The sequence below is a fragment of the Pantoea sp. LS15 genome (genome assembly GCF_012241585.1).
Classification (GTDB): domain Bacteria; phylum Pseudomonadota; class Gammaproteobacteria; order Enterobacterales; family Enterobacteriaceae; genus Enterobacter.
In genome coordinates, this window is record NZ_JAAVXA010000003.1 from 263,765 (window position 1) to 358,203 (window position 94,439).

Annotated in this window: 90 protein-coding genes and 2 pseudogenes; 50 read left to right on the forward strand and 42 right to left on the reverse strand. The window is 54.6% G+C overall.

Features of this window, described 5'->3' with window-relative positions:
- Positions 1–88 precede the first annotated feature (88 nt).
- The gene (gene yahO, locus HED65_RS07150) at positions 89–364 is read left to right on the forward strand and encodes a DUF1471 family periplasmic protein YahO (protein ID WP_114978005.1); all 276 of its coding nucleotides are present in this window, start codon (positions 89–91) and stop codon (positions 362–364) included.
- Between the two features lie 116 nt (positions 365–480).
- A complete protein-coding gene (pheP, locus tag HED65_RS07155; RefSeq protein WP_114978006.1) occupies positions 481–1,869 on the forward strand; it encodes a phenylalanine transporter in 1,389 nt (462 codons plus the stop codon).
- 43 nt (positions 1,870–1,912) lie between these two features.
- Here pheP and HED65_RS07160 read toward each other — a convergent pair whose 3' ends face one another.
- Together HED65_RS07160 and HED65_RS07165 are read right to left on the reverse strand one after the other, a co-directional pair.
- The gene (locus HED65_RS07160) at positions 1,913–3,157 is read right to left on the reverse strand and encodes a mechanosensitive ion channel family protein (protein WP_114978007.1); all 1,245 of its coding nucleotides are present in this window, start codon (positions 3,155–3,157) and stop codon (positions 1,913–1,915) included.
- Positions 3,158–3,223: 66 nt separating this feature from the next.
- On the reverse strand, positions 3,224–4,660 hold the full coding sequence (locus HED65_RS07165) for an MFS transporter (protein ID WP_114978008.1): 1,437 nt from the start codon (positions 4,658–4,660) through the stop codon (positions 3,224–3,226).
- Between the two features lie 107 nt (positions 4,661–4,767).
- On the opposite strand from HED65_RS07165, the gene HED65_RS07170 reads away from it, so the two are divergent.
- From HED65_RS07170 to HED65_RS07180, 3 genes are all read left to right on the forward strand, one after another.
- Positions 4,768–5,637: a helix-turn-helix transcriptional regulator gene (locus HED65_RS07170; protein WP_114978009.1), complete on the forward strand. Its 870-nt coding sequence runs from the start codon at positions 4,768–4,770 to the stop codon at positions 5,635–5,637.
- The gene (locus HED65_RS07175) at positions 5,634–6,668 is read left to right on the forward strand and encodes a DUF2157 domain-containing protein (RefSeq protein ID WP_114978010.1); all 1,035 of its coding nucleotides are present in this window, start codon (positions 5,634–5,636) and stop codon (positions 6,666–6,668) included. Before HED65_RS07170 ends, HED65_RS07175 begins: the two co-directional genes overlap by 4 nt.
- A 150-nt stretch (positions 6,669–6,818) precedes the next feature.
- Positions 6,819–7,421, forward strand: a complete 603-nt coding sequence (locus HED65_RS07180; RefSeq protein WP_114978011.1) for a hypothetical protein — start codon at positions 6,819–6,821, stop codon at positions 7,419–7,421.
- 27 nt (positions 7,422–7,448) lie between these two features.
- Here HED65_RS07180 and nfsB read toward each other — a convergent pair whose 3' ends face one another.
- The 3 genes from nfsB to HED65_RS07195 all read right to left on the reverse strand — a co-directional run bounded on the left by nfsB (position 7,449) and on the right by HED65_RS07195 (position 9,171).
- The gene (nfsB, locus tag HED65_RS07185; RefSeq protein ID WP_114978012.1) at positions 7,449–8,102 is read right to left on the reverse strand and encodes an oxygen-insensitive NAD(P)H nitroreductase; all 654 of its coding nucleotides are present in this window, start codon (positions 8,100–8,102) and stop codon (positions 7,449–7,451) included.
- 120 nt (positions 8,103–8,222) lie between these two features.
- On the reverse strand, positions 8,223–8,591 hold the full coding sequence (locus tag HED65_RS07190) for an MmcQ/YjbR family DNA-binding protein (RefSeq protein WP_114978013.1): 369 nt from the start codon (positions 8,589–8,591) through the stop codon (positions 8,223–8,225).
- On the reverse strand, positions 8,581–9,171 hold the full coding sequence (locus HED65_RS07195) for a TetR/AcrR family transcriptional regulator (RefSeq protein ID WP_114978014.1): 591 nt from the start codon (positions 9,169–9,171) through the stop codon (positions 8,581–8,583). The genes HED65_RS07190 and HED65_RS07195 overlap by 11 nt, the downstream gene beginning before the upstream one ends.
- 191 nt (positions 9,172–9,362) lie before the next feature.
- Here HED65_RS07195 and HED65_RS07200 point away from each other — a divergent pair, with 191 nt between their 5' ends.
- The gene (locus HED65_RS07200) at positions 9,363–10,466 is read left to right on the forward strand and encodes an MBL fold metallo-hydrolase (protein WP_114978015.1); all 1,104 of its coding nucleotides are present in this window, start codon (positions 9,363–9,365) and stop codon (positions 10,464–10,466) included.
- Between the two features lie 32 nt (positions 10,467–10,498).
- Positions 10,499–10,840: a RamA family antibiotic efflux transcriptional regulator gene (locus tag HED65_RS07205; protein WP_028018442.1), complete on the forward strand. Its 342-nt coding sequence runs from the start codon at positions 10,499–10,501 to the stop codon at positions 10,838–10,840.
- A 55-nt stretch (positions 10,841–10,895) separates the two neighbouring features.
- Here HED65_RS07205 and HED65_RS07210 read toward each other — a convergent pair whose 3' ends face one another.
- A complete protein-coding gene (locus HED65_RS07210; protein WP_028018441.1) occupies positions 10,896–11,144 on the reverse strand; it encodes a DUF1158 domain-containing protein in 249 nt (82 codons plus the stop codon).
- An 89-nt stretch (positions 11,145–11,233) separates the two neighbouring features.
- On the reverse strand, positions 11,234–12,355 hold the full coding sequence (locus tag HED65_RS07215; RefSeq protein ID WP_114978016.1) for a YbdK family carboxylate-amine ligase: 1,122 nt from the start codon (positions 12,353–12,355) through the stop codon (positions 11,234–11,236).
- Between the two features lie 105 nt (positions 12,356–12,460).
- On the opposite strand from HED65_RS07215, the gene HED65_RS07220 reads away from it, so the two are divergent.
- Positions 12,461–13,351 (forward strand): oxidoreductase, encoded by an 891-nt coding sequence (locus tag HED65_RS07220; RefSeq protein ID WP_114978017.1) that lies wholly within the window; start codon positions 12,461–12,463, stop codon positions 13,349–13,351.
- Positions 13,352–13,449: 98 nt separating this feature from the next.
- Here HED65_RS07220 and catA read toward each other — a convergent pair whose 3' ends face one another.
- The 3 genes from catA to HED65_RS07235 form a co-directional block, all read right to left on the reverse strand.
- The gene (catA, locus tag HED65_RS07225) at positions 13,450–14,109 is read right to left on the reverse strand and encodes a type A chloramphenicol O-acetyltransferase (protein WP_114978018.1); all 660 of its coding nucleotides are present in this window, start codon (positions 14,107–14,109) and stop codon (positions 13,450–13,452) included.
- A 205-nt stretch (positions 14,110–14,314) separates the two neighbouring features.
- The gene (locus HED65_RS07230; protein WP_114978019.1) at positions 14,315–14,905 is read right to left on the reverse strand and encodes a hypothetical protein; all 591 of its coding nucleotides are present in this window, start codon (positions 14,903–14,905) and stop codon (positions 14,315–14,317) included.
- A 218-nt stretch (positions 14,906–15,123) separates the two neighbouring features.
- A complete protein-coding gene (locus HED65_RS07235) occupies positions 15,124–15,519 on the reverse strand; it encodes a Spy/CpxP family protein refolding chaperone (protein WP_164881355.1) in 396 nt (131 codons plus the stop codon).
- 302 nt (positions 15,520–15,821) lie between these two features.
- Here HED65_RS07235 and HED65_RS07240 point away from each other — a divergent pair, with 302 nt between their 5' ends.
- Entirely contained in the window at positions 15,822–16,997 is a 1,176-nt protein-coding gene (locus HED65_RS07240) for an efflux RND transporter periplasmic adaptor subunit (RefSeq protein WP_114978021.1), read from the forward strand.
- Positions 16,997–20,104, forward strand: coding sequence for an efflux RND transporter permease subunit (locus HED65_RS07245; protein WP_114978022.1), 3,108 nt, complete (start codon positions 16,997–16,999; stop codon positions 20,102–20,104). The genes HED65_RS07240 and HED65_RS07245 overlap by 1 nt, the downstream gene beginning before the upstream one ends.
- 3 nt (positions 20,105–20,107) lie before the next feature.
- Here the strand turns inward: HED65_RS07245 and HED65_RS07250 are convergent, their stop codons facing one another.
- Complete coding sequence (locus HED65_RS07250) at positions 20,108–20,767, reverse strand: helix-turn-helix domain-containing protein (protein ID WP_114978023.1); 660 nt, start codon at positions 20,765–20,767, stop codon at positions 20,108–20,110.
- 220 nt (positions 20,768–20,987) lie between these two features.
- On the opposite strand from HED65_RS07250, the gene HED65_RS07255 reads away from it, so the two are divergent.
- The 6 genes and pseudogenes from HED65_RS07255 (at position 20,988) to HED65_RS07280 (ending at position 27,691) form a co-directional block, all read left to right on the forward strand.
- Positions 20,988–21,425 (forward strand): DcrB-related protein, encoded by a 438-nt coding sequence (locus tag HED65_RS07255; protein ID WP_114978025.1) that lies wholly within the window; start codon positions 20,988–20,990, stop codon positions 21,423–21,425.
- A gap of 17 nt (positions 21,426–21,442) precedes the next feature.
- Complete coding sequence (locus HED65_RS07260) at positions 21,443–25,579, forward strand: RHS repeat-associated core domain-containing protein (protein WP_168112374.1); 4,137 nt, start codon at positions 21,443–21,445, stop codon at positions 25,577–25,579.
- A complete protein-coding gene (locus HED65_RS07265) occupies positions 25,579–26,025 on the forward strand; it encodes a type IV secretion protein Rhs (protein ID WP_114978026.1) in 447 nt (148 codons plus the stop codon). Before HED65_RS07260 ends, HED65_RS07265 begins: the two co-directional genes overlap by 1 nt.
- Positions 26,026–26,213: 188 nt before the next feature.
- The gene (locus HED65_RS07270) at positions 26,214–26,597 is read left to right on the forward strand and encodes an Imm50 family immunity protein (RefSeq protein ID WP_114978027.1); all 384 of its coding nucleotides are present in this window, start codon (positions 26,214–26,216) and stop codon (positions 26,595–26,597) included.
- 211 nt (positions 26,598–26,808) lie between these two features.
- Positions 26,809–27,222 (forward strand): hypothetical protein, encoded by a 414-nt coding sequence (locus tag HED65_RS07275; RefSeq protein WP_223256809.1) that lies wholly within the window; start codon positions 26,809–26,811, stop codon positions 27,220–27,222.
- 65 nt (positions 27,223–27,287) lie between these two features.
- Positions 27,288–27,691, forward strand: a pseudogene (locus tag HED65_RS07280) (SMI1/KNR4 family protein).
- Positions 27,692–28,028: 337 nt separating this feature from the next.
- Here HED65_RS07280 and HED65_RS07285 read toward each other — a convergent pair.
- From HED65_RS07285 to HED65_RS07305, 5 genes are all read right to left on the reverse strand, one after another.
- Positions 28,029–28,448, reverse strand: coding sequence for a helix-turn-helix domain-containing protein (locus HED65_RS07285; RefSeq protein WP_114978029.1), 420 nt, complete (start codon positions 28,446–28,448; stop codon positions 28,029–28,031).
- Positions 28,445–28,756, reverse strand: a complete 312-nt coding sequence (locus tag HED65_RS07290; RefSeq protein ID WP_045631527.1) for a type II toxin-antitoxin system HigB family toxin — start codon at positions 28,754–28,756, stop codon at positions 28,445–28,447. The genes HED65_RS07285 and HED65_RS07290 overlap by 4 nt, the downstream gene beginning before the upstream one ends.
- Before the next feature lie 348 nt (positions 28,757–29,104).
- Positions 29,105–29,959: a DUF2971 domain-containing protein gene (locus HED65_RS07295; protein WP_223256811.1), complete on the reverse strand. Its 855-nt coding sequence runs from the start codon at positions 29,957–29,959 to the stop codon at positions 29,105–29,107.
- Positions 29,960–30,128: 169 nt separating this feature from the next.
- The gene (locus HED65_RS07300) at positions 30,129–30,584 is read right to left on the reverse strand and encodes a hypothetical protein (protein WP_114978031.1); all 456 of its coding nucleotides are present in this window, start codon (positions 30,582–30,584) and stop codon (positions 30,129–30,131) included.
- Positions 30,585–30,996: 412 nt separating this feature from the next.
- Positions 30,997–31,881, reverse strand: coding sequence for a LysR family transcriptional regulator (locus tag HED65_RS07305; RefSeq protein WP_114978032.1), 885 nt, complete (start codon positions 31,879–31,881; stop codon positions 30,997–30,999).
- A gap of 120 nt (positions 31,882–32,001) precedes the next feature.
- Here HED65_RS07305 and gstA point away from each other — a divergent pair, with 120 nt between their 5' ends.
- The gene (gene gstA / locus HED65_RS07310) at positions 32,002–32,607 is read left to right on the forward strand and encodes a glutathione transferase GstA (protein WP_114978033.1); all 606 of its coding nucleotides are present in this window, start codon (positions 32,002–32,004) and stop codon (positions 32,605–32,607) included.
- A gap of 56 nt (positions 32,608–32,663) precedes the next feature.
- Here the strand turns inward: gstA and HED65_RS07315 are convergent, their stop codons facing one another.
- Both HED65_RS07315 and HED65_RS07320 read right to left on the reverse strand, forming a co-directional pair.
- Complete coding sequence (locus HED65_RS07315; RefSeq protein ID WP_114978034.1) at positions 32,664–32,918, reverse strand: hypothetical protein; 255 nt, start codon at positions 32,916–32,918, stop codon at positions 32,664–32,666.
- Between the two features lie 136 nt (positions 32,919–33,054).
- Positions 33,055–33,948: a LysR family transcriptional regulator gene (locus tag HED65_RS07320; RefSeq protein ID WP_114978035.1), complete on the reverse strand. Its 894-nt coding sequence runs from the start codon at positions 33,946–33,948 to the stop codon at positions 33,055–33,057.
- Between the two features lie 106 nt (positions 33,949–34,054).
- Here HED65_RS07320 and HED65_RS07325 point away from each other — a divergent pair, with 106 nt between their 5' ends.
- Together HED65_RS07325 and HED65_RS07330 are read left to right on the forward strand one after the other, a co-directional pair.
- Positions 34,055–35,608 carry an MFS transporter gene (locus HED65_RS07325; RefSeq protein WP_114978097.1) on the forward strand — a complete coding sequence of 518 codons (1,554 nt, stop codon included), beginning with the start codon at positions 34,055–34,057 and terminating at the stop codon, positions 35,606–35,608.
- A gap of 19 nt (positions 35,609–35,627) precedes the next feature.
- Positions 35,628–35,816, forward strand: a pseudogene (locus HED65_RS07330) (cupin domain-containing protein); the annotation flags it as partial.
- Positions 35,817–35,898: 82 nt separating this feature from the next.
- Here the strand turns inward: HED65_RS07330 and HED65_RS07335 are convergent.
- Positions 35,899–36,780: a LysR substrate-binding domain-containing protein gene (locus HED65_RS07335; protein ID WP_114978036.1), complete on the reverse strand. Its 882-nt coding sequence runs from the start codon at positions 36,778–36,780 to the stop codon at positions 35,899–35,901.
- Between the two features lie 105 nt (positions 36,781–36,885).
- Between HED65_RS07335 and budA the strand changes: the two genes are divergently transcribed.
- The 5 genes from budA (at position 36,886) to HED65_RS07360 (ending at position 41,560) form a co-directional block, all read left to right on the forward strand.
- Positions 36,886–37,665: an acetolactate decarboxylase gene (budA, locus tag HED65_RS07340; RefSeq protein WP_028019534.1), complete on the forward strand. Its 780-nt coding sequence runs from the start codon at positions 36,886–36,888 to the stop codon at positions 37,663–37,665.
- Complete coding sequence (gene alsS, locus HED65_RS07345; protein ID WP_209313334.1) at positions 37,637–39,358, forward strand: acetolactate synthase AlsS; 1,722 nt, start codon at positions 37,637–37,639, stop codon at positions 39,356–39,358. Before budA ends, alsS begins: the two co-directional genes overlap by 29 nt.
- 20 nt (positions 39,359–39,378) lie before the next feature.
- Positions 39,379–40,149, forward strand: a complete 771-nt coding sequence (locus HED65_RS07350) for a (S)-acetoin forming diacetyl reductase (RefSeq protein WP_114978038.1) — start codon at positions 39,379–39,381, stop codon at positions 40,147–40,149.
- A 131-nt stretch (positions 40,150–40,280) separates the two neighbouring features.
- Complete coding sequence (locus tag HED65_RS07355) at positions 40,281–40,754, forward strand: cold-shock protein (RefSeq protein ID WP_028019531.1); 474 nt, start codon at positions 40,281–40,283, stop codon at positions 40,752–40,754.
- 107 nt (positions 40,755–40,861) lie between these two features.
- Entirely contained in the window at positions 40,862–41,560 is a 699-nt protein-coding gene (locus HED65_RS07360) for a GNAT family N-acetyltransferase (RefSeq protein WP_114978039.1), read from the forward strand.
- A gap of 47 nt (positions 41,561–41,607) precedes the next feature.
- Here the strand turns inward: HED65_RS07360 and betA are convergent, their stop codons facing one another.
- The 3 genes from betA to betI are packed head-to-tail and all read right to left on the reverse strand — an operon-like array spanning position 41,608 to position 45,359.
- A complete protein-coding gene (betA, locus tag HED65_RS07365; protein ID WP_114978040.1) occupies positions 41,608–43,272 on the reverse strand; it encodes a choline dehydrogenase in 1,665 nt (554 codons plus the stop codon).
- Between the two features lie 13 nt (positions 43,273–43,285).
- Positions 43,286–44,758, reverse strand: a complete 1,473-nt coding sequence (gene betB, locus HED65_RS07370; RefSeq protein ID WP_114978041.1) for a betaine-aldehyde dehydrogenase — start codon at positions 44,756–44,758, stop codon at positions 43,286–43,288.
- A 13-nt stretch (positions 44,759–44,771) separates the two neighbouring features.
- Complete coding sequence (gene betI, locus HED65_RS07375) at positions 44,772–45,359, reverse strand: transcriptional regulator BetI (protein ID WP_114978042.1); 588 nt, start codon at positions 45,357–45,359, stop codon at positions 44,772–44,774.
- Between the two features lie 128 nt (positions 45,360–45,487).
- Between betI and betT the strand changes: the two genes are divergently transcribed.
- The 5 genes from betT to HED65_RS07400 all read left to right on the forward strand — a co-directional run bounded on the left by betT (position 45,488) and on the right by HED65_RS07400 (position 51,083).
- Positions 45,488–47,521, forward strand: a complete 2,034-nt coding sequence (gene betT / locus HED65_RS07380) for a choline BCCT transporter BetT (RefSeq protein WP_114978043.1) — start codon at positions 45,488–45,490, stop codon at positions 47,519–47,521.
- A 151-nt stretch (positions 47,522–47,672) separates the two neighbouring features.
- The gene (locus HED65_RS07385) at positions 47,673–48,584 is read left to right on the forward strand and encodes a metal ABC transporter substrate-binding protein (RefSeq protein WP_114978044.1); all 912 of its coding nucleotides are present in this window, start codon (positions 47,673–47,675) and stop codon (positions 48,582–48,584) included.
- A 2-nt stretch (positions 48,585–48,586) separates the two neighbouring features.
- A complete protein-coding gene (gene sitB / locus HED65_RS07390; RefSeq protein WP_114978045.1) occupies positions 48,587–49,393 on the forward strand; it encodes an iron/manganese ABC transporter ATP-binding protein SitB in 807 nt (268 codons plus the stop codon).
- The gene (gene sitC / locus HED65_RS07395) at positions 49,390–50,247 is read left to right on the forward strand and encodes an iron/manganese ABC transporter permease subunit SitC (RefSeq protein WP_114978046.1); all 858 of its coding nucleotides are present in this window, start codon (positions 49,390–49,392) and stop codon (positions 50,245–50,247) included. Before sitB ends, sitC begins: the two co-directional genes overlap by 4 nt.
- Entirely contained in the window at positions 50,244–51,083 is an 840-nt protein-coding gene (locus HED65_RS07400; RefSeq protein WP_114978047.1) for a metal ABC transporter permease, read from the forward strand. Before sitC ends, HED65_RS07400 begins: the two co-directional genes overlap by 4 nt.
- On the opposite strand, the gene entD is transcribed toward HED65_RS07400, so the two are convergent.
- Both entD and HED65_RS07410 read right to left on the reverse strand, forming a co-directional pair.
- The gene (entD, locus tag HED65_RS07405) at positions 51,037–51,711 is read right to left on the reverse strand and encodes an enterobactin synthase subunit EntD (RefSeq protein ID WP_114978048.1); all 675 of its coding nucleotides are present in this window, start codon (positions 51,709–51,711) and stop codon (positions 51,037–51,039) included. The two genes, HED65_RS07400 and entD, sit on opposite strands and share 47 nt — an antisense overlap.
- Before the next feature lie 59 nt (positions 51,712–51,770).
- Positions 51,771–54,011 carry a TonB-dependent siderophore receptor gene (locus tag HED65_RS07410; protein WP_114978049.1) on the reverse strand — a complete coding sequence of 747 codons (2,241 nt, stop codon included), beginning with the start codon at positions 54,009–54,011 and terminating at the stop codon, positions 51,771–51,773.
- A gap of 67 nt (positions 54,012–54,078) precedes the next feature.
- Between HED65_RS07410 and fes the strand changes: the two genes are divergently transcribed.
- From fes to entF, 3 genes are read left to right on the forward strand one after another with little or no spacing between them, the layout of a single operon-like run.
- Positions 54,079–55,383 carry an enterochelin esterase gene (gene fes / locus HED65_RS07415; RefSeq protein WP_209313348.1) on the forward strand — a complete coding sequence of 435 codons (1,305 nt, stop codon included), beginning with the start codon at positions 54,079–54,081 and terminating at the stop codon, positions 55,381–55,383.
- Complete coding sequence (locus HED65_RS07420) at positions 55,370–55,582, forward strand: MbtH family protein (RefSeq protein WP_114978051.1); 213 nt, start codon at positions 55,370–55,372, stop codon at positions 55,580–55,582. The genes fes and HED65_RS07420 overlap by 14 nt, the downstream gene beginning before the upstream one ends.
- Positions 55,579–59,436 (forward strand): enterobactin non-ribosomal peptide synthetase EntF, encoded by a 3,858-nt coding sequence (entF, locus tag HED65_RS07425; protein WP_114978052.1) that lies wholly within the window; start codon positions 55,579–55,581, stop codon positions 59,434–59,436. Before HED65_RS07420 ends, entF begins: the two co-directional genes overlap by 4 nt.
- A gap of 60 nt (positions 59,437–59,496) precedes the next feature.
- Here the strand turns inward: entF and fepC are convergent, their stop codons facing one another.
- From fepC to fepD, 3 genes are read right to left on the reverse strand one after another with little or no spacing between them, the layout of a single operon-like run.
- Positions 59,497–60,297: an iron-enterobactin ABC transporter ATP-binding protein gene (fepC, locus tag HED65_RS07430; RefSeq protein ID WP_114978053.1), complete on the reverse strand. Its 801-nt coding sequence runs from the start codon at positions 60,295–60,297 to the stop codon at positions 59,497–59,499.
- Complete coding sequence (gene fepG / locus HED65_RS07435; RefSeq protein WP_114978054.1) at positions 60,294–61,286, reverse strand: iron-enterobactin ABC transporter permease; 993 nt, start codon at positions 61,284–61,286, stop codon at positions 60,294–60,296. Before fepG ends, fepC begins: the two co-directional genes overlap by 4 nt.
- Positions 61,283–62,287, reverse strand: a complete 1,005-nt coding sequence (gene fepD, locus HED65_RS07440; protein ID WP_114978055.1) for a Fe(3+)-siderophore ABC transporter permease — start codon at positions 62,285–62,287, stop codon at positions 61,283–61,285. Before fepD ends, fepG begins: the two co-directional genes overlap by 4 nt.
- 108 nt (positions 62,288–62,395) lie before the next feature.
- Between fepD and entS the strand changes: the two genes are divergently transcribed.
- Positions 62,396–63,643 (forward strand): enterobactin transporter EntS, encoded by a 1,248-nt coding sequence (gene entS / locus HED65_RS07445; protein ID WP_114978056.1) that lies wholly within the window; start codon positions 62,396–62,398, stop codon positions 63,641–63,643.
- Positions 63,644–63,689: 46 nt separating this feature from the next.
- Here entS and fepB read toward each other — a convergent pair whose 3' ends face one another.
- A complete protein-coding gene (gene fepB, locus HED65_RS07450) occupies positions 63,690–64,649 on the reverse strand; it encodes a Fe2+-enterobactin ABC transporter substrate-binding protein (RefSeq protein ID WP_114978057.1) in 960 nt (319 codons plus the stop codon).
- A 186-nt stretch (positions 64,650–64,835) separates the two neighbouring features.
- Between fepB and entC the strand changes: the two genes are divergently transcribed.
- From entC to HED65_RS07485, 7 genes are all read left to right on the forward strand, one after another.
- Entirely contained in the window at positions 64,836–66,011 is a 1,176-nt protein-coding gene (gene entC, locus HED65_RS07455) for an isochorismate synthase EntC (RefSeq protein WP_114978058.1), read from the forward strand.
- Positions 66,012–66,023: 12 nt separating this feature from the next.
- Complete coding sequence (gene entE, locus HED65_RS07460) at positions 66,024–67,631, forward strand: (2,3-dihydroxybenzoyl)adenylate synthase EntE (protein WP_168112380.1); 1,608 nt, start codon at positions 66,024–66,026, stop codon at positions 67,629–67,631.
- A gap of 10 nt (positions 67,632–67,641) precedes the next feature.
- Positions 67,642–68,496, forward strand: coding sequence for an isochorismatase (locus HED65_RS07465; protein ID WP_114978060.1), 855 nt, complete (start codon positions 67,642–67,644; stop codon positions 68,494–68,496).
- The gene (entA, locus tag HED65_RS07470) at positions 68,496–69,251 is read left to right on the forward strand and encodes a 2,3-dihydro-2,3-dihydroxybenzoate dehydrogenase EntA (protein ID WP_114978061.1); all 756 of its coding nucleotides are present in this window, start codon (positions 68,496–68,498) and stop codon (positions 69,249–69,251) included. Before HED65_RS07465 ends, entA begins: the two co-directional genes overlap by 1 nt.
- A gap of 1 nt (position 69,252) precedes the next feature.
- Complete coding sequence (gene entH / locus HED65_RS07475) at positions 69,253–69,666, forward strand: proofreading thioesterase EntH (protein ID WP_114978062.1); 414 nt, start codon at positions 69,253–69,255, stop codon at positions 69,664–69,666.
- 149 nt (positions 69,667–69,815) lie between these two features.
- Complete coding sequence (gene cstA, locus HED65_RS07480) at positions 69,816–71,921, forward strand: pyruvate/proton symporter CstA (protein WP_114978063.1); 2,106 nt, start codon at positions 69,816–69,818, stop codon at positions 71,919–71,921.
- A gap of 60 nt (positions 71,922–71,981) precedes the next feature.
- Positions 71,982–72,179 carry a YbdD/YjiX family protein gene (locus HED65_RS07485; protein WP_006809671.1) on the forward strand — a complete coding sequence of 66 codons (198 nt, stop codon included), beginning with the start codon at positions 71,982–71,984 and terminating at the stop codon, positions 72,177–72,179.
- On the opposite strand, the gene HED65_RS07490 is transcribed toward HED65_RS07485, so the two are convergent.
- The 4 genes from HED65_RS07490 to HED65_RS07505 all read right to left on the reverse strand — a co-directional run bounded on the left by HED65_RS07490 (position 72,176) and on the right by HED65_RS07505 (position 74,930).
- Positions 72,176–72,580, reverse strand: coding sequence for a helix-turn-helix domain-containing protein (locus tag HED65_RS07490; protein WP_114978064.1), 405 nt, complete (start codon positions 72,578–72,580; stop codon positions 72,176–72,178). The genes HED65_RS07485 and HED65_RS07490 overlap by 4 nt on opposite strands.
- Positions 72,555–72,857: a type II toxin-antitoxin system RelE family toxin gene (locus HED65_RS07495; RefSeq protein WP_114978065.1), complete on the reverse strand. Its 303-nt coding sequence runs from the start codon at positions 72,855–72,857 to the stop codon at positions 72,555–72,557. The genes HED65_RS07490 and HED65_RS07495 overlap by 26 nt, the downstream gene beginning before the upstream one ends.
- A 183-nt stretch (positions 72,858–73,040) precedes the next feature.
- A complete protein-coding gene (locus HED65_RS07500; protein ID WP_114978066.1) occupies positions 73,041–73,784 on the reverse strand; it encodes an SDR family NAD(P)-dependent oxidoreductase in 744 nt (247 codons plus the stop codon).
- A 57-nt stretch (positions 73,785–73,841) separates the two neighbouring features.
- Positions 73,842–74,930 carry an oxidoreductase gene (locus tag HED65_RS07505; RefSeq protein WP_114978067.1) on the reverse strand — a complete coding sequence of 363 codons (1,089 nt, stop codon included), beginning with the start codon at positions 74,928–74,930 and terminating at the stop codon, positions 73,842–73,844.
- A gap of 160 nt (positions 74,931–75,090) precedes the next feature.
- Here HED65_RS07505 and HED65_RS07510 point away from each other — a divergent pair, with 160 nt between their 5' ends.
- Genes HED65_RS07510 through HED65_RS07525 form a run of 4 tightly spaced genes read left to right on the forward strand, consistent with a single transcriptional unit; the run spans position 75,091 to position 79,918 of the window.
- Positions 75,091–76,593, forward strand: coding sequence for a sugar ABC transporter ATP-binding protein (locus tag HED65_RS07510; protein ID WP_114978068.1), 1,503 nt, complete (start codon positions 75,091–75,093; stop codon positions 76,591–76,593).
- Entirely contained in the window at positions 76,590–77,585 is a 996-nt protein-coding gene (locus HED65_RS07515) for an ABC transporter permease (RefSeq protein ID WP_114978069.1), read from the forward strand. The genes HED65_RS07510 and HED65_RS07515 overlap by 4 nt, the downstream gene beginning before the upstream one ends.
- 30 nt (positions 77,586–77,615) lie before the next feature.
- Positions 77,616–78,680 carry a sugar ABC transporter substrate-binding protein gene (locus HED65_RS07520; protein WP_114978070.1) on the forward strand — a complete coding sequence of 355 codons (1,065 nt, stop codon included), beginning with the start codon at positions 77,616–77,618 and terminating at the stop codon, positions 78,678–78,680.
- Positions 78,677–79,918, forward strand: a complete 1,242-nt coding sequence (locus HED65_RS07525) for an LVIVD repeat-containing protein (RefSeq protein ID WP_114978071.1) — start codon at positions 78,677–78,679, stop codon at positions 79,916–79,918. The genes HED65_RS07520 and HED65_RS07525 overlap by 4 nt, the downstream gene beginning before the upstream one ends.
- A gap of 36 nt (positions 79,919–79,954) precedes the next feature.
- Here HED65_RS07525 and mtnK read toward each other — a convergent pair whose 3' ends face one another.
- On the reverse strand, positions 79,955–81,154 hold the full coding sequence (gene mtnK, locus HED65_RS07530; RefSeq protein WP_114978072.1) for an S-methyl-5-thioribose kinase: 1,200 nt from the start codon (positions 81,152–81,154) through the stop codon (positions 79,955–79,957).
- Positions 81,155–81,257: 103 nt separating this feature from the next.
- On the opposite strand from mtnK, the gene mtnA reads away from it, so the two are divergent.
- The gene (gene mtnA / locus HED65_RS07535; RefSeq protein ID WP_114978073.1) at positions 81,258–82,274 is read left to right on the forward strand and encodes an S-methyl-5-thioribose-1-phosphate isomerase; all 1,017 of its coding nucleotides are present in this window, start codon (positions 81,258–81,260) and stop codon (positions 82,272–82,274) included.
- A gap of 42 nt (positions 82,275–82,316) precedes the next feature.
- Positions 82,317–82,787, forward strand: coding sequence for an SRPBCC family protein (locus tag HED65_RS07540; RefSeq protein ID WP_114978074.1), 471 nt, complete (start codon positions 82,317–82,319; stop codon positions 82,785–82,787).
- A 59-nt stretch (positions 82,788–82,846) separates the two neighbouring features.
- Here the strand turns inward: HED65_RS07540 and HED65_RS07545 are convergent, their stop codons facing one another.
- On the reverse strand, positions 82,847–83,119 hold the full coding sequence (locus tag HED65_RS07545) for a helix-turn-helix domain-containing protein (RefSeq protein WP_114978075.1): 273 nt from the start codon (positions 83,117–83,119) through the stop codon (positions 82,847–82,849).
- 106 nt (positions 83,120–83,225) lie between these two features.
- Between HED65_RS07545 and HED65_RS07550 the strand changes: the two genes are divergently transcribed.
- Positions 83,226–83,459 carry a helix-turn-helix domain-containing protein gene (locus HED65_RS07550; protein WP_114978076.1) on the forward strand — a complete coding sequence of 78 codons (234 nt, stop codon included), beginning with the start codon at positions 83,226–83,228 and terminating at the stop codon, positions 83,457–83,459.
- 54 nt (positions 83,460–83,513) lie between these two features.
- Here the strand turns inward: HED65_RS07550 and HED65_RS07555 are convergent, their stop codons facing one another.
- From HED65_RS07555 to HED65_RS07570, 4 genes are all read right to left on the reverse strand, one after another.
- Positions 83,514–85,184 carry a P-loop ATPase, Sll1717 family gene (locus HED65_RS07555; RefSeq protein ID WP_168112376.1) on the reverse strand — a complete coding sequence of 557 codons (1,671 nt, stop codon included), beginning with the start codon at positions 85,182–85,184 and terminating at the stop codon, positions 83,514–83,516.
- 173 nt (positions 85,185–85,357) lie between these two features.
- Positions 85,358–85,900: a 1,2-dihydroxy-3-keto-5-methylthiopentene dioxygenase gene (locus HED65_RS07560; protein WP_114978077.1), complete on the reverse strand. Its 543-nt coding sequence runs from the start codon at positions 85,898–85,900 to the stop codon at positions 85,358–85,360.
- The gene (gene mtnC, locus HED65_RS07565; protein WP_114978078.1) at positions 85,897–86,586 is read right to left on the reverse strand and encodes an acireductone synthase; all 690 of its coding nucleotides are present in this window, start codon (positions 86,584–86,586) and stop codon (positions 85,897–85,899) included. The genes HED65_RS07560 and mtnC overlap by 4 nt, the downstream gene beginning before the upstream one ends.
- A complete protein-coding gene (locus tag HED65_RS07570; RefSeq protein ID WP_114978079.1) occupies positions 86,583–87,197 on the reverse strand; it encodes a methylthioribulose 1-phosphate dehydratase in 615 nt (204 codons plus the stop codon). The genes mtnC and HED65_RS07570 overlap by 4 nt, the downstream gene beginning before the upstream one ends.
- 123 nt (positions 87,198–87,320) lie before the next feature.
- Between HED65_RS07570 and HED65_RS07575 the strand changes: the two genes are divergently transcribed.
- Entirely contained in the window at positions 87,321–88,481 is a 1,161-nt protein-coding gene (locus tag HED65_RS07575) for a pyridoxal phosphate-dependent aminotransferase (protein ID WP_114978080.1), read from the forward strand.
- Here the strand turns inward: HED65_RS07575 and HED65_RS07580 are convergent, their stop codons facing one another.
- The 3 genes from HED65_RS07580 to citR all read right to left on the reverse strand — a co-directional run bounded on the left by HED65_RS07580 (position 88,482) and on the right by citR (position 91,393).
- Positions 88,482–89,108 (reverse strand): IbrB-like domain-containing protein, encoded by a 627-nt coding sequence (locus HED65_RS07580; protein ID WP_114978081.1) that lies wholly within the window; start codon positions 89,106–89,108, stop codon positions 88,482–88,484.
- On the reverse strand, positions 89,093–90,316 hold the full coding sequence (locus HED65_RS07585; protein WP_114978082.1) for a phosphoadenosine phosphosulfate reductase: 1,224 nt from the start codon (positions 90,314–90,316) through the stop codon (positions 89,093–89,095). The genes HED65_RS07580 and HED65_RS07585 overlap by 16 nt, the downstream gene beginning before the upstream one ends.
- A 177-nt stretch (positions 90,317–90,493) precedes the next feature.
- Positions 90,494–91,393 (reverse strand): DNA-binding transcriptional repressor CitR, encoded by a 900-nt coding sequence (gene citR, locus HED65_RS07590; RefSeq protein WP_114978083.1) that lies wholly within the window; start codon positions 91,391–91,393, stop codon positions 90,494–90,496.
- 623 nt (positions 91,394–92,016) lie between these two features.
- On the opposite strand from citR, the gene ahpC reads away from it, so the two are divergent.
- A complete protein-coding gene (ahpC, locus tag HED65_RS07595; RefSeq protein ID WP_008501015.1) occupies positions 92,017–92,580 on the forward strand; it encodes an alkyl hydroperoxide reductase subunit C in 564 nt (187 codons plus the stop codon).
- Positions 92,581–92,700: 120 nt separating this feature from the next.
- On the forward strand, positions 92,701–94,266 hold the full coding sequence (gene ahpF, locus HED65_RS07600) for an alkyl hydroperoxide reductase subunit F (RefSeq protein WP_114978084.1): 1,566 nt from the start codon (positions 92,701–92,703) through the stop codon (positions 94,264–94,266).
- A gap of 76 nt (positions 94,267–94,342) precedes the next feature.
- Here ahpF and HED65_RS07605 read toward each other — a convergent pair.
- Positions 94,343–94,439 (reverse strand): IS3 family transposase (locus HED65_RS07605; protein WP_147279780.1); only part of this gene is annotated, 97 nt, incomplete at its 5' end.

Consider the following 94,439-nt stretch of genomic DNA (forward strand, 5'->3'; position numbering starts at 1 on the left):
TCCTGAGATTCTCTACCATGCTCATAATGCCTCACGCATAATGTGTGTGGTTTTTCTTAGTTGCTTATTAATCTCAAGGAAAAAGGTTATGAAAAAAACAACAGCTATTTTGTTGGGAACAGCGTTACTGTTTACGACCAATGCGTTTGCTGCTCAGCTAATGACCAAAAATGAGTTTGAGAAAGTGGCGTCTCAGTATGAAAAGATCGGTACGGTAAGCACCTCGAATGAAGTATCGGTTGATGACGCGAAAAAAGAACTGATTGATAAAGCTGATAAGAAAGGCGCGGATGTGCTGGTGCTTACTTCAGGTAACACCAACAATAAAATTCACGGTACGGCTAATATTTACAAGAAAAAATAATGACTCCACAGCCACTCCGGTATCGGGGTGGCTGCCCAGGTTCCTCCCAATCCCTTGCTACCTCCAGCATGAAGTGTTAAAACGTGCCCCTTCTAAAAAAGAGACAGGGGTAGGACGTGAAAGACGCGTCATCCGCTTCAGGCAACGGTAGCGCTGAAGTTTCGTCGGAACACAATCCGACGCTGCAACGTGGTTTGCAAAATCGACATATTCAGTTAATTGCCCTCGGCGGCGCAATTGGTACCGGGTTGTTTCTCGGTATCGGCCCCGCGATTCAGATGGCTGGCCCGGCGGTTCTGCTGGGTTACGGTATCGCCGGGGTTATCGCCTTCCTGATCATGCGCCAGCTCGGTGAGATGGTCGTTGAAGAGCCGGTTTCAGGCTCCTTCGCACACTTTGCTTATAAATACTGGGGCCCGTTTGCAGGCTTCCTGTCCGGCTGGAACTACTGGGTGATGTTCGTGCTGGTGGGGATGGCTGAGTTGACGGCGGCTGGCATCTATATGCAGTACTGGCTGCCGGATGTTCCGACGTGGATTTGGGCGGCGGCCTTCTTCATTATTATTAACGCCGTTAACCTCGTGAATGTCCGCCTGTATGGAGAAACCGAATTCTGGTTCGCGCTGATCAAAGTGCTGGCGATTATCGGTATGATCGGCTTTGGCCTCTGGCTGTTGTTCTCCGGTCACGGTGGCGAGCGCGCCACTATCGACAACCTGTGGCAACACGGCGGTTTCCTGGCAACGGGCTGGAAGGGGCTTATCCTCTCTCTGGCCGTGATTATGTTCTCCTTTGGCGGGCTGGAGTTGATTGGTATCACCGCCGCTGAAGCGCGTGATCCGCATAAAAGCATCCCTAAAGCGGTCAACCAGGTGGTGTACCGTATTCTGCTGTTCTATATCGGTTCGCTGGTGGTGCTGCTTGCGCTTTACCCGTGGGTTGAGGTGAAGTCTGACAGCAGTCCATTTGTAATGATTTTCCATGATCTGAACAGCAACGTGGTGGCCTCTGCGCTGAACTTCGTCATTCTGGTGGCGTCACTCTCGGTCTATAACAGCGGTGTCTACTCCAACAGCCGCATGCTGTTTGGTCTCTCTGTTCAGGGCAACGCGCCGAGGTTTCTTACCCGCGTCAGCCGTCGCGGCGTGCCGGTGAATTCGCTGTTGCTTTCTGGTGCTATCACGTCGCTGGTGGTGTTGATTAACTATCTGTTGCCGAAAGAAGCCTTTGGCCTGCTGATGGCGCTGGTTGTTGCCACGCTGCTCCTGAACTGGATCATGATTTGCCTCGCGCACCTGCGTTTTCGCGCAGCGATGCGCCGTAAGGGGCGTGAAACACAGTTTAAGGCGCTGCTCTATCCGGCAGGCAACTATCTCTGTATCGCTTTCCTGGGGCTGATTCTGGTGCTGATGTGCACGATGGATGAGATGCGCCTGTCGGCGATGTTGCTGCCAGTGTGGGTGATTTTCCTGTTTGTGGCGTTTAAGCTTTCCCGTAAGAAATAGTGCGGTTTTCGCCCGGTGGCGTTGCGCTACCGGGCTTAAATGCTTATTTCGCGATAACACCTGCCAGAGATCGAATGTCGTTTCCGGTAGGGGACTGGTGAATACGCAGACCAAATTCGTCTACTACAGCAAAGATATGGTCGAAAATATCAGCCTGAATGGCCTCATATTCCGCCCAGATAACCGTGTTAGTGAAGGCGTAAATTTCAATCGGCAAACCATTCGCGTCGGGCGCTAACTGGCGCACCATCAGCGTCATATCTTTGCGAATACGCGGGTGATTGCGCAGATATTCATTCAGGTAGGCGCGGAAGGTGCCAATATTGGTCATCTTACGCAGGTTTAATACCGATTCACCTTCACCGTTCTCCTGATTCCACAGGTTAATTTCCTCGTGTCGCGCGGCCATATAGGGCTTAAGCAACTTCGCCTGAATCAGGTGCTGCTGTTCCTGCTCGTTGAGAAAATGAATACTGGTGGTATCAATATTCAGGCTGCGCTTAATACGTCGCCCGCCAGAAGCCGACATTCCGCTCCAGTTGATAAAGGCATCGGACACCAGCGCCCACGTCGGGATCGTTGTGATGGTGTTATCGAAGTTTCTCACTTTCACGGTGGTCAGGCCGATATCTGTCACCGTGCCGTTCGCGCCGAATTTAGGCATTTCCAGCCAGTCGCCCAGCTTGAGCATATCGTTGGCGGAAAGCTGTATTCCTGCGACCAGCCCCAGAATCGGATCTTTAAATACCAGCATGAGGACTGCGGCCATCGCACCCAGCCCGCTAATCAGAATGGCGGGGGATTGTCCAATCAGCAGGGAGATAATTAAGATCCCTACCAGAATAGCGCTCACCAGCTTGATCCCCTGGAATATCCCCTTCAGCGGCAGTTGTGACGCGGTGGCCATTTTCTGCGACAGATTAAAAATCACATCTAGCAGGGAGAAGAATGAGAGAAGCGCATAGACCATCACCCACAGCTTCGCGCAGGTGGTGAGTATTTCAGCCGCTTCGCTACCTTTTTGCAGCCACAAAACCGCCTGAACGTTAACGATTATCCCCTGAAGGGTAAAGGCCAGACGGTGAAATAACTTATTCTGGGTAATGATCTGTAACCACAAATGGCTACTGGCCTGCGCGCGTTTCTCAAAAATGCGCAGTACCCCTTTGTGCAGAATAAAATGAACGATAAGGGCAGTAAGGAAAATAATACCAAAGATAATCACTAAAGAAGTGGTGTGATTAATTTCAATGCCTAACTCTTCAACCTGAGCAATTAATTCCTGCATAACGTCTCCTGTATTGATGCAGCCCCATAATGGCGGCTGCAAACCAGTTATGCAAATTCACCAGGCTTATTTAGCGACATGGCAGGTTTTTACCACGGGCAGACACAGACGATGACGCATACGTAATGTCGCCAGCGCAAGGATAAGCATCAAACCTGTTTCGACGGCCAGGAAGAGGTTTATCGCCTGAGTATAATCCCCGTGATGATTCCTCAGCCCGTGCAGCAAAATTGCGCCGAAAATGGCCGGACCAAGACCGAGTGCCGCCTGCTGAAGCGTACTCAGGATCGCACTCGCGGCACCGGCATCATCAGGCTGGATGTCGCGCATCCCGATGCGATAGAAGCTGTTGACGATCAACGCCTGTCCATAGCCAACCAGGCCGGTCGCCGGAACCAGGGTCAGAGTTGTGTTGTTCATGCCCCAGAGGCGGAATGTGACGATCAACGCCAGCAGGCCGATAATCTGGATCGCCAGCCCGGTCAGCAGGATCGTGCTGGTACTGTAGCGGGCGATCAGACGCGGGGCAAACCAGGCTGAAATAAAGTAGGTCACACCCAGGGCGATAAAACTGTTCCCCGATTGCCACGGCGCCATCCCGAGACCGGTTTGCATGGTCAGTGCCATGCAGAACATAAACCCGGACCAGACGCTGAAAAAAAGCATCGCAATCAGCACGCCAAAGCGAATGCTGCGAAGCTGTATCAGACGCGGTGGGATCAGCGGATGGGCATCTTCACGCTCTTTTTTACGGGCATTCAATACCATCAGATATCCCAGCGGGATAATCGCAATCAGCGCGGCCTTCAGCGGCCAGGACCAGCGCCACTGCGGGCCAAGGGCCATCGGGAACAGCAGGCAGCAGAGGATCACGGCCAACAGGACGGTGCCCACCCAGTCAATGCGCGACGGCGTTTCGCGACGGGTTTCCGGCACATAGCGACGGCTCAACGCCAGAACAACCAGACAGATGGGCACGTTGATAAAGAACGCGTTACGCCAACCCAGCCCGGCGATATCTGCTGACACCAGCCAGCCGCCACCCATCTGCCCGACGATAAACGCGATCCCGCCGATCCCGCCAAACAGGCTTATCGCTTTGGCGTGGGCCGTACCTTTTAAGGTGACATGCAGCGTGGCGAGAATTTGCGGCATGATCAACGCCGCGCCAGCACCCTGCACAATACGTGCAGCAAGCAGTTGTTCAATGCTCCCCGAAATCCCGCATAGCAGCGAAGCCAGGCCAAAAATTGCCACGCCCCCCATAAACAGACGACGACGCCCAAGGTTATCCCCCAGCTTGCTGCCGAGTGCGAGGCACACGGCGAAGGCCACACCGTACAGGGCGACAATCAGCTCCAGCTCGGTGGCGGTGGCATGCAGGGAATGGGTGATGGCATCCAGCGCTACGTTGGTGATTGAGGTATCAATCATGGGCAGCATCTGGCCGGTTAACAGCAATATCAGGCCTGCGCGACCCGGTGAAACAACTGACGTATTCATGGTAACTCCATTGCGTCATTCAACAGATGGTCGTAGCATCAACTATCTGATAAACGGGTACCAGTTCTTGCCTATACTGGTACTGGCACTACCATGCAGGGGGATTTATGGCGCTGATGTCTGAACCTGTCATCTCGCTGAAAGATGACACCCGAAAACAGCTGGGGGCATTTCTGCGTGCCCGTCGCGAAAGCCTCGATCCGCAGCGTCTCGGCCTTCCGCGCAGTGGTCGTCGACGCACGCCGGGGTTGCGCCGGGAAGAGGTCGCTCTGTTAGCTGATGTGGGCGTCACCTGGTACACCTGGCTTGAGCAGGGCAGGGATGTTAATCCTTCCAGCGCGGTCATGGCCGCCGTCGCAAAAGCACTGCAATGTACCCCGACTGAAACACGGCATCTGTTTGTACTGGCCGGGTTACCACCGGGTGAAGCGCCGCAGGCGACCTGCTGCGAGGGGATCAGCGAAGGTACGCGCCGCCTGCTGGATACGCTGATGCCAAAACCGGCCAGCATTCAGAAACCGAATTTCGATATCGTGGCGTGGAACGACAGCTTTGGTCATCTGATGGGCGTCGATTTCAATGCGATCCCGCCGGAAGATCGCAACTGTATTTATCTGTTCCTCACGCATCCTGCGTGGCGTGCTCGGCTTGGCAGACGTGACGATGTACTGCCGATATTTGTCTCCTATTTCCGGGCGGCGATGGCCGAGCATCGGGGTGACCCGCTGTGGGAAGCTAAACTGGCACGCTTCTTCGCGGTATCTGACGAGTTTAAAACCCTGTGGCACCAGCGTAACGAGGTGCGCGGCGTGGAAAACCAGCTCAAGCTATTCACCCACCCTGAACTTGGGGAGTTTACCCTGCAACAAATGTACTGGTACTCTGCCCCACGCAACGGTTCGCGACTGCTGGTTTATCTGCCAGTGGATGACGCGGGGGAAAAAGCAATGGAATGGCTGGCGGAGCAGGCAAAATGAACGTTACCCGAAAACAGGAGCGGCTTTTACGTCGCGCACTCGATGAGTGGCAACAGGACGGTGTGTTAACCCACGACGAACATCAACGGCTGACCGGTACCCTGAAACGCGTCACCATGGACTGGCAGCGCCTTAGCCGCTACGCCTTCTGGACGGCACTCGCCTGCGTGATCATCGCCATTGGCAGCCTGTTCTCCGACAGTGAGTTAATGGCGCGTATTATCGAATTCTTCGCTTTCTCTTCTTTCGCCCGCATCGGGTTACCGGCGCTGATAGCGGTGCTGTTTTACCTGTGGGGATTCAGTCGACAGCGGCGGGAAACCCAGTGGCACTACAGCACTGAGGCGATCCTGTTCCTTGGGGTCTTCTTTACCGCCATCGCGCTCTGGCAGCTTGGTGAACGGCTCGATAACGGCAGCGGCCACGTTGCGCCACTGTTCCTGGCAGGTTGCGTTATTTACGGGCTGGTGGGCTTTTTTGGTCGCTCGGGGCTGGTGTGGCTGTTTTTCCTGCTTTCACTCGGCAACTGGTTTGGTGCTGAGACGGGCTATGTATCCGGCTGGGGCGCGTACTGGCTGGGGATGAACTACCCGGTACGGTTTATCTTCTTCGGTGGTGGACTGCTGGCGTTGTGCTGGGTTCTGCGGGCGTTATTGCAGGCGCGACAACTCTACACGACCAGCAAAGCAATGGGGTTAACGTACCTGTTTGTCGCCCTGTGGATCATGTCGATTTTTGGCAATTACGATATTGATAACTGGTACAGCGTGACGCAGGCTTCGCTTCTGCCGTGGGCGCTGCTGTTCGCGGTGTCCGCGGTAATCTGCATTTATATCAGCCTGAAAACCGACGACGGTATGCTACGTGGCTTTGGCCTGACGTTTCTCGCCATCAACCTTTATACACGCTATTTCGAGTACTTCTGGGACGGCATGAATAAGGTGGTGTTCTTCCTGATTCTGGCGGTGTCGCTGGCGGTGATAGGGCGGTATGCGGAGCGGATTTGGCACGCAGGGAACCCAGTGAAGTAAGTTTTTTGCGAGCAGCTTGCAGGGAATCACAGCGAGTTGTGTTATATCGGTTTTAAACGCGTAAGGTGAATTTTCATTCTAACCCACCCCTGAACTACACCATTCAGATGGGTAGTAAAGTGGATTATACTTACGCGATGAGAAACCACGATGTCGCCACTGATGATTGATTCCGCAGATTTCAGCCAAAAACTAGGGCTTATCTCCCGAAACGTTGAACACACCGAAGCTTTTCTGGCGCGTGGTACGGCTGATTTTCAGTTGCCGGGGTTTATGTTGCCAGTCGGATATCGTCTCCTGAAATCACGGTTCAGCAATGAGTACCGTCTCGTGACCACCGAAGGTGGCAAACCCTATACCGCGTATGCCGTTAAGTTGACATTTCATAATGAAATTACTTTTCCACACGGTGCCGCTACGCAAGTTATGGTCTGGCGTACCCCCCGCGCTGTCCATCAACCCGTAATAAACGGATTGCCGCAATTGTTCTTTCAGTGGGTACTAAACGAATACGATATTGTTGTGTCAGACAGCGAACAAACCGGAGATGGGCAGCGGTTTTGGCTACGCATGATCGACTGGGCATTTACCATGAATTATCGTATTAGCGTGGCGGACGGTACGGAAGGGGAAGCCTGGCAATTAACGCCAGTTCATTCATACGCGGAGCTGGAAGAACGATGGATCACGTTTGCGTGGGGTTACGATCGTGACGTTCATCCGCATCGCAGACTGGTGATCAGCAAAACGTAACGGGCCGCACTGAGCGGCCCGTTTTGTTTAGCACTCGGTCACAACCGTGCTAAGCGGCAGGCGAGATTTCGGCAGCGTGGCATTGAAATCTTCCACGCTGTGGTGGCCAACAGGCACCACCACCAGGCTGGTAAAGCCTTTCGCTTTCAGACCAAATTCTTCGTCGAGGATCGCAGCGTCGAAACCTTCAATCGGTACCGCGTCCAGACCCATCGCACCCACACCCAGCAGGAAGTTACCGACGTTCAGATAAACCTGTTTCGCCATCCACTGGTCGTCATCTTTCAGATCCACGCGGTGCATGTCAGCAAAATAGGTGCGGCCTTTGTGGTTCGCGGCTTTCGCTTCTGGTGTCGCAAAGCGGCCATCAGCTTCTTCCTGATCCACAACGCGCTCCAGCCAGGCGTCATCCATCGCCGTTTTCGCACAGAACACTACCACGTGAGAAGCATCCAGCATTTTGCGTTCGTTGAAGACATAGGTGCCCGCAGCAGACTTCGCCACGCGCGCTTTACCTTCCTCGGTGCTGGCAACAATAAAATGCCACGGCTGGGAGTTGGTGCTGGACGGGCTGTACTGCAGCAGGGTTTTGATTTTTTCCGCTTCTTCAGCGGTCAGTTTTTTGCTTGCGTCGAACGCCTTGGTGGAGTGGCGTTTCAGAGCGACAGAAATGATATCCATAACAACTCCTGGTGATAAAATTCGCCCGTGCGTGGGCGCGAAAGGTGAGCAGATTACAGCGCGACGCGGAAAAAGATAAGTGCAATTCGAGCGCTTACTCTGTTCGTCTCAGACGAACAATCAGGCCGGACGGATCCACTTCTGGTCTTTTTTCGGCAGCTTATCCACCACCAGATGCCAGGAATCATTGATGAGGTCGGTAACCAGTTCCGGTGTCACATCGTCAGTGCCGTAAAGGGAAATCCAGTGCTTTTTACTCAGATGATAGCCCGGCTCTATCCCGCGATAGATCTGCTGATTTAGCAGGGATTTCTCCGGGTCTGATTTCAGGCTGACGTGTGGCCGTCCGTGCGCGACGGCCACAATCATGAAAATTTTTCCGCCCACTTTAAACACGTCAAACTCCGGCCCGAAAGGCCAACAGTGTTCGGTGAACGGCAACTCCAGCGCCACGCGTTTTGCGTGCTCCTGCAATGCCTTACTCTCCATCGTTCTCCTCCTGGGCAAGCCCGCGCCACATCACCTCAAAGCCGAGTGCTTTAAAATCAACGGCGCGGGAAGGATCGCGGGTGGCAAACTCCATCGTCGCTTCGGCCAGCGATAAAAACAGCGCATCGCCGAACGTTTTAAATTCATCAGACATAAATACATGACGCACCGAGCGGCGGCAGAGTTCATGCAATTCGGGGAACATCTCTCTCACGGCCTGCTCAGTTTCAGCGTTGATCTTTTCACTCACGCCAAGCTGACGGATCGCGGCGTGGGCGAGAGGGTTTTTGATCCCCCAGTCAACGTAGCTATTCCAGATGTTTCGCGTGTGCTCTTTTGGCGTGGTAAGGCTGCGATCCAGGTTGGATAGCATTGCCTGACAGAGATCCTGCTTCAGATGCAGATAGAGGGCATTCAGCAGATCGTCTTTGGTAGCAAAGTAGCGAAACAGAGTCCCTTCGGCGACGCCCGCGTTTCGGGCGATGAGTGCCGTTGAGGCGGCAATACCTGACTGTGCAAACGCCACTGTTGCGGCTTCCAGTAAGGCCTGTTTTTTATCTTCACTCTTCGGACGTGCCACTAAATTTTTCCCCCTGTCAATTATTAAAAACCCTGATTGAAACACGTGCTTTGACACGCTGCAACGCGGAATGTCAAAGATCGAAAACGTCTTGACGACTTTATCATCACATCTATAATGAGTGCTTACTCACTCATAATCAAGTTTACCCTGCGTAACCCATCGGATGGCGCGCGTTTTCGGGTCAGGATATGAAAAAACCTCAATTCATCTGCGTGGTGTTTGTCATGATTATTGCTTCAGCTGCAAGTTTTCCGTTTGTTCTGAATGCCGGATTTGGCCAGTCCCCGCAGGGGGCTCAGCTCACGGAAGTCGAGGCTTCCCCACAACATCGTGACGGGAAATTCCACAATACGTTGCCGACACCGGGTTATAACGGTGACAAAAATATGCTGGTGGCGATGTGGGAGTTTCTGACCAAAAAAACTGAAAACGCACGCCCGGCACAGCCGCTGCCGTTGGTGAAAACCGATCTCGCGAGCCTGCCGCTGGAGCAGGAGACTCTGGTGTGGCTAGGTCACTCCTCCTGGTATCTCCAGCTGGCGGGCAAACGCATTCTGATCGACCCGGTGCTGGGCAACTATGCCGCGCCGTTCTCGTTCCTGAATAAAGCGTTTGCCGGTGAGTATCCGTGGCGCGCTGAGAGCATGCCGGAAATCGACCTGCTGATTATCTCGCACGATCACTACGATCATCTGGATTACGCCACCATCAGAGCATTACTACCGAAGGTGAAGCGTGTGGTGACGCCGCTGGGTGTCGGATCTCATCTGCGTTACTGGGGGATGAAACCAGAGATTATCGACGAGCGAGACTGGAACCAGTCTGTGCGCATCAGTGATGAATTGACGGTGCATGTACTGCCAGCGCGTCACTTCTCCGGACGCGGTATCAAACGTGATCAAACCTTGTGGGGCAGTTTTATGTTCGTCACGCCAGAGCAGAAGGTTTACTACAGCGGTGATTCCGGGTACGGCCCGCACTTCAGGGCTATCGGCGAACAATTTGGTGAGGTGGATTTAGCCATTATGGAAAACGGCCAGTATGACCAGGACTGGAAGTACATCCACATGCTGCCGGATGAAACGGCGCAGGCTTCAGCCGATCTCAATGCAAAAGCCGTCGTGCCAGGGCATAACGGGCGCTTTGTACTGGCGAAACACACATGGAACGACCCGCTGATCCAGCTGGCAAAAGCCAGTAAGGACAAAAACTATCGGCTGCTGACACCAGAGTTGGGCGAGCCTGTTCGGGTGAGCGATACCACGCAAACATTTCGTGAATGGTGGGAATAATGTTTAAGCGAGAAGCAGAGGGGGAGAGCAGTATGACCATTTCCGCTCAAGTCATTGATACCATCGTCGAGTGGATCGACGACAATCTGCATCAGCCATTACGTATTGACGAGATTGCTCGCCATGCGGGTTACTCAAAATGGCACCTGCAGAGGCTCTTTATGCAGTACAAAGGGGAGAGTCTGGGACGTTATATCCGTGAACGCAAGCTGTTGCTGGCGGCGCGCGATTTGCGCGAATCTGACGAGCGCGTCTATGAAATCTGTCTGCGCTACGGGTATGACTCGCAGCAGACGTTTACGCGCATCTTTACCCGCACCTTTAATCAGCCGCCTGGAGCATACCGCAAAGAGAATCATAGCCGGGCGCATTGAACGTATCGAAATTCAGGCCGGGTAAGGCGTAGCCATCACCCGGCTTTTTTATGGCTTACGACGCCAGTGAAAACCAGCGACGCCAGACGAAACGCAACACGAAGAATTCGATAACTCCAAGCAGTAAAAACCACAGGCAGAACAAAATGGTGTAAAGCTGGTTAAGATCGACCATATGGAAGGTGGTAACCAGTTTCTCCGCCAACACCAGTCCTGGCGAGGGCGCAGGAAGCAGCAGGCACGAAAGCAGGGCCAGCAATAAAATGCCTCCCGCTGTGAGCAGCGATTCTAACGGGTGTTTCATCTTAATGTTAATCGTCAGTTAAAAATGTCATTGTCCGGCATCGCGGGATGTAAAGCAATGCGGAGAAATTCCTGAAGAGGATAGGGGGATTACGGGGGCGTCGCCCACAGCTCGCAGTGTTTCTGAACCAGAGAAATAAGCGAACCACCGTCGGCGATAAAATCCTGCATGCGTTGCGCTTCGCTCTTGCCCTGTTTTAACAGCAGGGCTATTTCCGTCATCGCGCTTGTAGCACCGAGCTTCCCGGCGGACGGTGCAACCTGCTCAAGCAGCCAGGCAATATCTTCTGCCACCGTTTTTTGCTCACCGGTATGCACGTCCGTCAGAATACCTTCTAACCCGTAACGACAGGCCTGAAAACGGTTAAAGTTATACAACAGAAAGTCTTTTTCCTGGTGTATAAACGGCCGGGTAGCCAGCAGCCAGTGCGAGGTCGCCTGGATCAGCCCGGCGATATTGATCGCGTGGCCGAGCGTCAGCGGGGTGTCCATCACTCGTACTTCTACGGTGCCGAAATGTGGGCTGGGACGAATATCCCAGTGCAAATCTTTGATGCTGTCGATCATGCTGGTGGCACTCAGACGGCGGAACAGCCCTTCAAACTCCTGCCAGTTATTCACCCATGGCATCAGGCCGTGATCCGGGAACCCCGAAAAGATGTTGAGCCGTGACGAGGCAAACTTGGTGTCCGTGCTTTGCATGTACGGTGATGCCGCCGCCAGAGCGATAAAGTGCGGCACAAAACGTGACAGACCGTGCAGCAGATAAATGGCGTCATCCCCGGTCCGGCAACCGATGTGCACATGCTGGCCGAACACGGTCGCCTGCAAAATCAGATAGCCAAAGCGCTCAAGTCTGATGTTATAGCGCTCGTCGTCGCATACCTCCTGGCGTTGCCACTTCTGGAACGGATGTGTTCCTCCACCGCAGATCTGAAGATGCTGATCCGCTGCCGCGCGCAGAATGCTTTGCTGAATCACAGAGAACTGTGCTGCTGCCTGGTCGATGTTCTGGCACACGCCAGTAGCGATTTCGAGCATGCTTTCGGTGATATCGTGCTTCACTTCACCGCCTTTGATGCCGTCTTTGACGGCGGCGATAAGGGCAGAGGAGTCCTGGCTGAGATCGTATCCTGGTGGGTTCACCACCTGCAGTTCGAGTTCGATGCCGAGGGTGAAAGGTTCAGAAGACTTGAAATCGGGTAAAGGCATGGCGCACTCCGTTGTCTGTTATGTGTTGAGTATAGACAACGAGGGTGGCGCGCTCGTCTCAGGGTGGTATAACTGTTAGCAGGCTTAGCAAAAGGGGAGTGACTCATGTCTGACTATCCAACCATTGCGCTGATTGGACCCGGTGCGATTGGGACCACCATTGCCGCAGTGCTGCATGACGCTGGCCGCACGCCGCTGTTGTGCGGACGCACCGCGCTCCCGGAATTACGTTTGCGTCACGATGAGGGGGAAACGGTGGTGCCAGGGCCGGTATTAACGGATCCGACCGTCATCACGCGCCCCGTTGATCTGGTTTTTGTGGCGGTAAAAACGACGCAAAATGCCGACAGCGCCGGATGGCTGCGCATGCTGTGTGACGAAAACACCGTGGTCTGCGCCCTGCAAAACGGCGTTGAGCAAAAAGCCCAGCTTGCGCCGTGGGCCAACGGCGCAACGGTGCTGCCGTCGGTGGTCTGGTTCCCGGCGCAGCGTGAGCCGGATGCCTCAGTATGGCTGCGCGCTAAACCGCGTCTGACATTGCCGGATGTCCCGCAGGCACAACGAGTGGTCGATGCCCTGCGTGGCACACGCTGTGCGGTTGAACTGTCGGCAGATTTCTCCAGTGTGGCATGGCGCAAACTGCTGCAAAATGCGGTGGCTGGCCTGATGGTGCTGGCCAATCGTCGCGCCGGGATGTTCTCTCGCGAGGATATTAGCGAGCTGGCGCTTGCGTATTTGCGTGAAGGGCTGGCCGTCGCTCGTGCCGAGGGGGCAAACCTGGACGATGAGGTGGCACAAGAGATCCTGGCAAACTTCCAGCGCGCACCTGCCGATTTAGGCACATCGATCCTCGCAGACCGTCAGGCCAACCGGCCGCTGGAGTGGGATATTCGTAACGGTGTTATTCAACGCTATGGTCGTGCGCACGGTATCCCGGTTCCCATTAGCGATGTGGTGGTGCCACTGCTGGCGGCAGGGAGTGAAGGCCCGGGATAAATGAGAAAGCGGTCTTCGAGAGAGGGGAGCACTGGCATCCATTGCGGAATATTCAGAATCTATCGTTGATGTCTGATTAATAAGCTCCCGATTTCCTTTTATTGATGTGGCAAGTCATTACAGAGCTCTTGTAATTCATTGAACAGTCTTGCCACATGAAAACCGTCGCACACGGAGTGGTGTACCTGAACGGCGAGAGGCAACAATACTTTTCCATCTTGTTCGTAATATTTTGCAAGTGTGAACATCGGAGCAAAAAAGTTCTGCATATTAGCAACGTTGACATTAAAACTGGTAAAGCTCACCCAGGGAATAGCCGATACGAAAAATATATTTTCCCGAGATTCTTCCTTCGGCCAATAAGCAAGGATATTACCATAGCGTGCAACGTCTTCTGAATAAGTATTCTGGAAGTGTTGAATATTGCCATCGTAATGGCTCCACATTGACGAAAAGGTCTCTGTTTCATTATGGAAAATAGTATAGTTGGGATGAATTTCATTCCAAATGACAAGCTCATTGTTTTTTATGGCCATACGGAACTCCGTATGCCGGTTGACAATTTTAGCAAGGAGGAAAATCATCGTAGGGTAGAATTTCCAGCCAACCTCTTTTATATGTTTCAGCAGCGCGGTAATGTCTATCAGAACCGTTTGGTTAAATGTACTTTGAGCAAACCCCTGAAATACCTCAAAATGCTCTTTTCTTGCCCAACGCGATAAATCAACGGGTGTATATTCTGGAATTATTTTTTTCATTTTTTATCCTTTTGCTGGCAAGCCGACAGGTTCCGAACCGTGCTGGTCGAGAACGCACTGGTGAGAGTAGCGCATCCTTATACGGGATGAAAGAAGATGCCATAGCATATCCGCTCTGCAGCCTGGTTCAACTCTGGCTCGCCGCAAAAGCGGATAACAACAGCGGAGTAGGTTTAATTTGCCTTATGGAATCACCGTCAGAGGTTTACTCCATGTCCTGAAGAGTGGACTTAACCGCCTTTAATGTCCTTTTACGGATCCAGCCACTGCCCGCCCGTATTGCCAGCCAGTAAGCTGCCATTTTTAACAGAGTACTTCTGTCCGGACAAAAGACGAACGTCTCCGTAGAGAGTTCATATTGGCCTGACGCCAGTTCTGTGACCTGGTAGCGTAGCAACAGTTTCGCGCGGCCCGGCGCGACTGGCGTCTGAAAAGCACTGGCATCCGGTATGTTTTCCAGGTTGAAATCGGTACGCCAGAATTGTCCTCGTAAGCCATAGCAGAGCTCAGATGCAGAGCTTTTTAAAAGGGTAAAACTGTGCAACCCAAAATTACTGATCGAATTATCCTGTGTATTGCGCATTAATTTTCGCGGTAATTGACGCAAAGACATCAACTGGCGAATCACCGGATCTTGCCGGACGTCAAAGTTTGCGATCAACGGCAGAATAGTTTCAGGGTGGGTAGTGTGAATGACCGTTCGGTGTTTTTCATGAAACTGGAACTGAGGTAAAAAAACGGGAGCATCCTGCCAGTTAGCAAGCGCATTGCGGGTAACGAATCCTGGATTCAGCATCTCTTTTCCTTGTCATCCCTTAAGCACAGCCAGAGTAACAGATGGCTTACCACAGGCAATTACCAGGAAAATAGAGTTGTATTTGGCCGAAATTCTGCTCTTTCACAAACTCCAGCCGCCGCCAGACCATGTCATGCAGTATTGCGAGGCGGCTTCCGGAAAGAGCATGCCGGGGTGTTTTCCCGGCCTGCAACACGATGAATAACAGGTTTGCGAAATTACCCTGCGGCCTGCTGCTTATACATCTCCACGAGTTTCTTTTTTTGCTCCTGCGTGAGCATTTTACTGACGTTGGTGTAATACGTAATTCGACAATGTGCCGCCTGTTCATGCAGACCATTCTGGATCGCTATTTGTTGCTTAAATACTTTCTCATCCACGTTACCCGTTTTAACCATTTTTAAAAACGCCTGCGGATTAAATTGGCTTGCATCGATATTGTTCATGCACTCCTGTGCATCAGCATGCAGGTTAATGAGCTGCGTTTTTTGCGATTTATCTAGCTGTAACACGCTGCCAAACGTTTCTGGCTGAGGTGCCAGTGGCTCAGCAGCCAGCGTCATGCCTGAGAAGATGAAAGTCGATAAGCCTAATATGATAGTAGGAAATTTCATGGGGTATTTCTCCATTTGAATAAGTGGTATTCACTGTAGCTGATATGGCTGCCTTAAAAAGTCTCATTTGGAACTTTCACCGAAATTATGGGGCGAAAAAACTCTGCCACCAATATGCCGTGGCAGAGAAACCGGACTTTCAAGGATGGAACGTATCTGACGATACGCAATAAACAGTAAGGTGAAATGATTATTCAGGTCAATTTTTACAAAGTACCAAATGACACTCCCGTTATTTATTCAGGCCGATATAGTTCGTGGCGATATTAAAAAAACAAACTTCGGACTTAAAGGCTTAAGAGATGAAAAACAATTATTCCCGTTTACTCGGAGGGCTGGCCATATCCTGCTCTCTGCTACTCACCGCGTGTGACCGCAACGCCCCGGTGCCCGGCGCACAGGCTCCCCATCCGGTGGGTGTGGTTACACTGCGCAGCCAGTCACTGCCTGTACAAACCGAACTTCCAGGCAGGGTATCGGCATTTCGGGTGGCTGATGTGCGTCCGCAGGTCAGCGGCATCATCCTGAAGCGAAATTTCGTGGAGGGAAGCCATGTGCATGAGGGCGAGTCCCTGTATCAGATAGATCCTGCGTCCTATCAGGCTGCGCTGAACAGTGCCAGAGGCGATCTCGCAAAAGCCACCGCCGCGGCCACTCAGGCGCATCTCACGGCGAACCGCTACCGTGCGCTGATAAAAACCCATTATGTCAGCCAGCAGGACTATGACACGGCGGTGGCTAACGCTCAGCAGGCTGATGCCCAGGTTGTAGCCCAGAAAGCGGTGGTCGAACAGGCGCAAATTAACCTCAACTACACCAAAGTGACCTCCCCAATTTCAGGCGTGATTGGTAAATCTTCCGTAACCGAAGGGGCGCTGGTCACCGACAGTCAGTCTTCAGCGCTTGCGACGGTGCAACAGCTGGATCCGGTTTATATCGATGTGACGCAGTCCAGCGATGATTTTCTGGCGCTGAAAAGCGAGATGGCAAAAGGCCAGATCACGCAGCAGAACGGGCAGGCAGACGTCATGCTGCAGCTGGATAATGGTCGTCTGTATCCCAGTAAGTGCCAGCTTGAGTTTTCTGATGTCACTGTTGACCAAACAACAGGGTCGATTACGGTGCGCGCGGTGTGTCCAAACCCTGACAGCACGCTGCTGCCGGGAATGTTTGTCCGTGCGCATCTCACTGAAGGGATGCGCACCGATGCCTTGCTGGTGCCGCAGCAGGCCATTACCCGTACACCGCGCGGTGATGCAACGGCGATGGTGGTGGACAGCCACAACCGGGCGCAGGTGCGTCGCGTTCAGGCTGCGCAGGCCACCGGTAATCAATGGCGTGTCACGGCGGGGTTATCGGCAGGTGATCGGGTGATCGTTACAGGTCAGCTGATGCTGCGACCGGGGATGACCGTTTTGCCAACCGAAGATGACAGCATGGCAGCATGGGCGCCTGGCAATCGTGCGGGGGGCAAATAATGTCGAACTTCTTTATTAGCCGTCCGATTTTTGCCTGGGTGATCGCCATTGTGCTGATGCTTGCCGGTGGCCTGTCGATCCTGAAGCTGCCGGTGTCGCAATATCCGACTATCGCACCACCCGCTGTGCAGATCACCGCCAGCTATCCGGGAGCTGATGCCAAAACCGTGGAAGACACGGTGACGCAGGTTATCGAACAGAAGATGAACGGCCTCGACGGCCTGATGTATATGTCTTCCAACAGCGACGCGATGGGCAATGCCACTGTGACGCTGACATTCAAAAACGGAACCGATCCTGATATCGCCCAGGTTCAGGTGCAAAATAAGCTGCAGCTGGCGATGCCGCTTCTGCCTGCCACGGTGCAGAGTATGGGCATTAATGTTCAGAAAGCCAGCAGCAGCTTTTTGATGGTTGTTGGGTTCACCGGTGAGAAGGGCAGTGCCTTAACACAGGCCGATTTGGCCGATTATGTGGCCTCGACCGTGCAGGATCCGATCAGCCGGACGCAGGGCGTTGGGCAGGTGCAGCTGTTTGGTGCGCAGTATGCCATGCGTGTGTGGCTTGATCCGAACAAGCTGAACAACTACCAGCTCACCACGGAAGAGGTTGTAAAAGCGATCAAATCGCAGAATAACCAGATTGCGGGTGGACAGCTTGGGGCGTTACCGGCTCCGGCATCCCAGCGTCTGAATGCTTCTATCATCGCTCAGACCCGCTTAAGCACGCCGGAGCAGTTCGGTAACATTATTCTGCGCGTCAATGAAGATGGCTCAGAGGTTCGCCTGCGTGATGTGGCGCGCGTTGAGCTGGGCAGTGAAAACTACAGCTCCAGCGCGGAATACAACGGCGAGGCAGCGGCTGGGCTGGGGATCAAACTGGCCACTGGCGCGAACGCACTCGATACGGCGAAAGCCATAAAAGCCGAAATTAATACACTGAAACCGTTTTTCCCGGCGGGAATGAAGGTGGTGTATCCGTACGACACCACACCGTTTGTGAAAATTTCTATCCACGATGTGGTGAAAACGCTGCTTGAAGCGATAGTGCTGGTGTTCCTGGTCATGTACCTGTTTATGCAGAACATCCGTGCCACCCTGATCCCGACCATTGCTGTACCTGTGGTGTTGCTGGGCACGTTCGGGGTGCTGGCCGCTTGTGGGTTCTCCATCAACACACTGACCATGTTCGGGATGGTTCTGGCGATAGGCCTGCTGGTCGACGATGCCATTGTGGTGGTCGAAAACGTCGAGCGCGTGATGACCGAGGAGGGGCTTTCCCCCGTCGAAGCGACCCGCAAATCGATGGGGCAGATCCAGGGGGCGCTGGTCGGTATTACGATGGTTCTCTCCGCGGTATTTGTACCGATGGCCTTCTTTGGCGGCTCGACAGGGGCGATTTATCGCCAGTTCTCCGTCACTATCGTGTCGGCGATGGTACTGTCCGTGACGGTGGCCATGATCCTGACGCCTGCGCTGTGTGCCACTCTTCTGAAGCCGGGCAACCATGCGCCGCAGCGGGGCTTTTTTGCCTGGTTTAACCGGATGTTCGACACCAATGCCGATCGCTATCAGAACGGTGTGGCGCGCATCGTCAACAAAACCGGGCGCATGATGGCAATTTACCTGCTGATTGTCGCCGGCATGGCCGCGATGTTTGTTTTCCTGCCAACCTCTTTCCTGCCAGATGAGGACCAGGGGGTATTTATGAACATGGTGCAGTTGCCTGCCGGGGCGACGCAGTCACGGACCCAGGCGAGTCTGGATAAGGTGACGCGCTACTATCTGCATAATGAAGCAGCGAATGTGAATTCGGTGTTCACCGTGGCGGGCTTTGGTTTTAACGGCAACGGTCAGAACAATGGTATTGCTTTTGTCAGCCTCAAAGACTGGTCTCAGCGCCACGGTGCCGCAAACCGCGTGGAGGCGATTATTCAACGTGCCAATCATACGTTTGCCCGCACGATTCATGACGGCGTCGCTTTCGCCTTTAATCTGCCTGCCATTACGGATTTGGGTACCGCCACCGGCTTCGACTTTGAGCTGATCGACAAAGCCAACCGTGGCCATGCCGCGTTGACGCAGGCGCGAAATCAGCTGTTGATGATGACGCGTAAGTTCCCCAATGTGGTGACCAAAGTCCGACCAAACGGGCTGGAAGATGCCCCACAGTTGAAACTGGATATCGATCAGCAAAAAGCGGAAGCACTGGGCGTGAGCAATGACGCAATCAATAACACTATCTCTACTGCGCTGGGTGGCACCTACGTGAACGATTTCCTCGACAGGGGGAGAGTGAAAAAAGTCTACGTGCAGTCCGATCAGGCGTATCGCATGCTTCCGGATGACATCAACAGCTGGTACGTCAAGGGGAACCACAACCAGATGGTGCCGTTCTCGGCATTTGCCCGCGCCCGCTGGGAATATGGTTCACCACGCCTGGAGCGCTACAACGGCCAGTCATCCATGGAGATCCTGGGTGAGCCTGCACCCGGGCGCAGTTCAGGGCAGGCAATGATGCTGATGGAAAAACTGGCCGCCAAACTGCCAACCGGGTTTGGCTATCAGTGGACCGGCATGTCCTGGCAACAGCAGCAGTCGGGCAATCAGGCTCCCGCGCTGTACGCCATCTCTCTGGTGGTTGTGTTCCTCTGTCTTGCTGCCCTGTATGAGAGCTGGTCCGTTCCGTTCGCCGTGATGCTGGTGGTCCCGCTGGGTATCATTGGCGCACTGGCAGGGGCTATGCTGCGCGGCCTGAACAATGATGTTTACTTCCAGGTCGGGCTGTTGACCACCATCGGTTTGTCGGCGAAGAACGCTATCCTGATCGTCGAGTTTGCCCGGGATCTGATGCTAAAAGAGGGGATACCTCTGCTGGAGGCCACGTTGCAGGCGGTACGCATGCGACTGAGACCGATCCTGATGACCTCGCTGGCCTTCATTCTGGGTGTTCTGCCGCTGGTGATCAGCGATGGTGCAGGAAGCGGTGCCCAGAATGCCGTCGGCACCGGGGTGATGGGCGGGATGATCAGCGCCACGTTGCTCGCCATCTTCTTCGTCCCGGTGTTTTACGTGGTGGTGATGCGGCTGGTGGCCCGTAAAAAATAGCACTTAGTAGCGCAGCGGAAGGTGAACAATACGTATCAGTTTCCCTCGCTGCGCTTCCACGTAGCCGCCTTCGGTCAGGTCTTTGAGGATCCGCAGGACCGTGCTGCGGGACAGCTTAGTGGTGGACTGAATATAACTGAGGATGGAGTGCGCCTGACGAAAGTCATCGTCTTTTAACTCCAGTTCCAGCAGCTTTCCACGGACAGTATCGTAAGCATTGTCGTTAAGCAGATGCAGGTCCCGCCAGGTGGAGAAGTGCAGATGAAACGCCAGTACGGTCGCGGCATCCTGCCATAGCAAGGGCTGCTCATTGAATACCTGCTGCGCTTTTTGGCCTGACAGCACATAAACCTCGCTCTCAGGTGCAAAGCGAACGTAGGTCGTGTCGCCCAGAGGCATCAGTATCTCAGCAAGCCCGAAGATATGTGGTGCGGTGGCCATACTGAGTTCCAGGTCATCCTGCTTGCGGTGAAGCCAGAAATGACCTTCGGTCAGCAGATAGATCTCCGGACCATTTTTATAAAAACTCCGTGGACGGCGGACCAGCATCTTTTCAGCCTGCGGAAGCAGGGCATCCAGCAGACGCTGAATGCTCTCCTGCGGTTTGAGCGCCAGTATTTTTTTCAGTGTGAGCTGGAATGTATCGGCGGTCGGTGTGGTCATAGCGATGTTTTTTTATGCTTGCGGGTGAGTAAATCAGTATCGCAGAACGCAAAATTATCGTCCATATTCCTTATTTCAGCCTCACCAGAAACCTTGCGATATCGGTACAGAGAACTGGAGCACTTCCGCATGGTCGGTGGGGCAATAATCTGGGGATAGTCAGCCTTAAACACATATGCGAAACTTACCGCTTCTGAAAAAATGTGGTGGGACCCGCTCAATGTCAGAACCATCTTCGCAGTGCCTTTTCAGTGAAGGACTGATCAACTTTCCTGATGGCTATCAGGATCGTACCGTAAACGTATTCGCGCCGCCCGCTGCGGATGCACCAGCGTTCAATATCTCCCGCGATGCCCTCAACTCCGGCGAAACGCTTGCCGCGTATATCGATCGCCAGCTCGCCCTGATGGAAAAACACATCAAAGGCTGGAAGCAGGGTGAACGCAGCGACGCGACGCTTGGCGACAGCCTTTTGCAGGGTGAAATTGTCCATGCCAGCTACCTGCGCGACGGGAAACGCGTCTGGCAGCAGCAGGCGGTGTTTAATGTCGACAGCCATAAAATTCTGGTGTTCACCATGACCTGCACGCGCGCGCTGGATGATGCCGACAACGCGCTGTTTGGCGAACTTCTCAGGAGCTTCCGCTTCCACCAGTAACTTCAGGGACCGTTGTTATGTTTGAAGCAGCACGCGTTGGTGATGATATCGGCCACTCCGGTGCGCTGGCCGGGATGATTGCCGGAACGATTGTCGGTGGTCTGATTGCCGCCGCCGGGGGGATTCTGGCGGGGGCCATGTTTATTGCCGGCCTTGGCGCATCCTGTCTTGGTGTGGGCGTCCTGCTCGTCGGCGCCAGCCTGGCCGTGGGGTATTACACCGGGGAGCTGGCGACCGCCGCCCGGGACAGCATCGCAGACGCCGGGGCATCCAGTATGACGAAGAAAGGCGTCATCACCTCCGGCTCGCCCAATGTGTTTATCAACGGTAAACCTGCCGCCATGGCCACGGACAGCGCGGTGAAGTGCTCTGACGACGGCTCGCAGCAGATGGCCGAAGGCTCCTCGCGGGTCTCTATTAACAGCCTGCCTGCGGCCCGTATCGGGGATAGAACTACCTGCGACGCGAAGGTGATGACCGGTTCGGACAACGTCATCATCGGCGGCGATCCGCAGCAAACCCTGCCCATTCAGTCTGAAGTCCCGGAGTGGCTCTACAAAGTCTCCGATCTTACCCTGCTGTTCGCCGGGCTTATCGGCGGCTGGGGCGGTGCGGCCGGCAAAGTCGGGGCGCTGTCTAAGCTGCTGGGGAAAATCCCTGGGATCAATAAGCTGGCTCGTATTGCCTGCCGGGCTGGTACGCTGATGACAGGCGTGGCGGCGGCGGGGATCATTGCCCGCCCGGTGGATATCGTCAGCGGACAGAAGTTTCTCAGCGGGGATGACGAGCTGGATTTCGTCCTGCCTTCCCGTCTGCCAGTGCGCTGGCAGCGCTACTGGCGCAGCGGCAACCCCGGCGACAGCGTACTGGGCCGCGGCTGGAGTCTGTTCTGGGAAAGCCGCCTTGAACCTTATCAGGACGGCCTGGTGTGGCGTGCGCCGTCCGGCGATTACGTCGCTTTTCCGAGGGTGCCGAAAGGGCTGCGGACCTACTGCGAAAGCGAAAAAAACTGGCTTGAACATCACTCTGACGACAGCTGGTCGGTGTATGACGTCAGCGGCGAGCGCTGGCACTATGCGCCGCTGCAGGATGATGCCCCGTCACTGCTCCAGCGCCTCTCTGAACCCTGCGGCAACGATATCCTCTTCGAGTGGAATGCGGATCATACCCTGCATGCCCTGACCGACAGCGCTGGTCAGCGCGTAGTCTGCCGCTACGACCGTGACAGACTCGCCAGCGCCTGGCTGGATGACGAGATCTGCCTGGTCAGTTACGCTTATGATGAACAACGCCGGCTGGTCTGTGTGACCGGCCGGGGCGGTAGCGTGCGCCGACGCTTCAGCTGGCAGGACGGGCTGATGAGCGCCCACGAGGACGCCAACGGCCTGCTGAGTGAATACCGCTGGCGCGAGATTGACGGTCTGCCTCGCGTGGTCGGCTTCCGCCATAGCGGCGGCGAACAGCTGACGTTTGAATATGATTTTGATAACGGCATCCGTCGCGCCATCCGCGATGACGGCGCGCAGGCGCACTGGCTGGTGGATGACGACGACAACGTCGCGTGCTTCACGGATTACGACGGTCGTCAGACAACATTTGTCTACCGCGACGGCGAGCTCTGCGACGTCATTCTGCCCGGCGGAGCGATGCGCCGCAGCACGTGGGACAAATATGGCCGTATGACCAGCGAGACGGACCCGGCGGGGCGCCACACGGAGTATCACTGGCATCGTCTGACTGACCGCATCACCCGGACGGTGTACCCGGACGGCACGTCATCGCAGGCCATGTACGATCTTCGCGGTCGCCTGCTGTCGGAAACGGATCCCGCCGGTAACGCCACCGCGTATCACTATCCCGATGAGGAAGAAAGCCTGCCGGATAGCATCACCGATGCCATTGGCGGTGTGGTGCGTCTGGTCTGGAATCACCAGGGGCTGCTGACGCAGCGTACCGACTGCTCCGGTAGCGTGACCCGCTTTACTTACGACCGCTTCGGACAACTGATTGCCAGCGAGGATGCAGAAGGGAATACCACGCGGCGGGAGTGGAGCCGTGCCGGGTTGCTGAGCACCGTGATCCATCCGGACGGCAGCCGCGAGTCGCTGGTGTGGAACGAACGCGGCCAGCTTACGGGCTGGCGCGACCCGCTGGAAAGCGAGGTGAACTGGGTCTATAACGCGCTCGGCCTCCCGGTCAGCCTCACCGACCGTATTGGCCGCGTGCGCCAGTGGCGCTACGACCCACGCGGCAACCTGCTGCGACTCGATAACGGCAACGGGGCGGAATACCGCTTCACCTACGACGCCGTGGGCCGCCCGCTCAGCGAAACGCGCCCGGACGAGACCGTGCGCCATATGGAATGGGACGCGCGAGGGTTCCTCTGCGCGCTCGAAGAAAATGGACGGCCTGCCGCCGATGGCGGTATCGCCCGTCGCGTCCAGCAGTTCAGCTATGACGACAGCGGGCTGCTGATTGGACGCACTCAGCGCCATGCGGAGTACAGCTACTACCGTGACCTGAGCGGTCAAATCACCCGCATCCGCCGTACGCCGACAGCTGAGGGCGTTGCTCTGGGTATCGAAAGCGATGAGATCGTTTACCGCCACGATACCGCCGGACGCGTGTTGAGCGAATCTGGCATTAACGGCGCGGTCGGTTACGAATGGGATGCCCTGAGCAACCTGACCGGCCTGACGCTGCCCGGCGAGCAGAAGCTGGCCTGGCTACACTACGGCTCCGGCCACGTCAGTGCTATCCGCTTCGGGCAGCAACTGGTGACCGAGTTCACCCGCGATAGCCTGCACCGTGAAGTTCGCCGCACCCAGGGTGCGCGCGAGCAGTTCCGCCAGTATGACAGCCTTGGCAGGCGCACCCGACAGCGCAGCGAACTGAGCACGAACGTGACCCTGCCGGAGCAGACGATTCTGGAACGCCTGTATCGCTATACTGCGCGCGGTGAGCTTTCCGGCGTCAGTGACACGCTGCGCGGAGAGGTGGACTACGGCTACGACGCCGAAGGGCGTCTGCTGAAGCACTACGAGGCCCGACAGGGGCACAGCCGCGCGCAGTTCAGCTACGACGCCGCGGATAACCTCGCCGCCAATGACGATGCGGTACCGGTCACGGATAACCGCCTGCAGCACTGGCAGGCGCTGTTTATGAAATACGACCACTGGGGCAACCTGGTCAGCCGCCGCAACGGGCTGTATGAGCAGCATTATGTCTATGACGCCGAGAACCGTCTGGTATCCGCCCGCGGAACCGGACCAGAAGGGCGGTTTGAGGCGCGCTATCACTATGACGCGCTGGGTCGCCGTACTCGCAAAATCGTCACCACCGCGCATGGCACCACCGACACCCGCTTCCTGTGGCAGGGCTACCGCCTGCTGCAGGAGCAGCAGGAGAGCGGGCTGTGCAGCACCTATATTTACGACCCGAATGAGGCCTGGAGCCCGCTGGCGCGGGTGGATCACCTTCGTGACCAGAGCAGCGGTGAGATTTACTGGTTCAACACCGACCTGAACGGCGCGCCGCTGGAGGTGACAGACGAGCATGGCGCGGTGCGCTGGAGCGGCCAGTACGGCAGCTTTGGCGAGGTACGCCATCAGAGTGAAGGGTTCTCGAGGCTTGCGAATCGCACGGCAATGGCACACCAGCCGCTTCGCTATGCCGGACAGTACGCTGACGGTGAAACGGGGCTGCACTATAACCTGTTCCGCTACTACGACCCGCAGGTCGGGCGGTTTATTGTGCAGGATCCGATTGGGCTGAATGGTGGGTGGAACCTTTATCAGTATGCGCCGAATCCGTTGGGGTGGATTGATCCGCTGGGATTGTCAACCTGTTCATCCAAAGACTCATATGAACAGGCCAGAAATAAAGCTCTGAAATGGTTAGAAGAGCGAGGGTTTAAAGCCGAAAAAGTTAACACAGGCAAATTTGGTTCGACTAAAGGTCAACCTGTCGGGATGACAACAATAGATGGAAAAACAGGTTTTAGAGTTGAGTATGATGAACGAAGTGGAGCTCATATCAATGTGTTTAGCGGTAAAGATAAAGGGGAGCACTTCATGTTTGATGCGCCTGAATCCGTTGTGACAAAAATTCAAGATTTATTTAATTTACCATCAAAACCATGGAGAGGCTCTTAATGACGCTCGATGATGAAATCAGGAAGGAAATATCTTTGCTTCCTGAACAACCAGAAATTGTGGATGACTGGGAACACATTGCGGATAAGTTATCCGATAGTTATAGTTGGGCTGGTTCAAAAATTGACTGGTCAAAGACCAATGCTCATAGGTCTTTAGAACTACATGGAGACTATAAGGATTGGTTGGTAGATATAAAGAGATTCATTCATGATACTGATGTTCATGATGTGATTTCAAATAGTGATGAAATTTACTATATAAATGATTCGTCTCTTGATTTTTCTGTCAGGTTGAATCCCAATCAGTTTTTTTTATTTCTTGATATGGCAATAGAAAATATCCCTCAGCATCATTACTTTTTTGATGGAGAAAATAAGTGGTGTCTAGTGATAAGTGCAGAAGGATATATTGATTTCGGTTTCTCATGGTCAGATAAAAAATGATTGAAATGGGAGGTTTATCCTCCCAGGACGTTTTAGATAATGCTTTTGATTTGATAAAAAAACCGGGGCAAGAGTCTTACGGTGATGGTGATGTCCCTCTGAAACTATTTTAAAAAGAACATTCGAAATTGCCTGGGCAGGTTCAGTTTCTGGCACATTAGACAATCATGAAATTTGAGAAGAGTCATATGTATTGGAATGAAATCGAAGGTAGTATTTTGTTTAACAAGGTTTTCAGTAGAGATGTTGAAGTGAATGAAATCGACATCTTTGATATTAAAATAGACCGCGAAGGTGCTACGGTAATAATATGTTTTGACCTTGTTAATGAATTGCCTGACAATCCTCCCCCAAAATGGGTTAAAGGCTATAATAGATGTAGATGTGGTATAAATTGCAGTGGAGTAAAATTCTTAAAAATAGAAGGTATGTCTACGGATATGCCAGCAAAAATAGAAATACAAAAAAACACTCCCCATAGTGAAGTTATAATAAAGGGGGCAGATATTTTTTTAAATTTGAAGTGTTCGCATATACAATTAATGGGACCTTCCGTATATATTAGTCAGTAAACTAAAGGTCGGGATGGATTTAAAATCTTCCTGGCTTTTATGATTTAAGGTTGGTTCAGTCTGCTAAATTAAGTATATCCTAATCCTTTAATGTGAGATTTATTTACTCTGTACCGTGAGGCATATTAAAGGTGGGGGTAAAAGAATAATTAAATAGCCGAAAAAAAATAAATGTTGGTGAGGGTTTATGTTATCTAAGAAAATAAAGCTAATGAGTCAATCTCGAGGTTGGTGGTATGATGATATCACTCAAGAGTATAGTGATGCTTTGCTTTCTTTAGGTATTGACCTTTCTTCTGATTTTGCTCAATTTTATTTGCACGTTGAGGATGGGGTTACTTTTCATAGCAGGAATTATGAAATTTATCAGATCTGCTGGTTTGTTATAAATTCCTCGTACCAACTTGATCTTAAGAGAACACATGAAATATTAAAAATACCAAGCGAGTATATTCCCTTGGATGGTTTTCAAAGCGAGGGTGGGTATTTTTATAACAAAAAAACTGGAGAGGTTTTATTTATCAATGTAGGGGATACTTTAACTAAGTTCCTACAGGGGGAATTAAAGCCTCAATGGGGAGACTTTAATTCTCTCATTGAATGGTTTTTTGATTTAGATAAATGAATGCAAAATACCTTTACTTATTTAGCTAGAAACCGTGCCCGCAGATCTGTTTGAGGAAAATGCTAATGTATCTTACTGATTCAGAAAATAAACTTACTGTAAACGAAATAAACGTGTTCAATGCGTACTTTGATCATCATCTTCCCGCATCATTTCTGGATTTTTATCTTAAAAATAATGGTGGGCATCCTCATAATAATGAATATGGTAATCCTTTTATGCTTGGTGGTTTTAACCCTATAAAATATGGAGACTTGCCGATTGAGCAACTCTATCGTGACCTTGTCGAGTCATTTGGCGAGTTGAGGAATATGGTTCCCTTTGCCTATGATGATGGGGGGACTCTTTTCTACTATCTCTCAAATCTGATGATTCATTAGGAAAGGTGTTTGTTTTTCTGATGGATGATAAAGAGATTGAATTGGTTGCCGATTCGTTCTCAGATTTTATAGAAGAATTATTTGATTGAAAGTAAATAGGCTGTTTCGAAAGTTCTCGACAGTGAAATTGCTCTTATCGAAGACTCAAAGTTAGAGTCTGTCTAAAATATTTAAGCTCAGTCATTAATTTAAGAGCTTATAGATTTATAACCCGGCTTATGCCGGGTTTATTAATATTGAATGGTAACTATTAATTTTTTCAGATCCGATACGCGCTTTGCTTCAAGGAACTGATACACAACCTTATATTATTTATTGTGATGCTGAGCCATTTCGTGCAGATGGCACAATTGTTGAGCCAACTTCAACGGCGTACAGAATAGCTGCGTCACTTTTTTCTTAACACCTAGTTGAATTCCCTCCTAATCAATTCCCCACAAATGCACTTACCGGCACGCCAAAACGCTTCGCCAGCGCGCGCATATGATCCAGCGTTAACGTGCGCTGTCCGTTGAGGATTCGACTCACCAAAGATTTCTTGCCTATCTCATTCTCAAAATCGCTCTGTGTGAGATGGTACTGATCCATCAGCGTTCGCAATAACGCAACGCCTGACGGAATACTGGCTACACGCGCGTTAAATTCTGCAAACTCCGGAGACTCGTTTTCGTATTTATCGATCTTCGTAGTGAGCATCTCTACCAGCGGGCTATCGGGGTCATACTCAATCAGATATTCCACCAATCCCAGAGCATCCTCGTAATCTTGACGCGACGGTCTTGAACCCAGGAAAGGAAGCTCGCTTGTCAGATCGTTTGCCGCTTTGATGGCTGCCGCATAGTTCATTCTTTCGTTCTCCGGTAGAGGTCCGTGAGCTTGTCATACTCTGCGTGAGTGCTGATGTGTTTGATGAAGATCTTTCCCCGCTCAAAATCAGCAAAAAACATCACTCTTAAATGCCCGCCACCTACATCAATGACCCACCATTTTTCCCGGTATTTCATCCGATCCAGGCTGGGAAAGCGCTTTCGCATGTCGTCTGGTGATGGATAGTGTTCCTTTTTTAGTACCCGGTAAAGATCGTCCAGAGCGAGTGCTTGATTAGGAAATTGTCTGGTGGCTGCGTCGAAAGGTGCTCTTGAGACTACGTGCATCCTTGCCCCTTGTTTTCAGACTGGAAACATTATAGGTGATTTTTGGTGGGTTGACAATGTGGAAACTTTGATGAAATTGCAGTTTCCACATGTTCGTGATAATTGTGCTCGTGTATTGAGTGCGAGCACTATAAGTAGTGGTGGCTTGAGATTAAAGTGTTAGGGATAACAAGGATTGGAGTATTTTTTTGATTTGCGTGGCGTATTCAGGAATTGTTTGCTGAGAAGGAATGCAGTGGATGATAGTTTTGCTAACTAGATTATATGGAAGCGTGTGAAAGATGCATCCACGGTTGAACTCACAGCCAGAAGCGGACATTTCTTACATAATAATCGCTACTAATAATTTCAATCATCAATGTGATTTCGTTCCATCGCTCTTAAAATCTTCTCCGCGGAATCAAATATATCCATTCTCTGCATGTCATGCTGGTATTTGGAATATTCATAACCTTCTGTTGCGAGATCCCAAGTACTTTTCTTGAATTCACACTGATATAATTGCACTGATTTATCTAAGATTAACGCCTCTAATGTCTTGTTATTTTTAATGATTTCATCAATTTCTTTGCTATTAATTCCGATGTAAATACCTACCACCGATTTTAAATCAACTATTCCATCAATTAAAAGAGTACCACGCTTTTGTAATGATTCTGTTTTTTTTATTATTCTCACTTCTTCTTCATATTTCCAATGCTGTGATTTGGAAAGTAATAATTTACTAATCATGTCAGTATCATAGATGTTTTTTGGACTGATTTTCAGTTTGCTTTTTATGCGGCTTTCTAAATAATCAATATCACCTTTCGGAGCTGTAATCAGGCATTTTTCTTCATCATCGTATCCTGCTTTCTCAGTGTCGATTGCTACAACAAAACCCTGATGCTTGTCAGCATAATGTGACCACATCAACACGTTGAGTGGATTTCTAGAAAGGCATAAGCAGGCAAGGTTTTGATTGATCACATACCTCATAGTTAATGATTCAATTGATTCATCATCAAGTGCATATCCATAACTTTCGAAAGGATCATTAAACTCGCTATGGGGGGTGAATTTTATAGAGATGTAGCGATCTTTAAAGAAGTGATCTAATGATGCGTGGTCTATGTATTTGTACAAAATCATAAAATTCTCAGAATCATTTATAGGATGTGTACAGTGTACAGCCTTTCGGCAAGATAGGAGTAACTCTCCCATTTAAACGACCCATTATCTTTTAGCAATCCATTGGCATGCTGATTCGGTTCCCCGAAAGCTAACTTCATCTGTTCACTCTTAACAGGCATTCAACAAACTACATTGAATTTTGCGTAAGGCCGAAATCCTGCTTCTTACCCAGCAGAACTCCGGCCTCCCATCACCCGCCTCAGTGCGCCGTTATATACGGCTCCTTCACAAACTCCGCCAGCAGCCAGACCATATCATGCAGCAGTCCGGTGAGTTCTTTCGCCACGCTCGCAGGCAGTGTCCCGCCCATCACCGCCAGCGTTAACGCCACGGCATAGTCCACTTGCAGCGTCGTCTCCTGCCAGCAGTCCGGCACGCAGGAGGTAATCTTTTCCCCTGCGATCAATTGTTCAACCAGATACGAAGGCAGTTCGGCATCGCAGCACTCACGCAGCCGCTTCAGCACAGCCAGCAATCGCTTGCAGAGCGTGGCAAACGTCACCGCGTCGTCAGTTTCCACCAGCACGCTCACATAAGCGGTGCAGGCGTCGGCCAACTCGAAGAGATCCGCAGAATCGGAAAGTTGCAGGTGGATAAGGTGATAAACAGCGCTTTCCTCAGAAAGTGCGTAAGTCAGGGTAGGGATAGTTGTCATGTAGTATTCCTTTTCAAAAAAAATCCAGACCACCACATAAGTTCCTACGCTCATGGGTGGTAGCGCTGACGGAGGTAGGAATGCCGCACATGACAAAACGGCCAACCTTTCGGTTGCTCCGCCAGCGCGACCGTATTTTAACGGGATGAGCGCTGTCACGACAAAAATAATTGCCGAGTCATGTTAAACGGGTTCCTACGCCCGGTTACGGATGTGCCGCAACGCAGGCACTTTACGGCGGCGAAAAAAGGAAGGAAAGGGATGCTCATGAATTACATAAGGTTGTTTGCAGGTTTGCGAGGCGGCTTCCAGAAGGGCATTGCCGGGCGGCGGCTACGCCTTACCCAGCCTACGAAAACACCAAACCTCCTCACGCCATGGGGTATTAATGTGGGATCATCAATAACTCCCTTCACGCAGACCTTTTCATTTTGCTCAACCCTTCTAATAACGTCTGCGTCGCGCGGGAAGATTTTCCCCCCTGCGAACAAACCACCCCAAACTCACGGTACAGCGAAGGCGTCACGGGCACGACGCACAAACCGCGTAATTCAACCGGCAGAGCGGATTCTGGTATAAGTGCGACGCCCATGCCTTCGCGTACCAGCAGGCAGGCACTGATCCAGTCCCAGACGGTCACACGAACGTCAGACAGCCGCAAGCCTGCCTGTTCCATCAGGCTTTTTCCATTAACGGCACAACCGCCTGTAGCGAGTACAAAAGGCTGGTCTGCCAGTTCCTCAAGCGTAATGCCGCGCGCGCGTGCATAACGAGCCTGGTGGTGACTGGTCGGTAGCACCCCGACCCACGCATCTTGTCCGAGGATTGCATCCGCGCGTCCGGGAGCAGGGTTCATTACCACCCCCAGATCAACCGTATCTGCCGCAATCCACTCCTCGACTTCCCGGTCCGTCCCTTCCAGTACAACCACCTCGATTTCAGGATGCAGGCGCTTAAAGTCCCGCAGCAGTCCTGGCAAAAATGTGGATGTCACCGATGGAAAACTGGCAAGACGAATGCGTCCGCCAGTCAGCCCCCGGCTCTCATCCGCCAGTAGGCGGATGGCGTCTAGCCGCGCCAGCATACTTCTTGCCTCTTTAACAACCCGTTCGCCCAGGGCCGTCACACCGATGTGGCGTCGCTCACGCGTGAATACTGCAAATCCTAATGAGGCCTCTAACTGAGCGATCGCCTGGCTGGCTCCAGATTGCGTCATGCCAACCTTTTCAGCGGCACGTGAAATATTACTGGCATCGGCCACCGCAACCAGTAAGCGCCAGTGTAAAAGATTCATCATAGGTATCAGTAGCTCAGCTAATGGCTAATTTATGAATCATTAATTTTACAGCGAGATCGGTTTTAAGCACAGTGAATGCAAACCGAATCGTCACCACTCAACAGCTTTAACGGAGAGATTATGAAACTCTATTACGCCCCGGACACCTGTTCACTCTCACCCCATATCGTGCTTCGCGAACTGGCGATTGAGTTTGAACTGATTAAAGTGGACAACAGGAGCAAGCTTACCGCTGACGGGCGCGACTTCCTGACCATTAACCCTAAAGGGTACGTCGCTGCGCTTGAACTGGATGACGGGAAAATCCTGACCGAGGGGCCAGCCATTTTGCAGTACCTCGCAGACCTCAAGCCAGAAAGTGGGCTGGCACCGCGAGCAGACAGCTGGGAGCGAGTGCGGCTTCAGGAATGGCTAAACTTTATCACCAGCGAAATACACGCTGGTTTGGCACCTCTCTTCAACAATATGTTGCCGGAAGAGGCCAAATCGATTTTTCGTGAGAAGCTGTTCAGGCGGTTCAGTTTTCTTCAGGAAACGCTCTCCACAAACGCTTATCTGAGAGGCTCGTCGTTCAGCGTGGCGGATGCCTATCTTTTCACCGTTCTGGGCTGGTGCAAATTCTTCGCCATTGAACTGAATAACTGGCCCGCGCTACTGGCGTACCGGGAAAAAATCAGTGCCCGTCCTGCTGTGCGGGCCGCATTACGTGCGGAGGAGAACGTTTAGTTCTGCCTGAATGAGGAGAAGAGTGAGGATGCGTTAGCATACCGTCACGCCTTATCTCATTGCCTGGCGCTTTTCACTGCATCCTGCTTCCCCGGATTGCATTGCTGTTTTGTTCCGGGAAGATAAAATTTTCCCGACGAGTCCGGGTCTGTTCCGCCCGGACAACCTGCACGGCCCGGCGCTGAGGCGGTACCATCAGAACCGTTTCCGCCATCAGAGCCATTTCCTCCATCACCACCGTTACCACCATCGGCAGCGTTTACAGCAAATGCGCTGAGTAAGAGCAAACAGGCAATAGTGCGCTTATTCACCAAAACCTCCAGTGTTTAAACCTAATACGTTCAGGAAAATATCCCCGCGTGGATCCCTTTCAAGACACGCCCCTGGAATACCTCACTCCTGGCTTTCAATATTCACTTTAACAGCATCAAGGGGACATTTACGCCTTTAACATTCCGTTATCCCGTTCTCAGACATGAAATCAATAAAACAGCGAATTCTTGGCGAAAGGTGGCGTCTGGTTGCCCACAGCGCAGAAAACTGTCCTTGCCGGACACACGAACCCGGTAAAACTTCACTTAAATCTCCCTTCTCCAGTGCTTCACTGACGACAAAATCCGGGACGTAACTGATCCCCATGCCCGCAGTGCTCATACGGATCACGGCTTCAATATTGTTGGTGGTTAAAACAGAAACCGGCGTGAAGCCACTCATCACATCCTCACCCTGGAGCTCCCAGGGCTGGAGTAATCCTGTTGAGGGAAAGCGGTAGAGAATGCACTTGTGGTTGTTTAAATCCTGCGGGGACACCGGCGAACCATGCTCCAGCAGATAAGCGGGGCTGGCGCAAAGAACAAAACGGAAGCTGCCGAGCTTCTTCGAGGTGAGCCTGGAGTCCGCAATTTCACCGCTGCGTATCGCCACATCGAACCCTTCATCAATGATGTTAACCAGCCGGTCACTGAAGTCCAGATCCAGCACTATATCCGGGTAGCGGCGGGTGAAGGAAGGAAGAAGAGGAAGCAGTAATCGATAGCCCATTACCGGAAGAGAAACCCTGAGTTTACCAGAGGGCTGGGCAATTTGGCTGGTCAGCTCTGCCTCGGCGTCCTGCAGCTGTTCAAGGATCTGCTGGCAGCGAACCAGTAATACCGCACCCTCTGCCGTCAGGCTTACGCTCCGGGTGTTGCGATTGAAAAGCCTTACGCCCAGTTTTTGTTCAAGCCTGGCGACATTTTTGCCAACGGCTGACGCTGAAATACCAAGCAATCTTGCTGCCTGAACAAAGCTCAGCGTTTCCGCAGTCCTGACAAACGAGGTGAGGGATGTCAAACTATCCATTGATTATGAACTTTATATCTATTCAGTTGGTATTTTCAGTCTATTTATCTTGGTAATTGTCCGCAATAACATGGATCACGAATTTCACGCGAACCAGGGTAATCAGATGCGCTCTTTCATAACTTCATTTCTCCGGCTTGCAGGAAACCCAGCCGCTGCATCCATTTTTCTGGCGGCCATACTGCTGCCGGTCAGTTTTACCGGTGGCGTGGTGACCACTCCGGCAATCAGCCATGCATTGGGCGGTTCCGCTGCCGCATTCGCATGGCTGACGAATGGATTCATGCTGACGTTCGGTAGCTTTCTGCTGTCAGCAGGCGTAATGGCAGATGCAGCAGGTAGAAAACGTGTATTCATCCTCGGGTTATTTATCTTTGCTCTTAGCAGTTCGCTCATTTCCGTAGCCGATAATATCTCCTTAATCGGCGCGCTCAGATCATTACAGGGTATCTCTGCAGCGATGACTTTAGCGGGCGGCAGTGCTGCACTGGCTCAGCTCTATGAGGGCGTTGCTCGAACCCGGGCATTCAGCATTCTGGGGACGATGTTTGGCGCAGGATTAGCCTTCGGCCCCCTGGCGCTCGGGTTTATTACAGATGCTCTGGGCTGGCGGTGGGTGTATGCCTTGATGGCGTTGATCTCAGGAACGGTCATGCTAACGGGCACATTGTTCATTCCCGTGTCGGAAAAAAGCGCACATCGAGTGGTGGATTACGCAGGCTTAACGCTGTTTACAGCCGCACTGGTTCTGTTTACTGCCGGGATAATGCTGGTGCCTGTCTGGGGATGCTTATCCCTTCCCGGCCTGGCTCTGTTTGCTACTGCTTTACTGCTTTTCGTCGCGTTTATGGTGCGCTGCCTGAACGTCGAAAATCCTGTATTTGATTTATCTCTTGTACGCGACCCGCGTTTTGCTGGCGTCCTGTTACTGCCGGTAGCTACCTGCTATTGCTATGTTGTGCTGTTGATTATCCTCCCGTTGCATTTTATGGGCGGTGACGGCCTGAGCGAGACCCAGAGCGCGTTTTATCTCATGGCGCTGACGACACCTATGCTGATCGTTCCCTCGATCTCTGCCTTACTGACCCGATGGTTTAATCCGGGTTCTGTTTCAGCCGCAGGACTGATGTTATCCGCAGCCGGATTACTTATTCTCGGGCAGGCTTTACAGAGCACCAGCAGCATTCTGCTTATGTTTTCGCTGGTACTCACTGGAACAGGGGCTGCACTTCCCTGGGGGCTAATGGATGGCCTGGCCATTTCCTCCGTGCCTGTCGAAAAAGCCGGTATGGCAGCAGGTCTGTTTAATACCGTCCGTGTCGCGGGGGAGGGCATTGCACTTGCAATGGTGTCAGCATTTTTAGTGGAAATGAACGTGCTCAATCTCAGAAAAAACCTCTCCGGTTATACGTCTGAGCGTATTGATAGTGCCGCTTCATGGCTGGGAAGTGGAAATACTGAACGGGCCGCCGCGCTCTTGCCGGGTCTTTCTCATCAGTTACTCAGAGAAAGTTATGATTCGGCCTATGTATGGCTATTTCGTCTTCTCGCCGTCATCACCGTGCTTTGCGCATTCATGGTCTGGCGAATGCCAGGATGGAGCCGTCCTGTTTATACCTCCTTACCTTCAGCGGTATCCCAGGCCCGACGCCCGCGTTAGCGTGCACGGTCTTGCCGCGTTGCGTATCGATTTTCGTGACGGACATGTGCTCGTCAATTCGGGGGAAATGTACGTAGTGCCAAAAGGTGTTGAGCACAAAACCTCCGCTGAGAAGACCGTAAAAGTGATGATGATAGAACCTTGCGGGGTCTTGAATACCGGGCATGAAGGCGGGGAGCGCACCGCAGAGAACGATGTCTGGATTTGACGCCTGTGGCTATGTTGCCGGGTAGCGGCTACGCCTTACCCGGCCAACAAAAGCCACCAACCAAACCCACCGGGCTCGGCCGCTACCCCTCACTCATCATCGCCAGAAACCGCTTCACCGTCCGCGAGCGTTCAAAACGCCGCCAGCAGAGTGCGATATCGGTGTAAAGCGCCGGTGAGCTCAGTGCGTGGTAGGTAACATTCGGCGGAGAAATGGCTGCCATGGATTTCGGTACCAGCGCGAAGCCGCCGCCGGCGGAAACCATGCTCAGAGATGACGAAAGCTGTGATGACTGCAGCGCGTGCTGCACGTCGATCCCTGCTCGTTCGCAGCAGCCGTAAACCCGGTCGTACAGTCCCGGCGCGACCTCCTGTGGGAACAGCACCACCGGCGTATCCCGGAGCTGATCCAGCGCCAGATCGCCGCACGCCGCCAGCGAATGGTCGCGATGCAGCGCCACCACCATCGGCTCCCGGTCGAGGATTTTTAACTCGAACGCTTTGCTGCTCTCGCACGGCAGACGCACGAAGGCGATATCCAGCTCACCCTCCGCCAGCATTGTCGTCAGCGAAGACATATTGGCTTCCACCTGGTGAACCTGCACCGCCATGTTCTGCACCTGATACTGGCGAATCAGCGCGAAAATTTTGGGATGAAAAGCGTCGGAGCTTGTGATGCCAATCGACAGGTTGCCGTTCAGCCCGCGCGCGATGCCACGGGCTTTCTCCAGCGCGGCGTCGCTCAGCGCCAGGATCTTGCAGGCATCCTCATAGAACGCTTCTCCCGCCTCGGTCAGCTCTACGCCCCGTGTCAGGCGTCTGAACAGCGGCGTGCCTACTTCCTCTTCGAGCCGTTTGATCTGCTGACTCAGAGGAGGCTGAGAAATACCCAGCGCTTTGGCTGCTTTGGTGAAGTGTCGCTCGCGAGCAACCGCGACGAAATACCGCAGATAACGAAGTTCCATATCTAAAACGTCTCAAACCAGCATGGATTCTATATTGGAACTCTCTGCTGAATCGGGTCAACATTTATTTAACCTTTCTAAATAAAGTTGAAGAGGACGAGCATGATGATGCATTCATCTGCCTGCGACTGTGAGGCCAGTTTGTGCGAGACCCTGCGAGGGTTCTCCGCTCAACATCCTGACAGTGTGATCTATCAGACATCGCTAATGAGCGCCCTGCTAAGCGGCGTGTACGAGGGGAACACCACCATCGCCGATCTGCTGGCACACGGTGATTTTGGTCTGGGCACTTTCAACGAGCTGGATGGCGAAATGATTGCCTTCAGTAGCCAGGTGTACCAGCTGCGCGCCGACGGCAGCGCCCGCGCCGCGAAGCCAGAGCAGAAAACGCCGTTTGCGGTAATGACCTGGTTCCAGCCGCAGTATCGTAAAACCTTTGATGGGCCGGTCAGTCGCCAACAGATCCATGATGTGATCGACCAGCAGATCCCCTCCGATAACCTGTTCTGCGCGCTGCGTATCGACGGCAACTTCCGCCATGCCCATACCCGCACGGTACCACGTCAGAAGCCGCCGTACCGGGCGATGACCGACGTGCTGGACGACCAGCCAGTGTTCCGCTTCAACCAGCGGAAAGGTGTACTGGTCGGGTTCCGCACGCCACAGCATATGCAGGGTATTAACGTGGCGGGCTACCACGAACATTTCATCACCGACGACCGTCAGGGCGGGGGCCATCTGCTCGACTACCAGCTGGAGAGCGGCGTGCTGACCTTCGGTGAAATTCACAAGCTGATGATTGACCTGCCTGCCGACAGTGCGTTTTTGCAGGCCAACCTGCACCCCAGCGATCTTGATGCAGCGATCCGTTCCGTCGAAAACTAACAGGAGAACTACCGTGAACAGTGAGAAACAGTCACGTCAGTGGGCGCATGGCGCCGATATGGTTGTCGGCCAGTTGGAAGCGCAGGGCGTGAAGCAAGTGTTCGGTATTCCGGGGGCGAAAATCGACAAAGTCTTTGATTCCCTGCTGGACTCCTCCATTGAGATCATTCCCGTGCGCCACGAAGCGAATGCGGCGTTTATGGCGGCGGCGGTAGGGCGTCTGACCGGTAAAGCCGGGGTAGCGCTGGTCACTTCCGGTCCGGGTTGTTCCAACCTGATCACCGGCATTGCCACCGCCAACAGCGAAGGCGACCCGGTGGTGGCGCTGGGCGGGGCGGTCAAGCGGGCGGATAAAGCCAAACTGGTGCACCAGAGCATGGACACGGTCGCCATGTTCAGCCCTGTCACTAAATACGCGGTGGAAGTCAGCTCTCCGGATGCGATTGCCGAAGTGGTATCGAATGCATTCCGTGCCGCCGAGCACGGCAGACCGGGGGGCGCGTTCGTCAGCCTGCCACAGGATATTGTCGACCAACCCGCGACAGGCGCGATTTTGCCTGCCAGTGGCGCGGCACGAATGGGCCCGGCACCGGAGTCATCGGTTAACGACGTGGCAAAGCTAATTGAAAAAGCCAAAAACCCGGTCATCCTGCTGGGCCTGATGGCCAGCCAGCCCGCTAACAGTGACGCACTGCGTAAGCTGCTGGAGAAAAGCCGCATTCCGGTCACCAGCACCTATCAGGCTGCCGGGGCGGTGAACCAGGAGCACTTCACCCGCTTTGCCGGACGCGTCGGTCTGTTCAATAACCAGGCGGGTGACAGGCTGCTCCATCTGGCGGATCTGATTATCTGCATCGGCTACAGCCCGGTGGAGTACGAGCCGTCTATGTGGAACAGCGGCGACGCCACGCTGGTGCACATTGATGTGCTGCCTGCCTATGAAGAACGTAACTATGTGCCGGATCTGGAGCTGGTGGGGGACATCGCCGAAACGCTGAACCTGCTCGCTAACCGCATCGATCATAAGCTGGAGCTGAGCCAGCGGGCGTCAGAGATTCTGGTCGATCGCCAGCATCAGCGCGATCTGCTCGATCGTCGTGGCGCATCGCTTAACCAGTTTGCCCTGCACCCGCTGCGCATTGTGCGTGCCATGCAGGACATCGTAAACAACGACGTCACGCTCACCGTGGATATGGGGAGCTTCCACATCTGGATCGCCCGTTATCTCTACAGTTTCCGGGCACGTCAGGTGATGATTTCCAACGGTCAGCAGACCATGGGCGTCGCGCTGCCTTGGGCCATTGGCGCATGGCTGGTGAACCCGGGGCGCAAGGTGGTTTCGGTCTCCGGTGACGGCGGTTTCCTGCAGTCGAGCATGGAACTGGAAACCGCTGTACGTCTTAACGCCAACGTGCTGCACATCATCTGGGTGGATAACGGCTACAACATGGTCGCCATTCAGGAAGAGAAAAAATATCAGCGTCTTTCCGGCGTGGAGTTTGGCCCGGTCGATTTCAAAGTGTATGCCGATGCCTTTGGTGCGAAAGGTTTTGCCGTGGAGAGCGCCGATGCGCTTGAACCGACGCTGCGTGCAGCAATGGATGTCGATGGCCCGGCCGTGGTGGCCATTCCCGTCGACTATAGCGATAACCCGCTGCTGATGGGCCAGCTCCATCTCAGCCAGATTTTGTGACTCAATATAAGGACAGAGAAATGCAAAAAGTTGCTCTCGTAACAGGCTCAGGCCAGGGGATTGGTAAAGCGATTGCGCTGCGCCTGGTAAAAGATGGCTTCGCCGTCGCCATTGCAGATTACAACGAGGAAACGGCGAAAGCGGTCGCCGATGAAATTACTCGTAACGGCGGTCGTGCTGTCGCCGTGAAGGTGGATGTTTCGAACCGCGATCAGGTATTTGCAGCGGTGGAGAAAGCGCGTACCGCACTGGGCGGTTTCAATGTGATTGTGAATAACGCTGGGATCGCGCCTTCCACGCCAATCGAGTCGATTACACCGGAGATTGTCGACAAGGTTTACAACATTAATGTGAAAGGGGTGATTTGGGGCATCCAGGCTGCGATCGATGCTTTCCGTAAAGAGGGGCACGGCGGCAAGATCATCAACGCCTGTTCCCAGGCGGGCCACACCGGCAACCCGGAACTGGCGGTGTACAGTTCCAGCAAGTTCGCGGTACGCGGCTTAACCCAGACGGCCGCACGGGATCTCGCGCCGCTGGGGATCACCGTTAATGCCTATTGCCCGGGGATCGTTAAAACGCCGATGTGGGCGGAGATTGACCGTCAGGTGTCCGAGGCGGCGGGTAAACCGCTCGGCTTCGGGACTGAAACCTTTGCCAAACGCATTACGCTTGGCCGTTTGTCTGAACCAGAAGATGTCGCCGCCTGTGTTTCATACCTCGCCGGGCCAGATTCTGACTATATGACCGGCCAGTCGCTCTTAATTGATGGTGGGATGGTGTTTAACTAAATTCTAATAAGCTCTGACATGAGTTTTCCCCTGCACCTGTGCAGGGGCTTTTTTTTGTCTCCTCAGCCATTGTGCATTACACTGCGCGCTGCAAAACTTTAGTCATTACGATCTGACAGGCGGTAACAGCGATGAACGGTACAATCACAACGTGGTTTAAAGATAAAGGCTTTGGATTTATCAAAGATGAAAACGGCGACAACCGCTATTTTCATGTGATTAAGGTCGCGAACCCTGATCTGATTAAGAAAGATGCGGCGGTGACCTTCGAGCCAACCACCAACAACAAAGGCCTTTCCGCCTATGCGGTGAAGGTGATCCCGGAAAGTAAACACCTCTATATTGCCGGCGAGCGCGTGAAGCTCACCTCGATCAAATCCTTCGTGGTGTTTAACGAAGAAGAGCCGGTTGATACTAAAATCGACAAAGAGAACGCGGTGTTGTCGGTGGGGCTGCTGATGAACAGCATTAAGCCGAAGTCCGAGAAAAAACCGGGCGAAATGCGCACAGTGAAGAAGCTGGCGATCACCACTTTCCAGAACACGACGCTGATCTTCACCGAAGATGAGATCGACATCGACGCTACGGTTAAGCTGCTGAAGTAATTTTGTGCCGGGTGGCGGTTCCGCTCTACCCGGCCTGCTAATCCTCTCTTTTCGCCTGCTTTTTAACCTGCTATAACGAACTCCTTACCTTTCAGGGAGTCACCGTCGTGCCCGAAATCAATCAACATGGTCAAACCGTTAACGATATCGTTCCTGGCTGGGCAGGCGCGCGGGCCTTAACCCGCACACCGCTGTTTGGCCAGTATTGCCGTCTTGAGCCGCTGGATGTCGATCGCCATGCAGCCGATCTCTATGACGCCTACGCGCTGGGAGATGACAGCGACTGGACATGGCTTGCCAGCACGCAGCCTGAAAGCGTGGAAGCCACCGCACACTGGGTGCTGGGAAAGGTGCAGGATGACGAGCTGGTGCCGTTTTCCGTCATTGATTTACGCACTGAACGTGCGGTGGGGCTGGTGAGCTATATGGCTAACGAGCGGCTGCTGGGGTCGGTCGAAATCGGTCACGTGACCTGGTCGCGCAAAATGAAAGGCTCCCGCATCGGTACTGAAGCGGTGTGGCTGCTGCTGAAAAATGCGTTTGAACACGGCTACCGGCGGCTGGAGTGGAAGTGCGATTCGATGAACGTTGCCTCACGCAGGGCGGCGGAGCGGCTGGGGTTTGTCTGGGAAGGACGCCTGCGCCAGAAGCTGGTGCGCAAAGGGCGCAACCGCGACAGCGATATGCTTTCTATTATTGACGGCGAATGGCCGCAGAGAGACGCCGAACTGCGCGCCTGGCTGGCGGCGGAGAATTTTGACGGGGAAGGGCGGCAGATTAAGCGGCTTGAGGCGTTTCGGAAGTAATTTTCCCTCTCCCGTATGGGAGAGGGGTAGGGTGAGGGGAAATATTCTCAGCGGCGAACCGGCGCCCCATTCGCCACATAATACGCCGCCGTGCTTTTCGCCAGCGGCTCGCGTCCGCGAATGGCATCGGCCATCTTCTCACCGATCATAATGGTCGTGGCGTTCAGGTTGCCGGTGATGATCTGCGGCATGATAGACGCATCCACCACGCGTAACCCTTCCAGCCCGTGAACCCGGCCTTCGCCGTCGACCACCGCCATCTCGTCATAGCCCATCTTGCAGGTGCCGCACGGGTGGAAGGCGGTTTCGGCGTGGTTGCGCACGAACTCATCCAGTTGCTCGTCGGTCTGGCATTCGATACCCGGGCTGATTTCGCGCCCACGGTATTTGTCCAGTGCAGGCTGGTGCATGATCTCGCGGGTGATGCGGATCGCGTCGCGGAACTCCTGCCAGTCCTGTTCGTGGGACATATAGTTGAACAGGATTGCCGGATGCTGATGCGGATCGCGCGATTTGATGCGCACGTGCCCACGACTCGGTGAGCGCATGGAGCCCACGTGGCACTGGAAACCGTGCTCCTTTACCGCGTTGGAGCCATTGTAGTTAATCGCGACCGGCAGGAAGTGGTACTGAATGTTCGGCCATTCGAACTCTTCGCGGCTGCGAATAAACCCGCCTGCTTCAAAGTGGTTGCTCGCGCCCACGCCGGTGCCGTTAAACAGCCACTCGGCGCCAATCTTTGGCTGGTTCCACCACTGCAGGGCAGGGTAGAGGGAAACGGGTTCTTTGCATTCATATTGCAGGTACATTTCCAGGTGATCCTGCAGGTTTTCGCCCACGCCGGGTAAATCATGCACCAGCGGGATATCGAACTGTTTCAGCAGCTCGGCGTTGCCCACGCCGGAACGTTGCAAGATTTGCGGAGAAGCAATTGCCCCGGCGCACAGCAGCACTTCTTTTTTCGCCGTCGCTTTGGACGGGATGGTGCTTTCGCCCTCCAGCCATTCGACACCCACCGCGCGCTTGCCCTCAAAGAGGATGTGATCGGTCATGGCGTGGGTGCGGATTGTCAGGTTTGGACGCTGCTTCGCCTGGTCCAGATAGCCGCGCGCGGTGCTGGCGCGTCGGCCCTGCGGCGTCACCGTGCGGTCCATCGGGCCGAAGCCTTCCTGCTGATAGCCGTTGAGATCGTCGGTGCGCGGATAGCCCGCCTGTACGCCGGCTTCCACCATCGCCTCAAACAGCGGGTTCACGCCCGGTTTCGAGGTGGTGACGCTCACCGGACCGTCACCGCCGTGGTAGTCGTTCGGACCGACGTCGCGCGTCTCAGCCTTGCGGTAGTAGGGCAGGCAGTTGAGATAGCTCCAGTGTTCCAGACCCGGCTCTCTGGCCCAGTGGTCCAGATCCATCGCGTTGCCACGGATGTAGCACATGCCGTTGATCAGCGACGAGCCGCCCAGCCCTTTGCCGCGTCCACACTCCATACGGCGGTTATTCATGTACGGCTCTGGCTCGGTTTCATACGCCCAGTTGTAGTGCTTGCCCTGTAGCGGAAACGCCAGCGCGGCGGGCATCTGGGTGCGAAAATCAAAGCGGTAATCCGGCCCGCCCGCTTCAAGCAGCAGCACAGTGGTGTTGGGATCTTCGGTCAGTCGTGTTGCCAGGACGTTGCCGGCAGAGCCGGCACCAATAATGATGTAATCAAATTGCAAATAAACCTCCCGGTTAAAATATGGACTGGAATTTACCCATCTCAACCTGGATGGACTTCACCTGGGTGTAGCTCTGCAGCGTCATCACGCCGTTCTCACGGCCAATACCGGAGTGTTTGTAGCCGCCGACCGGCATCTCTGCAGCGGATTCACCCCAGGTGTTGATCCAGCAGATGCCCGCTTCGAGCTGATGAATGGCGCCGTGCGCGCGGTTCAGGTCGGCAGTGACAATGCCCGCCGCCAGACCGTAGTCGGTGTCGTTGGCGCGGCGGATCGCTTCTTCTTCACTTTCATAGGTGAGGATGGACATCACCGGGCCGAAGATCTCTTCGCGCACGATGGTCATCTCGTCGGTGCAGTCGGTAAACACGGTCGGGGCAACCCACGCGCCGTTATCGAAGGCTTCACCCTTCAGCACATCACCGCCACACAGCACGCATGCACCTTCTTCTTTGCCTTTGGCGATGTAGCGCAGCACGCTGTCGCGGTGCGGGAAGCTGACCATCGGGCCAAAGTTGGTGCGTTCATCGAACAGGTCGCCCGCGCGGATGCGGCCCACACGCTCAACGATTTTCTGCTCAAACGCGGTTTTAAACTTCGCAGGCACAAACACGCGGGTACCGTTGGTACACACCTGGCCGGAACTGAAGAAGTTAGCCATCATGGCGATGTCTGCCGCGAGATCGAGATCCGCGTCGTCGAAAATAATCAGCGGTGATTTACCACCCAACTCCATCGTCACCTCTTTCAGGGACGAGGCCGCCGAGTTCGCCATCACCTTTTTGCCGCTGGCGACGCCACCGGTAAAGGAGACTTTAGCGATATCCGGATGTTCGGTCAGGAACTGGCCGGTCTCTGCACCCACGCCCGGCAGGACGTTAAACACGCCGTCCGGCAGGCCCGCTTCGGTGTAAATTTCGGCAAGCTTGAGCGCGGTAAGCGGGGTCACTTCGCTCGGTTTGAAGATCATCGCGTTACCTGCCGCCAGTGCCGGAGCAGATTTCCACAGGGCGATCTGGATCGGGTAGTTCCACGCGCCGATGCCCGCCACCACGCCCAGCGGTTCGCGACGGGTGTAGACGAACGAAGTGTCGCGCAGGGGGATCTGGCTGCCTTCCAGTGCCGGGATCAGCCCAGCGTAGTACTCCAGCACGTCCGCGCCGGTGACGATATCGACGGTTGAGGTTTCGGAATACGCTTTACCGGTGTCGAGTGTTTCCAGCTTCGCCAGTTCGTCATTACGTTCGCGGAGGATGTCGACAGCACGACGTAGAATGCGCGAGCGCGCCATCGCGGTCATCGCCGCCCAGATTTTTTGCCCGCGTTTTGCGCTTTCCACGGCGCGGTCGACATCTTCACGCCCGGCCGCCTGAACGCTTGCCAGGACTTCACCGTTGGCCGGGTTGATGGTCTCGAAGGTGCGACCGCTGGTGGCGGATGTATAACCACCATTGATATAAAGCTGCTGTTCTGCCATTCGGGACATAAATTCTCCTCGGTTATTCGGTCGGTAAATGCTGGCTGATAAAGTGGCTGGTGAGCGATTGCGCCAGGGCCTTATCCAGTGGTTTGCCACTCAGCGCGGCGCGCAGCCATAGCCCGTCGATCAGCGCCGCCAGCCCGTAGCCCGCCTCCTGGGCCTGCTCGCGCGGCAGCTCACGGCGGAACTCGTACACCAGGTTTGAGAGCAGACGGCGGCTACTCACCTGCTGCAGGCGATAGAGCATCGGCTGATGCATGCTGCTCGCCCAGAAGGCCAGCCAGGCCTTCATTGCTGCGCCGCTGGTCTGGGTTTCATCAAAGTTGCCGCCGACAATGGCCTGCAATCGCTGCTCCGCGCTGGCGTCCGGCAGGGCGTGCAGACGACTCAATACCGCGTCGCGAAGCTGGCCGGTGATGTCGCGCATGGTCGCTTCCAGCAGACCATTTTTATCTTTGAAATAGTGACTGATGATCCCCGTGGATACGCCCGCCCGACGGGCGATCTGCGCGATGGTTGCATCGTGCATTCCCACTTCATTTATTGCTTCCAGCGTGGCGTCAATCAGTTGCCTGCGCCGGATCGGCTGCATCCCCACTTTGGGCATTTTTGCCACTCCATTCATCAGCATTGGTTATACATTAAAGCGGTTTTTGATTGGACGTTCAATATAAAATGTGTCTTAATTGTTGCGGATTTGGATTTTAATAGTTACAAAAACAGTGAGGATACTGGATGACAGACCTTTCACAAGACAGAGAAAAAGACAAAATCAACCCGGTCGTTTTTTATACTTCCGCCGGGCTGATTTTGTTGTTTTCCCTGATGACGATCTTCTTTAGCGGTTTTTCTGCCGAGTGGATTGGGCGCACCCTTAACTGGGTGTCGAAGACCTTCGGCTGGTACTACTTACTGGCGGCGACGCTCTATATTGTCTTTGTCGTCTGCATTGCCTGCTCGCGCTTCGGTTCGGTGAAGCTTGGGCCAGAGCAGTCAAAGCCCGAGTTCAGCCTGCTGAGCTGGGCCGCGATGCTGTTTGCCGCAGGCATTGGCATCGACCTGATGTTCTTCTCCGTGGCGGAACCGGTCACGCAATATATGCAGCCGCCGGAAGGGGCAGGGCAGACGATGGAGGCCGCGCGTCAGGCGATGGTCTGGACGCTGTTCCACTACGGCTTAACCGGCTGGTCGATGTATGCCCTGATGGGGATGGCGCTCGGATACTTTAGCTATCGTTATAATTTACCCCTCACCATCCGCTCTGCGCTGTACCCAATTTTCGGGAAAAAGATAAACGGGCCGATTGGTCACACCGTGGATATCGCGGCGGTGATTGGCACCATCTTTGGTATCGCGACGACGCTCGGGATCGGTGTCGTGCAACTCAACTACGGCCTGAGCGTGCTGTTTGATATTCCGGATTCGATGGCAGCCAAGGCGGCGTTGATTGCGCTGTCGGTGATTATCGCCACCATTTCGGTGACGTCGGGCGTAGATAAAGGCATTCGCGTGTTGTCTGAACTGAACGTCGCGCTGGCGCTTGGCCTAATTCTGTTCGTGCTGTTTATGGGGGATACGTCGTTCCTGCTCAATGCGTTAGTGCTTAACGTCGGCGACTACGTGAACCGTTTTATGGGGATGACCCTGAACAGTTTCGCCTTTGATCGCCCGGTAGAGTGGATGAACAACTGGACGCTGTTCTTCTGGGCGTGGTGGGTGGCGTGGTCGCCGTTTGTCGGCCTGTTTCTGGCGCGTATTTCGCGTGGCCGCACCATCCGCCAGTTTGTGATGGGCACGCTGATTATCCCGTTCACCTTTACGCTGCTGTGGTTGTCGATTTTCGGCAACAGTGCGCTGCACGAGATCATCCACGGCAATGCAACTTTTGCACAGGAAGCAATGGCGCACCCGGAACGCGGCTTCTATAGCCTGCTGGCGCAATACCCGGCGTTTACCTTTAGTGCCTCCGTGGCGACCATTACCGGCTTGCTGTTCTACGTCACCTCGGCGGATTCCGGCGCGCTGGTGCTGGGCAACTTCACCTCGAAGCTGAAAGACATCAACAGCGATGCACCAAACTGGCTGCGCATCTTCTGGTCGGTCGCCATTGGTTTGCTGACACTGGGCATGCTGATGACCAACGGGATTTCCGCTCTGCAGAACACTACGGTGATCATGGGCCTGCCGTTCAGCTTCGTGATCTTCTTTGTGATGGCCGGGTTGTATAAATCGCTCAAAGTGGAAGATTACCGCCGCGAAAGTGCCAGCCGCGACACTGCACCGCGCCCGATGGGCGCACAGGACAGACTGAGCTGGAAGAAACGCCTGTCGCGGCTGATGAACTACCCGGGCACGCGCTACACCAAACATATGATGGAGACGGTCTGCTTCCCGGCAATGGAAGAGGTGGCCCAGGAGCTGAAGCTGCGTGGTGCCTACGTGGAGCTGAGAAACCTACCACCGGAAGAGGGCGAGACGCTGGGGCATCTGAATTTGCTGGTGCATATGGGCGACGAGCAGAACTTTGTCTATCAGATCTGGCCGCAGCAGTACTCGGTGCCCGGGTTTACCTACCGGGCGCGCAGCGGGAAATCGACCTACTACCGGCTGGAAACTTTCCTGCTGGAAGGCAGCCAGGGGAATGATTTGATGGATTACAGCAAGGAGCAGGTGATTACGGACATTCTGGATCAGTATGAACGGCACCTGAACTTTATCCATCTGCACAGGGAAGCGCCGGGGAATAGCGTGATGTTCCCGGATGTTTAATTGATGGCAAACCCCTGTCGTTAGCCATCAGGCACTCCCTTCATCGATACAACTTTAATGATAATCGTTTTCATTTAAAAATAGCCTGTGCTATATCTTATAGCACGGGCTAATTTTGTTTTGAATTTAATCACCTCAGGAGACTTCTGCGATGCACCCATGGCAAGGATTAAAGCGTTTGTTGCTTGGCGCGCTGCTGATGACCGCGGCCACTACCGGCGCGCTGGCGGCTGAAAAGTTCCAGGTCATTACTACCTTTACCGTTATTGCTGATATGGCGAAAAACGTGGCGGGAGACGTCGCAGAAGTGACATCGATTACCAAACCGGGCGCTGAAATCCATGAGTATCAGCCCACCCCGGGTGATATCAAGCGCGCGCAGAAGGCGCAGCTGATTCTGGCGAACGGCATGAATCTGGAACTCTGGTTTCAGCGCTTTTATCAGCACCTGAACGGTGTGCCGGAAGTGATTGTCACCAAAGGCATTACGCCGATGGGGATCGGCGAAGGGCCGTATAACGGCAAGCCCAACCCGCACGCGTGGATGTCGCCGGACAACGCGCTGATTTACGTCGATAACATCCGCGACGCGCTGGTGAAGTACGACCCGGCGAATGCGCAGACCTACCAGCGCAACGCCGAAGCTTACAAGCAGAAGATCACCGCTACCCTCGAACCGTTGCGTAAGCAGGTTGCGGAGATCCCGCAAGAGAAGCGCTGGATGGTGACCAGCGAAGGGGCCTTCTCCTATCTGGCACGGGATCTGGGTATGAAGGAGCTTTACCTGTGGCCGATCAACGCTGATCAACAGGGTACGCCGCAGCAGGTACGCAAGGTTATCGATCTGGTGAAAAAGCATCACATTCCGGCGGTGTTTAGCGAAAGCACAGTCTCCGATAAGCCCGCGCGTCAGGTGGCGCGGGAAACCGACACCCACTACGGCGGCGTGCTGTACGTTGACTCCCTGAGCGCGGAAAACGGCCCGGTGCCTACTTATATTGATTTGCTGAACGTCACGACCCACACGCTGGTGCAGGGCATCCGTGACGGCATGAAGGAGTAACCATGCACGAGGGGATTGTTGTCTCAGATGTGACCGTGACCTACCGCAACGGCCACACGGCGCTGCGCGACGCGTCGTTCAGCGTGCCGGGCGGATCGATTGCCGCCCTGGTTGGCGTGAACGGTTCCGGCAAGTCCACGCTGTTTAAGGCGGTGATGGGCTTTGTGCGGGCGGCGAGCGGCACTATTACTATTCTGGGGCTGCCGCCTCACCGGGCGCTGCGTCAGAACCTGGTCGCCTACGTACCGCAGTCGGAAGAGGTTGACTGGTCATTTCCGGTGCTGGTTGAAGACGTGGTGATGATGGGCCGCTACGGGCATATGGGGTTTCTGCGTCGACCCAAAGCGCGCGATCGGCAGATCGTGACCGATGCGCTGAAGCGCGTGGATATGCTTGAGCTGCGCCATCGACAGATTGGCGAGCTCTCTGGTGGTCAAAAGAAACGCGTGTTTCTGGCGCGGGCGATTGCGCAGCAGGGCGAGGTGATCCTGCTCGATGAGCCGTTTACCGGTGTGGACGTCAAAACCGAAGCCAGAATCATCAGCCTGCTACGTGAGTTGCGCGACGAAGGCAAAACGATGCTGGTGTCGACCCATAACCTGGGATCGGTCACGGAGTTTTGTGATTATACGGTGATGGTGAAAGGTACCGTGCTGGCGAGCGGCCCGACGGAAACCACCTTTACTGCCGAGAACCTTGAGCGTGCCTTCAGCGGCGTGCTGCGTCACGTGGTGCTCAGCGGCACGGAAGAGCGCATTATTACCGATGACGAGCGGCCCTTCGTCACGCACCGCCAGGAGGCAAAATGAACGCGCTTTTCGAACCCTTCGGCTATGAGTACATGCTCAACGCGATGTGGGTCTCGGCGATGGTGGGTGGGCTGTGCGCGTTTCTCTCCTGCTATCTGATGCTCAAAGGCTGGTCGCTGATCGGCGATGCGCTGTCGCACTCCATCGTGCCTGGCGTGGCGGGGGCGTATATGCTCGGGCTGCCGTTCTCGCTGGGGGCGTTCCTGTCGGGAGGGTTGGCGGCGGGCAGCATGCTGTTTCTCAACCAGCGTAGCCGCCTGAAAGAGGACGCCATCATCGGGCTGATCTTCTCCTCCTTTTTCGGGCTTGGGCTATTTATGGTCTCGCTCAACCCGACCTCGGTGAATATTCAAACCATCGTGCTCGGCAATATTCTGGCTATCGCCCCGGAGGATATCGTCCAGCTGGCGATTATTGGCGTAGTGTCGATGATTATCCTGCTGTTCAAATGGAAAGATCTGATGGTGACCTTTTTTGATGAGAACCACGCCCGTGCCATCGGTCTGCGCCCTGAACGTCTGAAAATCCTCTTCTTCACCCTGCTGGCGGTCTCCACCGTGGCGGCTCTGCAAACCGTTGGCGCGTTTCTGGTGATCTGTCTGGTGGTTACGCCCGGCGCGACCGCGTGGCTGCTGACCGACCGCTTTCCGCGCCTGCTGATGATTGCGGTCGCCATTGGCAGCATCACCAGCTTCCTTGGCGCATGGGCCAGCTATTACCTGGACGGTGCGACCGGCGGCATTATCGTGGTCGCCCAGACGCTGCTGTTCCTGCTGGCGTTCGTCTTTGCGCCGAAGCACGGGCTGCTCGCCAACCGCCGTCGCGCGCGTCACGCGCAGGAGGCACACCCATGATGGTACTGCTCCTCGAACCGTTCCAGTTTGCGTTTATGAATAATGCACTGTTGATTTCACTTCTGGTGGCTGTGCCCTGCGCACTGCTGTCAGTTTTTCTGGTGCTGAAAGGCTGGGCACTGATGGGCGACGCCATGAGCCACGCGGTGTTTCCCGGCGTCGTGCTGGCATGGATGATGGGTCTGCCGCTGGCGCTGGGCGCGTTCGTTGCCGGGCTGTTCTGCGCGGTCGCCACCGGATACCTGAAGGACAACAGCCGCATCAAGCAGGATACGGTTATGGGGATCGTCTTTTCCGGCATGTTCGGCGCCGGATTGATCCTCTATATCGCCGTCAAACCCGAGGTGCATCTCGACCACATTCTGTTCGGCGATATGCTGGGCATCAACAACATGGATATCCTGCAAAGCGGTATCGTTGCCGGGGTGATTGCACTGGTGATTGGCCTGAAGTGGCGCGACTTTTTGCTGTACTGCTTTGATTATCAGCAAGCGCAGGCGAGCGGTCTGCGCACCCGCTGGCTGCACTACGGGTTATTGTGCATGGTCTCGCTGACCATCGTGGCGACGCTGAAGGCGGTAGGGATTATTCTGTCGATTTCGCTGCTGATTGCGCCCGGCGCGGTTGCGGTACTGATCACCCGGCGCTTCCACATGGCGCTGCTGGTGGCGGTCGCCATTTCAGCACTGGTGTCCGTAAGCGGCATTTATGCGTCGTTTTATCTCGACAGCGCGCCTGCGCCGACCATTGTGGTGCTGTTCGCTGTGGTATTTATCGTGACGTTTGGGGTTACCAGCGTGAAGGCCCGTCGACGGGAGAACGTGACAGCAGGGTGATCACCTGATCACCCTGCCGCTGCCAGTGAAGGATGAAAGCGGTGCCTTCGCCATACCCCGCAATCGGCCGGGTCAGCGCCAGCGTGAGCGTCTTCGCGTCGAGCACCGTTACGCGCGCGCTGTCAAACCCCATATAACTCTGCACCTGCGGGAAGAGAGCTTTGAACAGGCTCTCTTTGGCGCTAAAGGCCAGCGTCAGGGCGAGGGTAAACGGGGATCCCGCACTCAAAAGCACAGGTTCTTCCTGCACATCAATGATGCCGTCTTTAATCTCCCTGGCTTCGTTTTCGGGCAGGATGGTTTCGCAATCAATGCCGATAAGGGCACGTTGTTCGCGTGTGATAACCGCCATCGCTTGCGTGCCGCTGTGGGTGATGCTCCCTGAAACCCCGTCCGGCCAAAGTGGTTCGCCGCTGGGGCCGATGCCGGGAACGATGTTGTCAGGCAAGGCATGCGCGGCGGCGATGCGTCCGGCCAGATGCTCGGCTTTGCGTTTGCGCCCGGCGTTTGAAAGCTCGGCGTGGTGGGGGAGCCAGAGGAGATCGGCGTCGGTGAGGGTGGCTGGGTCGAAGGTGACGTGGTGGACGGTATGGCCAGCGAGAATGAACGTGGTGTGGGTTGCGTGCATGTTTTCCCCTCACCCTGACCCTCTCCCCGTGGGGGAGAGGGAAGGAGTGACTTCAGTGCTTAAAAACGCGTATTCACGCTTATGTACCAGGTGCGACCCGGTTCATTATACGTATATGCCCCTGCACCGTACATATATGCCCCGGTGGTGGCATTCCCGGTGGTCTGGGCATTACCCGCGCGCCACTGACGTTTATCGAAGACGTTATCCACGCCGCCGGTCAGGCTGACGTTTTTGGTCATGTCCCAGGTCGCGCTCAGGCCAACGATGCTGTAAGGGCTGACTTCGTCTTTCTCCGAGCCGGTTACCGGCTGGCCTTTGTAATTGTACTTCTTCGGCTGCTGCTTGCCGTACCAGGTGAAGGTCGACTGGAGTGATACATCCTGATGCACCTGCCAGCTCAGGGTTGAGTTCAGCGTGTACTCCGGGATGATCGACAGACGGTCGCCGGTCTCTTTGTTCTTGCTTTGTAGCATGTAAGTGATGTTATTGGTCCAGTTGATCGTGTCGCTGACCGGCACGTTCAGGGAGCCTTCCAGACCTTCAACTACCGCTTTTGGTACGTTTTCCCACTGGTAGATATCCGTCTGCACTTTACCGGAAGAGGTGTGGCCAATTGGCGTATAACCCGCTTCAATCTTGTCGCGATAATCGTTACGGAACCAGGTCACGCCCGCCAGCCAGCCGTCGCGTTTCCACTCCAGACCAATTTCTTTGTTGATGCTGGTTTCCGCTTTCAGGTCGTCGTTACCCATCATGTAGCACCCGACGCCATCAGAGCTGGCGTAACACCCCTGGCCTTTGCTGTACAGCAGGTAGTTTGGGTTGGTCTGGTACAGGCTTGGTGCTTTATAGGCGCGGGCAATCCCCATCTTCAGTGTGAAGTCATTGCCCAGACCTTGCGACAGGTTCAGGGATGGGCTCCAGTTGTTGCCGACGATGGTGTGATGATCGAAGCGCAGGGCCGGGGTCAGCATGGTGCTGTCGGTCAGTTCCATGTTGTTCTCGGCGAACAGCGAGAAGATCTCTGCGGAGGTATATGGGCTGCGATTGTTACTCATCCCCGGGACGGTCCCGCCCTGCAGGGTTTGCGTGAAGGAGGTAGAGTCCTTCATGCGCTGCTGGTTCCACTCGGTACCTAAGGTCAGGTTCTGGTTGACGAGGAAATCAATCGGCAGGTTGATCTCGCTGTGCAGCATCACATCGGCCAGGTCGGTGTCGGTGAATTTATCGCTGTTGAACAGACCTTCAGTGCCCCCGGCCAGCCCTTCACCCAGACGCGAGTTACGGGTGTGCTCGTACTGCGCCCAGTTGCTGGTGGTGATGCCGTTATCCCAGCCGCCGTTCCAGGTTACGGCAAAGTTCTGGCGATAGATACGGTTGGTCTCTTTACCGTAGTTCTTCTTCACCAGCGCATTGTCGTTGTTGGTGTTCTGCGTGTCGCCCGCGTAGAGGTTGTTCTGGCGGCTATAGCCCGCCTCAAACTCCAGAGACTGCATTGGCGCGAAATCCCAGCGGACCACCCCGTTGATGTCTTTGTTTTCAACCCCTTCGCGGCCTGCTGGCAAGGTATTGGCATAGATGCCGGTACGGTCAGACTGGTGACCCTGGTTAATGTCCCACGCATCGGCCTGGGTTTTGTCGAGGTTACCGTACATGCGGAAGCTGAAATCACCGCCCAGCGGGCCGCTCAGGCTGAAGTTGGTGCGTTTGGTGGACCCTTCATCCTTGTGTTCAGGCGCATTCAGATAGGTGTTCCAGGAGCCATGCCACTGGTCGTCGAACTTTTTGGTGATGATGTTTACCACACCGCCCGCCGCACCGTTGCCGTAGCGCGCGGCGGCTGGTCCACGGATCACTTCGATGCGTTCGATCATCTCCGGTGGCACCCAGCCGGTATCACCGCGCGTGTCACGCTCACCGCGCCAGCCCAGACGGATGGAGTTACGGCTGGTCACCGGTTTGCCGTCAATCAGGATCAGGGTATTTTCCGGGCCCATGCCACGGATGTCGATCTGACGATTATTCCCGCGCTGGCCGCTGGTGGAGTTCCCGGTCAGGTTAACGCCCGGCATGGTACGGATGATTTCAGCCACGTCGCGTGCGGGCGGGTTTTTACGGATTTCATCGGCGGTAATGGTCGATACACCCGGTGCCTGCAAATTCTGCTCGGCGGCGGTGATCACCATCGTGTCTTCGTGCTGTGCAGAGGCGGTATTGTCGTCTGCCATGGCTGGCAGCGCGACGCCATAAATCCCTAAATTGACCAGCAAGGCCAGAGAGTGAATCTTCTTATTCATTGGATGTCCCGCTTTTATGGTTACTTATGAACGCGCTTCCCACAGCGCGGGCATTACGCTATTGCAAATGCAAATAGTTATCAATAATATTATCAATAAAATTTGTCCTGAAACAAAAAAGACTGTTAAACATGAGGTTAGAAGGGTGACGGTGTTAACAACGGGAAGTGATGCGTGGTGGCAGTCGAAAAAGGGACCTGAATGGGTACGTGAAAAGGGAAACTATCGCGTCACGTTCTGGTGGCGTGATCCGAAAGGCACGCAAAATACATCGACGATAAAACGCGTCTGGCTCTACATCACCGGCATAACCGACCACCATCAAAATGCTCGCCCGCAATCCCTCGAACGCATTCCCGATACTGATGTCTGGCAGTGGCAGGGGGAGTTCAGCCCTGAGTGGCGGGGGAGCTACTGTTTTATCCCTTCTGATAACGAACACGATTTTGCCGATGCGGTGTTTGAAGATGCACATCCTGATCGTCTGGCGTTACGTGAAGGCTGGCGAAAGCTGTTGCCACTCGCGGTTTCCGACCCGTTGAATGTTCAGAGCTGGCAGGGGGGGCGTGGTCATGCCGTCTCGGCGCTGGAGATGCCGGACGCGCCCGTTCAGCCCGGCTGGGATCATCCCGATACGCCGTATCAGCCGCCAGTCTGCATTGAGTGGAACAGCACACGTCTGGACAACCGCCGCCGCGTGTGGATTTTTACCACCGGGGATGACAGCCCAGAGCGCCCACTGGCGATATTGCTCGACGGTCAGTTCTGGGCCGAAAGCATGCCGGTGTGGTCTGCGCTGACGTCGCTCACCACCGGGCACAAACTGCCACCTGCGGTCTACGTATTGATCGACGTGATTGATATTGAGCACCGTAGCCGCGAACTGCCCTGTAACCCCGATTTCTGGCTGGCGGTGCAGGAAGAACTTCTCCCTCTTGTAAAAAAACACGCGCCATTTAGTGACCGCGCCGACCGTACTGTGCTGGCGGGACAGAGCTTTGGCGGACTCTCTTCACTTTATGCCGGACTCAACTGGCCGCAGCGCTTTGGCTGCATTCTCAGCCAGTCTGGATCTTACTGGTGGCCGCACCGCGGTGCGCAGCAGGATGGACTGCTCATCGAACAACTCAGAACCGGCGAAAAAACCGCATATGGGCTGCGTATTGTCCTTGAGGCCGGGCGCAATGAACCGCTTATTTTCCGCGCGAATCAGGCGATCTATGCCGAACTACAGCACACACAGCAACCGGTTATCTGGCGTCAGGTTGACGGTGGCCACGATGCACTTTGCTGGCGCGGTGGACTGACGCAGGGGCTGATGACCCTCTGGCAGCCGCTTATTCACTCACGGAGTCTGTATGGAATTCAGTAATCCTTTCGATAATCCGCAAGGACAGTTTGCCGTTTTGCTTAACGAACAGGGGCAATACAGCCTGTGGCCGCAGCAGTGCGCACTGCCCGCTGGCTGGCGTGTGGTATGTGAGGCGCAGTCGCAGGAAGCGTGCCAGCAGTGGCTGGACGAACACTGGCAAACGTTAGAACCGTCTCATTATGCGGGGGAGAGCGTATGAACCGTCTTCCTCTTGTCGCCGCCCAGCCGGGGATCTGGATGGCGGAACAGCTGTCCACGTTGCCCAACGCCTGGAGCGTGGCGCACTACACCGAATTGAAAGGCGATATCGACGCACCATTGCTGGCAAAAGCCATCGCTGAAGGCATGATGCAGGCCGATACCCTGCGCACGCGCTTTGCCGAAGATAATGGCGAGGTGTGGCAGTGGGTGGATGAGTCCATGATGTTGCCGGAACCCACCGTCATTCGCGTCGGCTCACATGATGACGCTGTGGCGCTGATGACAGCCGATCTCAACCAGAACCTGCGTGTAGACAGCGGCCAGCCGCTGGCGTTTCACCAGCTGATTCAGGTAGCTGAAGGCCACTGGTACTGGTATCAGCGTTATCACCACCTGGTGGTGGATGGCTTCAGTTTCCCGGCTATTACCCGGCAGATCACCGCAATTTATCGCGCATGGAAAAAGAGTGAGCCCACACCAGATTCTCCTTTCACGCCGTTCGCGGAGGTGGTGGAAGAGTATCAGCGCTATCGCGACAGCGAGGCGTATCAGCGAGATGGCGCTTTCTGGGCTGAACAGCGCAAAGCGCTTCCTTCCCCCGTTTCGCTCTCTTCCACACCGCTCCCCGGGCGTGCAGCAACCACCGACATTCTGCGTCTGAACATGACCGCTGACAGCCGCGCCTTTAGCCAACTGGCACAGGCGGCAGGGCAGGTGCAGCGTACCGATCTGGCGCTGGCACTGGTGGCACTGTGGCTTGGGCGTCTGACGGGACGGCTGGATTATGCCGCCGGGTTTATCTTTATGCGTCGCATGGGTTCCGCCGCGCTGACCGCCACCGGACCGGTACTCAATGTCCTGCCGCTGGCGGTCAATATCCATCCGCAGGAGAGTCTGCCAGAGTTGGCATTGCGGCTGGCGAATCAGTTGAAAAAAATGCGCCGCCATCAGCGTTACGACGCCGAGCAAATTGTGCGCGACAGCGGTCGTGCCGCAGGCGACGAAGCGCTGTTTGGCCCGGTACTGAACGTCAAAGTTTTCGATTATCAGCTGGATATTGACGGTGTGGAAGCTATCACTCATACGTTGGCCACCGGGCCGGTGAACGATCTGGAGCTGGCACTCTTCCCGGACGAGCAGGGTGGATTGAGCATTGAGATCCTCGCTAATAAACAGCGCTACGATGAAGCGACACTTACCCGTCACGCGGCGCGCCTGAACGCGATGCTGACGCAGTTTGCCGCCAACCCAGACCTGCGCTGTAGCGAAGTGGAAACCGTTTCGGAGCAGGAGTACGCCCAACTGGCGCGCATCAACGATACCGGGCTGGCGCTACCGTCCACCACGCTGGCGGATCTGGTGGCGGAGCAGGCAAGCAAAACGCCGGACGCCCCTGCACTGGCGGACGCGCATATTGAACTGAGCTATCGCCAGATGCGTGAGCAGGTTGTCGCGCTGGCAACGTTACTGCGCGAACGCGGCGTGAAGCCGGGCGACAGCGTGGCGGTGGCCTTACCACGCTCCGTGTTTTTGACGCTGGCGCTGCACGGCATTGTGGAAGCGGGTGCTGCCTGGCTGCCACTGGATACCGGTTACCCGGACGATCGTTTGCGGATGATGCTGGAGGATGCGAAGCCATCGCTGCTTATCACCACCAACGAGCAGCTTCCGCGCTTTAGCGATCTGCCGATAACTGCGTTTAGTTACAACACACTATTACCGGCTGCGGAGGTTGAACCGCTGCGCCTGGCGAAGCCGGAGCAGACGGCGTACATCATCTTTACCTCTGGCTCCACTGGCCGCCCGAAAGGGGTGATGGTTGGACATACTGCCATCGTAAACCGCCTGAAGTGGATGCAGGATCACTACCCGCTGGACGCCAGCGACGTGGTGGCACAGAAAACGCCTTGCAGTTTTGATGTCTCGGTGTGGGAATTCTGGTGGCCGTTTATTGCCGGGGCGAAACTGGTAATGGCCGAGCCGGAAGCACATCGTGATCCGCAGGCGATGCAGACCTTCTTCGCACAACACGGTGTGACCACCACCCACTTTGTACCGTCGATGCTGGCGGCATTTGTCGCCTCGCTGACGCCGGAGAACGTCGACTGTTGTCAGTCGCTTAAGCAGGTATTCTGCAGCGGTGAAGCCCTGCCTACGGCGCTGTGCCGGGAATGGGAGCAACTAACCCATGCGCCGCTACATAACCTCTACGGCCCGACTGAAGCGGCTGTGGATGTCAGTTGGTATCCGGCGTATGGCCCTGAACTGGCGGCGGTGGACGGCAACAGCGTGCCAATTGGCTTCCCGGTGTGGAACACGGGGCTGCGCATTCTGGATGCGATGATGCGCCCGGTGCCGTTTGGGGTGGCAGGCGATCTCTATCTCACCGGTATTCAGCTGGCGCAGGGGTATCTGGGTCGTCCTGATCTGACTGCCAGCCGCTTTATCGCTGACCCGTTCGCGCCAGGTGAACGTATGTACCGCACCGGTGACGTCGCCCGCTGGCTGGATAACGGCGCGGTGGAGTATTTAGGCCGCAGCGATGATCAACTGAAAATTCGCGGGCAGCGTATTGAGCTGGGTGAAATTGACCGGGCGATGCTCTCGCTGCCGGACGTGGCTCAGGCTGTGGCGCACGCCTGTGTGTTCAACCAGGCGGCGGCAACGGGTGGGGATGCCCGTCAGCTGGTGGGGTATGTTGTCTCCGAATCCGGTTTGCCGCTGGATCGCGATGCCTTGCTGGAATCACTTAAAACGCAGCTTCCGCCGCATATGGTGCCGGTGGTGCTTCTGCAAATCAGTGCGCTGCCGTTAAGTGCGAACGGCAAGCTTGACCGCAAGGCGCTGCCGCTGCCAGATCTCACCAGTAAAACTTCCGGCCGCGCGCCGGAGACGGGCACCGAAGTTGCCGTCGCGCAGGCGTTTTCTGCGCTACTGGGTTGCGAGGTGAATGATATCGAAGCCGATTTCTTCGCCCTCGGAGGACACTCGCTGCTGGCGATGCGCCTGGCGGCACAGCTAAGCCGCGCATTCGACCGCAAGGTGACGCCGGGGCAGATTATGGTTGCGTCGACGGTGAGCAAGCTTAGCGTGCTGCTGGATTCACAGATGAGTGACGAGCAGGCGCAGCGTCTGGGGTATGAAACCCTTCTGCCGCTGCGTGAAAGCGATGGCCCGACGCTGTTCTGTTTCCACCCCGCGTCCGGTTTTGCCTGGCAGTTCAGCGTGCTGGCGCGCTACCTTCGCCCGCGCTGGTCTATCGTAGGTATTCAGTCGCCGCGCCCGGACGGGCCGATGCAGCAGTGCGCCGATCTGGATGGTGTGATCGAGCATCACCTGACGACGCTGCGGGCCCAGCAGCCGCAGGGGCCGTATTACCTGTTCGGCTATTCACTCGGCGGTACGCTGGCTCAGGGCATTGCCGCCCGTCTCCGCGATCAGGGTGAAGAGGTGGCGTTCCTCGGCCTGCTGGATACCTGGCCGCCGGAAACGCAAAACTGGGCGGAGAAAGAGGCCAACGGCCTCGACCCGGAAGTGTTGGCGGAAATTGAGCGCGAGCGTCAGGCGTTTATCGCCGCGCAGCAGGGGCAGGGTTCAAGTGAGCTGTTTAATGCCATTGAAGGCAACTACGCCGATGCCGTGCGGCTGTTAACAACGGCGTACAGTTCACGCTTTGACGGCAAAGCGACGCTGTTTGTTGCCGAGCGCACCAGAACGCTGGATCCGCAGGTGGCCTGGGCGCCGTGGGTCGGTGAACTGGAGGTGCATTACCAGGATTGCGCCCACGTGGATATCATTTCACCGCAGGCGTTTGAGAAGATAGGACCGGTGTTGAAGGAAATCCTGGGGTAACGACCTGAAGGGGGGAGGGGTTGCTCCCTCTCCCTGTGGGAGAGGGCCGGGGTGAGGGCATCAGACCGCACGCTTGCCTAACGGCACCACCAGCGGCGTTCCCGCCACCGGATCGTCAATAATCATGCAGCGCATACCGTAGATCTGCTCGATCAGCTCCGGCGTCACAATCTCTCCTGGTGCGCCCTGCGCCACAATTTCGCCATCCCGCAGCGCAATCAGATGCGTGGCGTAGCGGCAGGCTTGGTTTAAATCGTGCAGCACCGCCGCCAGGGTGTACCCTCGCGTGCGGTTGAGATCGCTCAGCAATTCCAGCAAATCAATCTGATGGCTGATGTCCAGCCAGGTTGTCGGCTCGTCCAGCAGCATGATGGAAGTCTCCTGCGCCAGCACCATCGCGATCCACGCGCGCTGGCGCTGCCCACCGGAGAGGGTATCCACACTTTGCCGGGCGAGATCGGTAATGCCCGTCGCCTGCATCGCGCGGGTCACCGCCTCGTCATCCTCTTTACGCCAGCGGGTAAACAGCGGTTGATGCGGGTAGCGTCCGCGAGAGACCAGCTCCTGCACCGTGATATCGCCCGGCGTAGTGGCGTTTTGCGCCAGCAGCCCGATGCGCCTGGCCACTTCTTTGCTGGCGAAGTGCTGGATGTGTTCGCCGTCGAGGTACACGCTGCCTTCAACTGGCGTCATCAAACGGCTGAGGGTACGCAACAGGGTCGATTTTCCGCAGCCGTTCGGGCCGATAATCGCCGTAAAGTGGCCGTCCGGAATGGTAACGGTTAAGTCACGGGCAATGATTTTTTTGCCGTAACCCAGGGTTAAGTTGTCGCCGCGCAAGCGGGAAGCTATGTCAGTCATTTCTTGCGTGACTCCTGAACTAACAAGACGATGAGGTAAATCCCGCCGAGGCTGACGGTCACGACACCCACCGGAAGTTGATAAGGCATAAACAGCTGTTGGGCGCAGAGATCGGCGGCCAGCAATAACAATGCTCCACACAGCGCCGCCTGGGTTAAGCCCCAGCGCGCAGTGCCACTAAGACGCCGGGCAATATGCGGGGCCACCAGGGCGATAAAGGAGATTGGCCCGGCAATCGCCGCCGCCGCAGCGGTCAGCAAGACGGCGATCAGCATCAGCATCAGGCGCGAACGTTCAACACTCACACCCAGCGCACAGGCACTGTCATCGCCCATCTCCAGCAGGCGCATGCGGCGCACCAGCAGCAGAGCACCGATAAACATCAATATAATCAGCGGCGCTGCAGGCCACGTTTTGCCCCATGTCAGGCCATTCAGGGAGCCGGCGTACCACAGTCCCGCAGACAGCGCGGTTTCCAGTGACGCCTGCAACAACAGCCAGGTATTAAACGCCATCAGCATTGCACGTACGCCGATGCCGATGATGATCAGACGAAAGGTATCGATACCGTTACGCCAGGCAAGCGCCCAGATAATCAGCGAGGTCAGAATGCCGCCGGCCATGGCGGTAAAGGTAATGGCCGTCAGATGCTGACCAAACAGCACCATTGCCACCAGCACGCCGCTCCAGGCACCGGTATTGAGGCCCATCACGTCCGGGCTGCCGAGCGGGTTGCGCATCAGTGACTGGAAAATCGCGCCGCTAATACCTAGTGCAGCACCCACCAGAATGGCCATCGCCACGCGCGGCAGGCGCCATTCCGTTACTACCAGCGTGACATTGCGCGGTGCGCTGCCAGTTAGCGCATCAAAGACCTGGCTGAAATCAAGCAATATCGCACCGCTGCGCAGGCTCCAGACTGACAGTATCAAAATGGTGATAACCAGCAGGGAGAGGCAGGTTACTAAACGACGGGATGGGGCCATCATGCGCCACCTCCGCGTTTACGTCGCACCAGGAAGATCAGCACTGGCGCGCCGATAAAGGCGCTGACTACTGAGACGCGCAGCTCGCCGGGTACCAGCAAACGTCCCAGGATATCGGCAAACAGCAGCAGGGCAGGCGTTGCAAGAAGCGTGACCGGCAGTGACCAGCGGTGATCTGCCCCCACCAGCCAGCGTGCCATATGCGGCATCATCAGGCCGATAAAGGCGATCGGGCCGACTACCGCCGTTGCACTGCCGCACAGGACGGTAATGGCAAGAAGACCAATAAGTTGGGTACGTGCAACCCGGTTACCAAGCGCAGTGGCGGTATCGCTGCCCAGACTCAGGCTATTCAGCGCCCGGCTTAAAAACAGCGCGACGGCGGCAGCGATGATCACCGGGAGCACCACCACCTTTAAGGTTTCCAGCGTACGGATATCCAGCGAACCGGCCTGCCAGAAGCGCAACTGGTCGTAAACGTCCGGGTTGAGCAGGGCGATGCCGTTGGATAACCCTTCCAGCACCGCGGCGAGCGCGACACCCGCAAGGGTCAGACGTACCGGGCTGAGTTGCCCGCCGCCCTGGCTGCCGGTAAAGGCCACGACCAGCGAGGCCACCAGTGCGCCGCAAAAGGCCATCACCAGCTGTTCAGACGCTGACGTTAACCCGAACATGGCCGCGCCGAGCACAATGGCAAAACTGGCGCCGCTGTTAACGCCCAGAATACCGGGGTCGGCCAGCGGGTTACGGGTGAGGGTTTGCATCAGAGCACCCGCGAGACCCAGCGCGCCACCGGCCAGGAGCCCGGCAAGGGTACGGGGAAAGCGGGCATCGAGCACGATGGTGCAGTCGGCACTTTGGCAGGTGCCGGAAAGCGCGTCGACAATAACAGATGCGGGTAGCGGTTTCGCGCCGACCAGCAGGCTGAGTGCAATCGCAAGGATCAACAGCAGCAATAAAACGGGCACGACAATGGCGCGCACCGAAGAGGAGGAAAACGACATAGCAACATCCATGATTTGATAATGATAGTGATTATCGTTATCTATCTTATTTGGCTATGTTAGCATGTGCACCCATTGAATGGGTAGAATTACACTCAAGGCTTTGTCATGAATCAAAAATCCTGGCTGCTCAACCTCAGCCTGCTTAAAACACACCCGGCATATCGGGCAGTTTTTATCGCCCGCTTTATTTCTATTTTATCTCTCGGCCTGCTCGGCGTTGCCGTGCCGGTACAGATCCAGACCATGACACACTCCAGCTGGCTGGTGGGGTTATCCGTCACCTTAACCGGCGGGGCGATGTTTATTGGCCTGATGGTGGGAGGTGTACTGGCAGACCGCTACGAGCGTAAAAAACTGATCCTGCTGGCGCGCGGTACCTGCGGCGTGGGGTTTATTGGCTTGTGTCTGAACGCCATGCTGCCGGAGCCGTCGCTTGTGGCAATTTACGCCCTCGGGTTGTGGGACGGCTTTTTTGCCTCGCTAGGGGTAACGGCACTGCTGGCTGCCACCCCCGCGCTGGTGGGGCGTGAAAACCTGATGCAGGCGGGAGCCATTACCATGCTGACCGTGCGTCTGGGTTCGGTGATTTCGCCGATGGTCGGCGGTCTGCTGCTGGCGACCGGCAACGTGGCGTGGAACTATGGCCTGGCGGCAGCGGGAACCTTCATCACCACGCTGACGTTGCTGCGCCTGCCGCTGCTGCCACCTCCGTCGCAGCCGCGTGAACATCCACTGAAATCTCTGATGGCCGCTATTCGTTTCCTGTTCAGCAACCCGCTGATTGGCGGGATTGCGCTGCTCGGCGGCCTGCTGACGATGGCCAGCGCCGTGCGCGTGCTGTACCCGGCACTGGCGGGAGAGTGGCAGATGAGCGCCTCGGAGATTGGCATTCTCTACGCCGCCATTCCGCTTGGTGCGGCGTGTGGCGCGCTGACCAGTGGTAATCTGGCACAGAGTGTACGCCCGGGGCTGATTATGCTGCTTGCCACGCTGGCCTCGTTTATCGCCATTGGTTTCTTCAGCCTGATGCCGGTGTGGGCGTTGGGCGTGATTTGTCTGGTGCTCTTCGGCTGGTTGAGTGCTATCAGTTCGCTGCTGCAATATACCCTGATTCAGACCCAGACACCGGAAGGGATGCTGGGGCGAATTAATGGCCTGTGGACGGCACAGAACGTAACGGGGGATGCAATTGGTGCGGCGATCCTTGGTGGGCTGGGGGCAATGATGACCCCGGTGGCGTCGGCGAGCAGCAGCGGGTTTGCCTTAGCGATACTTGGCGCGATTTTGCTGGTGGTATTGGTGGAGTTGCGGCGGTTCAGGCAGGAGGTTGTGTTAAACGACGGTGCGGCGTGATGCCCTCACCCCAGCCCTCTCCCACAGGGAGAGGGAGGGTTAATGCCTACTTAAACATTGTATTCAGTCTGTCTAAAACCAACATCGCACTGTAATAATCCAGGCGGAACGTCTCTGTGCCCAGTGCCCAGACGCGTTTGTTCTCCACCGCAGGCAGATGCGCCAGCAGCGGATTGGCGTAAATCGCGTCGACATCTTTCTGGTCACCGGCAAACACAAACAACCCTTCGCCGTTCAGCCCCGTTGCCAGGTTTTCGCCGCCCAACTGGATGATGTCGTGGCGTTTACCCTGGCTTTTTGATGTGTGCAATCCGGTGGGCAATTCCGCCAGCGTAAAGCCAAGCTGGTGCAGCAGCTTGCCCTGCGCGGATTCAGCGGTCCAGAGGTTGGCGCTGTGTGCGGCGGCAGTGTAGACGATGGCATTCACTGGCTGTGGTGGCCGTTTCATCTGCTGTTTCACCTGGGTGAGCTTTTTATCGAACGCCGCGATGCGCTCTGCGGCCTGCTTTTCCTGCCCGGTGATGGTGCCCAACTGCGTCAGCAGTTCCTGCCAGCTTTTATCGTCGTAATTGATCACCAGCGTCGGGGCAATGGCGGAGAGTTGGTCGTAGAGCGCCAGCGCAGAATCCCCGCCGGTGGCGCTGATCAAAATCAGATCCGGCATTTGCGCGGCGACCGCTTCGGCGCTGGGTTCGCCAATGTAAAGACGCGCAACGTTGCGCTGTTTCGCGATATCTCCCCACTGACGTAAAAAGCCCTGTGCATCCGCCACGCGGTTGTTGGGCGTGGTGGCGCCACTGGCAACCACCGGTGCGTCAATCGCCAGCAGGGAACCCGTTAACGTCACGCTGGTGGAGACAATACGCGCCGGTTTGCTCTCCAGGGTATGCACGCCACGACTGTCGGTGACCTGCCGCGGCCAGTCTGCGGCGGTGGCTGAGGTTAGTCCTAAAACAAAAAGTCCTGTTAAAAAAAGGGCATTGCGGCAAACGGCAGGGAATTTCACTGAGCGACATCCTGTTTTTGTTGAAGATAATGCTTCTCATTTTCATGGTTGTAAGAAAGGGATGCAAGCGTTTGTCGCACAAGTATTTACCCGATGGTTGACAGCGGAGCGCTGTGGGATTAGGTTAGCCGACGAAAACATAAATGATAATCATTATTGCTTCTTTTATCATTTCAGGAGGATGATATGGATACGTCCCTGGCTGAGGAAGTTCAGCACACCGCGACCACGCTGCAATCAGACAGCTTTTTCTTTATGTCGCCTTACCGCAGTTTTACCACGTCCGGCTGTTTTGCCCGCTTCTCTGAACCTGCCGTCGGTGGTGATGACCTGACTGGCCACTTCCAGCAAAAATTAGCGCAGGCCTTCCGGGATGCAAAAGCCAGCGGTATCGCGCATCCGGTGATGGTAGGGGCTATTCCGTTCGATACCCGCAAACGGTCGTCACTGTTTATTCCACAACGCTGGCAGACATTTTCCCGTCCTGCACGTCAGCAATCCGCTCCCTATTTTTCCGGCTCGCAGGCGCTGAAGGTGGAGCAACGCATCGAAATTCCCCCGCAGCCTGTTTTTGAAGAGATGGTCGCCCGTGCCGCCGCACTTACTGCCACGCCTCAGGTGAACAAAGTGGTGCTATCGCGCCTGATTGATATCGCGACCGACAAGCCTCTGAATAGCGGTGCTCTGATGGAGCGTCTTATCGCCCAGAACCCGGCCAGTTTTAACTTCCATGTGCCGCTGGAAGAGGGGGACGTGCTGCTGGGAGCAAGCCCGGAACTGCTGTTACGAAAAGAGGGGACTCATTTTAGCTCGCTCCCGCTGGCAGGCTCTGCACGTCGTCAGCCCGATGATGTGCTTGACCGCGAGGCGGGCAATAAATTGCTGGCTTCTGAGAAGGACCGCCACGAGCACGACCTGGTAACTCAGGCGATGAAATCTACTCTGGCGCCGCGCAGCCACCATCTCAGCATGCCTGATTCTCCGCAGCTGATCACGACACCCACGCTGTGGCATCTGGCGACGCCGGTGGAAGGTGACGCGCGAGAAAACGAAAACGCCCTGAGCCTGGCCTGCCTGTTGCACCCGACCCCAGCACTGAGCGGGTTCCCGCATCAGGCGGCAAAAGAACTGATTGCCGAACTGGAGCCGTTTGATCGTGAACTGTTCGGCGGCATTGTCGGCTGGTGCGACAGCGAAGGTAACGGTGAGTGGGTGGTGACCATCCGCTGCGCGCGTCTGCATGAGAAGTCTGTTCGCCTGTTTGCCGGGGCGGGCATTGTGCCTGCCTCCTCCCCGGTGGGTGAGTGGCGCGAAACCGGTGTGAAACTCTCCACCATGCTCAACGTTTTTGGTTTGCACTAAGGAATACTCATGATCATTCCCTTTACTCGCTGGCCCGAGGAATTTGCCCGGCGCTACCGTGAAAAAGGCTACTGGCAGGATCTGCCCCTGACCCACATTCTGACGGATCATGCGGATAGCGACGCGGTGGCGATCATCGACGGCGAGCGTCGCATAAGTTACCGCGCGTTTAATCAGGCGGTGAACAATCTGGCGTCGGCTTTACAGGCACAGGGACTGCATCGCGGCGAAACGGCACTGGTTCAACTCGGTAACGTGGCCGAATTCTACATCACCTTTTTCGCGCTGCTGCAAATCGGCGTGGCTCCGGTTAACGCGCTCTTCAGCCATCAGCGCAGTGAGCTAAATGCCTATGCCACGCAAATTAAACCCGCTGTACTGATCGCCGATCGCGACCATGCGCTTTTTACGGGCGATGCGTTCCTCAATACTTTTACTGATGAACACCGCTCAGTGCGCGTCGTGCTGCTGCGTGGCGATAAAGGGGAACATGCACTGGAAACGGCGATTGCACGTCCCGTGGACAATTTTATTGCGAACCCGACACCCGCTGATGAAGTGGCCTTCTTCCAGCTCTCCGGCGGCAGCACCGGTACGCCGAAGCTGATCCCGCGCACGCACAACGATTACGACTACAGCATCCGTCGTAGCAACGAGATCTGCGGCATTACCGCTGAAACCCGTTACCTGAACGCGCTGCCTGCGGCACATAACTACGCCATGAGTTCGCCGGGATCGTTAGGCGTCTTCACGGCAGGTGGCTGTGTGGTGCTGGCGAATGATCCGAGCGCTACGCTGTGCTTCCCGCTGATTGAACAGCATCAGATTACTGTCACCTCGCTGGTGCCACCGGCGGTCAGTCTCTGGCTACAGGCGATTGCCGAAGGAACCGGAAACACTCAACTGAAATCACTCACGCTGTTGCAGGTGGGGGGCGCTCGGTTGTCCGCTACGCTCGCTGCGCGTATTCCGGCTGAGATTGGTTGCCAGCTTCAGCAGGTGTTTGGCATGGCAGAAGGGCTGGTGAACTACACCGCCCTCGACGATTCCCCGGAACGCATCATCAACACTCAGGGCCGTCCAATGTGTCCGGACGACGAAGTGTGGGTGGCTGATGAGCACGGTAATCCGCTGCCGCGCGGCGAAGTCGGGCGTTTGATGACCCGCGGGCCGTACACTTTCCGCGGCTACTTCAACAGCCCGGAACACAATGCCAGCGCCTTTGATGCCAACGGTTTTTACTGCTCCGGTGATCTGATCGCCATTGACGATCAGGGCTATATCACCGTGCAGGGGCGTGAGAAAGATCAGATCAACCGCGGCGGGGAGAAGATCGCCGCCGAAGAGATCGAAAACCTGCTTCTGCGCCACGAGGCGGTGATCCACGCCGCGCTGGTGAGCATGGAGGACAGCCTGCTTGGCGAAAAGAGCTGTGCGTATCTGGTGGTGAAACAGCCATTACGTGCAGTCGAAGTACGTCGCTTCCTGCGCGAGCAGGGCGTCGCAGAATTCAAACTGCCGGACCGCGTGGAGAGCGTTGATGCGCTCCCGTTAACGCCTGTCGGTAAAGTCGATAAGAAACAGTTGCGCCTGTGGCTTGCTGAACGCGCCCGGGGCTGAGGAACAGAGTATGGCTATCCCAAAATTAACCGCCTATGCGCTACCAACCGCCGCAGAGCTGCCGACCAGTAAAGTGAACTGGGCGTTTGAACCAGAGCGTGCCGCGCTGTTGATCCACGATATGCAGGAGTACTTCCTGAACTTCTGGGGCGAAAACAGCGCGATGATGCAGCAGGTGGTAGCGAATATCGCGAAACTTCGCGCGTACTGCAAAGAACATAACATTCCAGTGTATTACACCGCTCAGCCAAAAGAGCAGAGCGATGAAGACCGCGCCCTGTTGAACGACATGTGGGGACCCGGGCTGACCCGTTCACCTGAGCAGCAGCGTATTGTGGCTGAGCTGGCGCCGGACGAAGCGGACACGGTGCTGGTGAAATGGCGTTACAGCGCCTTCCACCGTTCGCCGCTGGAGCAGATGCTGAAAGAGACGGGGCGTAATCAACTGTTGATCACCGGCGTTTATGCTCACATTGGCTGCATGACCACCGCCACCGATGCCTTTATGCGCGATATCAAACCGTTTTTTATTGCCGATGCGCTGGCAGATTTCACCCGTGACGAGCACCTGATGTCGCTCAACTATGTGGCGGGCCGCTCCGGGCGCGTGGTGATGACCGACGAATTACTACCGTCGCTCCCGGTATCGAAAGCCGCGCTGCGTGACGTTATTCTGCCGCTGCTGGACGAATCCGATGAACCGATGGATGACGAAAACCTGATCGACTATGGCCTGGATTCGGTACGCATGATGGCGCTGGCTGCCCGCTGGCGTAAAGTGCACGGCGATATCGACTTCGTGATGCTGGCAAAAAATCCAACCATTGATGCCTGGTGGACGCTGCTTTCCCGCGAGGTGAAGTAATGGCGGGGTTCGATTTTAGCGGCAAAAGCGTCTGGGTGACGGGCGCAGGTAAGGGTATTGGTTATGCAACGGCACTGGCGTTTGTGGATGCCGGGGCTAAGGTCACGGGTTTCGACCTGGCCTTTCCACAGGGCGACTATCCGTTCGCCACTGAAACGCTGGATGTGGCGGACGCCGAACAGGTGGCCGATGTTTGCGGACGTATGCTCGCAACCCTCGACCGCCTTGACGTGCTGGTGAATGCCGCCGGTATTCTGCGCATGGGGGCAACGGATCAGCTCTCACAGGAGGAGTGGCAGCAGACCTTTGCGGTTAACGTCGGCGGGGCGTTTAACCTGTTTCAGCAGACGATGGGACAGTTCCGTCGCCAGCAGGGCGGGGCAATTGTCACCGTTGCCTCTGATGCGGCGCACACGCCACGCATCGGGATGAGTGCCTATGGTGCCTCGAAAGCCGCACTGAAAAGCCTGGCTCTGACCGTCGGGCTGGAACTGGCGGGCAGCGGTGTGCGCTGTAACCTGGTGTCTCCGGGGTCAACCGATACCGATATGCAGCGCACGCTGTGGAAAAGCGTCGATGCCGAGCAACAGCGCATTCGTGGCTTCGGCGAGCAGTTTAAGCTCGGTATACCGCTCGGCAAAATTGCTCGTCCACAGGAGATTGCCAGCACGGTGCTGTTCCTGGCCTCCGATGCCGCCAGCCATATCACATTGCAGGATATCGTGGTGGACGGTGGCTCCACGCTGGGGGCGTAAGATGATCTGGAAACGTCATTTATCGCTTGAGGCATTGAATGCCACCAGCCTGAATAGCATGGTGGCGCATCTGGGTATCGTTTATACCCGCCTCGGTGACGACACGCTGGAAGCCGAAATGCCCGTTGATGCACGCACCCACCAGCCGTTTGGCCTGCTGCATGGGGGTGCCTCGGCCGCGCTGGCGGAAACACTGGGCTCCATGGCCGGTTATCTGATGACCCGTGACGGGCAAAACGTGGTGGGAACTGAGTTGAATGCAACGCATCACCGCGCGGTGGCACAAGGTAAGGTACGCGGCGTGTGTCAGCCGCTGCACCTGGGGCGCTCCAGCCAGAGCTGGGAGATTGTGGTGTTCGACGAGCAGGGAAGGCGCTGTTGTACCTGTCGGTTAAGTACGATGGTATTGGGCTAAGCCATTCAACTGATAGTGATCGGCTTAACACTGTGATGTAAATGTCTGGTTTGACCACACATTATTGCGTTTCAAAGTTGTTAAATTTTTGCCGTTGTTCTAGAAACAAAATGTAACATCTCACTGTTTCACAACAACGGACAACCACTATGAACAACTCAGGGAAATACCTTACATGGGCCGTGCTCTCCGTTGTGGGAGCATTTGCCCTGGGCTATATCGCCCTCAACCGGGGGGAACAGATCAATGCGCTCTGGATAGTTGTCGCCTCCGTCTGCATTTATCTGATCGCGTATCGTTTTTATGGCCGCTTTATCGCGAAAAATGTGATGGCAGTTGACGCCACACGTATGACGCCCGCTGTCCGTCATAACGACGGGCTGGACTATGTTCCTACCGATAAGAAAGTGTTGTTCGGCCACCACTTTGCCGCTATTGCCGGGGCAGGCCCGCTGGTGGGGCCGGTGCTGGCTGCGCAAATGGGTTATCTGCCGGGGATGATCTGGATCCTCGCCGGCGTTGTGCTGGCAGGGGCGGTGCAGGACTTTATGGTGCTGTTCGTCTCTACCCGCCGCGACGGGCGTTCACTGGGTGAACTGGTGAAAGAGGAGATGGGCGCAACCGCCGGGGTGATTGCGCTGGTGGCGACCTTTATGATCATGGTGATCATTCTGGCGGTGCTGGCGATGATCGTGGTGAAAGCCCTGACCCACAGCCCGTGGGGGACGTACACCGTCGCCTTTACCATTCCGCTGGCGTTGTTTATGGGGATTTATATCCGTTATCTGCGTCCGGGGCGCATTGGCGAAGTCTCGGTGATTGGCCTGGTGTTCCTGGTGTTCGCCATTATCTCTGGCGGCTGGGTGGCGGAAAGCCCGACCTGGGCGCCGTTCTTCGACTTTACCGGCGTGCAGCTGACCTGGATGCTGGTGGGCTACGGCTTTGTGGCGGCGGTTCTGCCGGTGTGGCTGCTGCTGGCCCCGCGTGATTACCTCTCCACGTTCCTGAAAATTGGCACCATTGTTGGGCTGGCGATCGGTATTCTGATTATGCGCCCGACGCTGACCATGCCTGCGCTGACCAAATTTATTGACGGTACTGGCCCGGTCTGGACCGGCAACCTGTTCCCGTTCCTGTTTATTACTATCGCCTGCGGTGCGGTGTCTGGTTTCCACGCCCTGATTGCCTCCGGGACTACACCGAAAATGCTCGCCAATGAAAATCAGGCCTGCCTGATTGGTTACGGCGGGATGCTGATGGAATCCTTTGTGGCGATCATGGCGCTGGTGTCTGCCTGTATTATCGATCCGGGCGTGTACTTTGCGATGAACAGCCCGATGGCGGTACTGGCACCTGCCGGAACCGTTGACGTGGTGGCGTCTGCCGCACAGGTGGTGAGCGGCTGGGGCTTTGCTATTACGCCGGATACCCTGACCAGTATTGCTAATGAAGTGGGCGAACAGTCGATTATTTCACGTGCAGGCGGTGCGCCTACGCTGGCGGTCGGGATGGCGTACATTCTGCACGGTGCGCTTGGCGGGCTGATGGATGTGTCGTTCTGGTATCACTTCGCCATTCTGTTTGAAGCCCTGTTTATCCTGACTGCGGTGGACGCAGGTACACGTGCGGCACGCTTTATGTTGCAGGATCTGCTGGGCGTTATCTCCCCGAACCTGAAACGGACTGATTCGTTACCGGCCAACCTGCTGGCAACGGCGCTGTGCGTGCTGGCGTGGGGCTACTTCCTGCATCAGGGCGTGGTGGATCCGCTGGGAGGGATTAACACCCTGTGGCCGCTGTTCGGTATTGCCAACCAGATGCTTGCCGGGATGGCGCTGATGCTCTGTGCGGTGGTGCTGTTCAAGATGAAGCGCCAGCGCTATGCCTGGGTGGCGTTGCTGCCAACCGCGTGGCTGCTGATCTGTACGCTGACCGCGGGCTGGCAGAAAGCCTTCAGCCCGGATAACAAAGTCGGCTTCCTGGCCATTGCCAACAAGTTCCAGGCAATGATCGACAGCGGTAAGATCCCGGCTCAATACACTGAGTCTCAGTTGTCGCAACTGGTGTTTAACAACCGTCTGGATGCCGGGCTGACCATCTTCTTTATGGTGGTGGTCGTGGTGCTGGCGTTGTATTCTCTCAAAACCGCGCTGGCGGCGCTGAAAGAAGACAAGCCGACGGCGAAAGAGACACCGTACGAGCCAATGCCAGAAAACCTGGAAGAGATTGTGACCCAGGCGAAAGGGGCGCATTGATCCCCCTCACCCTAACCCTCTCCCCACAGGGGAGAGGGGACAAAAAAAGAGATACCGACTATGTTCGACACCCTTTCCAAAGCAGGCAAATACTTAGGCCAGGCCGCCAAAATGATGATTGGCGTGCCGGATTACGACAACTACGTCGAGCATATGCGCGTCAACCATCCGGACCAGACGCCGATGACCTACGAAGAATTCTTCCGCGACCGCCAGGATGCCCGCTACGGCGGCAAGGGCGGCGCGAAGTGCTGTTAACCCTCTTTCGGTAAATAGAGGCTGATTTGCTCCTGCTTGCAGCCATAAATCGCCGCGAGTTTTTCGCGGGTGCGTTTTTGCGGACGGGAGTCCAGCGCTTCCAGTTGTGACACAGCAGACTGGCTGATACCGAGTTTCTCTGCCACTTCCTGCTGGGATAACCCGCGCAGGATGCGCCACGCGGCCTGCAGGCTGACGTTCTCGTTATGCATGACGTCGCACACTTCCCCCGGTAAACCTACGTTATCGTAGACATCTGATTCATAGGGGATGTCTTCCCAGTCGTTTTCATCCTCGTCGTCATACTCAAGCGTGGCTAAGCGCATGCGAAAATATTCACTATAAGGAATGACAACATACTGTTTCTTTCCTTCTTCATCCTTTATGAACTGAACAGTCATATTCCGTATGCTCCTCATGAAGGTAGGTGGTGGTTGTCCGGCGTTTTACCGCTACTACGTAGCAGATATCACCTGGCGGATCCCCGAAGGTGTAAATGACCCTGTAATCACCGAATCGCAACCTGTAGTGGTTTTCGGGAGAAGATAATTTTTTTATATCCGCGACAGGTGATGTTTTATCATCCATCTTCTCCAGCCTGAATTTAATGCGGTTCTGATATCGCGTATCGATTTTAGAAAATTGCTTCTCAGCACTCTTTGACCAGACAATTTTCATCCGTACCTCCACTGTACGTCCACACAAAACATAAGGAAATAATAAGACTATTAGATAAATTCCGAATTTCTTATGGGGTACTGTAGAGCGGAGAAATAACGGGAGAAAGCGGCAAAACGCGAATCGTCGAAGCTGCTCGAAAAGGCCTCTGCCGGACGACAGAGGCTTGCATCATGTGTGCGATCAGGCGTTCAAACCGCCGTCAACATCCAGCCCTGTGCCGGAGATCTGTCCGGCTGCCGGGCTCGCCAGGAAGGTTACGGCGGCGGCAATGTCCTCCGGTTGACCGTAATGACCAATGGCAATCATCTGACGCTGGGCTTCAGCCTGTTCACCGTCCTCGGGGTTCATATCGCTGTTTGTCGGACCAGGATGGACAAGATTAACGGTAATCCCCCGTGGCCCCAGATCGCGGGCCAGTCCTCGGGTGAAAGAGTTGAGGGCGGATTTGGTCATGGCGTAAACGGCGATACCGGGCATCGCCACGCGGTTAGCGAGACAACTGCCGATATTGATAATGCGTCCGCCGTCAGACATATGCACCAGCGCTTCCTGAGTCGTGAGCACCACGCCACGAATGTTGACGTTAATCATCGCGTCAATATCGGCAATCGTCAGGGCTTCCAGCGGACCACCTCGCGCAATCCCGGCATTATTCACCAGGATATCAAGACCTCCGAGGGTACGCGCCGCGTGAGTCACGGCCTCCTGAATGGCCTCGGCGCTGGCGCTGTCTGCCTGAACCGCCTCACAGTGCCGCCCAAGATTTCGTATCTCACTGGCGACGGCATGGGCTTTATCATAGGATTTTTCATATGTAATAACCACATCGGCACCGGCGCGTGCCAGTGACAGTGCAATCGCACGACCTAATCCACGGCTGGCACCGGTGACCAGCGCCTTCTTACCTGTTAAATCGATCTGCATGATGACCTCGTTGCGAAAGTGGTGAGAATCATCATTAGGTATAGACGGTTCGGGAGATTAACGGCTGAAGGATTCCACCTTCTCAAACGCAGTGCGCAGAATGTCAGGGGTTAACGTAACCGGCAAATAGTGGATAGACTCCACCGGGCGCAGAGTATGGGCAATGACCTTGTCCAGCTCTTCACGGTTGTGGATATCCACTTCCAGCTCACGCAGAGTGGTCGGCAGATTAAAGCGCTGATACGCCGCCACCAGTTGCGCCAGCACATCGTCCTGGCCGAGCAGGGCACTTTGCACCAGAATGCCGTACGCCACTTTGGTGCCATGGAGATATTTTTCGGTTTGCGGTAACACGGTTAACCCGTTATGTACGGCATGCGCAGCCGCTACACGGGTATAGCGCTCGCCCAGACCGCCCACCATCCCGCCACCGGCGATAATCGCGTCCACCACGTCCCTGAACGCCTGCGTCTGTTTACCGTGCTGCTGGTCAGCCAGTGCCTCTTCACTGCGTTCCAGCAGTACGTCACGAATAGCCAGTGCGCCGTTGATCCCAAGGCGCACGGTCAGCGGCAGGTTTTCAGGCTGCGGTGCCAGTACGACCGCTTCATACCATTTCGCCAGCGTATCGCCGATACCCGCCAGCAGGTATTCCGCCGGAGCATTCAGGATGATTTTCGGCTCCACCAACACCAGGAAATTGGCGTCGTCGAAAATCTCAAACTGCAGTGCCTGGCCTGCATCGTTATACCAGACGGAAAGCGGCGTCCATGCGGCACAGGTGGCGGCGATGGTTGGAATGGCAACAACCGGCACACCCAGACGACGTGCCACAGCTTTGGCGGTATCGAGCAATGCCCCGCCGCCAACACCAATCACTACGCTGCGGTCATCGCCTGATTCATTCACCAGATGGGTAACATCCCGCTCGCTACAGTGGCCCTTAAACAACAGATGTTTTGCGCCCACAGCGTTAAAGCTCTCGGGCAGAAAAGGACGGGCACCCTCGATGGCACGTTCGCCGTAAATCCATACCGCGCGGGAAAGCTGCTCTGGGGTAAAGAAATCATTCAGATGCGCAAGGCTTCCTGGATGTGAGAAGTAGTTTGCCGGGCCGGGCACGACGCGGATATCGGTGTTGCTCATGATGTTGTCCTTTTTAGGGAAGCGCTAACCCGATGTTATGTCTGGACATCCGGATGGCTAATAATATTTTGCTTTATCTTATGCCTTTTCCGTCGTTGTCAGTCAACCGGAGCTGTGAAAAATTCGATAAATCACAATATGAAAGAAGGATTTAACGCGGATGGTTTCCAGTCTCCTTGAGATGCGCGGTATCAGCCTGGCCTTTTCTGGCTTTCAGGCGCTGTCGCGCGTGGATTTCACGCTGATCGGCGGAACCGTACACGCGTTAACCGGTGCAAATGGTGCAGGAAAATCGACGCTGATGGCGGTGTTGTGTGGGACGCACGATCATTATGAAGGCGAGATCTGCATAAACAACCAGCCGGTGACAATCCGCGAGCCGCTTGACGCCAAACGGCTGGGCATTCACCTGGTGCAGCAGGAAGTGGACGTGGCGCTGATCCCGGGATTAAGTATTGCCGAGAACATCATGCTCGACCAGCTTGCGCAGCCGGGACACCGCTACAACTGGCTGGCTATCCGCCAGCAGGCAAAACAGGCGCTGGCGCAGCTGGACGTCTCCTTCGATGTTCGCCGCACGATCGACAGTTGCACGCTGGCCGAGAAGCAGCAGATTTTGCTGGCGCGGGCGCTGTCCCACCACTGTCGTTTTCTCATTCTGGATGAACCCACCGCCCCGCTGGATACGCACGAAAGTGAGCGCCTTTTTACCGTAGTGAGACGTTTGCAGCAGCAGGGTATTGGCGTGGTGTTTATCTCCCATCGAATTCATGAACTGAAAGCTATCTGCGACACCTTAACGGTGCTGCGGGATGGCAAGCTGATTGAGTCTGGCCCGATGGCGGAGCTCAGCGGCGACGCGATCGTCGAGAAAATGCTTGGCCACGAGCTGAGCGATATCTACCCGCCTGCGCGGCCTCCACACAGTGAAGAAACCTTGCTGCGTGTTGAAGGATTGCACGATGAAGCGCTGCTGAAAGATATCTCCCTGCACCTGCACAAAGGCGAAATTCTCGGCATTGCCGGGCTGGCGGGCGCAGGCAAGACCGAACTCTGCAAGGCACTGTTTGGCGCCAGCAAAAGCCGCGTGGCGCGCGGTGAGCTGAATCATGAAGCCTGGCAGCCGCGTGACCCGGCAGATTCGGTATTGCGCGGTCTGGCGCTGGTGCCGGAAGAACGACGCAAAGAAGGCATCTTTATTGATGAGCCGATAAACATGAATCTGTCGGTGACGGCGGATAACTCTTTTTCGCGCTGGAGCCTGTTTGGCCATCGCCAGGCGTGGCGCTGGGCGGAAGAGGTGATTGCCCGCGTAGGCGTACGAGCGCGCGGGCCGGGGCAGATGTTGCGCCGCTTGTCTGGCGGGAACCAGCAGAAGGTCGCCATCGGCAAATGGCTGCGCAATGACGCCAGCGTGTTGATATTCGACGAGCCGACCAAAGGTGTGGATGTGAAAGCCAAAACCGATCTGTTCCAGCTCATTGACGGCCTGGCGCGCGAGGGCAAAGGCGTCATTTATGCCTCCGGTGAATTTGCCGAGCTGGTGGGATTGTGTGACCGCATCTGCGTGCTATGGGACGGCCGTATCGTGGCGGAAATCGCCGGGGCCGAGGCCCGCGAAGAGACACTACTTTATTATTCAACCGGAGGAACGGCGTCGTGAGCAAGGCCCTTTCAGTGAACGCGGCGGCGTCTGGCCGTCAGCAGATTTTCGATTTTCTCTACAAGTGGGGCATGCTGTTGACCGTTGTCGCGCTGGTGGCCGTCTTTGGCCTGGCGTCGGACAGCTTCCTTGATCCGAACAACATCATCAATATTCTGCGCTCGATTGCCATCGTGACGGTGATTGCCATTGGCGTGTCAATTTCGCTGACCGTCGGCGGGTTTGATCTCTCCGTAGGGTCAACGGCGTCGCTGGCGAACGCACTGGTGATTTCGCTGTTTGTCTGGCACGGCTTCGGCACCACCGAGTCGATTCTGATCACCCTCACGCTCTGTACGCTGGTGGGGCTGTTCAACGCCTTTCTGATCGTCATCCTGCGAATTCCGGACATGCTGGCTACGCTTGCCAGCCTGTTTGTGATTCAGGGGGTAGCGATGACCTACAGCTATGGCGGGTCGATCACTGAGAACATGGTGCTGCCGAGTGGCGACATGGCGGAAGGAACCATTCCGGCGACGTTCAGCCTGCTGGGGCAGGTACCAACCATCGTGATCATTATGCTGGTGGTGACCATTGTGGCTCAGCTTGGCCTTTCGCTGACCACCCACGGTCGCCGCATGTATGCCATCGGGGGTAACCCGGAAGCGGCGCGTCTCTCTGGTATTCGCACCACGCGTTACAAGGTGGCGGCTTATGTGATTGCTTCGCTGCTGGCCGGACTCGGCGGCATTTTGCTGGCATCACGCATTGGCTCGTCGCAGGTAAATGCGGGCGGCGGCTATCTGATGGATGCGGTGGCGGCCGCGTGGATTGGATTCTCGCTGGCAGGCTCCGGCAAACCGAACGCGCTCGGGACGCTGGTTGGGGCGGTGATCCTCGGCGTGCTGTCGAACGGCCTGGTGATGCTGTCGGTACCGTATTACGCCATGGACATAATAAAAGGGCTGGTGCTCGCCGTGGCGCTGGCGATTACTTACATACAAAAACGCTAACGATTTATAACAACACAACGGGATAACAGAATGAAAAAAATCGCACTCTCTTTGGTGGCATTAGGGTTATTGACTGCACTGCCTGGCTATGCGGCGACGCCAGCGCCAGTTCCGGCTGCCATTGCGAACCACGAAGGCCCGGTCCGCATTGCGGTGATCCGCAACCTCGGCTCCGATGACAACACCACGCAGTTTGTCGCCGGTGCCATTCAGGAAGGGAAAAAGCTCGGCTTTAAGGTCAGCACCTTTTTAAGTAACGGTGATGACGCCAAATTCCAGGACTTTGTGAACCAGGCGATTAGCCAGAAGTATGACGGGATCATTCTCTCTCAGGGCCGTGACCCGTATTCGACGGCGCTGGTGAAGAAAGCGGTGGATGCCGGGATTAAGGTTTCGGTATTTGATACCGCCGTTAACGGCGAGATCCCGGGCGTGACCGTCACCCAGCAGGATGATGCCTCCCTGACGAATCTCTCCTTCGGCCAGCTGGCGAAAGATTTCAACGGCAAGGCCAACATCGTCAAGCTGTGGGTTGCGGGCTTCCCGCCAATGGAACGCCGTCAGGCCGCGTATAAAGAGTTGCAAAAGCAGTACCCGGATATCAAAGAGCTGGAATCCATTGGCGCAGTGTCTTCTGACGTGCAGGGCGACACGGCCAACAAAGTGGGTGCGATTCTGGCGAAATACCCGAAAGGTAAAATCGACGCCATCTGGGGAACCTGGGATGCGTTCAGCCAGGGCGCATATAAGGCCCTGAAAGAGAATGGCCGCACCGAAATCAAACTCTACAGCATCGACATTTCTAACCAGGATCTCCAGCTGATGCGTGAGCCGGGCAGCCCGTGGAAAGTGAGCGTGGCAGTCGATCCGAAGCTGATTGGCGCCACTAACGTGCGTCTGGTGGCGAACAAGATTGCCGGGGAAGCGACGCCAGCAACCTATGACTTCAAAGCTGCGGCGATCCCGCAGGCGCTGCTGACCGCCCAGCCGGGCGCGGTGAATGTGGCGTCTCTGGGGAAAATTATTCCGGGCTGGGGCCAGACCGAAGATTTTATCGCACCGTGGTTTGCGACGCTGGAAGCGAAACATAAATGAGTGTACTTCCCACTCCTGAATACAGCCGCAATATGCGGCTGATTGGCCATAGCGACCAGGGCGGTCGCCCGGACGGCGTGCAACTGATGGTGCATCGCGGTTTTGCCTATATTGGCCATATGGTGTCGCAAGGGTTTTCGATTGTGGATGTGCGTGACCCGAAAAATCCAAAAGCCGCAGGCTACGTGTCTGCGCCGCCGGGCACCTGGAACGTTCATTTGCAGGCACATGACGACCTGCTGCTGGTGATTAACGCCCGCGATCTGTTTGCCGATGCCCGTTTCGCCGACGAGAAGGTCTACTACACCCGTCAGGTGGGGGAAACCGTCAGCGATGTTCGGGATAAAGGCTGGAGCGCCGGGCTGCGGGTATTTGATATCTCCACGCCGGACACGCCGCGCGAAATCGGTTTTCTGTCACTGAACGGTATCGGCATTCACCGCATCTGGTACGTTGGCGGGCGTTGGGCTTATGTCTCGGCGCTGATCGACGGTTTTACCGATTATATCTTCCTGACCATCGATCTGGCCGATCCACGCAAACCCGAGGTGGCGGGGCGCTGGTGGCTACCGGGGATGAACCAGGCCGAAGGCGAGCAGCCGGAGTGGCCGGAAGGCAAACGCTACGCGCTGCACCACGCGATTATCGCCGGAGATACAGCGTATGGCAGCTGGCGTGATGGTGGGCTGACATTGCTGGATGTGAAAGACCGCACCCGGCCGAAGCTGATTAGCCACCGTAACTGGAGCCCGCCGTTTGGTGGCGGCACCCACACCGCGCTGCCGTTGCCGGACCGCGATCTGCTGGTGGTGCTCGACGAAGCGGTGTTGGATAACCAGGAAGATGGTGAGAAGCTGATCTGGTTGTTTGATATTCGCGAGCCAGCGAACCCAGTGAGTATTTCGACTTTCCCGCAGCCGGATGAGATTGATTACGTGGCGAAAGGAGCGCACTTCGGCCCGCATAACCTGCATGAAAACCGGCCGGGGAGCTTTGTCAGTTCAACGCTGATTTTTGCCACGTACCAGAATGCGGGCGTGCGCGCGTATGACATTTCCAATCCGTATCGCCCGGTGGAAACGGGCGCGCTGGTGCCCGCGGCACCGGAGAGGATGATGGATACGCGGCCGAATCGCCCGCAGGTGATCCAGTCCTGCGATGTGTTTGTGGATGCGCAGGGAATTATCTACAGCACGGATTATAACGGTGGGTTGTCGGTGATTGAGTATTTGGGGTAGGTTTTTGACCCTCTCCCTGTGGGGAGAGGGAGAAACTTAGCTGTACTGACGCACCCTTGCCACCAGTTCTTCCACGCTGTCGATGCGGTCGGCAAGCACAATCAACGCTCTGCCGAGCGTAATGGCATGGCGCAGGCATTCGTGGCGCATGGCGTCGTCCTGAATGGTGTCGATATCCGCCACGTGGGAAAGCCCGACGCTACGGCGAATCAACTCCGTACCGCAGAACCCGATGGTGTCATGCCAGACCTTTTTGAGGAACGCGGAGGCGTAGCCCGGTGCGCTGAGCGCGGTGTCGCGGGTTTTCTCGTTTGCCAGCGTCTGGAAGCGTTCAGCGAAGGTCGTCCACAGCTCCTGAATATCCGTCAGACGCTGCTCGCGGGCGGCAGCGGCATCGCGAATACCCAGATGTCCCGGCAGGCCACAGAAGTTAAGCAGCAGGTTGCCGATAGCGGTACCGATATCAAAGCCAATCGGGCCGTAATAGCCAAATTCCGCATCGATAGCTTTCAGGCTTCCGTCAGCCACGAAGATAGAGCCGCTGTGAATATCGCCGTGCAGCAGCGCTTCAGCATGAGAGAAGAAACGGTGCTTGAGCGAAGCCACCGCGATTTTTAACTGAGCGTCGTCACGCAGAGCAGCAACGTCGTTTTCCAGCTCGGCAGGGTAGTTGTTGCGCTCGTGGATCTGGTACGGATCGTTGAAGAACAGATCTTCAGTGATTTCGCACATCTCCGGGTTAATGAACTTCGCCACCTGCGCTTTTTTATCATGCGGGTGCAGATAAAAGTCGCTGGTGTGGAACAGGGTGTGCGCGAGATATTCCCCCAGTTGGCGCGCGGCCTGAGGGTAGTAGCGGTTATTAATCAGCTCGCCGCGCCAGATGTTATGGCTGGAGAGATCTTCCATCACCATCACCGCCAGTGCCGGGTCAAAGTGGTGAATTTTAACGGTGTGTTGCGGGCTGTGCTGATAGTGCTCGACCAGGGTTTGTGCTTCAAGACGAGCGCGATCCAGCGTCAGTGGCCAGGATTCGCCAACACAGCGCACGTAAGGCAGCGCTTGCTTGACGATAATGCGGCTTACACCTGCGGCATCAAAAATTTTGAACACCAGATTGAGGTTACCGTCGCCCACTTCCTGTGCCTCTACCAGCGATGAGGGGTTATCAAGACCACCAAACTGCTTTGCATACTCCACAGCATCGTGGGCGGTAAAGGTACGGTATTGCGACATTGCTGCTCCTCACGGGTTTGCTAATAAAGACATGTAGACGTCTATACTTCTGGATTTCATCCTGACACAATGTGCTACATCAACGCAACAGAGAATTAACGACATGCAGACATTACAGACGACCAGCCTGCGGGTGGCGGAAAATCAGCTATTTATTCTCGATCAGCAGGCGCTTCCACAGGAGAAACGCTGGCTGGACGCCTCTACGGTAGAGTCGCTGGTGGGGCATATTCATGCTCTGCGTGTGCGCGGCGCACCACTGATCGGTCTTTCTGCAAGTCTGCTGCTGGCGCTTCTGGCGGAAAACGGTAAAAGCCGCGACGAACTGGTCGTGGCGCTGGAGACACTGCGCGCCTCCCGCCCGACGGCGGTGAACCTGATGAACAACCTCGACCGCATGAAGCTGGCGCTATGGCAGGAAGATTTTGTTCCGGCGCTGGTGGCGGAAGCGCTGCGTCTGATCGATGAGGATAAACAGCTTTGCGACGCCATTGCGAAAGCCGGTAGCGCGTTGGTTAAACCCGGCAGCCGTCTGCTGACTCACTGCAACACCGGTGGGCTGGCAACGGCAGGCGTTGGTACGGCCCTTGGGGTGATTGCCCGTGCCCATCAGAAAGGCAATATCAGCAACGTCTGGGTGGATGAAACGCGTCCTCTGTTGCAAGGCGGAAGGTTGACCGCATGGGAGCTGGGTGAGCTGGGGGTACCGTATCAGCTGATTACCGATTCCATGGCCGCGAGTCTGATGGCAAAAGGGCTGGTGGACGCCGTATGGGTAGGTGCAGATCGCATTGCCGCCAACGGCGACGTGGCCAACAAAATCGGCACTTACTCGCTGGCGGTGCTGGCGAAATTCCACGGCATTCCGTTCTACGTGGCCGCTCCGCAAACCACGCTCGACCCGGATTGCCCAAACGGTGAAGCTATCCCAATAGAACAACGCGCCGCCAGCGAAGTGACGGGCGTGGCGGGAAGTTTTGGCGCGGTGCAGTGGGCACCGGAAAACGCACGGGTTTATAACCCTGCATTTGACGTTACGCCTGCATCGCTTATTAGTGGATGGGTGCTGGATACCGGCGTAGTGACGCCAGAGGACGTGGCAAAGGGGAAATTCGCCTGAGCCTGGCTATCCTTTAAGGGTTTCCCCTTAGAGGACAGAATCGTGAAGCTTGATCCTAACACTGACCTAATACTGGAACGCGTGGTGGATGCACCACGCGACCTGCTGTGGCTCTGCTGGACCACACCGGAACACATCAAAAATTTCTTTATCCCTGTCCCTCATAAAGTGACCGAATGCGACCTCGATCTGCGCGTGGGCGGACGGTTCAACACGGTCTTTGAGGTGGATGGACAACGAATGGATAACAAGGGCGTCTTTCTGGAGATCGACCCGGGCAGGAAACTGGTCTTCACCGATGGCTACACCGAGGACTGGAAACCGGCTGAAAAACCCTTTATGACCGCAATCCTGCTGCTGGAAGATGCGGGAGAGGGCAAAACCCGTTACACCGCGATTGCCCGCCATCCCACAGCGGAAATCCGTGAACAGCACGAACAGATGGGGTTCCACGAAGGGTGGGGGATTGTGCTGGATCAGCTGGTAGCGTATGTGAAGGGGCTGAAGGTGTAGCGCTCTTAGACCCCCTCTCCCTTGAGGGAGAGGGTTGGGGGGAAGGGGAAACGCGTTGATCATGTCAAAGATACGTTTCTTTTCCTTGTCGTTCTCATCTGACGAAATATTGGCTCTCCCTTTTCATCGAAGTACCTTTCCGGCCATATCACATCCGGGGGAATGTTGAGCGCCTGAGCGATAATCCATTCTCCTTTAGGCCATGGTCGGGTAAGCGCGTTTGCCAGTGTGGATGAGGAAAGACCAGCCTTGCGAGATAACGCAGCCAGGCTTGTCCCATGTTTCTTAAGTGCGGCGATGATATCGGCAGGATGCCAGTTCTGATGGTGCATTATGTCCTCCTTACGTATGTTCGTTACGCGTACAATTAACCTGTTTTGGGATAAAAACACAACAAGAGGATATTCGATTTCAGGATATTTGTATGGAATCGGAACAATGGCCTCAGTTTACTCGGACGAATACCAGCGTGTTATCAATGCGTTGAAGAAAGCCCGTAAAGAGAAAGGAATTACTCAGGCGCAGCTTGCGGAAGCGTTGGGCAAGCCGCAGTCATTCATTGCTAAAGTGGAAAATGGTGAACGCAGATTAGATGTGGTGGAGTTTGTGCATTTGGCGAAATTACTTGGGTTAAGTAATGAAGAAGTCTTTTCTATTTTCGATAGTCTATAGATTGAAATAATGGGCACTGTATTAGTGAAAGTGCCCGAATAACAAATATAAGCTTCAATCGGGATCTTCATCTCCATCATCTTTATGATAAATATCTGATGTGGCAATTTTAATATCTAGCGCTTTATGCAACATTTTGTGAATCTTGATGTGACTAGCCCTTTTAATCTCGGCTTTATTTACAGGGCTGCTATCTCTGAAGGACCATTTATATGGAGTTAAAGAACTCACCTTGAAACCAATAGCGCTTATGTTATATAAACATAAGAATATTTCGTTAACAACGTCAGATTCTCTTGCTTCGTTGTTAAGCATTTTGGATGCCATAATTGCGCAAGGATCTCCACTGTTTTGCACGGATAGCTCTGTTACGACATACTCTAAATTATGTTTTGGTATAAGAGTTCGAGTAAATTTCTCTGGTACCTCTCTAAGTATTTCTATAGTTTCTTCGAACGATGGGTATATATCACCCCATTCTTCTTTTAAGGAACGAAGTCTTTTTTCAGAATAAACACTTTCAGCTTTATGAATGGAGTCCCAAGATATTCGTTCTCTATTGAGCGCGATTTTAAAACATTCGTTTATGAATTGTAAAACATCCCTTGGGCGATATAGTGTTCTCTCAATAATATACTCAATAGGTAACATTCCTTTACTTCCGCCTTTTGGTGATGGAAATAAATCATTAATATCAATGTTTTCTCTTGTATATTGTTTTTTGAATACTTCTTGGATTCTTTTTGATACCAACTCATTTAGCTGATTGGCAGTCCACTGGAGGTCAAGAATATAAGATTCATACTTCTCTTCTTGAAATCCTGAACCTCTTGTTAGATTGAATACTGATTTTAGAAGGTCATGTCTGAGAGCGGCTATTACTTTGACATTTTTGACTCGTCTGAATACTTTAATTTCTTCAATTAAGGCTCTTATAAACTTATATCGAGTGTGATTTTCGGCCCAGTTTTCATCGAGTTGATCTATTACGATATAGTGCTTTTTTTGTAGATCCGAAAATGAATGTTCAGCAAGCATATCAAGAACTTCATTTAATTTTTGAATTTGCATTCCACTAACAACTTCGGACGCTCTTTTTCTTATTTCATGCTTATCTTCCTCAGAGATTTTTTTTGCTGTTTCGGCATTTAATTCCACGCCATAGAGAGCTGTTCCTATTTTAGCTTTAGTATCATTTTCTAGCTTCTTAGTTATTTCTCTTAGGTGTGTGTCTGTATCAATCCAAAATTTATCCCCCCACTCTCTAAAATATTCCAATGCGCGTTTTCTAATATCGTCTTTTCTTAAAAAGCTAGTGAGGCTAGTAAAAAAATTTCTTGTGTCGTTTTCACTATTTATATCATGACGAATTTTCAAAAACTCCATTATAAGTATGTGTCGCCATAATATTTTATAAAATAAATCAAGATTCACATCGAGTTCTTCAAAAAAAGAAATAATATCAGAATGCTCCAGGAATCTTATGGAAATATCATTAGGATCAAGTTTCTTAAACCTGTACGCTTTACTCATCACTTTATGAAGTAATGCACTTTTTCCTGCCCCCGTTCTTCCAACAACGATGGATGATGTATCATTGGTATCAAGTAATTTTGAAAGGTAACCGCTGTCTATAAAGCATTCATCAAGCAATTGTGTGTCAGATTCAGCATCTAGTTCACCTATTCTTAAATTCTGCCTTATAATTATTGGGTTTTTTGCCATGTTTATCTCTTTTTAAATGATGAAATTGTAAGATACTCACTTCTTATAGGATAAGAACATTCCTTTTTTTCAATAAATTAAAATAATTGTGAGTTTGATCTCGAAAATAAACAGTATTTGACGATTTAAAAAAATTCCTTCATTTTGAAGGAATTAACGTTCGTATATAAGTTTTACGGTAAACGAGGATACGCATCCGCGATCGAATCCCCGGTAAACTGCGCAATCCATCCCTCTGGGTTATCGAAAATACGGATCGCCGTAAAGTTCGGCTCTGAACCCATATCAAACCAGTGCGGCGTACCTGCTGGCACGGAAATCAGGTCGTTTTTCTCGCACAGCACCTGATACACCTCATCGCCAATGTGCAGGCAGAACAACCCGGCACCTTCCACAAAGAAACGCACTTCATCTTCGCCGTGGGTGTGTTCATTCAGGAACTTCGCGCGCAGTGCCTCTTTTTGTGGATTATCGGCACGCAGGCTGATTACATCCCAGCTCTGATAGCCTTTTTCCGCCACCAGTTTGTCGATGGCATGCTGATACGCCTCGATCACGGCTTCGGGTGCAGGATCCTGGCCTAAATCGCGATCCGCAGCCCAGCGTTCAAACCGCACACCTTTAGCGTTGAGCTGTTGGGCGATCTCGGTTGCGTTGGTGCTGTGCCACTGGTGTTGGCTGGCGTCTTTATCGGAATAAATGGTCAATGCGCTCATGAAGGGATCTGCTCCGGATTAATCTCGTCGAACTGGTGTACCTGATGGTGATGGCTTGCGCCGTCATCATCACCACGAATCAGTTGCAGGGTGCGAAAACCTGCCTGTTCAGCGGCGTCCAGCTCCTGATGAATATCCGACAGGAACAGGATCTGCGACGGGGCAATGCCCGTTTGCGCCGCAATGTTCTGATAAGACTGCACGTCGCGCTTGGCACCGATGTGGGTATCAAAATAGCCGCTGAACAGATGAGTAATATCACCTTCGTCGCTGTAGCCAAATAACAGTTTCTGCGCAGCAACGGAGCCAGAGGAATAAACATAGAGATCAATGCCTTGTGCTTTCCATTTTTCCAGCGCAGGCAGTACGTCCGGGTAGAGGTGACCGGTAAAATCACCGTTCACATAGCCGTCGTGCCAGATGATGCCTTGCAGGGCCTTCAGCGCAGTTGATTTGCGGTCTTCATCCATAAAAGCAAACAGGGCGTCGATAAGCTCGCTGGTGCTGGCGCGCGGGCTGCTGATTTCATCACGCAGATTGTCCAGAATGGAGTTGACCGGCTCGGCGTACTGCTGAGCAGTCACGAAGGCCGCCAGTCGTTCACGCGCGTAGGGGAACAAAACATCATGGACAAAACGGATATCGCTGGTGGTGCCTTCAATATCCGTCACAATTGCGCGAATCATACTCTCTCCAGTTGTCGTAAACGCATTTCGCATTCAAAAAGGAATTCTAGTCCTTCCAGATGACGGCGGGCTTCGGCCACGTCACGTCCCCAGCAGGTTAAGCCATGGCCGCGCAGAAGAAAACCATAATTAAGCGGGTGTTCCTGAGCGTAATGGGCGATTCGCGAGGCGAGGGCGTCAATATCCTGGACGTTATCAAACACCGGGATAGCGACCGTATCCAGATGTGAGGTCTGCCCGGTAAGGGATTTTTGCATCTCGAAGCCACTGATTTTCAGTTCGGCTTCTTTGACCAGACGGGATAACACCGTGGCGTTGACGGTGTGGACATGCAGGACCGCGTTGGCCTCCGGAAACAGGCGGTAAATCAGCGTATGGAGGCCGGTTTCTGCTGACGGCTTACGGCCAGACGGTGCGCGATTGGTGGCGATCTCCACCTGCAAAAAATCGTCTGTGGTGAGGCTGCCTTTATCTTTGCCGGACTCACTGAGCCAGCAAAGCTGCGCATCCTGACGCACCGACATATTGCCACCGGTAGCTGGCGCCCAGCCTTTGGCGCCAATCCAGCGGCAGGCATCGACCAGGTGTGTGAGTTGCAGGTTGTCTGTCATTTTCCTTTTGCCCTCCCGGACAGGAATATTGATATGGTTTAGACGTCTAAGCGTCTTGATTGCCAAAGACTAACATCGTGTTATAGTGGCAGCAACATAAGTATTACAATCAGGCACACTACAATGAGCAACAACGCATTGATTCCGCAGAGTAAACTTCCCAATCTTGGCACCACCATCTTCACGCAGATGAGTGCCCTGGCGCAGCAACATAACGCCATTAATCTTTCGCAAGGGTTCCCGGATTTTGACGGCCCGGATTATCTGCAGGAGCGTCTGGCGTACCATGTTGCACAGGGAGCGAATCAATATGCGCCGATGACGGGTGTGCAGGCGCTGCGGGAGGCTATTGCGGACAAAACGGCGGAGTTATATGGCTATAAACCCGATGCGGCCAGTGATATTACGGTAACGGCAGGGGCGACAGAAGCGCTGTATGCGGCCATTACCGCGCTGGTGCGTACGGGCGATGAAGTCATCTGCTTTGATCCGAGCTACGACAGCTATGCGCCTGCGGTTGAACTTTCCGGCGGTGTGGTGAAACGCGTGGCGCTTCAGCCACCGTATTTCTGCCCTGACTGGCAGGCGTTCGCCGCGCTGCTGAGCGACAAAACCCGCCTGGTGATCCTGAATACACCGCATAACCCGTCTGCGACGGTGTGGCAGAAAGCTGATTTCGCGGCGCTGTGGCAGGCCATTGGTGACCGTGAAATTTACGTGCTGAGCGATGAAGTTTACGAGCACATCTGTTTTGCAGAAGAAGGTCACGCCAGCGTACTGGCCCATCCGCAGCTTCGTGAGCGGGCGATCGCTGTCTCGTCGTTCGGTAAAACTTACCATATGACCGGCTGGAAAGTGGGCTACTGCGTGGCACCGGCAGCCATCAGTGCTGAATTACGTAAAGTGCACCAGTACCTGACGTTTGCGGTGAACACGCCGGCTCAACTGGCACTGGCGGATATGCTGCGAGCAGAACCAGAGCATTATCGCGACCTGCCCGATTTCTATCGTGAACGTCGGGATCTGTTTGTGAATGCGCTGAGTAAAAGCCGTCTGGAAATTTTGCCGTCTGAAGGCACGTACTTCCTGCTGGCAGATTACAGTGCTATTTCGGATCTGGATGATGTGAGTTTCTGCCAGTGGTTGACAAAAGAAGTGGGTGTGGCCGCCATTCCTCTGTCGGTTTTCTGCGCCGATCCCTTCCCGCATAAACTTATCCGCCTTTGCTTTGCAAAGCAGGAATCGACGCTACTGGCGGCGGCAGAGCGCCTGAACACACTCTGATTATTTTACCGTCCAGGCTTCTGAGTAACGACGGTCTGCAAACAGTTCCAGTAGACCGTTGATTTGCTTGAGACGCAGGACCTCGTCGCTGTCCATACCAAGCTCTTTGCCAATTCTCTCATCATTCCAGCCAAGCTGTGCCAGTTCACGGACGATGTCTGACATGGCATTGATCTGGTGTCGACCACGCGCCCGGTTGTGACGAATGGTTGCGGCCATGCGGTCATTTTTACCCTGTCGGTCCTGGCGCAGGCAGGTGACGGGTAGGTATCCCTTGAGTTGATGCTTTAGCGCTGCCCGAAGGGTACCAATTTCATGGCGATGAAAACCATCCACGATTTCGTAGTGCTGCGGTTCACTTTCTGTTACCACGATGGGCTGGGTGAATCCATCAAGTTCCAGCGATTGACTGAGCAACCGCTTTTCAGGAGGGGCAACATTATTGGGGTTGTAATCGTTGGCGGTAATCGCGTCCTGCCTGATCCAGAGGACGCAGTCGATAGGTTGCTCGCGAAAAGGGCTGTTTCGATGTATTGCTTCACGAAATGCATTTATGGCATTAATTCGCTCCTCTTCGGGAAGTGACTGCAGATACGCTTCCATCTCGGTGATTATTCTTTGTCGCATAAAATGCCCCACTCCTTGCGTTTAGTCTTCATTCTGTCGCTGTAGCGTTGATAATACTTGGGCTTATTAGGGCTGAATGACAGCGCCCTGCACCAGTAATCGTTATTGAGTAAAACCTTGCAGATACGGCGCCATGAAGGGATGTCTCTGGAGCCGATATCACCGTCCTGCGTATCGGGAATATCGGCCATGCCCCTCTTCTGATACCAGTGCAGGTAAATGGCGATTTTATTGCGGTAATGTTCTGCTGTATTTTGCGGCATGCTGTCGAGTAGCAACATGGCATATTCGCGCCAGCAAAGGTGTTCGGGTTTGAGGATTTTCCTGTGACCATAAAAATGGTTATCGTGGCCGGCATAGATCCCTCCACTGCGCACGCCGCTCACCCGTTCACACATGGCCGCCCAGCGTTCAGGCTCAACAACATGGTAGAGCCACAACCCCTGGCGTTGCTCCGGGCCGAAGGGTTCACAGATGCGCATATAGCGAGGCGGCACCCCAGCCTGGAACATCAGGTCATAGAGCGGGTTATAACAACATCCCGATTTGGCAAACCAGGTCCAGATATCGGCGGTTTTCCAGTCGTAGAGAGGGTAGATATACCAGGCGTGTCCACCCGGTGCGACGGTCGTCCAGGGTTTATCATCTGCAAACCGCTGCTTACGTGCCGAAGCGATAGCCAGAAAACGGTTGTATGACTCATCGGCGCGAATACCAATCAGCACGGCTGCCGGGCGGTAACCTGAATACCAGTCGGAGAAACTGCGAACAAAAGTTTCAAACGTCATTCCTGGCTGGTAGAAAGGAAAATAGGCGGGATCGGTTATCGCATCTTCTGGCGGCTGGCGAACCCAACGGGTACCGGGCTCCCAGCATTGCCATTCCGGCTGGAATTGTGACAGCGAATTTTGCGTTGTCAGGGGAAGTGCCACCCACCAGAAATGGTCAATAACATCGCTGTACAGTTCGCGGATATGTTCAACATGGGTGATGGTATGGGAAAATTGTGCTTCCCAGTCGATAAAGAGCACATCTATTTTGGTTTTCATCACACGTGCCTGCCGGGCAACAAGATGCAGCATGACGGTGGAGTCTTTACCCCCTGAAAAAGAGACGCAGGTCCTGGGTAAATGCTCGAGAGTCCATTTTATTCGCTCCCGAGCGGCAGTGAGAACATCCTGGTTAAGAGGAGATTTATAAATTGACATGGTTATTCTCATCCTGAGTAATAAATACCAGACATTAGTGTCAAGACTGGGGAAAGGATTGTATCAGTCAAAAAAATAAATGAATGTAAAAAAATAAAAGCGTTTATTTATATAACGACGGTGTATGTTTTTGAACGCTTGTGGCTCCGAGTTTTATGCCGGAGCCACGAAAAAATCTCATGGTAAGGGTATTTCCTCAATGAAACTCGCGAATGCCGAACTGTTTAACGCAGAGCGATTATACATCATGTAAATATCAATACCTGGGAATTGGATGTCGGTTTCGATTTTACGTAATTTCAGTGCGGAACCATATTGTTCAAAGGCCGCAACTGGCGCTATTCCAATGAGGTCGGATGAACTGATCATCGTCAGAAGCGAAATAAAAGAGTCACTACGAAAGACAATATTTCTTTCCATTAAAAAGCGGTCGACCTGTTCCTGATAGGCTTTAACGCTGCTCGCATCGCTCAGGTAGGCGGTGAAGTTTTCATTGAGAATCTCTTCGCACGTCGGATTTTCGCTGATGCGCGGATGATCCTCCCGACACACAAGAACAAAAGGAAGTTGAGAAAACCGGCTGCAGGTAATGGAGCGGCTGTTTAAGGGGGTAAACGAAAAAACCAGGTCCGCTTTTCGGTAGGCCAGGAGATCTTCTGCTGAATCAGGAGCAAGGAAAACATCATGCAATTCAACTTCATAATTATACTTATCCATGAGCAGTTTCATCGGGCCAAGCATGATTTGTGTGCTCAAAACCTGCGGACAGTAGATCACAAAACTCTTCTTTAGCCCACTGCTGTGCATCATGTTAATGGTCTGCTCGAGCTGATTAAGATTTTGCTCCAGATGTTGATGCAGATTGACGCCAACGGTGGTCGGGGTGATCCCTTTACCGGAACGGATAAAGAGCGGGTCGTTAAGTTGACCTCGTAAACGTTGCAGCGACTGGCTTACCGCGGACGGCGTGATATAGAGCGTCTCGGCCGCTTTACTGATACTCAGATGTTGATAAATGCACTCAAAAATAACTAACAGGTTAAGGTCGAATTTTTTAAGGTCGTAGAGGTTTGCCATGTTTCGTCCTGAGGATGCTGTGTTTGCTATGGTTATCACATCACTGATAACTATAGTTTGAAGTTAACCATTTACAATCCTTGTGGCTAACGCTCTTAATTTTAATTTAAACTCATCTTAATATATCACGGTGTCAGATTATTGAAATAGCACTTCAAAAGTGATTAAGATAATTTTATCTTAGAAGTTCGGTTGGTTCTTTTAAATAACATCTGTCATTTATGAATGACGATATTTTTATCACGAAAATATATGTATAACGTGCCGGAATGATGTTAGGCGTAACCTATTGCAGCCATAGACAGGAATGTCGCTCTTATGGATTGCCCAATACCTGCACGGATGGTGTAATCAAGCCGCTATTACTGCCTTGATATAAAGGGTTGTAGAGCGCAACGCAACGCCAGTTTCGGCTGGCACTGAATGTACCCGCGGGGAATTCAGGTATCAGGGCCGCCCGTTGAGGCGGCCTTTTTACTTTTGGCGTTTCCTTTAAAAGGTTCACCTTATTGTCTTGTTGGTGTTGTTAGGTATCGCTGATTGATTTGATAACGCAAACGCATTAGCCCCGATGAGCAAAGTTGGTTACCTTACTTCTCAACGAAAACACGGAGGAAGTACAGATGTCTTTGATTAATACCAAAATTAAACCTTTCAAAAACCAGGCGTTCAAAAACGGTGAATTCATTGAAGTCACTGAGAAAGATACCGAAGGTCGCTGGAGCGTGTTCTTCTTCTATCCGGCTGACTTTACTTTTGTTTGCCCGACCGAACTGGGTGACGTTGCAGACCATTACGACGAACTGCAGAAGCTGGGCGTAGACGTTTACTCTGTGTCCACTGACACTCACTTCACTCATAAAGCATGGCACAGCAGCTCTGAAACCATCGCGAAAATCAAATACGCGATGATCGGCGACCCGACTGGCGCCCTGACCCGTAACTTCGACAACATGCGTGAAGATGAAGGTCTGGCTGACCGTGCGACCTTCGTCGTTGACCCGCAGGGTATTATTCAGGCTATCGAAGTTACCGCTGAAGGTATCGGCCGTGATGCTTCTGACCTGCTGCGTAAAGTGAAAGCTGCTCAGTACGTAGCGTCTCACCCAGGCGAAGTGTGCCCGGCAAAATGGAAAGAAGGCGAAGCGACTCTGGCTCCATCCCTGGACCTGGTCGGTAAAATCTAAGTCTTGTCCACTCAATGGGCGCACCCGCGCCCATTTCATTCCAGCACCATGATGCAAGTTGCATTCAGGCCGCCTGTATAAGGCAGCTTGCATGATGACGTTTTAAGAGAGGGAAGAACAATGCTCGACACTAACATGAAAACCCAGCTCAAGGCCTATCTTGAGAAACTGACCAAACCTGTTGAGCTGATTGCCACGCTGAATGACAGCGCGAAATCGGCAGAGATCAAGGAACTGCTGACAGAGATCGCTGAACTGTCACCGAAAGTGACTTTCAAAGAAGATAATGCGCGTGCCGTTCGCAAGCCGTCTTTCCTGATTACCAACCCAGGTTCTGACCAGGGGCCGCGCTTTGCCGGTTCTCCGCTGGGGCATGAATTTACGTCGCTGGTGCTGGCATTGCTGTGGACTGGCGGTCATCCGTCAAAAGAAGCGCAGGCGCTGCTGGAACAGATCCGTGATATCGACGGTGATTTTGAGTTTGAAACTTATTATTCACTCTCCTGCCACAACTGCCCGGATGTGGTGCAGGCGCTTAACCTGATGTCGGTTCTGAACCCGCGTATCAAACACACGGCGATTGACGGTGGTACGTTCCAGAACGAAATCACTGATCGCAACGTGATGGGGGTTCCGGCTGTATATATGAACGGCAAAGAATTTGGTCAGGGTCGCATGACGCTCACCGAAATCGTTGCCAAAGTGGACACTGGCGCTGAAAAACGTGCGGCAGAAGAGCTGAACAAACGCGAGGCTTACGACGTCCTGATTGTCGGCTCCGGCCCTGCGGGTGCGGCAGCGGCGGTTTACTCTGCCCGTAAAGGGATTCGTACCGGTCTGATGGGCGAGCGCTTTGGTGGTCAGGTACTGGATACGGTGGACATCGAAAACTATATCTCGGTACCGAAAACCGAAGGTCAGAAACTGGCTGGCGCACTGAAGGCGCACGTCAGCGACTATGCCGTAGATGTGATTGACAGCCAGAGCGCCAGCAAACTGGTTCCGGCTGCAGTTGAAGGTGGGTTACACCAGATTGAAACGGCCTCCGGCGCGGTATTGAAGGCACGCAGCATCATCATTGCCACCGGTGCAAAATGGCGCAATATGAACGTCCCGGGAGAAGATCAGTATCGCACCAAAGGCGTGACCTATTGTCCTCACTGCGACGGCCCACTGTTCAAAGGTAAACGTGTGGCGGTGATCGGCGGAGGTAACTCTGGCGTGGAAGCGGCTATTGACCTGGCCGGTATTGTTGAACATGTGACTCTGCTTGAGTTCGCGCCAGAAATGAAAGCGGACCAGGTGCTGCAGGATAAAGTGCGCAGCCTGAAAAACGTCGACATCGTACTGAATGCTCAGACCACGGAAGTGAAGGGTGACGGCAGTAAAGTCACCGGGCTGGAATACCGTGACCGTGTGAGTGGCGATGTGCATAACGTTCAGCTTTCCGGGATCTTCGTACAGATTGGTCTGCTGCCGAACACCACCTGGCTGGAAGGTGCGATTGAGCGCAACCGCATGGGTGAAATCATCATTGATGCGAAGTGTGAAACCAGCGTAAAAGGCGTGTTTGCGGCGGGTGACTGTACGACCGTACCGTACAAACAGATCATCATCGCCACTGGCGAAGGGGCAAAGGCGTCGCTGAGTTCGTTTGACTATCTGATCCGCACCAAAACCGCATAACAAAAGAAAGTAAGATTACACCTGCAATAGCAAGAGGCCACCCAAATGAAGTGAACCCCATATATTGGACACTTTCTTAACTGGCGGCTGACATGGCCTGAGTTCGGTATTGTACCGGACTCAGGCCGTTTAGTTTTAGCTTGATTCGTTCGTTGTTGTAGTAGTGGATGTAC

What these genes read in the sequence shown, in the direction of transcription:
- yahO (WP_114978005.1), top strand. Translation starts at nt 89, where the DNA reads ATGAAAAAAACAACAGCTATTTTGTTGGGAACAGCGTTACTGTTTACG.
- HED65_RS07160 (WP_114978007.1), bottom strand. Translation starts at nt 3,157, where the DNA reads ATGCAGGAATTAATTGCTCAGGTTGAAGAGTTAGGCATTGAAATTAAT.
- HED65_RS07165 (WP_114978008.1), bottom strand. Translation starts at nt 4,660, where the DNA reads ATGAATACGTCAGTTGTTTCACCGGGTCGCGCAGGCCTGATATTGCTG.
- HED65_RS07170 (WP_114978009.1), top strand. Translation starts at nt 4,768, where the DNA reads ATGGCGCTGATGTCTGAACCTGTCATCTCGCTGAAAGATGACACCCGA.
- HED65_RS07175 (WP_114978010.1), top strand. Translation starts at nt 5,634, where the DNA reads ATGAACGTTACCCGAAAACAGGAGCGGCTTTTACGTCGCGCACTCGAT.
- HED65_RS07180 (WP_114978011.1), top strand. Translation starts at nt 6,819, where the DNA reads ATGTCGCCACTGATGATTGATTCCGCAGATTTCAGCCAAAAACTAGGG.
- nfsB (WP_114978012.1), bottom strand. Translation starts at nt 8,102, where the DNA reads ATGGATATCATTTCTGTCGCTCTGAAACGCCACTCCACCAAGGCGTTC.
- HED65_RS07190 (WP_114978013.1), bottom strand. Translation starts at nt 8,591, where the DNA reads ATGGAGAGTAAGGCATTGCAGGAGCACGCAAAACGCGTGGCGCTGGAG.
- HED65_RS07200 (WP_114978015.1), top strand. Translation starts at nt 9,363, where the DNA reads ATGAAAAAACCTCAATTCATCTGCGTGGTGTTTGTCATGATTATTGCT.
- HED65_RS07205 (WP_028018442.1), top strand. Translation starts at nt 10,499, where the DNA reads ATGACCATTTCCGCTCAAGTCATTGATACCATCGTCGAGTGGATCGAC.
- HED65_RS07210 (WP_028018441.1), bottom strand. Translation starts at nt 11,144, where the DNA reads ATGAAACACCCGTTAGAATCGCTGCTCACAGCGGGAGGCATTTTATTG.
- HED65_RS07215 (WP_114978016.1), bottom strand. Translation starts at nt 12,355, where the DNA reads ATGCCTTTACCCGATTTCAAGTCTTCTGAACCTTTCACCCTCGGCATC.
- HED65_RS07220 (WP_114978017.1), top strand. Translation starts at nt 12,461, where the DNA reads ATGTCTGACTATCCAACCATTGCGCTGATTGGACCCGGTGCGATTGGG.
- catA (WP_114978018.1), bottom strand. Translation starts at nt 14,109, where the DNA reads ATGAAAAAAATAATTCCAGAATATACACCCGTTGATTTATCGCGTTGG.
- HED65_RS07230 (WP_114978019.1), bottom strand. Translation starts at nt 14,905, where the DNA reads ATGCTGAATCCAGGATTCGTTACCCGCAATGCGCTTGCTAACTGGCAG.
- HED65_RS07235 (WP_164881355.1), bottom strand. Translation starts at nt 15,519, where the DNA reads ATGAAATTTCCTACTATCATATTAGGCTTATCGACTTTCATCTTCTCA.
- HED65_RS07240 (WP_114978021.1), top strand. Translation starts at nt 15,822, where the DNA reads ATGAAAAACAATTATTCCCGTTTACTCGGAGGGCTGGCCATATCCTGC.
- HED65_RS07245 (WP_114978022.1), top strand. Translation starts at nt 16,997, where the DNA reads ATGTCGAACTTCTTTATTAGCCGTCCGATTTTTGCCTGGGTGATCGCC.
- HED65_RS07250 (WP_114978023.1), bottom strand. Translation starts at nt 20,767, where the DNA reads ATGACCACACCGACCGCCGATACATTCCAGCTCACACTGAAAAAAATA.
- HED65_RS07255 (WP_114978025.1), top strand. Translation starts at nt 20,988, where the DNA reads ATGTCAGAACCATCTTCGCAGTGCCTTTTCAGTGAAGGACTGATCAAC.
- HED65_RS07260 (WP_168112374.1), top strand. Translation starts at nt 21,443, where the DNA reads ATGTTTGAAGCAGCACGCGTTGGTGATGATATCGGCCACTCCGGTGCG.
- HED65_RS07265 (WP_114978026.1), top strand. Translation starts at nt 25,579, where the DNA reads ATGACGCTCGATGATGAAATCAGGAAGGAAATATCTTTGCTTCCTGAA.
- HED65_RS07270 (WP_114978027.1), top strand. Translation starts at nt 26,214, where the DNA reads ATGTATTGGAATGAAATCGAAGGTAGTATTTTGTTTAACAAGGTTTTC.
- HED65_RS07275 (WP_223256809.1), top strand. Translation starts at nt 26,809, where the DNA reads ATGAGTCAATCTCGAGGTTGGTGGTATGATGATATCACTCAAGAGTAT.
- HED65_RS07285 (WP_114978029.1), bottom strand. Translation starts at nt 28,448, where the DNA reads ATGAACTATGCGGCAGCCATCAAAGCGGCAAACGATCTGACAAGCGAG.
- HED65_RS07290 (WP_045631527.1), bottom strand. Translation starts at nt 28,756, where the DNA reads ATGCACGTAGTCTCAAGAGCACCTTTCGACGCAGCCACCAGACAATTT.
- HED65_RS07295 (WP_223256811.1), bottom strand. Translation starts at nt 29,959, where the DNA reads ATGGGAGAGTTACTCCTATCTTGCCGAAAGGCTGTACACTGTACACAT.
- HED65_RS07300 (WP_114978031.1), bottom strand. Translation starts at nt 30,584, where the DNA reads ATGACAACTATCCCTACCCTGACTTACGCACTTTCTGAGGAAAGCGCT.
- HED65_RS07305 (WP_114978032.1), bottom strand. Translation starts at nt 31,881, where the DNA reads ATGATGAATCTTTTACACTGGCGCTTACTGGTTGCGGTGGCCGATGCC.
- gstA (WP_114978033.1), top strand. Translation starts at nt 32,002, where the DNA reads ATGAAACTCTATTACGCCCCGGACACCTGTTCACTCTCACCCCATATC.
- HED65_RS07320 (WP_114978035.1), bottom strand. Translation starts at nt 33,948, where the DNA reads ATGGATAGTTTGACATCCCTCACCTCGTTTGTCAGGACTGCGGAAACG.
- HED65_RS07325 (WP_114978097.1), top strand. Translation starts at nt 34,055, where the DNA reads ATGCGCTCTTTCATAACTTCATTTCTCCGGCTTGCAGGAAACCCAGCC.
- HED65_RS07335 (WP_114978036.1), bottom strand. Translation starts at nt 36,780, where the DNA reads ATGGAACTTCGTTATCTGCGGTATTTCGTCGCGGTTGCTCGCGAGCGA.
- budA (WP_028019534.1), top strand. Translation starts at nt 36,886, where the DNA reads ATGATGCATTCATCTGCCTGCGACTGTGAGGCCAGTTTGTGCGAGACC.
- alsS (WP_209313334.1), top strand. Translation starts at nt 37,637, where the DNA reads ATGCAGCGATCCGTTCCGTCGAAAACTAACAGGAGAACTACCGTGAAC.
- HED65_RS07350 (WP_114978038.1), top strand. Translation starts at nt 39,379, where the DNA reads ATGCAAAAAGTTGCTCTCGTAACAGGCTCAGGCCAGGGGATTGGTAAA.
- HED65_RS07355 (WP_028019531.1), top strand. Translation starts at nt 40,281, where the DNA reads ATGAACGGTACAATCACAACGTGGTTTAAAGATAAAGGCTTTGGATTT.
- betB (WP_114978041.1), bottom strand. Translation starts at nt 44,758, where the DNA reads ATGTCCCGAATGGCAGAACAGCAGCTTTATATCAATGGTGGTTATACA.
- betI (WP_114978042.1), bottom strand. Translation starts at nt 45,359, where the DNA reads ATGCCCAAAGTGGGGATGCAGCCGATCCGGCGCAGGCAACTGATTGAC.
- betT (WP_114978043.1), top strand. Translation starts at nt 45,488, where the DNA reads ATGACAGACCTTTCACAAGACAGAGAAAAAGACAAAATCAACCCGGTC.
- HED65_RS07385 (WP_114978044.1), top strand. Translation starts at nt 47,673, where the DNA reads ATGCACCCATGGCAAGGATTAAAGCGTTTGTTGCTTGGCGCGCTGCTG.
- sitB (WP_114978045.1), top strand. Translation starts at nt 48,587, where the DNA reads ATGCACGAGGGGATTGTTGTCTCAGATGTGACCGTGACCTACCGCAAC.
- sitC (WP_114978046.1), top strand. Translation starts at nt 49,390, where the DNA reads ATGAACGCGCTTTTCGAACCCTTCGGCTATGAGTACATGCTCAACGCG.
- HED65_RS07400 (WP_114978047.1), top strand. Translation starts at nt 50,244, where the DNA reads ATGATGGTACTGCTCCTCGAACCGTTCCAGTTTGCGTTTATGAATAAT.
- entD (WP_114978048.1), bottom strand. Translation starts at nt 51,711, where the DNA reads ATGCACGCAACCCACACCACGTTCATTCTCGCTGGCCATACCGTCCAC.
- HED65_RS07410 (WP_114978049.1), bottom strand. Translation starts at nt 54,011, where the DNA reads ATGAATAAGAAGATTCACTCTCTGGCCTTGCTGGTCAATTTAGGGATT.
- fes (WP_209313348.1), top strand. Translation starts at nt 54,079, where the DNA reads ATGCAAATAGTTATCAATAATATTATCAATAAAATTTGTCCTGAAACA.
- HED65_RS07420 (WP_114978051.1), top strand. Translation starts at nt 55,370, where the DNA reads ATGGAATTCAGTAATCCTTTCGATAATCCGCAAGGACAGTTTGCCGTT.
- entF (WP_114978052.1), top strand. Translation starts at nt 55,579, where the DNA reads ATGAACCGTCTTCCTCTTGTCGCCGCCCAGCCGGGGATCTGGATGGCG.
- fepC (WP_114978053.1), bottom strand. Translation starts at nt 60,297, where the DNA reads ATGACTGACATAGCTTCCCGCTTGCGCGGCGACAACTTAACCCTGGGT.
- fepG (WP_114978054.1), bottom strand. Translation starts at nt 61,286, where the DNA reads ATGATGGCCCCATCCCGTCGTTTAGTAACCTGCCTCTCCCTGCTGGTT.
- fepD (WP_114978055.1), bottom strand. Translation starts at nt 62,287, where the DNA reads ATGTCGTTTTCCTCCTCTTCGGTGCGCGCCATTGTCGTGCCCGTTTTA.
- entS (WP_114978056.1), top strand. Translation starts at nt 62,396, where the DNA reads ATGAATCAAAAATCCTGGCTGCTCAACCTCAGCCTGCTTAAAACACAC.
- entC (WP_114978058.1), top strand. Translation starts at nt 64,836, where the DNA reads ATGGATACGTCCCTGGCTGAGGAAGTTCAGCACACCGCGACCACGCTG.
- HED65_RS07465 (WP_114978060.1), top strand. Translation starts at nt 67,642, where the DNA reads ATGGCTATCCCAAAATTAACCGCCTATGCGCTACCAACCGCCGCAGAG.
- entA (WP_114978061.1), top strand. Translation starts at nt 68,496, where the DNA reads ATGGCGGGGTTCGATTTTAGCGGCAAAAGCGTCTGGGTGACGGGCGCA.
- entH (WP_114978062.1), top strand. Translation starts at nt 69,253, where the DNA reads ATGATCTGGAAACGTCATTTATCGCTTGAGGCATTGAATGCCACCAGC.
- cstA (WP_114978063.1), top strand. Translation starts at nt 69,816, where the DNA reads ATGAACAACTCAGGGAAATACCTTACATGGGCCGTGCTCTCCGTTGTG.
- HED65_RS07485 (WP_006809671.1), top strand. Translation starts at nt 71,982, where the DNA reads ATGTTCGACACCCTTTCCAAAGCAGGCAAATACTTAGGCCAGGCCGCC.
- HED65_RS07490 (WP_114978064.1), bottom strand. Translation starts at nt 72,580, where the DNA reads ATGACTGTTCAGTTCATAAAGGATGAAGAAGGAAAGAAACAGTATGTT.
- HED65_RS07495 (WP_114978065.1), bottom strand. Translation starts at nt 72,857, where the DNA reads ATGAAAATTGTCTGGTCAAAGAGTGCTGAGAAGCAATTTTCTAAAATC.
- HED65_RS07500 (WP_114978066.1), bottom strand. Translation starts at nt 73,784, where the DNA reads ATGCAGATCGATTTAACAGGTAAGAAGGCGCTGGTCACCGGTGCCAGC.
- HED65_RS07505 (WP_114978067.1), bottom strand. Translation starts at nt 74,930, where the DNA reads ATGAGCAACACCGATATCCGCGTCGTGCCCGGCCCGGCAAACTACTTC.
- HED65_RS07510 (WP_114978068.1), top strand. Translation starts at nt 75,091, where the DNA reads ATGGTTTCCAGTCTCCTTGAGATGCGCGGTATCAGCCTGGCCTTTTCT.
- HED65_RS07520 (WP_114978070.1), top strand. Translation starts at nt 77,616, where the DNA reads ATGAAAAAAATCGCACTCTCTTTGGTGGCATTAGGGTTATTGACTGCA.
- HED65_RS07525 (WP_114978071.1), top strand. Translation starts at nt 78,677, where the DNA reads ATGAGTGTACTTCCCACTCCTGAATACAGCCGCAATATGCGGCTGATT.
- mtnK (WP_114978072.1), bottom strand. Translation starts at nt 81,154, where the DNA reads ATGTCGCAATACCGTACCTTTACCGCCCACGATGCTGTGGAGTATGCA.
- mtnA (WP_114978073.1), top strand. Translation starts at nt 81,258, where the DNA reads ATGCAGACATTACAGACGACCAGCCTGCGGGTGGCGGAAAATCAGCTA.
- HED65_RS07545 (WP_114978075.1), bottom strand. Translation starts at nt 83,119, where the DNA reads ATGCACCATCAGAACTGGCATCCTGCCGATATCATCGCCGCACTTAAG.
- HED65_RS07550 (WP_114978076.1), top strand. Translation starts at nt 83,226, where the DNA reads ATGGCCTCAGTTTACTCGGACGAATACCAGCGTGTTATCAATGCGTTG.
- HED65_RS07555 (WP_168112376.1), bottom strand. Translation starts at nt 85,184, where the DNA reads ATGGCAAAAAACCCAATAATTATAAGGCAGAATTTAAGAATAGGTGAA.
- HED65_RS07560 (WP_114978077.1), bottom strand. Translation starts at nt 85,900, where the DNA reads ATGAGCGCATTGACCATTTATTCCGATAAAGACGCCAGCCAACACCAG.
- mtnC (WP_114978078.1), bottom strand. Translation starts at nt 86,586, where the DNA reads ATGATTCGCGCAATTGTGACGGATATTGAAGGCACCACCAGCGATATC.
- HED65_RS07570 (WP_114978079.1), bottom strand. Translation starts at nt 87,197, where the DNA reads ATGACAGACAACCTGCAACTCACACACCTGGTCGATGCCTGCCGCTGG.
- HED65_RS07575 (WP_114978080.1), top strand. Translation starts at nt 87,321, where the DNA reads ATGAGCAACAACGCATTGATTCCGCAGAGTAAACTTCCCAATCTTGGC.
- HED65_RS07580 (WP_114978081.1), bottom strand. Translation starts at nt 89,108, where the DNA reads ATGCGACAAAGAATAATCACCGAGATGGAAGCGTATCTGCAGTCACTT.
- HED65_RS07585 (WP_114978082.1), bottom strand. Translation starts at nt 90,316, where the DNA reads ATGTCAATTTATAAATCTCCTCTTAACCAGGATGTTCTCACTGCCGCT.
- citR (WP_114978083.1), bottom strand. Translation starts at nt 91,393, where the DNA reads ATGGCAAACCTCTACGACCTTAAAAAATTCGACCTTAACCTGTTAGTT.
- ahpC (WP_008501015.1), top strand. Translation starts at nt 92,017, where the DNA reads ATGTCTTTGATTAATACCAAAATTAAACCTTTCAAAAACCAGGCGTTC.
- ahpF (WP_114978084.1), top strand. Translation starts at nt 92,701, where the DNA reads ATGCTCGACACTAACATGAAAACCCAGCTCAAGGCCTATCTTGAGAAA.